The 115343-nt window shown below is 31.1% G+C and carries 100 protein-coding genes and 1 tRNA gene (2 of these 101 running past the window's edge); 51 read left to right on the top strand and 50 right to left on the bottom strand.

Going from position 1 to position 115343, the window contains the following annotated elements:
• Both lepA and BM072_RS05260 read right to left on the bottom strand, forming a co-directional pair.
• Window positions 1-831, bottom strand: partial view of a translation elongation factor 4 gene (lepA, locus tag BM072_RS05265; protein ID WP_092907265.1) — the 5' portion only. 966 nt of this gene lie to the left of the window's left edge; only the first 831 of its 1797 coding nucleotides appear in the window; the start codon lies at window positions 829-831; its stop codon lies off the left edge, out of view.
• Between the two features lie 127 nt (window positions 832-958).
• The gene (locus tag BM072_RS05260) at window positions 959-2812 is read right to left on the bottom strand and encodes a helix-turn-helix transcriptional regulator (protein ID WP_092907263.1); all 1854 of its coding nucleotides are present in this window, start codon (window positions 2810-2812) and stop codon (window positions 959-961) included.
• 233 nt (window positions 2813-3045) lie between these two features.
• On the opposite strand from BM072_RS05260, the gene BM072_RS05255 reads away from it, so the two are divergent.
• The 4 genes from BM072_RS05255 to prfH all read left to right on the top strand — a co-directional run bounded on the left by BM072_RS05255 (window position 3046) and on the right by prfH (window position 6641).
• Window positions 3046-3366 carry a DUF4870 domain-containing protein gene (locus BM072_RS05255; RefSeq protein ID WP_092907261.1) on the top strand — a complete coding sequence of 107 codons (321 nt, stop codon included), beginning with the start codon at window positions 3046-3048 and terminating at the stop codon, window positions 3364-3366.
• 488 nt (window positions 3367-3854) lie between these two features.
• Window positions 3855-4619, top strand: coding sequence for a hypothetical protein (locus BM072_RS05250; RefSeq protein ID WP_092907259.1), 765 nt, complete (start codon window positions 3855-3857; stop codon window positions 4617-4619).
• On the top strand, window positions 4619-6010 hold the full coding sequence (locus BM072_RS05245) for an RtcB family protein (protein ID WP_092907258.1): 1392 nt from the start codon (window positions 4619-4621) through the stop codon (window positions 6008-6010). Before BM072_RS05250 ends, BM072_RS05245 begins: the two co-directional genes overlap by 1 nt.
• Window positions 6011-6017: 7 nt before the next feature.
• Window positions 6018-6641, top strand: a complete 624-nt coding sequence (gene prfH / locus BM072_RS05240; protein ID WP_177190259.1) for a peptide chain release factor H — start codon at window positions 6018-6020, stop codon at window positions 6639-6641.
• A gap of 35 nt (window positions 6642-6676) precedes the next feature.
• Here the strand turns inward: prfH and BM072_RS05235 are convergent, their stop codons facing one another.
• The 7 genes from BM072_RS05235 to BM072_RS05205 all read right to left on the bottom strand — a co-directional run bounded on the left by BM072_RS05235 (window position 6677) and on the right by BM072_RS05205 (window position 18335).
• A complete protein-coding gene (locus BM072_RS05235; RefSeq protein ID WP_092907256.1) occupies window positions 6677-9088 on the bottom strand; it encodes a hypothetical protein in 2412 nt (803 codons plus the stop codon).
• A 79-nt stretch (window positions 9089-9167) separates the two neighbouring features.
• Complete coding sequence (locus BM072_RS05230; protein WP_092907254.1) at window positions 9168-14003, bottom strand: DNA repair ATPase; 4836 nt, start codon at window positions 14001-14003, stop codon at window positions 9168-9170.
• A 17-nt stretch (window positions 14004-14020) separates the two neighbouring features.
• Window positions 14021-16105 carry a flotillin family protein gene (locus BM072_RS05225; protein WP_092907252.1) on the bottom strand — a complete coding sequence of 695 codons (2085 nt, stop codon included), beginning with the start codon at window positions 16103-16105 and terminating at the stop codon, window positions 14021-14023.
• Window positions 16106-16208: 103 nt separating this feature from the next.
• Window positions 16209-16907: an OB-fold-containig protein gene (locus BM072_RS05220; protein ID WP_092907251.1), complete on the bottom strand. Its 699-nt coding sequence runs from the start codon at window positions 16905-16907 to the stop codon at window positions 16209-16211.
• Window positions 16908-16927: 20 nt separating this feature from the next.
• On the bottom strand, window positions 16928-17122 hold the full coding sequence (locus BM072_RS05215) for a DUF4177 domain-containing protein (protein ID WP_125113514.1): 195 nt from the start codon (window positions 17120-17122) through the stop codon (window positions 16928-16930).
• Between the two features lie 106 nt (window positions 17123-17228).
• Window positions 17229-17930: a PspA/IM30 family protein gene (locus BM072_RS05210; protein WP_092907247.1), complete on the bottom strand. Its 702-nt coding sequence runs from the start codon at window positions 17928-17930 to the stop codon at window positions 17229-17231.
• A gap of 12 nt (window positions 17931-17942) precedes the next feature.
• Window positions 17943-18335: a type III secretion system chaperone family protein gene (locus BM072_RS05205; RefSeq protein ID WP_092907314.1), complete on the bottom strand. Its 393-nt coding sequence runs from the start codon at window positions 18333-18335 to the stop codon at window positions 17943-17945.
• A 93-nt stretch (window positions 18336-18428) separates the two neighbouring features.
• On the opposite strand from BM072_RS05205, the gene BM072_RS05200 reads away from it, so the two are divergent.
• Window positions 18429-19088, top strand: coding sequence for a helix-turn-helix domain-containing protein (locus tag BM072_RS05200; RefSeq protein ID WP_092907245.1), 660 nt, complete (start codon window positions 18429-18431; stop codon window positions 19086-19088).
• A 39-nt stretch (window positions 19089-19127) separates the two neighbouring features.
• On the opposite strand, the gene BM072_RS05195 is transcribed toward BM072_RS05200, so the two are convergent.
• The 3 genes from BM072_RS05195 to BM072_RS05185 form a co-directional block, all read right to left on the bottom strand.
• Complete coding sequence (locus BM072_RS05195) at window positions 19128-21893, bottom strand: T9SS type A sorting domain-containing protein (RefSeq protein WP_092907243.1); 2766 nt, start codon at window positions 21891-21893, stop codon at window positions 19128-19130.
• 5 nt (window positions 21894-21898) lie between these two features.
• On the bottom strand, window positions 21899-24700 hold the full coding sequence (locus BM072_RS05190; protein ID WP_092907241.1) for a T9SS type A sorting domain-containing protein: 2802 nt from the start codon (window positions 24698-24700) through the stop codon (window positions 21899-21901).
• Between the two features lie 61 nt (window positions 24701-24761).
• The gene (locus tag BM072_RS05185; RefSeq protein WP_092907239.1) at window positions 24762-25970 is read right to left on the bottom strand and encodes an acyltransferase family protein; all 1209 of its coding nucleotides are present in this window, start codon (window positions 25968-25970) and stop codon (window positions 24762-24764) included.
• Window positions 25971-26111: 141 nt separating this feature from the next.
• On the opposite strand from BM072_RS05185, the gene aspA reads away from it, so the two are divergent.
• Window positions 26112-27509 carry an aspartate ammonia-lyase gene (gene aspA, locus BM072_RS05180; RefSeq protein ID WP_092907237.1) on the top strand — a complete coding sequence of 466 codons (1398 nt, stop codon included), beginning with the start codon at window positions 26112-26114 and terminating at the stop codon, window positions 27507-27509.
• A 58-nt stretch (window positions 27510-27567) separates the two neighbouring features.
• Here the strand turns inward: aspA and BM072_RS05175 are convergent, their stop codons facing one another.
• Complete coding sequence (locus BM072_RS05175; RefSeq protein ID WP_092907235.1) at window positions 27568-28713, bottom strand: DEAD/DEAH box helicase; 1146 nt, start codon at window positions 28711-28713, stop codon at window positions 27568-27570.
• A 295-nt stretch (window positions 28714-29008) separates the two neighbouring features.
• Here BM072_RS05175 and BM072_RS05170 point away from each other — a divergent pair, with 295 nt between their 5' ends.
• A complete protein-coding gene (locus tag BM072_RS05170; RefSeq protein ID WP_092907233.1) occupies window positions 29009-30181 on the top strand; it encodes a trans-sulfuration enzyme family protein in 1173 nt (390 codons plus the stop codon).
• Window positions 30182-30240: 59 nt separating this feature from the next.
• On the opposite strand, the gene BM072_RS05165 is transcribed toward BM072_RS05170, so the two are convergent.
• The 4 genes from BM072_RS05165 to BM072_RS05150 all read right to left on the bottom strand — a co-directional run bounded on the left by BM072_RS05165 (window position 30241) and on the right by BM072_RS05150 (window position 36255).
• Window positions 30241-30774, bottom strand: coding sequence for a hypothetical protein (locus BM072_RS05165; protein ID WP_125113516.1), 534 nt, complete (start codon window positions 30772-30774; stop codon window positions 30241-30243).
• A gap of 12 nt (window positions 30775-30786) precedes the next feature.
• The gene (locus BM072_RS05160; RefSeq protein WP_092907229.1) at window positions 30787-34548 is read right to left on the bottom strand and encodes a DUF11 domain-containing protein; all 3762 of its coding nucleotides are present in this window, start codon (window positions 34546-34548) and stop codon (window positions 30787-30789) included.
• A 49-nt stretch (window positions 34549-34597) separates the two neighbouring features.
• Entirely contained in the window at window positions 34598-35197 is a 600-nt protein-coding gene (locus BM072_RS05155; RefSeq protein WP_092907227.1) for a hypothetical protein, read from the bottom strand.
• 107 nt (window positions 35198-35304) lie between these two features.
• A complete protein-coding gene (locus BM072_RS05150; protein WP_092907312.1) occupies window positions 35305-36255 on the bottom strand; it encodes a threonine aldolase family protein in 951 nt (316 codons plus the stop codon).
• A 160-nt stretch (window positions 36256-36415) separates the two neighbouring features.
• Between BM072_RS05150 and BM072_RS05145 the strand changes: the two genes are divergently transcribed.
• The 4 genes from BM072_RS05145 to BM072_RS05130 all read left to right on the top strand — a co-directional run bounded on the left by BM072_RS05145 (window position 36416) and on the right by BM072_RS05130 (window position 39421).
• Complete coding sequence (locus tag BM072_RS05145) at window positions 36416-37087, top strand: response regulator transcription factor (protein ID WP_092907225.1); 672 nt, start codon at window positions 36416-36418, stop codon at window positions 37085-37087.
• The gene (locus tag BM072_RS05140) at window positions 37088-38362 is read left to right on the top strand and encodes a sensor histidine kinase (protein ID WP_092907223.1); all 1275 of its coding nucleotides are present in this window, start codon (window positions 37088-37090) and stop codon (window positions 38360-38362) included.
• Window positions 38363-38438: 76 nt separating this feature from the next.
• Window positions 38439-38867 (top strand): PepSY-like domain-containing protein, encoded by a 429-nt coding sequence (locus BM072_RS05135; RefSeq protein ID WP_092907221.1) that lies wholly within the window; start codon window positions 38439-38441, stop codon window positions 38865-38867.
• 89 nt (window positions 38868-38956) lie between these two features.
• Window positions 38957-39421 carry a PepSY-like domain-containing protein gene (locus tag BM072_RS05130; protein WP_092907219.1) on the top strand — a complete coding sequence of 155 codons (465 nt, stop codon included), beginning with the start codon at window positions 38957-38959 and terminating at the stop codon, window positions 39419-39421.
• Between the two features lie 8 nt (window positions 39422-39429).
• Here the strand turns inward: BM072_RS05130 and BM072_RS05125 are convergent, their stop codons facing one another.
• Complete coding sequence (locus BM072_RS05125; RefSeq protein ID WP_092907217.1) at window positions 39430-40077, bottom strand: protein-L-isoaspartate(D-aspartate) O-methyltransferase; 648 nt, start codon at window positions 40075-40077, stop codon at window positions 39430-39432.
• A 71-nt stretch (window positions 40078-40148) separates the two neighbouring features.
• Between BM072_RS05125 and BM072_RS05120 the strand changes: the two genes are divergently transcribed.
• Both BM072_RS05120 and BM072_RS05115 read left to right on the top strand, forming a co-directional pair.
• Window positions 40149-41153: a Gfo/Idh/MocA family protein gene (locus BM072_RS05120; RefSeq protein ID WP_092907215.1), complete on the top strand. Its 1005-nt coding sequence runs from the start codon at window positions 40149-40151 to the stop codon at window positions 41151-41153.
• A gap of 30 nt (window positions 41154-41183) precedes the next feature.
• Window positions 41184-42074, top strand: a complete 891-nt coding sequence (locus tag BM072_RS05115) for a 3-hydroxyacyl-CoA dehydrogenase family protein (RefSeq protein WP_092907213.1) — start codon at window positions 41184-41186, stop codon at window positions 42072-42074.
• 90 nt (window positions 42075-42164) lie between these two features.
• Here BM072_RS05115 and tpx read toward each other — a convergent pair whose 3' ends face one another.
• Window positions 42165-42665 carry a thiol peroxidase gene (gene tpx / locus BM072_RS05110; protein ID WP_092907211.1) on the bottom strand — a complete coding sequence of 167 codons (501 nt, stop codon included), beginning with the start codon at window positions 42663-42665 and terminating at the stop codon, window positions 42165-42167.
• Window positions 42666-42776: 111 nt separating this feature from the next.
• On the opposite strand from tpx, the gene BM072_RS05105 reads away from it, so the two are divergent.
• The 4 genes from BM072_RS05105 to BM072_RS05090 all read left to right on the top strand — a co-directional run bounded on the left by BM072_RS05105 (window position 42777) and on the right by BM072_RS05090 (window position 46507).
• Window positions 42777-43958, top strand: a complete 1182-nt coding sequence (locus BM072_RS05105; RefSeq protein ID WP_092907209.1) for a pyridoxal phosphate-dependent aminotransferase — start codon at window positions 42777-42779, stop codon at window positions 43956-43958.
• A 201-nt stretch (window positions 43959-44159) separates the two neighbouring features.
• On the top strand, window positions 44160-44933 hold the full coding sequence (locus BM072_RS05100; protein WP_143080475.1) for a hypothetical protein: 774 nt from the start codon (window positions 44160-44162) through the stop codon (window positions 44931-44933).
• 301 nt (window positions 44934-45234) lie between these two features.
• A tRNA-Met gene (locus BM072_RS05095) sits at window positions 45235-45308 on the top strand.
• Window positions 45309-45454: 146 nt separating this feature from the next.
• The gene (locus BM072_RS05090; protein WP_092907205.1) at window positions 45455-46507 is read left to right on the top strand and encodes an NAD(P)/FAD-dependent oxidoreductase; all 1053 of its coding nucleotides are present in this window, start codon (window positions 45455-45457) and stop codon (window positions 46505-46507) included.
• A 58-nt stretch (window positions 46508-46565) separates the two neighbouring features.
• On the opposite strand, the gene BM072_RS05085 is transcribed toward BM072_RS05090, so the two are convergent.
• Entirely contained in the window at window positions 46566-47987 is a 1422-nt protein-coding gene (locus BM072_RS05085; protein ID WP_092907203.1) for a hypothetical protein, read from the bottom strand.
• A 219-nt stretch (window positions 47988-48206) separates the two neighbouring features.
• Between BM072_RS05085 and BM072_RS05080 the strand changes: the two genes are divergently transcribed.
• The 3 genes from BM072_RS05080 to arfB all read left to right on the top strand — a co-directional run bounded on the left by BM072_RS05080 (window position 48207) and on the right by arfB (window position 51961).
• A complete protein-coding gene (locus BM072_RS05080; protein ID WP_177190258.1) occupies window positions 48207-48539 on the top strand; it encodes a 2Fe-2S iron-sulfur cluster-binding family protein in 333 nt (110 codons plus the stop codon).
• Between the two features lie 80 nt (window positions 48540-48619).
• On the top strand, window positions 48620-51457 hold the full coding sequence (gene polA / locus BM072_RS05075; protein ID WP_092907199.1) for a DNA polymerase I: 2838 nt from the start codon (window positions 48620-48622) through the stop codon (window positions 51455-51457).
• Between the two features lie 105 nt (window positions 51458-51562).
• Window positions 51563-51961 (top strand): alternative ribosome rescue aminoacyl-tRNA hydrolase ArfB, encoded by a 399-nt coding sequence (arfB, locus tag BM072_RS05070; protein WP_092907197.1) that lies wholly within the window; start codon window positions 51563-51565, stop codon window positions 51959-51961.
• Window positions 51962-52024: 63 nt separating this feature from the next.
• On the opposite strand, the gene BM072_RS05065 is transcribed toward arfB, so the two are convergent.
• The 5 genes from BM072_RS05065 to recQ all read right to left on the bottom strand — a co-directional run bounded on the left by BM072_RS05065 (window position 52025) and on the right by recQ (window position 57866).
• Window positions 52025-52774 (bottom strand): class I SAM-dependent methyltransferase, encoded by a 750-nt coding sequence (locus BM072_RS05065; protein WP_092907195.1) that lies wholly within the window; start codon window positions 52772-52774, stop codon window positions 52025-52027.
• A gap of 38 nt (window positions 52775-52812) precedes the next feature.
• On the bottom strand, window positions 52813-53622 hold the full coding sequence (gene map / locus BM072_RS05060; protein ID WP_092907193.1) for a type I methionyl aminopeptidase: 810 nt from the start codon (window positions 53620-53622) through the stop codon (window positions 52813-52815).
• A complete protein-coding gene (locus BM072_RS05055; protein ID WP_092907191.1) occupies window positions 53619-54041 on the bottom strand; it encodes a BT0820 family HAD-type phosphatase in 423 nt (140 codons plus the stop codon). The genes map and BM072_RS05055 overlap by 4 nt, the downstream gene beginning before the upstream one ends.
• Before the next feature lie 16 nt (window positions 54042-54057).
• On the bottom strand, window positions 54058-55596 hold the full coding sequence (gpmI, locus tag BM072_RS05050; RefSeq protein WP_092907189.1) for a 2,3-bisphosphoglycerate-independent phosphoglycerate mutase: 1539 nt from the start codon (window positions 55594-55596) through the stop codon (window positions 54058-54060).
• A gap of 68 nt (window positions 55597-55664) precedes the next feature.
• Complete coding sequence (recQ, locus tag BM072_RS05045; RefSeq protein ID WP_092907187.1) at window positions 55665-57866, bottom strand: DNA helicase RecQ; 2202 nt, start codon at window positions 57864-57866, stop codon at window positions 55665-55667.
• A 164-nt stretch (window positions 57867-58030) separates the two neighbouring features.
• Between recQ and BM072_RS05040 the strand changes: the two genes are divergently transcribed.
• From BM072_RS05040 to BM072_RS05005, 8 genes are all read left to right on the top strand, one after another.
• Window positions 58031-58996, top strand: a complete 966-nt coding sequence (locus BM072_RS05040) for a KpsF/GutQ family sugar-phosphate isomerase (protein WP_092907185.1) — start codon at window positions 58031-58033, stop codon at window positions 58994-58996.
• A gap of 2 nt (window positions 58997-58998) precedes the next feature.
• Entirely contained in the window at window positions 58999-59832 is an 834-nt protein-coding gene (tatC, locus tag BM072_RS05035) for a twin-arginine translocase subunit TatC (RefSeq protein WP_092907183.1), read from the top strand.
• 69 nt (window positions 59833-59901) lie between these two features.
• Window positions 59902-60648: an electron transfer flavoprotein subunit beta/FixA family protein gene (locus tag BM072_RS05030; RefSeq protein WP_092907181.1), complete on the top strand. Its 747-nt coding sequence runs from the start codon at window positions 59902-59904 to the stop codon at window positions 60646-60648.
• Window positions 60649-60674: 26 nt separating this feature from the next.
• Window positions 60675-61631 carry an electron transfer flavoprotein subunit alpha/FixB family protein gene (locus BM072_RS05025; protein WP_092907179.1) on the top strand — a complete coding sequence of 319 codons (957 nt, stop codon included), beginning with the start codon at window positions 60675-60677 and terminating at the stop codon, window positions 61629-61631.
• 108 nt (window positions 61632-61739) lie between these two features.
• The gene (locus BM072_RS05020) at window positions 61740-62366 is read left to right on the top strand and encodes a bifunctional nuclease family protein (protein WP_092907177.1); all 627 of its coding nucleotides are present in this window, start codon (window positions 61740-61742) and stop codon (window positions 62364-62366) included.
• Between the two features lie 18 nt (window positions 62367-62384).
• The gene (locus BM072_RS05015) at window positions 62385-63722 is read left to right on the top strand and encodes an MFS transporter (protein ID WP_092907175.1); all 1338 of its coding nucleotides are present in this window, start codon (window positions 62385-62387) and stop codon (window positions 63720-63722) included.
• A gap of 104 nt (window positions 63723-63826) precedes the next feature.
• Window positions 63827-64135: a CD225/dispanin family protein gene (locus BM072_RS05010; protein WP_092907173.1), complete on the top strand. Its 309-nt coding sequence runs from the start codon at window positions 63827-63829 to the stop codon at window positions 64133-64135.
• Entirely contained in the window at window positions 64125-64547 is a 423-nt protein-coding gene (locus BM072_RS05005) for a DUF2752 domain-containing protein (protein WP_177190256.1), read from the top strand. Before BM072_RS05010 ends, BM072_RS05005 begins: the two co-directional genes overlap by 11 nt.
• Here the strand turns inward: BM072_RS05005 and BM072_RS05000 are convergent.
• The 3 genes from BM072_RS05000 to BM072_RS04990 form a co-directional block, all read right to left on the bottom strand.
• Complete coding sequence (locus tag BM072_RS05000) at window positions 64544-65035, bottom strand: dihydrofolate reductase (RefSeq protein WP_092907169.1); 492 nt, start codon at window positions 65033-65035, stop codon at window positions 64544-64546. The genes BM072_RS05005 and BM072_RS05000 overlap by 4 nt on opposite strands.
• Window positions 65036-65101: 66 nt before the next feature.
• The gene (locus BM072_RS04995) at window positions 65102-67633 is read right to left on the bottom strand and encodes a M1 family metallopeptidase (protein ID WP_092907167.1); all 2532 of its coding nucleotides are present in this window, start codon (window positions 67631-67633) and stop codon (window positions 65102-65104) included.
• A gap of 113 nt (window positions 67634-67746) precedes the next feature.
• The gene (locus tag BM072_RS04990; protein WP_092907165.1) at window positions 67747-68541 is read right to left on the bottom strand and encodes a thymidylate synthase; all 795 of its coding nucleotides are present in this window, start codon (window positions 68539-68541) and stop codon (window positions 67747-67749) included.
• 345 nt (window positions 68542-68886) lie between these two features.
• On the opposite strand from BM072_RS04990, the gene rlmB reads away from it, so the two are divergent.
• Entirely contained in the window at window positions 68887-69636 is a 750-nt protein-coding gene (gene rlmB, locus BM072_RS04985; RefSeq protein WP_092907163.1) for a 23S rRNA (guanosine(2251)-2'-O)-methyltransferase RlmB, read from the top strand.
• A 14-nt stretch (window positions 69637-69650) separates the two neighbouring features.
• Window positions 69651-69965, top strand: coding sequence for a hypothetical protein (locus tag BM072_RS04980; protein ID WP_092907161.1), 315 nt, complete (start codon window positions 69651-69653; stop codon window positions 69963-69965).
• Window positions 69966-70004: 39 nt separating this feature from the next.
• On the opposite strand, the gene BM072_RS04975 is transcribed toward BM072_RS04980, so the two are convergent.
• Window positions 70005-70451, bottom strand: coding sequence for an exosortase F system-associated membrane protein (locus BM072_RS04975; protein ID WP_092907159.1), 447 nt, complete (start codon window positions 70449-70451; stop codon window positions 70005-70007).
• Window positions 70441-70983, bottom strand: a complete 543-nt coding sequence (gene xrtF, locus BM072_RS04970; RefSeq protein ID WP_092907157.1) for an exosortase family protein XrtF — start codon at window positions 70981-70983, stop codon at window positions 70441-70443. Before xrtF ends, BM072_RS04975 begins: the two co-directional genes overlap by 11 nt.
• 96 nt (window positions 70984-71079) lie before the next feature.
• Here xrtF and BM072_RS04965 point away from each other — a divergent pair, with 96 nt between their 5' ends.
• From BM072_RS04965 to gyrB, 3 genes are all read left to right on the top strand, one after another.
• Window positions 71080-71529, top strand: a complete 450-nt coding sequence (locus tag BM072_RS04965) for a GAF domain-containing protein (protein WP_092907155.1) — start codon at window positions 71080-71082, stop codon at window positions 71527-71529.
• Between the two features lie 3 nt (window positions 71530-71532).
• Window positions 71533-72159 carry a 16S rRNA (guanine(527)-N(7))-methyltransferase RsmG gene (gene rsmG, locus BM072_RS04960; protein WP_092907310.1) on the top strand — a complete coding sequence of 209 codons (627 nt, stop codon included), beginning with the start codon at window positions 71533-71535 and terminating at the stop codon, window positions 72157-72159.
• Between the two features lie 208 nt (window positions 72160-72367).
• Window positions 72368-74308, top strand: a complete 1941-nt coding sequence (gene gyrB, locus BM072_RS04955) for a DNA topoisomerase (ATP-hydrolyzing) subunit B (RefSeq protein WP_092907153.1) — start codon at window positions 72368-72370, stop codon at window positions 74306-74308.
• A 92-nt stretch (window positions 74309-74400) separates the two neighbouring features.
• Here gyrB and BM072_RS04950 read toward each other — a convergent pair whose 3' ends face one another.
• From BM072_RS04950 to BM072_RS04935, 4 genes are all read right to left on the bottom strand, one after another.
• The gene (locus BM072_RS04950) at window positions 74401-76677 is read right to left on the bottom strand and encodes a cation:proton antiporter (protein ID WP_177190255.1); all 2277 of its coding nucleotides are present in this window, start codon (window positions 76675-76677) and stop codon (window positions 74401-74403) included.
• A gap of 99 nt (window positions 76678-76776) precedes the next feature.
• Entirely contained in the window at window positions 76777-77499 is a 723-nt protein-coding gene (locus BM072_RS04945) for a LytR/AlgR family response regulator transcription factor (protein ID WP_092907149.1), read from the bottom strand.
• On the bottom strand, window positions 77468-78097 hold the full coding sequence (locus BM072_RS04940) for a sensor histidine kinase (RefSeq protein ID WP_245752059.1): 630 nt from the start codon (window positions 78095-78097) through the stop codon (window positions 77468-77470). The genes BM072_RS04945 and BM072_RS04940 overlap by 32 nt, the downstream gene beginning before the upstream one ends.
• Window positions 78098-78326: 229 nt before the next feature.
• Window positions 78327-79949 carry an ABC-F family ATP-binding cassette domain-containing protein gene (locus BM072_RS04935; RefSeq protein WP_092907307.1) on the bottom strand — a complete coding sequence of 541 codons (1623 nt, stop codon included), beginning with the start codon at window positions 79947-79949 and terminating at the stop codon, window positions 78327-78329.
• Window positions 79950-80015: 66 nt separating this feature from the next.
• Here BM072_RS04935 and smpB point away from each other — a divergent pair, with 66 nt between their 5' ends.
• Together smpB and BM072_RS04925 are read left to right on the top strand one after the other, a co-directional pair.
• Window positions 80016-80468, top strand: a complete 453-nt coding sequence (gene smpB / locus BM072_RS04930) for an SsrA-binding protein SmpB (RefSeq protein ID WP_092907147.1) — start codon at window positions 80016-80018, stop codon at window positions 80466-80468.
• 55 nt (window positions 80469-80523) lie between these two features.
• Window positions 80524-82011, top strand: coding sequence for an OmpA family protein (locus BM072_RS04925; RefSeq protein ID WP_092907145.1), 1488 nt, complete (start codon window positions 80524-80526; stop codon window positions 82009-82011).
• A 72-nt stretch (window positions 82012-82083) separates the two neighbouring features.
• On the opposite strand, the gene BM072_RS04920 is transcribed toward BM072_RS04925, so the two are convergent.
• Entirely contained in the window at window positions 82084-83715 is a 1632-nt protein-coding gene (locus tag BM072_RS04920; RefSeq protein WP_092907143.1) for an ABC1 kinase family protein, read from the bottom strand.
• Window positions 83716-83970: 255 nt separating this feature from the next.
• On the opposite strand from BM072_RS04920, the gene rpsA reads away from it, so the two are divergent.
• The 3 genes from rpsA to BM072_RS04905 all read left to right on the top strand — a co-directional run bounded on the left by rpsA (window position 83971) and on the right by BM072_RS04905 (window position 87501).
• The gene (gene rpsA, locus BM072_RS04915; RefSeq protein ID WP_092907141.1) at window positions 83971-85803 is read left to right on the top strand and encodes a 30S ribosomal protein S1; all 1833 of its coding nucleotides are present in this window, start codon (window positions 83971-83973) and stop codon (window positions 85801-85803) included.
• 200 nt (window positions 85804-86003) lie between these two features.
• Window positions 86004-86471, top strand: coding sequence for an Lrp/AsnC family transcriptional regulator (locus BM072_RS04910; protein WP_221405163.1), 468 nt, complete (start codon window positions 86004-86006; stop codon window positions 86469-86471).
• A gap of 16 nt (window positions 86472-86487) precedes the next feature.
• The gene (locus tag BM072_RS04905; RefSeq protein WP_092907137.1) at window positions 86488-87501 is read left to right on the top strand and encodes an EamA family transporter; all 1014 of its coding nucleotides are present in this window, start codon (window positions 86488-86490) and stop codon (window positions 87499-87501) included.
• 74 nt (window positions 87502-87575) lie between these two features.
• On the opposite strand, the gene BM072_RS04900 is transcribed toward BM072_RS04905, so the two are convergent.
• The 6 genes from BM072_RS04900 to BM072_RS04875 all read right to left on the bottom strand — a co-directional run bounded on the left by BM072_RS04900 (window position 87576) and on the right by BM072_RS04875 (window position 95016).
• The gene (locus BM072_RS04900) at window positions 87576-88490 is read right to left on the bottom strand and encodes a serine hydrolase domain-containing protein (RefSeq protein WP_092907135.1); all 915 of its coding nucleotides are present in this window, start codon (window positions 88488-88490) and stop codon (window positions 87576-87578) included.
• Window positions 88491-88602: 112 nt separating this feature from the next.
• Window positions 88603-89112, bottom strand: coding sequence for a hypothetical protein (locus BM072_RS04895; RefSeq protein ID WP_092907133.1), 510 nt, complete (start codon window positions 89110-89112; stop codon window positions 88603-88605).
• Window positions 89113-89211: 99 nt separating this feature from the next.
• Window positions 89212-90336, bottom strand: a complete 1125-nt coding sequence (gene ribB, locus BM072_RS04890; protein ID WP_092907131.1) for a 3,4-dihydroxy-2-butanone-4-phosphate synthase — start codon at window positions 90334-90336, stop codon at window positions 89212-89214.
• Window positions 90337-90345: 9 nt separating this feature from the next.
• Window positions 90346-91806, bottom strand: coding sequence for an LptF/LptG family permease (locus BM072_RS04885; RefSeq protein WP_092907129.1), 1461 nt, complete (start codon window positions 91804-91806; stop codon window positions 90346-90348).
• 3 nt (window positions 91807-91809) lie between these two features.
• Complete coding sequence (gene lolA1 / locus BM072_RS04880) at window positions 91810-92439, bottom strand: outer membrane lipoprotein periplasmic chaperone LolA1 (RefSeq protein WP_092907127.1); 630 nt, start codon at window positions 92437-92439, stop codon at window positions 91810-91812.
• Between the two features lie 33 nt (window positions 92440-92472).
• Entirely contained in the window at window positions 92473-95016 is a 2544-nt protein-coding gene (locus BM072_RS04875; protein ID WP_092907125.1) for an FtsK/SpoIIIE family DNA translocase, read from the bottom strand.
• Window positions 95017-95145: 129 nt separating this feature from the next.
• Between BM072_RS04875 and dnaX the strand changes: the two genes are divergently transcribed.
• The 3 genes from dnaX to BM072_RS04860 all read left to right on the top strand — a co-directional run bounded on the left by dnaX (window position 95146) and on the right by BM072_RS04860 (window position 97873).
• A complete protein-coding gene (gene dnaX / locus BM072_RS04870) occupies window positions 95146-96234 on the top strand; it encodes a DNA polymerase III subunit gamma/tau (protein ID WP_092907123.1) in 1089 nt (362 codons plus the stop codon).
• Between the two features lie 212 nt (window positions 96235-96446).
• Complete coding sequence (locus BM072_RS04865) at window positions 96447-96878, top strand: hypothetical protein (RefSeq protein WP_092907121.1); 432 nt, start codon at window positions 96447-96449, stop codon at window positions 96876-96878.
• A gap of 41 nt (window positions 96879-96919) precedes the next feature.
• Complete coding sequence (locus BM072_RS04860) at window positions 96920-97873, top strand: FKBP-type peptidyl-prolyl cis-trans isomerase (RefSeq protein WP_092907119.1); 954 nt, start codon at window positions 96920-96922, stop codon at window positions 97871-97873.
• Between the two features lie 77 nt (window positions 97874-97950).
• Here BM072_RS04860 and BM072_RS04855 read toward each other — a convergent pair whose 3' ends face one another.
• From BM072_RS04855 to BM072_RS04840, 4 genes are all read right to left on the bottom strand, one after another.
• The gene (locus BM072_RS04855) at window positions 97951-98439 is read right to left on the bottom strand and encodes a TlpA family protein disulfide reductase (protein ID WP_092907117.1); all 489 of its coding nucleotides are present in this window, start codon (window positions 98437-98439) and stop codon (window positions 97951-97953) included.
• A gap of 116 nt (window positions 98440-98555) precedes the next feature.
• Window positions 98556-100775, bottom strand: coding sequence for a TonB-dependent siderophore receptor (locus tag BM072_RS04850; RefSeq protein WP_092907115.1), 2220 nt, complete (start codon window positions 100773-100775; stop codon window positions 98556-98558).
• Window positions 100776-100907: 132 nt separating this feature from the next.
• Window positions 100908-101450, bottom strand: a complete 543-nt coding sequence (gene rsmD, locus BM072_RS04845) for a 16S rRNA (guanine(966)-N(2))-methyltransferase RsmD (RefSeq protein ID WP_092907113.1) — start codon at window positions 101448-101450, stop codon at window positions 100908-100910.
• Entirely contained in the window at window positions 101426-102220 is a 795-nt protein-coding gene (locus BM072_RS04840; protein ID WP_092907111.1) for a DUF3822 family protein, read from the bottom strand. Before BM072_RS04840 ends, rsmD begins: the two co-directional genes overlap by 25 nt.
• Window positions 102221-102420: 200 nt before the next feature.
• On the opposite strand from BM072_RS04840, the gene kdsB reads away from it, so the two are divergent.
• From kdsB to BM072_RS04795, 9 genes are all read left to right on the top strand, one after another.
• Window positions 102421-103164, top strand: coding sequence for a 3-deoxy-manno-octulosonate cytidylyltransferase (gene kdsB / locus BM072_RS04835; protein WP_092907305.1), 744 nt, complete (start codon window positions 102421-102423; stop codon window positions 103162-103164).
• 149 nt (window positions 103165-103313) lie between these two features.
• Entirely contained in the window at window positions 103314-103865 is a 552-nt protein-coding gene (locus BM072_RS04830; protein ID WP_092907109.1) for an HNH endonuclease, read from the top strand.
• A 76-nt stretch (window positions 103866-103941) separates the two neighbouring features.
• Window positions 103942-104610: a LolA family protein gene (locus BM072_RS04825; protein WP_092907107.1), complete on the top strand. Its 669-nt coding sequence runs from the start codon at window positions 103942-103944 to the stop codon at window positions 104608-104610.
• A 110-nt stretch (window positions 104611-104720) separates the two neighbouring features.
• Window positions 104721-106682: a site-specific recombinase Gcr gene (locus BM072_RS04820; protein ID WP_092907105.1), complete on the top strand. Its 1962-nt coding sequence runs from the start codon at window positions 104721-104723 to the stop codon at window positions 106680-106682.
• The gene (locus tag BM072_RS04815; protein WP_092907103.1) at window positions 106683-107126 is read left to right on the top strand and encodes a deoxycytidylate deaminase; all 444 of its coding nucleotides are present in this window, start codon (window positions 106683-106685) and stop codon (window positions 107124-107126) included.
• A complete protein-coding gene (locus tag BM072_RS04810) occupies window positions 107127-108710 on the top strand; it encodes a S41 family peptidase (protein WP_092907101.1) in 1584 nt (527 codons plus the stop codon).
• Entirely contained in the window at window positions 108711-109598 is an 888-nt protein-coding gene (gene xerD / locus BM072_RS04805; RefSeq protein ID WP_092907099.1) for a site-specific tyrosine recombinase XerD, read from the top strand.
• Window positions 109599-109682: 84 nt separating this feature from the next.
• Window positions 109683-110135 carry an NUDIX hydrolase gene (locus BM072_RS04800; protein ID WP_245752056.1) on the top strand — a complete coding sequence of 151 codons (453 nt, stop codon included), beginning with the start codon at window positions 109683-109685 and terminating at the stop codon, window positions 110133-110135.
• Between the two features lie 101 nt (window positions 110136-110236).
• Window positions 110237-110764 (top strand): DUF4136 domain-containing protein, encoded by a 528-nt coding sequence (locus BM072_RS04795; protein WP_092907095.1) that lies wholly within the window; start codon window positions 110237-110239, stop codon window positions 110762-110764.
• Between the two features lie 53 nt (window positions 110765-110817).
• Here BM072_RS04795 and BM072_RS04790 read toward each other — a convergent pair whose 3' ends face one another.
• From BM072_RS04790 to BM072_RS04780, 3 genes are all read right to left on the bottom strand, one after another.
• Window positions 110818-111291, bottom strand: coding sequence for a GNAT family N-acetyltransferase (locus BM072_RS04790; protein ID WP_092907093.1), 474 nt, complete (start codon window positions 111289-111291; stop codon window positions 110818-110820).
• Between the two features lie 79 nt (window positions 111292-111370).
• Window positions 111371-111910, bottom strand: coding sequence for a hypothetical protein (locus BM072_RS04785; RefSeq protein ID WP_092907091.1), 540 nt, complete (start codon window positions 111908-111910; stop codon window positions 111371-111373).
• A gap of 11 nt (window positions 111911-111921) precedes the next feature.
• Window positions 111922-112686, bottom strand: coding sequence for an exodeoxyribonuclease III (locus tag BM072_RS04780; RefSeq protein ID WP_092907089.1), 765 nt, complete (start codon window positions 112684-112686; stop codon window positions 111922-111924).
• A 112-nt stretch (window positions 112687-112798) separates the two neighbouring features.
• Here BM072_RS04780 and BM072_RS04775 point away from each other — a divergent pair, with 112 nt between their 5' ends.
• Window positions 112799-113557, top strand: a complete 759-nt coding sequence (locus BM072_RS04775; RefSeq protein WP_092907087.1) for a head GIN domain-containing protein — start codon at window positions 112799-112801, stop codon at window positions 113555-113557.
• 75 nt (window positions 113558-113632) lie between these two features.
• On the opposite strand, the gene BM072_RS04770 is transcribed toward BM072_RS04775, so the two are convergent.
• Window positions 113633-115039: an OmpP1/FadL family transporter gene (locus BM072_RS04770; protein ID WP_143080474.1), complete on the bottom strand. Its 1407-nt coding sequence runs from the start codon at window positions 115037-115039 to the stop codon at window positions 113633-113635.
• Between the two features lie 18 nt (window positions 115040-115057).
• A protein-coding gene (locus BM072_RS04765; protein WP_092907083.1) for a hypothetical protein crosses the window boundary here: on the bottom strand, window positions 115058-115343 show its 3' end. It continues 983 nt past the right edge of the window; 286 of the gene's 1269 nt are visible here — the last part of the coding sequence; its start codon lies beyond the right edge, outside the window; its stop codon occupies window positions 115058-115060.

Genomic DNA, 115343 nt, shown 5'->3' with positions numbered 1-115343 from the left:
ATCAACCAAGGTAATTGTATCACCAACTTTTACTTCAGAAGCGTCTTTAATTCCAGAAATAATGTAACCAACATCTCCAGTTTTAATCGTTTTCTTTTCTACTTGGTTCAACTTTAAAGTTCCAATTTCATCGGCACCATATTTTTTATTGGTTGCCATAAATTTTACTTGATCACCTTTATTTATTTGACCATTTACAACTTTATAAAAAGCTTCAATACCTCGGAAAGGATTGTAAACAGAGTCAAAAATTAAGGCTTGTAACGGCGCATCTGGATCACCAACTGGCGCAGGAACTTTCTCTATAATGGTATGTAATAATTCTAAAACACCTTCTCCTGTTTTTCCAGAACAACGTAAAACGTCTTCGGGAGCACAACCCAAAAGATCAACAATATCATCCGTTACTTCTTCTGGATTAGCAGAAGGTAAATCGATTTTGTTTAAAACTGGGATAATCTCTAAATCATTTTCTAACGCTAAATAAAGGTTAGAAATGGTTTGAGCTTGGATACTTTGCGCAGCATCTACAATTAACAAAGCACCTTCGCAGGCAGCAATCGAACGAGAAACCTCGTAAGAAAAATCTACGTGACCAGGAGTGTCAATTAAGTTTAATATATATTTTTCACCATCTTTTTCATATTCCATTTGGATGGCATGCGATTTAATGGTGATACCACGTTCGCGTTCCAAATCCATATTGTCTAAAGTTTGATTTTGTAATTCACGATCAGAAATCGTATTAGTTACTTGCAATAGACGATCGGCCAAGGTACTTTTACCATGGTCAATATGGGCTATAATACAGAAATTACGGATATTTTTCATATTCTATTTGTCGAATAGGCAAAAATAATCTTTTCCACGCAGACTACAAGTGTTTTGAAAAATATTATATGGTTTTATTTAATTCTTTAACGATTAGATAGATCTAAATTTAGTTGTCTTTCATTTTTTAAGAAATTATTTGATGAAAAAAAGTATTTAATTCATCGTCTTTTGTCAACCCAAATTTTTGTTTCAATCTATATTTTGTCATGCGTACACTTTTGGGTTCAACATTCAAAATAGTTGCAATTTGTTTGGTATCCATGCCCAAATAAATATAAGAACAGTATTTAAGATCCAAAGGAGTTAATTTTTGTTTGGTATGATCGGATAAATTCTTGAAAAAATTTGGATGTAATTCCTGAATTCTAAATTGTGTTTTTTCTAAATCATTATCCAACAACGATTCTTCTTTTATTACTCTTTTTATATCGACAGAAGTTTCGTTACCTAATTTATTTTTTAAATTTTTTAGTACATTATTTTTATGTTCTAAATGTAATTGACTTGCCAAAACTTCGTCTTGCAATTTTTGTTGACGCAACGACATCAATTCTTGCTCGGCTTGCATGCGCGCTTGTTCCTCGTTTTGTAATTTTAATTGTATAGCAGCTTCATGTTTTTCTGCATTCAATTGATTTTCTCTTCCGATAGAATATCTTAATTTATAATGATAGGATCTGAACATAAAAAATGCACCAATTATACCTGCAACACCAAGAAAAATATACAAAATGCGTTCTTTTTTAAGACTATTAGCCTTTGCTTTTAACGAATTTAATTCGGCTTCTTTTTGTTTACTTTGAAATTCGGCTTCTAATTTTTTTGTTGCTTCCGCTTGAGTTTGATTGTATAACAAATCGGTATATTCGGTTGCTTTTTTCTGAAATTCAAAAGCTTTTTTATAATCACCATGTCTATTATAAACGGTTGCCAAATCTCCTGCAACACTTAATAAAGTATAATATGACAAAGGTTTTTGTGTTAAAAGAGTCTCATTTGCGTTTAATAAATACTGTTCTGCTAAAGCATAATCATTGTTTTTCATTGCCAAATTACTTAGAATTCCCAATGCGCTTGCAACAGTATTTTGCGTGTGCGGAATTGTTTTACACAGTTCGATTACTTCAAAACAATTTTGTTTAATTTCTTCTTGTATTTTTGCTGATAGATTAGTGAAATTCAAATAATAATTTGACATATTCAACAAAGCAACGGCGTAATTATAGGTCGATACTTGGTTTGGATATTTACCTCGAACTTCAATTGCTTTTTTACTTGTATCAATTAATAGCTTCAAATCTTTTGCATTTTCTGTTTCCGAATAAATTAGCGATTGTGCAACAGCCAAAGTTGTATAAGCCGAAACCAATAAATTTTTATCGCCAGATTCTTCTGCATATTTCAACGATTTTTCTGCATAAATAGTCGCATTTTTTGCATCATTCCAAGTTGCATGCGCGGCATACAGCAAATAATTTGACTTAGATTTTAAAACAAATTCGTTTGGTGTTTCCTCTAATCTTGACAAAAAAGCTTGAACAGTTTTTGTACTACTTTCAAAATCGCCTAATGCAATTTGATGATAAGCAATCAAAAATTTGTGATAGACTTTAGGTAAAAAATCAGGTAAATCTTTTACAATATTTTGAATAGTATCTAATGATTTTTGTGTTTTATCATACGCTTGTTGATTGTCATAAATAATGCCTCGTTGCGTATATGCCTTTACAAGTTCTAATTTATTTTCTTCTTTTTTAGCAAGTTTTATTTGTTGATTGATATAAAAATCGGCTTGTTTGTAATTATCTGTCGTTCTATTAAACTCTGATAATTGATTGTACAACTTAAATTTTTTATTACTCGACAAATTCTCCTTATTTAATTCGTTTTTTAAACTATCTAAATAAGAATTTTGCGCATTTGTAAGAACAGAAATGCTTATAAATAAAAAAGTTAGGTAAGGCAGAAGTTTATTCATTTACCAAAAATCGGAAAAAATTGGTCATAAAAAAATAAAATTATAGCCATTTAATTGTCTGAAAAGCTTTAAATAATTGATTTGTATTTTATTATGTAAATCTGTAGTCGTTTTGTAGTCGTTTTATAAGGATTAGTAGTAAAACTGTAATAGCAAAAGTTTGTTGATTTAAATTATATCAACCAAATTTGTAAAAGATAATAAATCAACCAACTACATTAAAAATTTAAATTATGGACAACAAAACATTATCAATTGTATCGTACATCACATTTATTGGATGGATAATCGCTTATTTCGTAGGAAAAGATAAAGCAGACGATTTTTTAAAATATCACTTAAAACAAAGTTTAGGATTAGTTATTTTTTCATTTATTTGGGTAATTATTCTAAACATTTTAATCAGTGTAACAGGAATTGGAATGCTATCAATTTTAGGATTAGTTAATTTTATATTAATGATTATCGGAATTATAAATGCTGCAAACGGAGTTAAAAAACCTTTGCCAATTATTGGAAAAATGTTCGAAGATAAATTTGCATTTATCAACTAAGAGACTTAATCTAACTAAAACTTAAACCAATCATTTTTCATCATAATTACTAAGATTGGAATTCTATTAACTAGTTATAGAATTCCAATTTTTCTTGAAGTTAATTTTATCATCAAAAAGCAAGAAGTCAAGTCTATATAAATTTATTTTGCTTAATTATTTGGAAATGTGAATTTTATTTTCATAAATTTGCACTGATAAAAATCATAAAGTTTAACCTTTAAATAACGAAGAATAAAATGTTCAATTCAAGTACATATCAAAATTCAACTGTTGCAAACGCTTTTGCAATGGATATTCTTCGTGCATTTCTTTCGTAAATAAATTACTTTTTATATCAGAAGCCCGAAGTTTAGATTTCGGGCTTTTTTGTTTTCTATTCTATCATTTTCAGAATAATTTTTACTAAAATCTTTCGAAATCACTTTCAGTTCATCCGGAACTGATTTGTTTAGTTCAATCAATTTATAAAATTACAAACAAATGTAATGGAAGATGTATTTGTCTTTTTTCCACGACTTAAAAGTGAACGTCGTAAAAAAAGATTAGTTAAAAATGATCTAGAAAAAAAAGTTAGAAAATATTATAAACGCAGCAATGAAATTTTTAGAGCGAAAAAAGAAATTTCTCTAGTTCCGTTGAAAGAACCTTATCAAAAAGGTTTTGTGCGATTTTTTACACTTCGAGATGATATAAAAAGATCCAAGGATTTTGAGTTTTTTGAAAATCTTTTAATGAAAATTAATACAGAAATGTATTCAGATTCGAGAAAGTTTCAAAAGAAAAAGAAACGTTTTGGAAAAAGAGTTTATCATCCAATCATTCAGTGTTTAAGAGAGTTAACTCCTTGCGAATTTTCTGGTCCAAAATCAATATTAACAGATAAAGAACGCCAATATTTTATTCGTGTAGAAAAATATTCTGTACAATATAATTGCAAATATGTGTTTTACGAATTTATAGAACCTTGGCGCTATTGCTTAAAAATTCGGCCAAATATAATTACGCATTATAAGCCGTTGATTGTTGATTTGGAAGTAGAAAATGCAGAAGTAGAATCTTTTCTGGAGCAAGAAAAAAATAAAAAAATTTTATATAAAAAAATTCACGGAGGTGGTTATAGTTATAAATGGCGACCTGTTTTAAAACAACCTTTTACGAAAGGAAAGTTTTTTAATGAAACTATTTTGGCAACAGAAATTGCTGAAAGGCTGATAGAAAAAGAACATCAGTTATCTAAAAGAAATAAATAATGGGAAATAAATTATCAGGGAAAGACTTTATAAAATTAGGTTTTCCACAAAATAATTCGATAAATATTGTTTTAGGACAAATACAACGTTATCGAAAAAAAGAAAAAAAACAAACAATTATAAATGAGGCAAAAGAGGTTTTGCTTGCCCCAGAAAAATATATTGGTGACGGAATTTGGGGTAAAGTAGCCGAAGGTTTGATAAAACCTGTTGAGGTTCGTTTACATGAGTTAAAAAATACACGTTCGCCATTTTCTATTTTTGGAGAAAATGAGATTGATGAGCAAGCTAAATTTCAATTGTATGATTCCTTAAAATTACCAATTTCGGTAAAAGGAGCTTTGATGCCCGATGCACATTCGGGTTACGGTTTGCCTATTGGTGGCGTTTTGGCAACCGATAATGCGGTAATTCCGTATGGTGTTGGCGTTGATATTGGGTGTAGAATGAGTTTGTCTGTGTTTGATTTACCTGCCAATTTTTTGAAAGGAAAATCGCATCAGTTGCTCTCAATTCTTAATGAGCAAACGAAATTTGGAATGTATGAAACGCATAAAATTAAAGCTGATCATCAAATTTTTGAAGATGATTTATTTAATGAAATTCCAATTCTGAAAAGTTTAAAAAACAAAGCGTATCAACAATTGGGAACTTCGGGCGGAGGAAATCATTTTGTTGAATTTGGAATTGTAAAATTAGATGTAGTAAAACCTGAGTGGAACCTTATTCCAGGCGAATATATTGCAGTTTTATCACACAGCGGTTCGCGTGGTTTGGGCGCAAATATTGCGAAACATTACACGTATTTGGCTTCAAAACAATGTCCTTTACCCAAACAAGTGCAACATTTGGCTTGGTTAGATTTGGACACGCACGATGGACAAGAATATTGGGCTGCGATGAATTTGGCGGGCGAATATGCAAAAGCTTGTCACGATGATATTCACCGAAGAATTGCAAAAGCTTTGGGAAAACGAATCGTTTTTAATATTGAAAATCACCATAATTTTGCTTGGAAAGAAATGGTTGATGGAGTCGAACGAATTGTACACCGAAAAGGAGCAACACCAGCAGGAAAAGGAGTTCTAGGAATTATTCCAGGATCTATGACTGCAAATGGATATATTGTTGAAGGTTTAGGAAACGAATTGAGTATAAACTCTGCTTCGCATGGTGCTGGTAGAAAGTTTTCGAGAGCAAAATGTAAAAGTACAATTACTAAAAGTTTGCTGAATTCTCAAATAAAAGATGCAGGAATTGAGTTGATTGGAGGAAGTGTAGATGAGGCGCCGTTTGCATATAAAAACATCAAAACGGTAATGAATTTACAAACTGAATTGGTGAAGGTTTTAGGAACTTTTACGCCAAAAATTGTACGAATGGATAAATAGTAAGAAGATGAAAAAGATAATACAAATCACTTCGGGTCGTGGTCCTGCAGAATGCAATTTTGTGGTAACAAATGTTTTTAAACGTTTTCAGAAATATTGTGAAGATAATCAGATCAAAATTGATGTCATCGAAAGAGAATTAGACAAAGATTTTAATCAACTTGCTTCGGTAATTGTAGAAGTAGAAAATGATGAATTAAACACTTTTATGAAAACTTGGTTGGGAACTATTTTATGGATAGGGAAAAGTCCGTACCGTAAATTTCATCAACGTAAAAACTGGTTTATTGGTTGTTTTGAATTGGAAATTCCAATCGCATCTAAAATTAATCAAAAAGAAATTTCTTACCAAACAATGCGAAGTTCCGGGAATGGCGGTCAAAACGTAAACAAAGTAAATTCTGCTGTTCGTGCAACGCATATTCCCACCGGTTTAGCTGTAGTTTCGATGGATTCTCGTTCGCAATTGCAAAATAAAAAATTAGCAACTGCGCGATTATTTCTAAAATTACAAGAACATGAAAATCAAAAAATCAAGAATCTTGTGCAAGAAAAATGGAACAATCAAGCTACAATTGCAAGAGGAAATCCTGTAAAAACCTTCAAAGGCGAAAAGTTTGAAGAAGTTTAATAAAAAAGGTTGTCAATTTTGACAACCTTTTTTTGTTATTGATTTTTGAAAACTTCTTTTATAGTTTCGCTTAATTCTGAAACTGAAGCTGCTTTTTTCTGCGTTTTTATTTTTTTATCAATGTATAATTCAACCAAATATTCACTTCCATTTTCGGTTATTTTTGTGCCTATTTCTGGCTTTCCATTTTCATCATATCTTAAGCTAGAAATTAATATATAATTATCAGAAAAACTATAGGAAAGATTTTCTAAATCCTCCAAACCTTTTAAACCTTCGGATTTGAAACTTTTAAGAAATTGATCAAAAATTGCTTGAACAGACGAATTTGGCTGAATAGAAATCGCATTGTAAATTAAGCCAAAAAGTGGATTTACGCCATTATCCAATCTATCATACAAAACCTCAAATTCGCTCATGTTTTTTATTTCTTTTTTGAGTTTATTGTTCTCTAAAAAATAAAATGTAATTGAATTTGGGGCTGCTTCTTTTATCTCTTTTTGTTGATTATTTGCAATTAATTCTCCATTTTTGTCATATATCGAAACCAATAATTGCTTCGTATTTTGTTCTATTTTGATAGACGTATTTTTTTCGAAATCTTTTATAGTAAGTGTATTATTGTTTAACGAAAAAGAAATTCGGTTAAAATAATGCATCGCAAAAATATTAATATCTAAAACATTCGGCTTTCCGTCCTTGTAACCCGTAACAATTAAAGAATTTCTATCATTTTGAGAATACTCAATTCCATCGATTATTTTACCGTTTTTGAAAGTTGTTTTGATGTTATATTCATAAAAATCATAATTATCCAATTGATTCATAAAATCAAATGAATATTGGTATTTCAATTCACCTTTTTCGTAATAATCAACCAACTGAATTTCATTCAAAATAGTTACATTAATAAAATAACCTTCAAATGGTTTTTCATTTTTGAAAGTTCCTTTATAACCTTTTTGTGGTTTTTCTTTTATAACAAAATTGAAATATTCTTTAGATTCGATTTGACCTTTTTCATATTTCTCTATAAAAATAAGATTGTCCGAATAATTAGCAAATTGTTCAATTTTTGTTAGAAAACCATCTGCATAAGTCTTTTTTTGACCATCTTCTAAAATAGTTCCAGCAAAAGGTTTCCCATTTTTGTATTGACTTTCGTAAACCAAACTATCATTTTTATATATTTTTCGATAACCATCTAATAAACCATTTTTCATTTCAAATTCTTCTGAAGGATTATAATCCCAATAGTTTTCAAATATTTTCTGAACGCCTTCTTGTTTTTGATTTTTATAGCGTAATAATTGAATTTTATCGTCTGTATTTAAGAAAAAAGAACCATTATCAGGCGTTCCATTTTTATAAATTCCTTTTGCAATAATTTGATTGTTTTCAGCATTTTTAGTGATCGCTTCACCAATTATCTTACCATTTTTCATTTGATAAATCGAGATATTTGCGCCAATTGTATCGTTAAAAAATCCATCAAAAGGTTTATCGTCTTTGTATTTCAAAATATTTTCTTTTCCATCTAGATACAATTTTACTTCGGTCCTGTCTCCGTTTGTTCGTTTTGTTATTTTAGCTGGTTTTTGATCCAAATAATATTCTGTTTCTGTAGACGAATAAGAATTATCTGTAGACACCATTTCTTTTTTTGATCTAAGCGAAACGGCAAATTCGTTTTTAGAATAATATTCAAAATTAACTTTGTTATCGTCTAAGTTTTCCGAAATTATTTTTCCAGTTTTATCCCAAAAAATAGTTTTAAGTGTTGAATAATTTTTAGTTGTTTTTTCTTTTGCTTTTTTTCCGTTATCCCAATATGTTACTTCTGTATAATATTTGTCATCCGCTTTTTTTTGTTCATAAGAACCATTTGGCGAGACAATAGGAGGCGCTGGAGTAGTGTAAGTTGGTGGTGAAATAATTTTTTCATCATATTCTTCGAAAGGATTTTCGTAATATGATTTTGGCTTTTCAGGCGAAAAACTACCGATATAATTGTAGTCTTTAATTTCTCCTTTTATCAATTCTTTCTCTTTAAAATAAACAATTATTTTATTTTTTTCACCGCTTTTATCGTAGGTTATTTTTTTCCAAACAGAACCGTTCAGATTGTAATATGTTAATTCTTTTTGTGAACTTTTATTTAGATTTTGACGAAAGCCATTATCAAATCCATTTTCGTCATACCAAAATACATCGCCAACATATTTATTTTCATCATTTGGATAAATATAACCCTGAAATTGGAGTGTTCCATTTTTGTAATAATCTTTTAACAGAACTAAATCGCCAACTTTTTTTAGTGGAATTGGACGATAAAACGAATGATTATTTTTGGATGAAGGTTTCCAATCTTTGTCAAAATAAATAGTGTCTTGAGCAAATGAAGTTATCGATAAAAGTAATAAAAATTGGGAGATAAAAATTTTCATAGTAGATGAGGTTGATTCTTTAAATATAATAAAAAAACCACTTCTATTGAAGTGGTTTTTGTTTTTTAATATTTGATTATTAATTTTTTAGAATAGCTTTTATAATTCCTTCTAAGTTTTCATTAAACTCTACAAGTTGCGCAAAAACTTTATCGTCTTTATTTAAACCGCCTAATTTATTATTTTTAACATAGGTTTCTTTGATTGATTCCCAACGAATTTTTTCTTCGGAATTCATTAATCCAGCAATTTCTTTTAGTCTTAATAAATTTGACTCAGTATCGGAAGTCAATGTTTGCGATTCGCTTTCGTAATGTGATAAAATAACTTCATCAATTTCTTTATCATTCATCATCGGAACGATTCTCGAAACTAATTTAGACATATTTCTGTATGATCCTTGCATTTTAAAAGCTGGTTCTGTTCTATAATCATCTTGCATTGCAGCACTCGAAATATAATTTTGATTGACTTTTACAACAACATTTCTAATTTTAATAACATGTTTTAAAACAGCCACAAAATCATCAATTTCTTGTTTTAAGTAATTGCCTTCTAAATCTGGTATTTGTTCTGATTTTTCTATCACATAATTGGTTAATTTGTAAAAATCATTCAAACTTTTTGAAGCAATTTTATCTAAATAAGGATTATCTCCTGTGGCATTTTCAATTAAACTTAGATTGAATAAAGCTTCTGTATCGCCAATTACATCTCCTAAATTATAAACATCCGCACGATTGGCTAACATGTCTGGAATCTGAAATTTAGAACCACTTTCTGTATATGGATTTCCAGCCATAACAATACAAAAACGTTTTCCACGCAAATCGTAAGTTTTGCTTTCTCCGTCAAAAATTCCATCTATTTTTCGTTGTCCATCGGCAAGAGAAATAAATTTCTGTAAAAATTCTGCACTTAAATGTTGAATATCGTCTAAGTACAACATTACATTATCAGCCATCTCAAATGACAGATTTATTTTTTTTAATTCTTCTCTTTCGCCAGAAGTTTTCGCTTCAGTCGGATCGATTGAAGTGATAGAATGTCCAATTGTAGGACCATTAATTTTAACAAAATGTAAACCCATTGTTTTGGCTAAATATTCCATCAAAGTTGTTTTTCCGTAACCTGGCGGCGAAATTAACAACAACATTCCCATACGCGCAGTTCGTTTATTATCGCCTGCTGCACCTAATTGTTTGGCTAAATTATTTCCGATTAAAGGAAAATAAACTTCGTTTATTAATTTATTACGAACAAATGATGTTAAAACTTTTGGTTCAAATTCGTTGATTTTTAGATCATTTTCATACTTTTTTACCAAACTTTCTTTCAGTTGTTGAAAATTCTTAAAATTTTGAACATCAACCGCAATAAAATGATTTAGTTTTTGAATGAATTGATGATAATTCAACATATATTTTCCATCAATTATAACGGCATGATTTCCTTTTAAATCATCAATTTCGGTTTCACTTTTTCCAAAAGATAATTTAATTTCATCTTTCGGAAATAAAAGTAACAAGACAACTTCTTCTACAACTGAACGATAATTACTAAAGTTGGTATTTTCATCAATAAAAGAAAGAATCCAATTCTCAATCAAATAAAATTTTTCCGTTAAATCAAAATGTTCATCAGTAATAATTTGGTTATAATCGTTCAAATTTTGTTTCGTTTCCAATTGACGAATAAATTCTTGTTTAAAAGAATCGGCTGTTTCGCTAATAGAAAATGCTTGAAATTTAGTAAAAGTTTTAAACAAATAATCTGCAACATTTTGAGGAGTTGTAGTTGATTTATTCCAATCTGTTTCCCAATTTATATACTGATTTTCTATTTCGGTTGTGATATTCTGAAAACGAGTTGAATTTGGAAAATTCTTTAAAATTGATTGAGCCGAAATTAATAATGCTTTTATTTTTGTTTGAACTTCTTCACTCAAAGAGTGCCAAAATAATTGTGCTGTAACGCGCGTAGAAACATCAAAGTGTAATAACCCAAGTTTATCGTTAAGCTGAACAAGGTTTTGGAAAATGCGTAATGCATCAAAATTATGAACACCTTTTATATAACCTTCCGAATAGTTTTGCTCGATGGTTTGATTGATGAAATTTTCTGCATCAAAATCATGGTTATTTCGAGCTGAAAATGCTTGATAAGCTAAATATTCAGCTCGATAAACAAGTTTATTTTCCGAAATTACTTCTTGCTCCCAAATTGGTTGAAACGTATAAATTTCTTCGTTTTTTACCTTTTGATAAAAACTTGTTCCCGTTAAATGATAAAATAATTCGTTATTTCGGTTCAATAAAGTTAGCGCTAAAGCCTGATTATTAACCGTAAATTTATTTTGTCCTAACGCAATAATATTTTGTCCGTCAACAAACAATTCATTTTTATCACGTAAAACACGAAGTGTATCTTCTTGCGATTTTTTTAATAAATTTTCTAGATTTTCAGCTTTCGAAACGTCTTTAAAATCTTTTAATTCTTGAATCAATTGACGAACTTTATCAATCATCAAATCCGAAGAATAAAAAGCTAAAATATCTTCTTTTGCCGAAAAAGTTTTGGCTTTATTTTCGATGTTTTTTAAGACGCGTAAACCAATTTGTTCTAAAGAATTTGTTCGTTTATTGGTTTGTTCAACTAATTGCTCGCGTTTAGCATTAAACGCTTTGATAATTTCGTCGCGTTTATCTGCGATTTTTAATGCAAAATCATCAAAATCAGAAAATTTACTGTCTAATTCTTCTAATTGAACAATAATTTTGGTGTTGTATTCTTCTGTTTTTTCTGCAGTTGTAGATAATTCTAAAAAATTAACAACACTTTGTTCTAGTAAAGTTATTTGTGCAGAAAATTCTGCAATTGCTTCTTTACTTTTTAGTGCATTTGTTTTTCGCGTTAATTGGGCTCTAACTTCATTTAAAGAAGCAAAAATTAACGATATTTTTTCAATTATTTTAGTTGTTTGCGTTGCATCGTCAATTTTTAAACTGTTTAGAATATCAATCAATAATTCTAATTCAGCTGAAATTTGCAAACACGCTTCTTCTATTTTTTTTGCATCAATTACTTTCTCAATCGCATCAACCAAACTTTTTTGTTCGCTAACTTTTTGCTCGTACGGAATTAAAGCTTCGTCTAACAAAAGAAATTCAATCGTTTTTTCCGAAAGATTTTTATTGATTTGATTTAATTGATCTTCTAAATTTTGAACTTTATCTAAGTTAACATAGCGAATAGAACGTAAATCGATGACTTCTCCTTGCAATTTTCGCGCTTCAGAAAGGTGATTAACCAAAGTATCCAATTGTTGATAAGTTGTACTATTTACCTTAAAAACAATTTCGTCAAGCTTAATTTCTGTCTTTTCTAACGTTTCTTGTGCAAATTTTTTCTGCGTTTGCACTTTTGCAAATTCATCAATCGCTGTATTTGCAACAATTTTTATTTCTTGTAATGGTACAGAAAGTTCAAAAGTATCTTTGGTATTAATCCAAAAATAACCATCAATTAAATTTGTAGATTTTCGGACAATGTCTTCGTATAAACCTTCGTAAGAATCTTCTTTGTTGATTAATTGAATAACTTCTTGCGCTTCTGCCATTGCCTTTACAATATCTTTATTCCCGATTTTGTAAAGTGGATGCGCCGTTTTTTCTTTGTTTTCTATTAATCGTTGCAAATAAGGTGTTTCCCAAATTTGAACTTGATGATGACGCGTTGCTTCTTCTTCTGTTCGAAAATAAATTAAACTTCCGTCCTGAAAAATGGTGAAACCATTGCAAATAATTGGTGTTTCTACACTTTGCTGAATGATATTGTACGACAAAAGAACGTATGTATTGGTATCTTCTTGATTGAAAATATACATGAAGTCTTCGCCGTTTGGTGAATTAATTCGTCTAAAAAATTGAACGTTTTCTACATTGTTTTCAAAAATATGATGCGTTCCGTTTTGAAGATAATATCCATTTGAAAAAATTAAACCTTGATTGTCTGGTAAAAGAATCGCAGAATCTAATAATGCTGGAATGTTAATAACTTCTTTGGTACGAACATTAAAAATAAAGGCTCTAAAATCTTCTTGAAAAGGCTTTATTTTAATTGCAATTAAATTGCCTAAATCGGCATAATAATATTCGGCATCATCTAATTGTTGGTCAATATTGGTTACTTTTTCTGTGTAAATTCCTTTTCCAGAATCGGTATTATCTTCAATTTTAAAGGTAATATCGCCACCAATTGCTTCGATAAAAACTTTATCAAGAATAGAAATGTGTGGATGTTTTCCTAAACGACGATCTTCTAACGATGTTTTATTCCAATCAAAATCATATTGATCTGCTTTTTTTACTTCGTGTATGCTGCGATCATCTTGGTAAATTAATTGTCCGTCCTTTATCAGCCATTTAAATGCTTTTAAATCTTGTGCATTTTTACTGGTTTGAAAAATCATGTACAGATAATTATCTGTTTTTCTGAATTTAGAAAAGATAGAATCGCGGTAATATTTGTACAAATTCTGAAAATCTGACACAAAATTTTGATCATTAATTAAATCTAAATTTTGTGGTAAAAATTGATCTTCTTGAAATTGATAAATACTAAAAACATCACTTAATTGTATATCTGTACGCAAGCCAAAATGCACGTTGTAACCAAAAATACACAGTTGGTCGAAGGCAATAATACCGCGCGCGACACACGTATTTTCGGTTGTGATGCGTTGATTTGCTTTGAGAACAAAATTAGTTGAATTAAAAACTTCTTTACGTTCATTATTCAGTTTGCTTAATTGTTCAGAAAGCGCTTCTTTTTGTGTAAGAAGTCGCTTTCTGATAATTTCATAAGCACCCGCATCAAGCGTGTCAGTAATTTTTATATTTTTTTCTTCTTGCATTGATTAAATTCTACGGATTAACCAATTTTCTTATTCGAAATTCCCAATTGATTTGCAATTCCGAACAACGAATTGATGAAACTTGTGTCGTTTTGATCACCCGAATTAGAAGCCGCTTGTTGTAATTTGATTAAAGCCGCCGTAATAGTTAAATTTTTAATATCGTTTGTAGAAATGCCATATTTATCGGCTAAACTTTTTATTTTGTCCGCTAAATCATTGTTTCCGTTTGGATCAATTAATGCATTTTTAATGTCAGTTGCATGTTTAGAATTGTCAATTAAATGATCAAAACCTTTTGCATTTGAAACTTGTTTAACAATATTCTCGAAGAACATTGTTTCGCCACCAACAATATCAATTTTCGCAGATTTAAGCGCTTGCGATAAAACTTCTGCTTGTGCACCAGCAATATCTTTTTGAATATTGATTTGTGCCAATTCGACATCTTTTTCTTTTTGTAACTGTAATTTAAATTCTTCGTGCTCTTTTCCAACACCATCTAATTGCTTCATTGCAGCTGCTTTTTCTTCGATACCTTTTGCTTCTGCTAATGCTTTTTCACGTACAACATCTGCTTGTGCCATACCTTCTTTTCGCATTGCTTCAGCTTTTTTCTCGATGATATTTGCTTCTGTTGTTCCTTGTATTTCTTGCGCTTCTGCTTTTGCAATCATCACTTCTGCTTCAGATAAACCTAATGCAGCATCTTCTTTTGCTTGTGCTTCTGCAATTATTTTACGTCCTTCTGCTTCTTTTACAGCTGCTTCTTTTTTAGCTTCCGCATCAATTAATAATTCTTGTGCTTTACGTTCTGCAACTTGTTTTTCAGCGTCAGCTTCTATTACTTTACGAGCCGCTTCTTGTTCAGCTGCAATTTTAGCTGCTTCTGCTGCTTTTACAGTTGTAATTAAATTTTCTTCTGCTTCTTGAGATGCAGCAATTACACCTGCTTGTTTTTGACGTTCTACTTCACGAAAAACTTCAACATCTTTCACGCCTTGTTGCTCTTCAACAACTCCTTTTTCTAGTTGTACACGTTCTTTGATAACGTTCTGAATGTTCTTTTTCTCAATCTCTATAGAACGTTCTTTATCAATTTGCGCTAATGTTACAATACGCTCGCGTTCTGTTTGCTCTAAAGCTCTATCTTTTTCAACACGCTCTGTTTCGATAGCATCTGTACGAATTTTATTTTTTTCTGCGATGATAATTTGACGCAGTTTATTTTCTTCCTGAACAGCCAATTGCTCTTCTGTCGAGATACGAACAGTTTCTGATTTTAGACGTTCTTCTTCGCGAACTTTATTGATTTCTGCATCTTCGCGCGATTTTATATTATCAATTTCTCGGCGTTGACGTTCTTCTTTTTCAGCTAATTGTCGGTCTAATTCTAAAATAGCTTCGCGCGCTTCTACGTTTTGTTTTTTGATTACTTTTTCTTCTTCTCTACGAATTAAATTGGCATTCATGTTTTGTTGAGCCGTTAATTCTGTAATTTTTTTGATTCCTTCTGAATCTAAAATATTATCAGGACTTAAAAATTGTAATTCTGTTTGCTCTAAATAATCAATCGCACAATCATCTAAAATGTAGCCATTAAGATCTGTTCCGATGATATTTAAAATTTCATCACGAAATTCGCGACGCGCTTCATATAATTCTATAAAATCGAATTTTTTACCAACGGTTTTTAAAGCTTCTGAGAATTTAGCTTCGAAAATACTTTTTAAAGTTTCTGGATCACTTGCGCGCTCACAACCTAAATTTTGAGCAACATTAATTACATCATTTACAGATTTATTAACGCGAACAAAAAAGGCAACTTTGATATCTGCACGAATATTGTCTTTACAAATTAATCCATCATTTTGTTGACGAGCAATGTCAATTTTTTTGATCGAAATATCCATGATTTCCATTTTATGAAAAACAGGAATTACGTACATTCCTTTGTTAAAGGCAACTTGCGAACCACCAACACCCGTACGAACGATGGCTTTACCTTGCGGAATTTTTTTATAAAATATGCTTAATACTACAATAAAGGCAATAAAGATGAAAATAATTACACCTACTGCTAATAAAATAAAATTTGTCATTGTGTGTTTATTAAATTTTTAGATAATTTTTTATGGAATAATGGTGATTAAAATTTCTTGTATAAGAAATGAAAAAAGTTGAAATAATAATGTCATTTTTAGGTTAAATATTGTTTAAGGTTATTTGTTTGATGACGTAATAATAGTGATGCGAAGTGGCTTCGTCGGTAATAATAACTGTGTCGCCAAAATCTATTTTTTCGCCCGTTTGACTTTTGATATTCAGCGTAATAATATCTTGATTAATTCTAAATTCTCCAGAACCAATTTTATCACCTTCTATTGATGATTTTGTTTTACCAATTCTACCAATAAAATCTGTTTCTTCTTCGCCGTGGTAACCCAATTCTGCATACATTTTTACCAATGGTTTTGTAACCCAATGCATAATAAAATAAACGATGATAAAAATTGGTATTAAAATAAAAACAGAAGCAATTCCCATTTTACCTAACCCAAGAAGGGTTGTAGAAACAATTGTAATTACCCAACCAATAAATTTGAATAAAGTAATAATGACCATTAATGGTACTTTACCAACGTTTATAAATTCTAAGCATTTTGCCCAAAAAGAAGGTTCGTGATGTACATCTGCATCCGCCTCGTGGTGATGATCAGCATCGATATCATCAGGAGTATCTACATCGTTTACATCGCCGATATGAATATCAGAATCAGTTCCTAAATCAATTCCGTCTCCTGCTATTAACTGAAAAACCCAGTAAACCAATGAGAAACCCATCAAAATACTCATGATTCCGTTAGGTAGTGGATTAAAAAGTAGATTTAAAATTTCTGTCATTTAGTGGTTGTTTTATTGATTTAAATTGGTCTTTTAAAAGTGTAATAAATTCGATATGTAACTCCGTTGTTTGATAATGGAGTAGATGATACTAATTCCCAACCTTCAGATCCGTGTTTATTAAATAATTTATCTAACTGTTCTTGATTGATAGAAACTGAGAATAGTCCAGTGTTTGACTTAATTTCAATCGTTTTGTATTCGAATTTTGTCATAGCTAAATTAATTGTATGATTTTGGTTGTAACATAATTTAAAGATATTAAATAAATGTATCAAGAAGTGGTTAACGTGTTGAAAATAAAATATCTTTTATTGATTTTTATTCTTCTTTCGTATTAATCTTTAATTTTAAAGCATCCAATTCATTTTGAATTAAATCACCTTTCAATGTTTCATTTATTTGATCATCAGCCGATTTGTTTTGTGTAGACATCGATCCATAAGCTTGTGCTAATGCTTCATCTTCTTCTACTTTTTCTTTCATACGTTCAAGCATGCTAATTGTACTATTTGCATCAATTTTAGCCATTTGTTTGTTTACTAATTTTGTTGCGTCAGCTACTTTTACACGTGCTTTTAAAGTTGCTAATTCATTTTCCCATTTGTTGATATTAAACTTTAAAATTTCAACATTTTTATGAACTTCGTTCGCTGATTTTTCATGAATAATAACTTGATTTTCTAACTCAGTTATTTCTTCTAATAATTGATTTTTAAGACCAAGCGCTTCCTTTGCTAAATTTTCAGCTTGATCGATAGAAATTTCATTTCGATTTGCTTTTTCTAATAAAATAATTGCTTTTCTTTCGTAATCAGCAGCTTCTAATTTCTTTTTTTCGACATTATTTTGAGAACGAATAGCCATTGCTTTTACTTTTGCATAAGCCTCTAAAGATTGATTCAAGTCGTCTCGCATTTCGCGAATTCCTTGTTCAGTCATTTTAATAGGATCTTCCATTTTTTCGACAACCGAATGTATTTCCGCTTGTCCTATTCTAAATATGCGTTTAAAAATGTTCATTGTTTTGTGTGTTTAATGTTTAGAAAATTTGATTAATTGAGCAGAATATTCGCTCATCAATAAACTCAAAGAATTTAACGTTGCTTCAAATTCGTTTTGATCAAGATTCGAGATTTGTAACGTGTAACGATAAATAACCTTTTGACCGTCTTCTGTAATTGCAAAAGCGCCGTGAATGATGTCGCGATTTTTCATCAATAAAGCTTTTAGCATTTCAGTATTATCATTGTTGATTGTAAATAAATACAATTCGAAAATGATAATCGGCGGTGCAATTCCAACAATCAAGTTTTGCACGCCATCCAATAAATTTTCAATCATAAAAACACCTTCCTTTTCATTTTTGTAAGTGATGGTGTAATTAATGTTTTGAATAAAATTTTCAACCTTCGAAAAATAATTCATTTTGTTGTTATTAGTGTTTTTTGTAATTTGTTTCCATAAAATTAAACAATTTGCTAAATATATTAGCAAATAAAAATGTTAAAATTTTAATTCATGACGAAAATAGGCGAAAATATTAAGAAACTTAGACAAGTAAAAAACTTAACTCAGCAGTCTTTTGCTGATTTATTTGAGGTTACGCGTGGAAATATATCGTCGTATGAAGAAAAACGTGCGGAACCTAAAATAGAAACAATTTTTAAAATTGCTAAATATTTTAGCATTCCGATTCAACATTTAATCGAGAAAAACTTAACAGTTAACGAGATTTTACACTTTGATAACTATTTTGAGGAAGCAGATACGTTGCGAAATGTTAAAAATTTGAGCGCGATTCCTTTTTTGTCAAGAGAAATAATACAGGCAAAAAAAGATTTATTTTCGAATATAGAAGATTATCCATCTATTTATTTTCCGATTTATAATTCGCATCAATTTATAGCGATAGAATATTCGTCGAGTATTTCGTCGCCAATAGATTTTGAACAAGATGAATCGTCAATTTTATTTTTTGAGCATTTAGAAGTAGAAAATTTACATTTAACTAACGAAAAATTTGGGTTGTATTTGACGAATGATGAAGTTTTTATAGGCAAGTTTATTCAATCAAATAACCAATTGATCTTAGAATTAAATCAATGGAAACAGATTGTTTTTGATGTCGAAAATATTCAACATTTTTATCAGTTATATTCGGTCTATAAAAAGGTTTAAAAAAAAAGCATTCTTAGAATGCTTTTTTTGAATCGTTAATTATTTTATAATTAATTTTTTATTTTCTTTATTTAAACCGTTATCTAAATGAATAATGTAGATTCCTTTTGAAAGATCTTTTATATTAATTTGTTCTTCAGCTTTAGCGTTAAAACTTCTTATTTTTTTACCATTAATATCAAATATTGTAATTGATAAATTATGATTATTTTCAGATTTTACTTTGAAAAAGTCTGATGCTGGATTTGGATAAACTGTAAAATTAGATTTTATATTAATTTGTTGTGTATTATCATTGCTCCCTAATAAACCATTTGTTAAATTAACAGTATATAGTTCTTGACCATATAGTTTATTATTTTTTGATAAATATAAAACATCATCAATTACTTTGAAATCTTCGATATGAATGAAATCTTTAATCTCATTATTAAAATTTATACTATATTTTTTTAATCCATTTTTATTAATAATATTAAGATATGCAGTTTCGTATTGTTCTTCTACAGAGGTGTCTATAAAATAAATATTCTCATTATAGATTTTAAATTCCTTTTTATTTAAATATTTTTCATTAAAAATTTCTAATTTATTGTTTTTTAAAGTATAAATAAAACCGTTGCTTTTAGAGTATAAATACATAGTGTTATCTATAGCTGCAATATTAACTAAGTCTATTGTGTTTTCGTTTGTTATATTTATTTTTTTATAGTTTTCATCAAAATAATACATAGAATTATATTCGCTACAATATAATTTATTTTCAAATTCAAAATAAATAGACGGACTGTGTTCGTATTCTAAATTTATTTTTTCTGCAGAAATAGGGTTAAATAAGTAATATTCTGAACTATTAGAATTAAAAGCTTTTTTTAATATAATTAAATAATCTTTAAAACTTCCGAAAATTAGTTTTATATCATTACTAGCGTCTGTGTGTAGTTTTTTAGTTCCGTCTTTAGTTCCGTCTGTTTCATAAATAGAATTAGAATAAGAGGGATTATTATAGGGATTTGTAGTAAAATACAATTTGTTATTTAATAGCCCTTTTTTATTTATATCAAAGATAGAGCTTTCATAACCATCTACAATATCTTTAAGCATAAAAGTACCTTCTTTTGTACCGTCAGTAATCCAAGGTTCTACACCTTTGTATTTTGTTTTTCCTTGAAAAATAATTTTGTTGTTAAAAGGAATTAGATTTGTTGTGTAAAATTCTAAAAAATTTTCATTATTTTCTCTTTTATCGAATACGAAAGTACCAGCTGATGTTCCGTCAGAAACTCCTAATTCAAAATTGTTTGTACTAAAAATTATTTTTTTATTGTTAATGTTACCAATCATATCAAAGGAGAAAGATTTTATTTGATTTTGGTTTTCATCTAAAACCAAATCATATTTATTTTCTTTTGTATCAAATTTGTACAATAAATTTTCATTTGCAAAAAACAACACATTATTGTCTATTTTTTGAAAACCGTGTGGAGAGCTTCCTGCTTTTGTATTGTAGTTAAAAACAATGTCTTTTTTGTTTTTTGTTTTATTGTATTTAAATAATTCTTGTCCATTTAAATCATCAGTACTCACAAAGTATAATTCATCTTTATAAATAAAAGGTGCTTGAAATGGAGTGTAATAACCTATTTGTGTATATGAATCATTTAAAGGTTTTAACTCTTCTGTAGCAAAATCATAATAATTTATTTGATTATTACCTCCGAGAAATAGTTTATTATCATATACAATAGGATTATTTATGGTATTGTTTGTTGTCTTATAATTAACTTCGATTAAATTTTCGTTTTCATCAATTTTATAATTGATAGATTTTGAATCTTCAGTATCAGTTGAAAAATAAAATTCTCCATTATAATCAAACATATTATTAATACGTCTTACAGGATTATTTATAATTTTTTTAATCGTCTTATTTGTAGAGTTATAAACATATATGTATGATGTTACATAAAAGATATCGCGATTATCTGTGTATAAATAAACATTGTCTCCGTGAATATAATAATTTGGCTGACTGATGTAAAAATTTTCATTAAAAGATGTTACTTTTTCTGAAGAATTTGGACCATTTATTACATATAAATCTTGACCTCCAGTAGTATTATAGGTAAAATAGTGAATCTTATTATTAAAAATAAATTTAGGATTACTGATGTATGAAAAGTACTCAGATAATTGATTTGATTTTATGTCAAATGCATAAGTTTTATTTCCAGATGTAAAATATAAAACATCATCAATAGTTGCTAATAGTTCTAAAGATGAATAAGTGTCTGTCTCAAAAATATTTTTTGTTCCATCAATTGTTCCATCAGAAATCCATAAACGCTCAAAAGTTTGACTTTGGCCTTTATAGTGCGTAGATGCAAAGAAAAAATTTGTTTTGTCAAACTGTTTTAATTCAGAGATTCTAGTTGGTGTTTCAAAGAAAACTTCAATATTACCATTTTCAGAGCCATGAATAATTTCTGGTGCACCATTTTCATTTTTATTTAGGTAGTAAATATCTTTATTAATTGTTGCATAATTTGCTCCTTCGTAATTTAAATTATAATTCTCTTTTTGTTGATTATATGTTACAAATTTTTGAGTTTCTAAGTCATATCGACCAAAGTTTAATGACCAAAATTCTTTTCCAGAGAAAAACAATTGATTGTTTGATCGTTTTAAATTTTTTAATTCGCTATCGCCTTTTTTACTAATGTCAAAAAAATTAGAATCAAGAGAATTCTGACTAAAGCTAAAAATTGAGCTTAAAAGGAATAAAGAAGTGTATATGTTTTTCATAAGTTTTAGTTTTTAATTATTTTTTTAGTTTCAATTATTTCATCTGTTTCAATTTGAATAAAATAAATACCTTTTGATAATTGAGAAATATCAATAACATTTCCAGGAAATTGTTGTGTCAATATTTTTAGACCTATTGTATTATAAAGTGTTGTTTTTTGAATTGTTTTATTGTTATCAACTTTTATATTTATGAAATTTTTGCTTGGATTTGGATAAACTTGAATTTTAGTTGATTTTAGAATACCATTGTTTATATCATTTGTATCTAAGCTAAAATTTGTTAAATCACCTAAAAATAATGATTGATCATTTACAAAACTTGCATTATATTTTAGAAGTATTTTGTTGTTAAATGCAGCTATCTCTGTTATTGTGGTAAATGTATAATTATTGTCATTTTTTAAGATATGATTGATTTCAAGATCCAAGTATGATTGGTCTGTTGAAGCAATTAAATAATCTTTTTTTTGTATATAAGTTGTAAGGTCTCGGTTATCTGTATTTGTATAAAACATGATATTGTTGTGGCATACATTTGAGATAACTTTATGATCAACATCTAATTTTTTTAATAATTGTGTTTTATAATTAGTTGATCTAAAAATTTGTCTTCTGTTTTCGTCTTCAAAATAAAAAGAGTTTCCGCATTTGTGTAGATTAAATAATCGTTCAAAATTGGATTGAAAAATCTCTTTTGTCCCTATATCTGTTCCATCAGATTCTGATAAGCGATTATTATATAAGAAATACATTTTTTTGTCATCATTATAAAAACTGCTTATATAGTGGTTTCTGAAGTCTAAAGGTAATTTATAGGTCAGTTGTTTGTCTTTAAATAAGTATAAATTATAACCTACAAGCGACTCGTAAATGTTTACAACAATATAATCTTTATATGTGCCTACTATTTTTACATCAGATTCATTAGAGTTATATTCTTCTATAAAGTCATTTTTAACACCTTTGGTACTATAAATTGTAGTTTTTCCTAATTTATTAGTTCCAGTAAAATATACACGATCTGTATTTTTATTATAAGTTAAATGATTTGGTGAGTAATTGTGTGAATTTGATTCTTCAATAGTAAAAGTTCCATCTAATGTTCCATCTGTCATTTTAAGCACTCTACTGTTTGATGAATTAAGACCAATAAAATATAATTTATCATTTACTTGTAAAAAACTTTTATTAAAATTATACTCATTTCCTTCATAATTTATGTAACCTAAATTGGTAATTGTTTTATTACTTTTATTGAAAGATATTAATTGATTATCTAAACTAATAAATAATAATTTGTCTTTAAACTCTGCGACCTCCTTATAATTTTCTGGATTTTTATAAAATGATGTGATTAATAATGGAGATGATTCTGAAACTTTTTCAAAACCAGTATCATTATATAAATGTAAAGCATTATCCGAAATAAAATAAATACCATCTTTGCTTTGTAACAATTGTCTTACAGCAGTATTTTCTTTATAATTAAATTCTTTGAAAAAATTAACTTCATCATTTAGAGTGTTAAGTGTATAAAGTTCATTTCCGTGAATTGCTTCAGTTGCAGAAAAATAAATCGTATTATTTAGTAAATAGGAATAAGTAACTTCTGAAAAAGCATTTGTTAATTTTACTAAATTTAAATTTGATAAATTAAGTTTAAAAAGTGCTGTTTTGTCTTGATAGTACAAATGGTTATTTACAATAAAAAAATTATCGAGTGGTAAATTAAAATCTCCTTTTATTAGTTTTGTAGTGCCAATTTCCCCTTCGGTTACCCATAAACTTCCTATTTTATCTTCAAGATTTTTATAGGCTGTGAAAAATATTTTATTATCTTTTAAAAAATATTTTGACCTATCATCAACAGAATAATAAGAGTTGTTATAATGTAATTCTGCAAAAATATCGAGTTTATTATTCGCGTCTAATTTGTATAATTTCGTATAATCATTTTGTATATTTCCTGAGAAAAATAAATTATTATTAAACTTAAAACCATTAAAATCTCCTTTTACTTTAACTGGAATTGTGTCAAGTAATGAGTCGTTTTTATTTACAAGTAAATTTAATTTAGAAATTGAATTAGAATTAGTTTGTTGATAAACATAATTATCATCATTTTCTTTTAATGCAAACAGAAGTTTATTATTAAAATACTCTACACTTTTTTTAAAATTTCCACGAACAAATTGTTTAGCAATTTGTTTAGATTTTTTAGTATCAATATTATACGTGTTTAAAATAACTGTATCATTGGTTTTAGCAGAATAAATCAACTCTTGTGTAGAAGCAAAATGCAATTGTAAATCAGTATAATAATATTCGTTAAATGATAATTCATTCATTTTATTACCATCAGTAAAAAATAATTTATTCTTGTAATAAGAATCTTTATTTAAAAAGAAATAACCATTGTCATTCTGTATAAAATTGTGTAAACTTTTTGATGAAAAATTATATTCTAAATAGGTAATTTTATTTCCGTCAAAAGAATTTAAAGAATAAGGATAAGTTTCATTCTGAAAAATAATTTTTTCTTTTAATGGATATAATTTTTTACTTCTAAATAAATTATAGCCATTAACATCGTAGACATAATTTAACTTTTGATCAGTTTCACTAAATTTAAAAATTAATGGAATTGAGTCCTGTAAATTTGCTAAAATATATTTTTGATTGTTTGTCTCTGTTATAGCATGTGGATATCCATTACCTGTTTTGTTGAAATCAATAATCTGAGTTTCAAGTTTTTCTTGAGAAATTAATAAAACAGGAAAGAGTAAGGGTAAAAATTTATTCATACTTCAACTATATTAATTATTTTAGTTAAACAAATTTAATTTTTAATCTTTTATAAAAAAATTAAACCTTTATATAAATTTTCTTTTTATCTAACCAATACGCTAATAACCAAAAAACGGCTAAAAAGATTAATGAATATACAAATGAACCAACTTCTGGAATTCCTGGAATTTTAGCACAAATAGTTTGATAAAACCAACCCAAAGGAGAAATGTAGTTGATTTCGCCTTTGTCGTTTAATCCGCCATCAATTCTGATTAAGCCTAATAGTCTTGGTAATAAACCGCTTAATACAAAAATGAATAAAGGATTTTTTCCGAAAACATCAAAAAACTTCATAAATCCATTTTTTATTCCAAGAATTTCGATGAACCAAATCATTGTTCCAATTGTTAAAATTGCTAATCCTGTTGTGTTTGAAACATACGAACTACTCCATATTTTTTTATTGAACGGAAAATCTAATTGCCAAAAATAACCGATTACTAAAGCGATACAACCAAGTACAAATAAACCCGACAACATTTTGTATTGCGTATTATTTGTTTCGGGTAAAGTGCGATTAAACCATGTTATATTTCCTTGTTTCTGAATATAATCTCCAATCAAATACCCAAATAATACTTGTGGAATTGTAGCAATCGTGCTAAAAATTCCTTCTGGATCAAACGGAATTGATTCGCCTTTGTAAATATGTGCTAAACCAAGAATTTGATTATCTAGCGTTGTTCCAATAAATCCTTCGATTGAATATGGATCTAATCCGCCCATAAATTTTGTTAATAACCAATAGATTATCAGAATAAAACCGCTTATCCACAAAACCGTTTTTTGTTTAAAATAGAAAGAAATAACAGATGCAAAAAAATAGGCAATTGCAATGCGTTGTAAAACACCCATTACACGAATTCCGACTTCGTCAGAATCTTGCCATGCTTTAAAAACTAAAGCATTATTGTCCCATTTAAAAAATGGCCACCAATTGATAAATAATCCAATTCCGAAAATTAAAATTGTTCGTTTTATCACTTTTCTCCAAAATACGTGCTGAGGTTGTTGCTGCAATTTTGGAATAACAAAAGCCATTGCGTTTCCTACGGCAAATAAAAAAAATGGGAAAACTAAATCGGTAGGCGTGCAACCGTGCCATTCGGCATGTTCTAACGGGGCAAACATTGCCGACCAAGTTCCGGGATTGTTTACCAAAATCATCAACGCAACTGTTGCGCCACGAAAAACATCAAGAGAATAATAACGTGCAGGTTTCATTTTATAGTGTAAAGGATAAATATAAAAAAATGATGTAACTATTTTGGATTTATTTTTGATAATTGGCTTTTCTATTTAAAGATTAAGGTTTTTTAAACCATATAATTAATGTAATTTTAATTGAAAATAAACTCATCAATCATGCAAAAAATGAGAACAGAATCTGATTTGTTAGGAGAATTACAAGTTCCAGAATCAGCCTATTATGGTGTGCAAACTCAACGTGCAATTAATAATTTTAAGATTTCAAATCATCAATTAGCAGATTATCCAGAATTTGTAAAAGCATTAGGAATCGTAAAGTTAGGCGCTGCACAAGCAAATAATGAATTAAAAATTTTATCTGATGATTTGTATAAAGCAATCGAATTTGCTTCGAATGAATTGATTCAGAAAAAATATTTGAACGAGTTTCCGATTGATATGATTCAAGGTGGAGCAGGAACTTCGACAAATATGAATGCGAACGAAGTAATTGCAAATATAGCTTTAGAGCATTTAGGAAAACAAAAAGGAGAATATCAATTTTGTTCGCCAAATGATCATGTTAATTTATCGCAATCTACAAACGATGCTTATCCATCGGCGCTAAAAATTGCGTTATTCGAAATGAATAAACCGTTGGTAGATGCTTTAGAAAATTTGTCAACTTCGTTTCAGAGTAAAGCAAAAGAATTTGAAAATGTTATAAAAATGGGACGTACGCAATTGCAAGATGCGGTTCCGATGACTTTAGGGCAAGAGTTTGAAGGTTTCTCGAATACATTAAACAAAGAAGTTGATAATTTGCATCGTGTTGCGCAACAATTATTGGTGATTAATATGGGCGCAACTGCAATTGGAACGGGTTTAAACGCGCTTCCTGGTTATGCGCAATTGTGTACAAAAAAGATTGCAACAATTATGAATGAAGATGTTTTATTGGCAGATAATTTGGTTGAAGCAACTTCGGATACAAGTTCTTTTGTTGATTATTCTTCTGCATTAAAAAGACTTTGTATCAAATTATCAAAAATTTGCAATGATTTGCGTTTGTTAACTTCTGGTCCGCGAACAGGTTTGTTTGAGATTAATTTACCACCAAAACAGCCCGGTTCATCTATCATGCCCGGAAAAGTAAATCCCGTTATTCCAGAAGTGGTTAATCAGGTTTGTTTTAAAGTTATCGGGAATGATACTACAATTTCTATGGCTGCGGAAGCTGGTCAATTGCAGTTAAATGTTATGGAGCCGATTATTGGTTTTTCTATAATGGAATCTATTCAATATTTAACCAATGCGATGAATACACTTCGTGTTGAATGTATTGATGGAGTTACCGCAAATACAGAACATTTGAAGCAAGAAGTTTTGAATAGTATTGGAATTGTTACGGCGCTAAATCCGTATATTGGTTACAAAGCGAGTACAAAAATTGCAAAAGAAGCTTTGGAAACTGGTGGAAGTGTATACAAATTGGTGTTAGAGCACAATTTGTTATCAAAAGAAAAATTAGATGAAATTTTGGATCCTAAAAATATGTTGGGACCACATATATAATCGTTCTGAGTAGAAAGTTATGAGTAATAAAATGATTACTCATAACTTAAAACTTATATTAATATCCGTGTAAGTTTACATCGTCAGTTGATTCAATCTCAACTTTTTTACCCATTTTCTTTTGGATAATTTTAAAATGATGTAAATCTTCTTCTGTTATCAAACTAATTGCTTTTCCTGTTGCATTTGCACGCCCAGTTCTACCAATTCTATGCACATAATCTAAAGGTGAACGTGGTAATTCGTAATTAATAACCGTTGGTAAACCTTCGATATGAATACCACGACCAATTAAATCTGTCGCAACTAAAATCTGAACATCTCCTAATTTAAAATCTTCTAAATTATCCATTCTCGCACCTTGCGATTTTTTACTGTGAATGGCTAATGCATGAATTTTATTTTTCTTTAATTTCTCAACTAAATTATCGGCAGTTCGTGTCGAAGAAACAAAAACCAAAGCTTGTGTAACTTGGTTCGATTTGATTAAATATCTCAAAAAAGGACCTTTTGTTTCGTCGTCTACTTTGTACGCAATTTGTTCTATTGCATCCAAATCTACCTCTTGTTGTTTTACCTCAACAACAACTGGATCAATTTTTAAAGTTGCTTTAATTTCGTCTACTTTTTCATTTAAAGTTGCTGAAAATAAAATAGATTGTTTTTTTGCTGGAATCGCTTTTAAAATTCGATCCATTTCGTCACCAAAACCTAATTGAAACATTTTATCCGCTTCATCAATCACCAAATATTGCAATTGATCTAACGTAAATGCATTGTGATCCATCAAATCTAACAAACGTCCAGGTGTAGCAATTAGAATTTCTGTACCGTACAAATTTTTCATTTGTGGGTTGATAGAAGTTCCTCCGTAAACGGCTTGTGTTTTTACTTCGCGACGCAAAGCTTCTTGTAAAGCAACAAAAGTTTGCTCAATCTGAACCGCTAATTCGCGTGTTGGTACTAAAATTAATGCTTTTACAGCACGAGATTTTTCGTACGATTGATGCTGAATTTTTTGTAACAATGGAGCAACAAAACACAACGTTTTACCCGAACCCGTTTTTGCAATTCCCATTACATCTTTTCCTTGTAAAATAGCCGGAATAGACTCGGTCTGAATTTCAAAAGGTTTGATGAAACCTAAATTTTTAGCAATTGCTTTTGATAAATATGGTGATAATCCTAGATTTTCGAATGACATAAATAATATTAAGTTTACAAAGGTAAACTTTTTGTAGCTGAAGTTAATAAAAGATTTAATTCATCATGATTTAATAACTTTTATGAAGAATGATTTTTTGCAAGATTTTTAAGAGAATCTGCAATTTCTGAAGTTGAGGTTTTGTGTTATTTTAAGGCAAAGTTTATATCATTCTACATCTGAATCATTCAAATTATTACTTTTCGTATTAAAGTGTTTATAATAGAAAAATATTCTAAATAAAACTTTATTAATTCTTTATGACTTAATAAAACAATGTTTAAATTTGATTATTATGAAAAAAGATCAGTCTAAAGTTATTCGAGAACAAGCTACTCGATCAGCTACTAGAGAACATTCGGTTCCTTTGTATTTAACGTCAAGTTTTATTTTTGATAGTGCAGAACAAGGTCGTGCAATTTTTGCAGATGAAGAAGAAGGTATGGTTTATTCGCGCTACGCAAATCCCAATACTTCGGAGTTTATTAACCGTGTTTGTAAGTTAGAAAACGCAGAAGCGGGATTATCTTTTGCATCGGGAATGGCGGCTGTTTTTGCATCTTTTGCATCATTCATAAAAAGTGGCGATCATATTGTGTCTAGTCGTGCAATATTTGGCTCAACGCATCAATTGTTAACGCAATTATTTCCACGTTGGGGCGTAACGTACACCTATGTAGATTCGCCAGCGATAGAGGAGTGGGAAAAAGCAATACAACCAACCACACGAATTGTATTTTTAGAATCGCCATCTAATCCTGGTTTAGAATTATTTGATTTAGCTGAATTAGGAAAATTAAAAGAAAAATATCCACATATTATTTTTGCGATAGACAATTGTTTTGCAACACCATATTTACAACAACCTTTGCAATTTGGGTTTGATTTATCAATACATTCTGCAACAAAATACATGGACGGACAAGGTCGTGTTTTGGGTGGAGTTGTTGTTGGTAAACAAGAATTGATAGACGAAATGTTGTTTTTTATTCGTCATACTGGTCCTGCAATGTCGCCGTTTAACGCATGGACAATTTCTAAAAGTTTAGAAACTTTGGGTCTTCGCATGGATCGTCATTGTTCTAATGCTTTGGCTTTGGCAGAAGCTTTAGAAAAAAATACAGAAATAGAAGATGTAAAATATCCTTTTTTACCTTCGCATCCGCAATATGAATTGGCAAAAAGACAAATGAAAGCTGGTGGTGGAATTGTAACTTTTGAAGTGAAAGGAGGAAAGGAGCGCGCATTTAAATTTATAGATGCTTTGGAAATGATTTTATATACATCTAATTTAGGAGATTCGAGAACAATTGCTACACATCCAGGTTCTACAACACATTCTAAATTAACAGAAGAAGAGCGAATTAATTTGGGTATAAAACCAGGTTCTATTCGACTTTCGGTTGGTTTAGAAGCTCAAGAAGATATTATTGATGATATTTTACAAGCTTTAGAAAAAACGAAGTAAAACAATTTAAGTATAAAAAAAGCCACTCAATTGAGTGGCTTTTTTGTTATTGTATATTATTATGGAGCCCAATATGCCCATGTTGTACCGTTGAACAAGGCAAGAAGATATTTATCATTTGTCGTGTTTCTTACGTAAACCATCATTCCTGGCGAAGGATTGATGATTAAATCTGTATTTGTAACAGTAGGTAAAACCATTGCTTTTGTTGTAGATTCTAGGACTAAAACACCATCTGCAGAAGATGTTTCTGCACCAATTACTGCTTTAGTACCTGTTTTATCTGTGGCAGTTGGTCGAGTTAAAGTTGCATTACCATCTTCAGTACTTAAATCAAACCAAGCACCATTTTTTCTGACTTTTACACGTGCTGCAGTTCCGCTAACAGCATCTAATAAGATTGTGCCATCTTCTACAGTTGTTGGTAAAACAGATACTGTTGGTAATAATAAACCTCTTGCTGCGTCTTTTTCAAAATCTAATAAAACAGCAGTTGTGTTTGTTGATGCTTTAGTTTGATCGCCAAGAATTACTTGGGCAGATGTATTTGTATAAACTAAAGCTATAACGAATAATGTGATATATTTTTTCATTGTAATAATCATTTATAAATTATCAGGACAAGATTGTGTATCAAAACATTTCCAAGAATAAGTAGCTGCACCGATATCTTTACTATAGATTTTTAAACAATCTACATCAGTGTCATAAACCATCATACCTTCTTGTGAATTAATAACGCCTATAGCAGTTATTTGTGTTGTTGTAAGACGAGAAATAACGAAACCTTTTCCTTGAGACTCTAAAGCTAAATAAGCACCTTTTCTGTTTTGTGGCCAACCAGCAGTTGTTCCTATTGTAGAAATACCAACATTTGTATCTAATGCTGTTCCTGTTGTAGTTGCAGGTTTTAGACAGAATGTAGGACATGATGAAATACCATCGTAAGCAAAGTTTGCAGTTTGTCCAATAAAACCGTCTTTATCAGCTGCACCAGAAGGATTAACTAAATTAGGAATACCATTGCCATTAACTCCGCCATATGCAGAATAATTAATGGATCCATTAGGATTAAGTTGTGCTTTTATAACATTGTCACCACCTTCTATTGCATCAAAACATCCATCACCATCAGAATCTAAATCTAAATAGTTAGGATTACCATCATTATCTGTATCACAGTATAATTCGTTAATAATTATATCATCTAAAGCAAAGTCGTTTCCTTGGCCAGAATTTACGTTACTTGTTATCTCAATATAAATATTTTTTGCAGATGTATTTGTTCCAACTGGTAAAATTATTGATTTTTCTGTCCAAACAATTCTTGAAACAAAATCACCTGTATTTAGAGTATTTCCAATTTGAGTATTTGTGTCAGCATTAAATATTTTAATATTTAAATTAGGATAGTTAGAATCTGGATTTATCCTCATCAACCATAAGCTTGTTTCTATTGCTGCTCCTGGTTTTACACTAACAACTGGTGACTTCCATATCACACTCGTATTATTTTGAGGATTGAAAATAGCCATTAAACCAATACCTGATGCATCAACTGTATGATCGAGGATACCATTTTCTATATTATTTATATCAGGTGAATTAATTACTTTACTCCATTGATCATTGTAGCCAGGACTAAAGTCATCAACCAATGTTGTGTTAGTTGTAATACTGTAATATGTATCACCAGTAGGAGTCGTAGTTTTAAATGTTAATCCAGTACTACCCTCAGTAATGCTAAAAGGAAATAATCTAATACCATGTACGCCTTGGCTTCCAAAATCTTGTTTGTATAACTGTTTTTTATAAGTAGGCGTAGAACAACTTACAATTTCCTCATAATCAAGTATACCATCGTTATCGCTGTCTAAATCTATGTAATCAGGAATTCCATCTCCATCAGTATCTAGACATTCACTTATACCACTGTTATAAGCAGTACCTGCAGCTTGACCTACACCAACTAAAGCAGGCACACCGTTAGCAGCTACTGTTCCTGTAATACTACCATTCGGGTTTAAACTTGCGGCAGGTACTCTTTGGCTTCCCTCTCTCGCATCAAAACATCCATCACCGTCAGAATCTAAATCTAAAAAATCAGGAATACCATCGTTATCAAAATCTCTGTATGTTTCTACAGCAATAGATTTCATTCCTAAATCTCTTACGTTTGTATTGTCTGCACCCGCTACAAATTGAAATGATAATAAACCATTTGTTTTTGTTAGGGTTACAGGCATTGTTATTTTTATGGTTGAAAGAGCTGATTTTACTCCTGTAGTAGGTGTTGCAGTAGCTGTTACTGTAGGTAATGTTGCCGTATTAACTGTAGCTCCATTATAAGTAGTTATAGTTGGCGTATTAGTAAGTGTAGAGTTTATAATTGCGTAAACTGTACCGTTGTACGAAATTGTAAATGTAAAATCGGTATCAACAGTTCCATCTGATGTTTTATACCAATATAAATCTTGAAGTGTAATAATACCTCCACTTATGTTACTAATATTTTGGCTTAATGTAGTTGTTGTACCTTTATCTCTGCGAAACTCTATACCATCAGTTTTTAAATGAACTCGACCTACACCTGGTAACCAAGTACCAGCTGTGGCATAAGTACCTCCTACAGTCCAACCTGGTACATTATCGGTATTTGCATTTGCTGTACCAACAAATACACCTGATGTTACTCTGTTTGTTAAAAAATATTCAGTAGCATCTAAAATACCATCATTGTCACTATCTAAGTCTAAGTTGGATCCATAACCATCATTATCATAATCTATATAAATTTGAGGGTTTGATATGTTATTTGCAGGTGTACTATCTGTACTTGCGCCAGAAATAGTTGCGGTACTAGTATGTCCACCATAACTATTTGCTGTTACAGTAATAGTAAGAGTTTTTGATTGATTAACAGCTAATGAACCGATAGTCCAAGTCCCATTTGCATAACTTGTTCCTGCATCTGGAGTAGGTGTTACTATTGTAAAACCAGGAGGTATATTGTCAGTAACTATAACTCCTCCATTATCATTAGTTCCATTGTTTCTCGCAACATAAGTAATTGTGTAGCTATTACCAAGTCTTACAGTGCTATTAGAGTTTGTGTTTATTGTTTTTACAATAGATAAATCTGATGGACAAGCAGGTCTGTTAATTACAATTGTTCTACTTGGCGATACACATCCATTTATAGTATCATAAAAATAAGCATTATATGTACCAGCAGGTAAATTAACAGTTCCATTTTCGTAAGTAGCAGTAAATTCTGCATTTGTAGTTGTATTGACAAATAGCATTACAACATCTCGTATAGCATTTGCATCATAATCAGTAACAGGGAAATTAGTTTGAGGAACTACAATAGATTTTGAGCCTTCAATACACGTTAGATTGTAAGTTGATGTTGATGCTGTTGTTGATATTGGTGCTGGTGTAAACATACCAGTTGTAGGTGCTGTCGCAGGTGCGTTACACTGAAATGATAAAAGATTTGTTGTGGATTGAACACCTGCTGCTGTTCCGTAATTAATAGACATTGCAATAGAGCTGTCTACAGAAGTTGTACTTACGGTTTTTGTACTGTACTCCATAAAATTACCATATGTAGTTCCACTTCCTAAATATTCCTTAATATTTGCAGCACTAGCTCCATAGTATCCAGACCACATAGTTCCAGATTTATAAATAAAAGCTTGGAAACCATTTGTAGTATTTCTTGTACCTACAATTGTTTTTGTTGGGCTATCAATAGCAAAGTGAGGAGAATTGTCAGATCCAGCTAAACTTGCATCCCATCCATGCGCTACTTTTACTTCTTCTGTATTACCAGTTGGTATATCTACAGTATAGCTTATTCGCATAAAAGGTTCCGGAAATTTATAAGTATATAAAAAAGTAAATTTATAAGTTAAGCTGTTCTTCACAATACTATAGGTATTTGTAAAAGTATATGTGTTGGTAGTTGCACTATAATTACAACTAGGAGCAGAAGGTTGTGGTAGAAAACTGTTGGTAGCTGCACTTCCTGAATTTGGATATAAGGTACCTCCTCTGTATATGTTATTACCTATACTAATAACAATACCATGCTCGTATGTAGTACTAGCAGCAGTCGGACTTCCAGAAGCGCTGTAACCTGATTGGGCATTATTGTAAATTTGTTCACTATTTTTATAACGAACTTGTAAATTACCATTCGCATTAAAAAAAACTCTTAGTCCATCTGATCCAGTAGAATTAGTTCCTCCAGAAAGATTAAAATTACCGAATCCATTTCCACTTGATATTGTGAAGTTACAAGTTTGTGCCCATCCTATACCACTCAAAAAGAGTAGAAATATGTAGATTATTTTTTTCATTAATATGTTGTTTTAGATTATTTTTCACTAAAAAAGGTATTAGAGATTTTTAAGTAAACATATAATGAGGAGGAGGACGAATTCCGAAAGTATTTAAATCATCAAAATTTTTAACAATATGATTATAAGAACTAACAATGTTATTTTTCTCTAAATAAAATGATTCAAAAAAAACAATTGATGTTTTTTTAATAAAAACAGCTTGTTTGTTTATTTGATCATGATGATTAACTACTATACAAAATGAATTGATTGTATTAGAAGAATATAGAGATAAAGGTAAATTGCCTTGTTGTAGATGAAATTTAGGTTTAAGAAGTTCTACTTTTGCAACTTTAGTAAATTCCTCTAACTTCTCACTTAACTTATTTTTTTTAAGAATTTTCTTTTCCTTAGCTAATACAACTTGTTTCTTTTTTGGTAGCTCTTTTAGATAAACAACTTTAGCATCTAAAATTGTGTTAGTTTCTATTGTAATTTTAGTTCCATTCTTAACGTAAATAATAGGCTGTACACTTGTTTTAGATTGAGCATTTATAGATAAAGAATCAGTTTTTGAAGTTAAACCAATACCAACTTGTGCACTTGTAAAGGAATACAAGGCGAATAAAATAAAGAAGAAGCTAATGATTTTTAGTTTCTTAAACATAATTATATATAGTAATTGGTTTGGTATAACAAATTTATGATAATTATTTAAATACTTAATAAGTAATTTGTTAAATAAAAAACACCACTCATTTGAGTGGTGTTTTTCTAGATTTTATTAATAAATTCTAGTACTTTTTCTTCAGGCGTAGCCCAAGATGTTACAAGTCTAACGGCAGAATTATTGTCATCTATTTTTTGCCAACTATAAAATTCAAAATCTTGTTGCAGTTCTTCAATTTTATAATTTGGTAAGATGGGAAAAATTTGATTGGATGATGGTTCTGTTAAAAAATCATAGCCTTTGTTGCTAATTTCTTCGGCTAGTTTATTTGCCATTGTATTGGCATGTTTTCCTAATTCGAAAAATAAATTATTTTTAAATAACTCAGAAAACTGTATTCCAATTAATCGTCCTTTGGCTAACATTCCACCTTTTTGCTTAATGTTGTATCTAAAATTCTCGTCCAAAGTAGAATTATTAATCACGATAGCTTCGCCTAATAAAGCACCATTTTTTGTTCCACCAATATAAAAAACGTCTGTTAAGTTGGCTAAATCAGCTAAAGTCAAATCACATTTTGTAGATGTTAAAGCCGAAGCCAATCGTGCGCCATCTACAAATAAAATTAAATTATTGGCTTTACAAAATGTATAAATTTCCGTTAATTCAGCTTTGTTGTAAACACTTCCAACTTCGGTAGAATTCGAGATATAAACCATTTTAGGTTTTACCATGTGCTCGTCGGTATGTGTTTTTAAGACAGTATCTATTTGCGCTGTTGTTATTTTTCCGTTTGTTGTCGGTATTGTATTTATTTTATGTCCGGTAGCTTCAATTGCGCCAGTTTCGTGCACGGCAATATGACCACTTTCTGCTGCAATTACAGATTCGTAAGGACGAAGTATTGACGAAATTACAATTAAATTAGCTTGCGTTCCGCCCGAAACAAAATGAATAGCCGAATCTTTTTGTAATTCTTTTTTGATTAATGCACTTGCTTCTTTGCAATAATCATCTTCGCCATAACCAATTGCTTGTTCTAGATTTGTTTCCATTAATTTTTGTAAAATTAATGGATGTGCGCCTTCGCTATAATCGTTTTTAAAACTATATTTTTTCAAAATGAACTATTTAAATTTAGATGATAAAATTAATGTTTTTCCTAAATTTTTCCTACATTAAGAAGTATCATTGCGAATTAATAAAAATCAATTTATGAAGATTTTGGTTGTTGAAGACGAAATAAAATTACAAGAAACAATTGTAGAGTTTTTAGAAAACGAAAAAATGATTGTAGAATCAGCGGATAATTTTCAGCAAGCTTTAGATAAAATTATTTCTTTTGATTATGATTGTATTTTACTCGATATGATGTTGCCCGACGGCGATGGAATGACAATTCTGAAAGAATTAAAAAAACTTCAGAAAAAAACTTCGGTCATTATACTTTCTGCAAAAGATTCTGTAGACGATAAAGTAGAAGGTTTGTTGGTTGGTGCCGATGATTATTTAGCAAAACCTTTTCATTTTGCAGAATTATTAGCACGTATAAAAGTTGCTTTTCGAAAAAATCAACAACATGGCGAAGATATAATTTCGTATAAAAATATTTCAATTTATCCAGATGATCGCCGCGTTTTGGTTAATCAAAATGAAATAAAATTAAATAGAAAAGAGTATGATTTGTTGTTCTATTTTATGTTAAGACCAGAACGTGTTTTTCAGAAAACAATGCTTGCCGAAAGTGTTTGGGGCGATCATATCGAAATGGCAGATAATTTAGATTTTATTTATTCGCAAATAAAAAATATTCGCAAAAAGTTAAAAGAAGCTGGTTCCGAAGCAGATTTTCAGGCTGTTTACGGAGTTGGTTATAAATTAGTTTAGATGAAAATTTCCATAAAAAATTATACATTTCGATACCTTACTTTTTGGCTACTTATTGTTATTGCAATTTGGGCTTTGTTGTTTAGAGGATTGATTTTAGATGAGGTTTATGATAATGTTGACGATGGTTTAAAAAATCAGAAAATAGAGATTATAAGACATAGTTACATCGATTCATCAATTCTGAAAACAAATGAATTTGGTATTGCTCAATTCAGAATTTTGCCCGTTAAAAAACAGAATTACAACGAAATAAATCGTTTTTCTAACGAGTTTATTTATATGCCTTATGATAATGATGATGAACCTTATCGCGTTTTAAAAACAGCATTTTATGGCGCAGACAATCTTCCTTATTTGTTAGAAATTAGAACGTCAACTGTAGAAGAAGATGATTTGATTTATGATTTGTCAATTTCCTTAATTTTTCTGTACATTTTTATTTTGATTAGTATTTTGATGATTAATCATTTCGGGCTAAAAAAAGCATTTAATCCATTCAAATTGATTTTACAACAATTACAAAATTATAGAATTGGCGAAGTTAAAAAGATCAATAATATAGATACTAATGTAAAAGAATTTGCCATTTTACAAGATAATTTAAACGAAATGATTCGTAGAAATGAACAAGTTTTTAGCGATCAAAAACTGTTTATAGAAAATGCTTCGCACGAGTTACAAACGCCTTTAGCAATTGCAATTAATAAATTAGATTTGTTGTTAGATGACACAAATTTATCCGAAAAACAATTGGTTAATTTATCCGAAACTAAAAATTCGCTTTGGCGAATGGTTAATTTAAATAAATCATTGTTGATGTTAACCCGTATCGAAAATGAACAATATTCGGATAAAGTAGAAATAAATTTCACGCAACTAATTCAGGAAATATTAGCAGATTTTGAACCTTTTTTTGAGGCAGAAGAAATTAAAGTTGAATTAACTATTACAGCTGATTTTATAATAAATTTCAATAAAAATTTAGCTCATATTTTAATTTCTAATTTAATTCGAAATGCAATAAAGCACAATAATGATCAAAAGGTAATTAAAATTTTGAGCGAGAAAAATCAACTTACTTTTTCTAACACAAGTGATTTTTCTGCGCTTAATTCGAAAGTTATTTTCGATCGCTTTTATAAACAAGGACAAAGTGAAGGCAGCAACGGTTTGGGGCTTTCTATAATTAAAACAATTCTTAAGAATCAACAATCAATTACGATAGATTATCAGTACAAAAATTCGCTTCATCAATTTATTTTAAAAAAATAATTGAACTCAATTTTATTCCTAAATTTTTCCTAATTCATCTCGCAATTTTGTCTTATAAAATTAAAAAATAAACAAAATGAAAAAGATTTTAAGTGTAATTATGTTGGGAGTTGCAATGTTTACTTTTGCACAAGATAAAGTGATTAATTATAATCAACTACCACAAAATAGTCAACAATTTGTAAATAAATATTTTGGTGCAAAACAAGTGGGAAGCGTTTTGTTAGATGATGATTTTTTTTCGAAAGAATATAAAGTTTATTTGGCAAACGGAACAAAAGTAGAATTTGATGGAGATGGAAGTTGGAAAGAGGTTGACGGAAATAGAAATACAATACCAACTGGTTTTGTCCCTGCAAAAATTACGAATTATGTAAAAAGAAGTTTTCCAAATACTAAGATTATTAAGGTTGAAAAAGATAATAATTCGATAGAAGCTAAATTGAACAATGGTTTAGAAGTTAAATTTGATAGAAATGGAAATTTCGTAAAAATAGATGACTAACAGAAAATAGAATTTTATAAAAATCCAATCAATACGATTGGATTTTTTTATATACATTAGAGTTAGACTAAGATTTAGATAAAACCGAAATGAAACAAGTTATAATCAGTTTTTTATGTGTATTTATTTTTACATTATCTGCTTGTAAAAGCGATGATGGAATAGATAGCGAAGTAAAAAAAGTTAGCGAAAATGTACTTTCTACAAACGCTACCACTTTTTTGAAAACTCATTTTCAACAGATAAAAATAAAAGAAGTAAACCAATTTGAACCGAAAAAACCAAACGGTGTAACGTACGAAGTGGCTTTAAATAATGATGTTTTAGTAGATTTTGATGAAGTCGGAAATTGGGTTTCGGTAGAAAGTCAAGGAAAAGGCGAAATTCCTAAAAGTATTATTCATGCTTCAATAATTTCGTATACATCAAAAAAATACCCAACAATCGGATTCAATAAAATCGAACGAAATTCTACGGGTTATTTTGTCGAATTAATGGGCGATATCGATTTAAATTTTGATAAAAACGGTGAGTTTTTAGAACGTTTACCTTAATTAATAATTTATTTGCTTCTACTTTCTAACATCGGAACAAATTTAAAATCTCCAAAAATATATTTCTCAAATTGATCTTCATCTAATCGAATAATCACAATCATTTGCTGCGATTGTTCGCCAACCGGAATCACCATAATTCCACCAATTTTTAATTGTTGCAATAAATCTTTCGGAATTTCTGGTGCACCAGCCGTTACAATTATTTTATCGAAAGGCGCAAAAGATGGTAAACCTTTGTAACCATCGCCATAAGTTTGATAACGCGGTTCTAAATTGATTTTTTTTAGAATTATTTTAGAAAAATCAAACAATTCTTTTTGACGTTCTATCGAAAATACTTCGGCACCAATAGCAACCAAAACTGCAGTTTGATAACCAGAACCGGTTCCAATTTCAAGTACTTTTTCGTTTGGATGAATATCCAATAATTGCGTCTGAAAAGCTACGGTATACGGATGCGAAATAGTTTGACCTGCCGCAATAGGAAAAGCCTCATCACGATAAGCGAATTCGGCAAAAGCGCTATCCAAAAACAGATGTCGCGGTACAATATTAATGGCTTCAAGAACTTTTTTATCTTCAATTCCTTTGGTCATTAATAAGTCAACCAACATCTTACGTCGACCTTGGTGTTTAAAATCGTCTACTGGCATGTTCCAAAATTTTTACAAAAATGCATTAAATACAACATATTCTCATTAATTTTAACGGCAAAATCTACCAAATGTTAAAAGTAGGAGTGATCGGTGCTGGGCACCTTGGTAAAATCCATTTAAAGTTATTAAAACAATCGGATAAATACGAATTAATTGGCTTTTTTGATGCATTTGAAGAAAATGGTAAAAAAGTAGAAGCCGAATTTGGCTACAAATTTTTTAATTCGATTGAAGAATTGATTGAGGCTGTTGATGTTGTAGATATCGTAACGCCAACATTGTCGCATTATGAAGTTGCATTAAAAGTAATCGAAAAGAATAAACATTTTTTTATAGAAAAACCTGTTACACATACTTTAGAGGAAGCAGATCATTTGTTAGAATTGATAAATGCAAAAGGTTTGAAGGCGCAAGTTGGACACGTAGAGCGTTTTAACCCTGCTTTTATAACGGCTTCTCCGTTTATTGATGAACCTTTGTTTATCGAAACGCATCGTTTGGCAGAATTTAATCCGCGCGGAACAGATGTACCTGTGGTTTTAGATTTAATGATTCATGATTTAGATATTATTTTATCAATTGTAAAATCAGAAATAAAATCAATTCATTCAAGTGGAGTTTCGGTAATTAGCGATACACCAGATATTGCAAATGCACGAATTGAGTTCGAAAATGGATGTGTTGTAAATGTATCTACAAGTAGAATGTCGATGAAAAATATGCGTAAAATGCGTGTTTTTCAGCGAAATGCGTATATTTCTATTGATTTTTTAACAAAGAAAACAGAAATTATAAAAATGCACAAAGCGCCAGAAGAACCAAATGAATTTGCAATGATTTTGGAAAATGATAAAGGAGATCGCAGAGAAATTTGTTTTGAGCATCCAGAAGTTTTACCAAATAATGCAATTTTAGATGAGTTAGAAAGCTTTGCAGATTCTATAGAAAATGATTCGCCAATTAGAGTTTCATTGCAAGATGGACGAAATGCCCTGAAAGTTGCTTTAGAAATTATTGCTTATTTTGAAAAAGCACAAGGTGTGATAGAAAATCAAACCATAGAAAAAGAATAAAATAAAAAACATAAAACCAAACAAACAAAAATGAAAAATATTACAGTTATTGGAGCAGGAACAATGGGAAATGGAATTGCTCATGTTTTCGCTCAATCAGGATTTAATGTTAATTTAGTAGACGTTTCTCAAGATAGTTTAGAGCGTGGATTGAAAACTATTGCTGGTAATTTGGAGCGTATGATTGCAAAAGCAAAAATTACGGAAGAAGATAAAACAGCAACTTTAAACAATATCACAACTTTTACAGATACTGCAGAAGCGGTTAAAAATGCGGATTTAGTTGTAGAAGCTGCAACAGAAAATTTGGATTTGAAGTTAAAAATTTTCAAACAAATTGATGAAGCTGCGCCTGCAAATGCAATTTTAGCGTCTAACACATCTTCTATTTCAATTACTAAAATTGCGTCGGTAACAAGTCGTCCAAAACAAGTAATCGGAATGCATTTTATGAATCCAGTTCCTGTGATGACTTTAGTAGAAATTATTAGAGGTTACGACACGACGGATGAAGTGACAAATGCAATTATGGAAATGTCGAAGAAATTAGGTAAAACTCCTGTTGAAGTAAATGATTATCCTGGTTTTATCGCCAATCGTATTTTAATGCCAATGATTAACGAAGCAATTTATTCGTTATACGAAGGTGTTGCAGGTGTTAAAGAAATAGATGAAGTAATGAAATTAGGAATGGCTCATCCAATGGGACCATTACAATTAGCGGATTTTATTGGTTTAGATGTTTGTTTATCAATTTTAGAAGTTCTTTATGATGGATTCAAAAATCCTAAATATGCGCCATGTCCATTGTTGGTAAATATGGTAACAGCAGGTAAAAAAGGAATTAAATCTGGAGAAGGTTTCTATGATTATTCTGAATCAAAAAAAGCAGAAAAATTAGCTGCGCAGTTTGCGAAGTAAAATATTTTAGAAATTCTTTTTCAAGAAATATAATTACATAAAAAAAAGAGAACCAATTTTGGTTCTCTTTTTTTTATGTAATCAAACAAATTATTTAATCGCTGCTAAAGCATCTTTATAATCTGGTTCTTGTCCAATCTCTGGAACTTGTTCTGTATAAGCAACTTCTCCGTTTGCATTAATAACTACAACCGCGCGAGATAATAATCCGTTTAACGGACCATCAACCATTTTTACACCATATGCATTTGCAAATTCATCTGTTTTAAAATCAGATAAAGTCACCACATTTTCTAAACCTTCTGCTGCACAAAAACGAGATAATGCAAATGGTAAATCTTTCGAAATACATAAAACAACTGTGTTGTCTGCTGCAGAAACTTCTTTGTTAAATGTACGTACAGATTGCGCACAAACTCCTGTATCTACACTAGGAAAAATATTTAAAACAACATTTTTACCTGCAAAATCAGCTAAAGTTTTTTCGCTTAAATCGCCAGCTGTTAATGCAAAACTTGGCGCTTTTTCTCCTACTGTTGGTAAATTTCCACCGGTGTGAATTGGATTTCCTTTAAATGTAATTTCAGCCATAATATTCTTATTTATTTTTAGATTTTTAATGATTAAAAGTAACAAAATAATACGTAGAAAAAAGTATCTTCGCACTAATAATTTATTACACACAAATAACTCACAAATATTATGCAACTTTCAAAGCGTTTACAAAATTTGAAACCATCTGCAACAATTGCAATGTCTGCAAAAGCAAGAGAATTAAAAGTACAAGGAATTGATGTAATCAGTTTAAGTATCGGAGAACCTGATTTTAATACACCTGATTTTATCAAGGAAGCAGCTAAAAAAGCAATCGACGAAAATTATTCTGGATATCCACCAATTGCTGGTTATGCAGATTTAAAAGAAGCGGTGATTAAGAAATTTAAACGCGATAATAATATTGAGTATACAGCCGACCAAATTGTTGTTTCTACAGGAGCAAAGCAATCTATTTATAACGTTTTACAAGCAATTGTAGACGAAGGTACAGAAGTTATAATTCCAACACCATATTGGGTTTCTTATTCTGATATTGTAGAATTATCGGGCGGAACACCAGTTTTTGTAGAAGGAACTTTGGCTAATGATTTTAAAATTTCGCCAGCTCAATTAGAAGCTGCGATTACAGATAAAACAAGAGCTATTATTTATTCTTCTCCTTGTAATCCTTCAGGATCTGTTTATACAGGCGAAGAGTTAAAAGCTTTGGCGCAAGTTTTAGCAAAATATCCAAATGTTATCATTATTTCGGATGAAATTTATGAGCACATTGTTTATGGAGAAAAAAATGTTTCGATCGCATCTTTTCCAGAAGTTTATAACCAAACAGTAACTATTAATGGTTTAGCAAAAGCATTTGCAATGACAGGTTGGAGAATTGGTTTTATTGGTGCACCAGCATGGTTAGCAAAAGCCTGCGAAACGTTACAAGGACAAGTTACTTCTGGTGCAAATTCTATTGCACAACGCGCTGCGATTACAGCTTTAGAAGCTGATCCAAGTTCGGTACAATATATGGTTGACGCATTTGCAGAACGTCGCGAATTGATGTTAGGTTGGGCAAGAGAAATTTCTGCATTTATTGTAAACGAACCAAAAGGAGCATTTTATTTATTTCCAGATGTTTCGTCTACTTTCGGAAAAACATACAAAGGTGTAACAATTCATAATGCAGACGATTTGGCTTTGTATTTATTAGAATATGCACAAGTAGCCGTTGTTTCTGGTTCTGCATTTGGTTCTGATAACTGTATTCGTATTTCGTATGCAGCATCTGTAGAGGAATTAAGAGAAGCAATGAAACGTATAAGAGAAGCTTTAGCTTAATTAAAATATATACAGAATAGATAAATCCTCAAGTTTTACTTGGGGATTTTTTGTGTAGATATCAATTGTACTTAAAATCATATATCATGTATAATATATGATTATTGATAAATTGTTTAGGCTTGAAAAATTATATATTATTGTATTAAAATTATGAATATGCTAGATTATACAGAAGATTTCAAAAAATTATATACTAAGTTGTTGTATAATTTTATTTCATTAAAAGTAAATGAAGAGGCATTTAATAATAAAATAATAAATTTAGATAGATCTTTATATAGGCAAATTATAACAAATCCTTTTGAATTAGAAGATGATTGGTTATTGAACTTTGTTCCTCAAAATATAGGTGTTGAAATTAATAGAGATAATAAAAAAGAAACATTTGAAACTTTAGTTTCAGAAATATTTTGTTTAAATTCTGTTCATATTTTTGAAAATACGTATGATATGATTTATAAAGTTTTGAATATTATATATAGATATGACGAAAAAAAATTTAAAGAGTATGTAAAAGAATATGTAAAACAACAACAACAACAACAACAACAACAACAACAACAACAACATAAACAATATCAATATATTCTTGATAAATTTGAAAGCGGCAAATTAAATTCGCTTAATACAATAGGTTTGTTAGGTTGTATAATTAACGATGAATTAATTGAAAATTCTAAAGAAGTTAAAGTAAAAGAATATTATAATCTTAATCCTATTTCATTTTTGCAAATAATGAGAGATTATAGGAATTCTATTGTTCATTCCAATGGTATATTTGAAATTACAAAAGATAAAAAGAGGTATTTATATAACTTTAAAGAATTAGATGATAATAGTGTTTTATTGATGTTAGATTTTCATTCAATAAAATTGATTTTAGAAGCATACAAACAAGTTATTTATGTTATTTATAAAGCTCTTAATCTGAAATATAATAAAAAAGATTTTTTAAATATAACCTCTGATTAAAGCTTATTAAGAGTTTAATTCTTTAGAAAAATATTGTGATTTTATAATTAGTACTTTTTAATAATAACATTTTACTCCATTATTTAATCAGATATATAAACTCAATAAAAAGAATAACAGAAAATAGAGATGAATTAATAGAGAAAGCAATAAAATTTCTAAAAGATTAAAATTTTTTTCGAATTTAATTTTAATGAAATTCAATTAATTAGCCTATACGAGCGAGTTTTTATTACATTTTTTTCAAAAAAGATTTGTTTTAATCAAAAATAACCTCTTATATTTGCACCACCAAAAACAAGGCGAGGTAGCTCAGATGGTTAGAGCGCAGGATTCATAACCCTGAGGTCGGCAGTTCGATTCTGCTCTTCGCTACAAAATTAAGGCAAATTCATATTATTGAATTTGCCTTTTTTATTATCAGTAAATATTATCATTCTTCTGATGATAATCAGCAATTAATCTATTCTAAATCTGTAAATTTGCAATCAATTTAGTCACATTCTAAATAAAATTTAAAAATGATTCAAACAGATATAATTATAATTGGAGCAGGACCAACGGGTCTTTTTGCTGTTTTCGAAGCCGGTTTATTAAAATTAAGATGTCATATTATAGACGCTTTACCACAGCCAGGCGGTCAGTTAACAGAGCTTTATCCAAAGAAACCAATTTTTGATATTCCGGGTTATCCTTCTGTTGGCGCAGGCGAATTGATTGATAATTTGATGGAACAAATAAAACAATTTGAACCAGGTTTTACATTAAGCGAACAAGCTACAACAATAGATAAGCAAGAAGACGGTTCTTTTATAGTGACAACAAATCGTGGAACACAAATACAAGGAAAAGCGGTTGCAATTGCAGGTGGATTAGGTTCTTTTGAGCCTCGTAAACCAGTTATTGATAATATCGCGTATTTTGAAGAAAAAGGTGTTGAATATTTTGTTCGTGACCCAGAAATGTTTCGTGATAAAAAAATTGTAATTGCTGGTGGAGGAGATTCTGCTTTAGATTGGTCAATTTTCTTAGCAGAAGTTGCTGCAGATGTAACTTTAATACATAGAAGAAATGAATTTCGTGGAGCTTTAGATTCTGTTGATAAAGTAATTGAATTAAAAAAATCAGGAAAAATAAATCTAATAACGCCTGCAGAAATTGTTGGTATTAAAGGAGAAGATAAAGTAGAAGGTTTGATGATTGAGAAAGAAGGCGAATCATTCGAAATTGAAACCGATTATTTTATTCCTTTATTTGGTCTTTCTCCAAAATTAGGACCTATTGCAAATTGGGGATTAGAGATTGAAAAAAACGCAATTAAAGTAAATAATGGATTAGATTATCAAACAAATATCGAAGGTATTTATGCGATTGGTGATGTAAATACGTATCCAGGTAAATTAAAATTAATTTTATGTGGATTTCATGAAGCAACATTAATGTGTCAATCGGTTTACAATCGTTTAAATCCAGGTAAAAAGTTTGTTTTAAAATACACGACAGTTTCTGGTGTTGATGGTTTTGATGGAACACGAAAAGAAGCCGAAAAAGCAGTTGTGAAAGCAATTGATTAAATAGATTACTTTTTAAAAAATATTAATAAACCTTTTACGTTTTCGTAAAAGGTTTTTTTTATTCGCAATCGCATGGTTCGCGCGATCTTCGTTTTGCTTCATTATCCCAAAAAGGATACAATTTTAGTCCAATATAAAAGTTTCCAGAATTTAATTTATTTTGTTTAAAAACAAATGGCAAAGCATTTTCGCTTCCCAAAATTAAAGGCCCGATACGAATGTATCCACCAAATCCTATTTTCTCGTATTCGTAAAGAGATAAAGAAGTTCCAATTCCAAAACCATCTTTCTGAATAGAATATGAAGTTTGTAAAACATTGGTACGTTTCAAACTATTTTCGAAAACTGGAATACGTTGTATCCAATTAAAATTGATGTAATGATTTGGACGAACTTTTTTACTGAGATTAAAATTAAGACTAGTTGGTAAGCCAATTGTAAATTTATTTCCTTTGTAAGAAGCCAACGAATCTCCATAAACTTCGTTACTCAAAAGTCGTGCATATTGCTGTATACTTTTAAAATCAATCGTGTCAAATCGTGGATTATTTCCAATTTGTACACGCGTATTGTTTTTGTATAAATGATTTTCTCCTTTTAGATTTACATAACCAATATCCAATATATTTAGCGCGATTTTAGAATCGTACAATTCATCATTTATACGACGATTTACCAATGCAATTCCCAAATCTATACCAACACCATTTCCTCTATTTTTGTACACATATTTTTCTCGGTCAAAATCATAATTTGTCGTGTAACTTGCTTCAATATCATAATTAGACGCGTATATATTTGTTTTTGGTTGCAACATGGTTGATGCGCCAATTGTATCTGCTTCTAATTTTATAGGATTTTTACTGTGTACATAAGCCGCATCTAAGGCTAAAGCATATTTTATAGAAGCACCAACAATCAATTCTTGCGTATTGGTTGTATATAAATTTGTAGAAACATTTAAGCCAAATTCATTCCAATTCATAAAATTAGTTTTAAGTGGTTGAAACGAATATTCGGCTGGTTCAATCAATTTTTGATTATTAAAACGCATATAATTATCCACGTCTTTTGCAGAACCTTGAGTGCGCAAACGTGTAAAAAAGCCAAGACGAAAAGTTTGCTCTTTTATTTTTTGTCTAAACGAAAACGATGGTCCAATTACATCACTTTCTAAATTATATTTCACAAAATTGCGTGTATAAAAATCCAGCACATTGGCTTGCGTTTCACCTGTAATTCCTTTTTTTGGATTAGCTGTTTTAATTTCACCTTTCAATAAACCTAAAATACTTTGATCTGAGATATAGGCATAATCATTTTGAAATAAAATGTCTGCAGAACAAATGGAAACATCCCATTTGTTTGGGTTAAAATATGGCGTAGTAGGAGAGAGTGGAGCAGAATTAATTCCGCTGTATTGATCATTACTAAATGATAAAGTGTTTTGTCCAAATCCAAAAAGAGAACAAAAAAACATTAAATGCAATATTTTTCTCAAAATCGTGTTAATTTATCTAAATTTAATCAAAATAAATATTGAATAAGTAATTATTTTAATAAAAAAACTAATAATAATTAGAATGTAAAATGTTGAATATAAAGCTTATTTAAAATTAATATTTAATGCTATTCGGTGATGCTAATTCTTTTTTAGCCCATCAACAATGCTTATTTTTGTAAGACTTGAAAAAGTATTATGGCAGATATTAAAATTACAATTATAGATAGAGAAGGTGTTTCTCACGAAGTGGATGCGCCTACAGATATGAATATGAATATCATGGAGTTAGTTCGTGCATACGAATTAGCACCAGAAGGAACAATTGGTGTTTGTGGCGGAATGGCGATGTGCGCATCTTGCCAATGTTATGTATTAACACCTGAAATTCCTTTACCAGAAATGAATCCTGATGAAGAAGCAATGTTATCAGAAGCGTTTAACGTAAAAGATAATTCGCGATTGGGATGTCAGTTACATCTTGCAGACGAAATGGAAGGTTTGGTAGTCGAATTAGCACCAGAATATTAATCAAAACGTTTTACGTCGTACGTAATATGTTCTAGTAATAAATTTTCTTATTACGTAGATCACAAAACAAATTTTGAAAAATGAATCAATTAGATAAAAGACTTTTTTTGTTAGACGCTTATGCCCTTATTTTTAGAGGATATTATGCGTTTATTAAAAATCCACGAATCAACTCAAAAGGCTTTAATACATCAGCAATTATGGGCTTTACAAACTCATTATTTGATGTAATAAACAGAGAAAAACCAACGCATTTAGCTGTTGTTTTTGATGTTGGTAAAGCAACAGTTCGTACAGATGAATATCCCGAATATAAAGCAAATCGCGACGAAACACCAGAAGCAATTCGCCAAGGAGTTCCATATATTCAAGAAATTTTGCGCGCGCTAAAAATTCCAGTTTTGTATGCCGAAGGTTATGAAGCAGATGATGTGATTGGTACATTGGCCAAAAAAGCAGAAAAAGAAGGTTTTACAACGTATATGGTAACGCCCGATAAAGATTTTGCGCAATTGGTTTCGGATAAAATTAAAATGTATCGTCCACCAGCAAACGGAAAAGGTGTTGAGATTTGGGGAATAGAAGAAGTTAAAGAACGATTTGAAATTGATGATCCAATTCAGGTTATTGATTATCTTGGAATGATGGGTGATGCTGTGGATAATATTCCTGGTTTACCTGGCGTTGGTGCAAAAACTGCGAGCAAGTATATCAAAGAATTTGGATCGATGGAAGGTCTTTTTGCAAACACAGATAAGCTAAAAGGAAAAGCCAAAGAAAAAATTGAAGAAAATAAAGAATTAGGACTTTTATCGAAGAAATTAGCAACAATTTTATTAGACGCTCCAGTAGAATTTGATGAAGAAGATTTAACTGTTTGCGCGCCAGATATACCAAAAGTAACAGAACTTTTTACGGAATTAGAGTTTCGTAGAATGTTAGAAACTGTTTACAGAATTTATGGTTTAGACGCTTCTGGAATTATAAAAGAAGCACAAGAAGAAATTTCTGCGGCAAGTCAAACTTCGTCAAATCAAGTTCAGACAGCGCAACAAAGCTTGTTCGATTTTACTTCGGATCAAGAAATTGTTCCTCAAAATTCTGCGTTTACAGATATTTCGACAACAAGTCATCTTTATCAACTAATTGATTCGAAAAAAGGTCGTGAGATTTTATTAAAAAATATACTCAAACAAAAAGAAGTTACTTTTGATACAGAAACAACTTCTTTGGATGCTTTAGAAGCAGAATTGGTTGGAATTTCATTTTCTTGGGAAAAAGGAAAAGGATATTACGTTCCGTTTTCTGAAAATTTTGAAGAAACGAAAGAAATTATCAACGAATTTTCTCCATTTTTCTTAGACGAAACAATTTCTAAAATTGGTCAAAATTTAAAATACGATATCAAAGTTCTGTATAAATATGGAATTGAGATAAAAGGAAATAATTTTGATACGATGATTGCGCATTATTTGATTAATCCAGATATGCGTCATAATATGGATGTTTTAGCAGAAACATATTTAAGTTATCAACCCGTTTCAATCGAAAGTTTAATCGGTAAAAAAGGAAAGAATCAAAAGAATTTTCGCGATGTTCCTTTAGCCGAACAAACTGAATATGGAGTGGAAGATTCTGATATCACATTTCAATTAAAAAATCTTTTCGAACCCGAATTACATAAAGCAAATACATACAAGTTATTTGCAGATTTGGAAATGCCATTGATGCAAGTTTTGGCTGATATGGAATTGGAAGGTGTTAATTTAGATGTTCCTTTTCTGAAAGAATTATCGGTGAAACACGAAATAACTTTACGCGAATTAGAACGTAAAGTTTACCAAGATGCGGAAGAAGAATTTAATTTGAATTCGCCAAAACAATTAGGTGAAATATTATTTGATAAATTAAAATTAGATCCAAAAGCAAAGAAAACCAAAACGGGTCAATATGCAACGGGAGAAGAAATTTTATCAAAATTAAAAGATAAACATCCAATAATTACAGATATTTTAGAATACCGTCAATTACAAAAATTAAAATCGACTTATATTGATGCTTTACCAGATTTGGTGAATGCGAAAACAGGTCGTGTACATACAACTTACGCGCAAACAGTAGCCGCAACGGGACGTTTATCTTCGGTAAATCCTAATTTACAGAATATTCCAATTCGTTCGGAAGCTGGTCAACAAATCAGAAAAGCATTTACGGCAAGAGATGAAAACCATGTGTTGATTTCTGCCGATTATTCGCAAATCGAACTGCGTTTGATTGCTCAAATGTCGCAAGACCCTTCAATGGTAGAGGCATTTAAAAAAGGAGAAGATATTCACGCAGCAACGGCGGCAAAAGTTTTTAATGTTGCTTTGGATGAGGTAACGCGTGAGCAACGTAGCCAAGCAAAAACGGTAAACTTTGGTATTATTTATGGTGTTTCGGCGTTTGGTTTAGCAGATCAAGCCAATGTTTCGCGTAAAGAAGCTAAGGTTTTGATTGATGCGTATTACGAAACTTATCCGACGTTAAAAGCCTATATCGAAAAGCAAGTAGAAATTGCACGCGAGCAAGGTTTTGTAGAAACATTGATGGGAAGACGTCGTTATTTAAAAGACATTAATTCTCGCAATGGTGTTGTGCGTTCGCATGCAGAGCGAAATGCTGTAAATGCGCCGATACAGGGAACTGCAGCGGATATTGTGAAAGTTGCAATGATTCAGATTCAGAAAGAATTGAAAAAGAATTATAAAACAAAAATGATTTTACAAGTGCATGATGAGTTGATTTTTGATGCGCCAAAAGATGAAGTAGAAAAAGTTTCGGAATTGATAAAAACAACGATGGAAGCTGCAATGCAAATGGATGTTCCGTTGATTGCAGAAGTTGGAGTTGGACAAAATTGGTACGAAGCTCATTAAAAAATAAAATAGTTTTCAAAACAAAAAGCGTTACCTTGTTGTAACGCTTTTTTTGTTTTGACTATTTTTATAGGGAAAATGATAAAGTCAATTTGCGTATAAAACATGAATAAAGAAATTATAAAAACCGAACTAAATTACAAGGCTGTGCGCAGTTCTGGTGCGGGTGGACAAAATGTGAATAAAGTATCGACTAAAATTCAGATTACGTTTGCGCTCGAAACTTCAAATGGTTTGATGGACGAGGAAAAAATAACTTTAACCGAAAAATTATCGAATCGTATTACAAAAGATAATTTTATAATTATTGAATGTGATGAAACGCGTAGTCAATTAAAAAATAAAGAACTTGCTGTAAAACGTTTATTTATTTTGTTAGAAAATGCTTTAAAAAAGGAGAAAAAGCGTCTTGTAACAAAAGTACCAAAACGAGTAATTAGAAAGCGATTGGAAGATAAAAAGAATCAAGCCGAAAAGAAATTAAATAGAAAATTTAAGCTCTAATCATATCAAAAAAAAAAAAAGCCCAATCATTACGATTGAGCTTTTAAATTATATGTGATAAAATTATACAATTGGTTTGCGAACCAAAGGTAAAATTTCACCTTTTTCTAAACAATATTTTTGTACAACTTCAGAAGGAATTTCTTTTGTATAATCAATTTTTTCTACAATAAATCCTACATCTTCTAGACGTTTGTAATAATCTAATCCGTAAACACGAACGTGGTCGTATTGACCAAATTTTTCTTTGCGTTCTTCTTTTGTTGTTACCGTTTCGTCTTCGTATGTAACATCGCGTTGATACGAAATCGGAACTTGTAAAATTCCCCAACCACCAGGTTTCATCACACGAAACAATTCGCTCATGGCTTTATGATCATCAGGAATATGTTCTAAAACATGGTTACAAAAAACGATATCAAAAGTATCATCACCAAAAGGTAAATCGCAAATATCTGCTTTTACATCGGCCAATGGCGACTCTAAATCACTTGTAATATATTCTAAATTTTTCATCGCGCGAAAACGCTTGATAAAAGATTGTTCGGGCGCAATGTGTAAAACTTTTGCTTGATTGGTGAAAAACGGCGTTTCATTTTTTAAATATAACCACATTAATCGATGTCTTTCTAAAGAAAAAGTTCCGGGCGATAATACATTTTCACGTTGTTTTTCGTAGCCATAAGGCAATAAACTGTAATAACCTTGCTCGTCGATAGGATCAACAAAACGGTCACCTTTCATAAACCAAACTAAAATTGGGCGAACAATATAACTACCTTGTATTAATAACGGACGAGGTAGAATATTCATTATTTTTTTTAAAAGCTTTTTCACAAAAGTTTGTTGAATTATGGTTTAAATAAAAAAGGTTTTTCTTCGTCAGATACAATTCCTAAAGCATCGTAAATGTATTGAAAAGTCGATAATAACTTTGGTTGACCATCTACAACACAAACATCGTGTTCGTAGTGTGCCGAATATTTATCATCGAGTGTTGTAACTGTCCAACCATCTGGATGAAAGAAAACTTTTTCTGTTCCCATATTCACCATTGGTTCGATGGCTAAAACCATACCGTCTTCTATTTTTTTACCAGAACCGCGACGTCCGTAATTAGGAACTTGCGGATCTTCGTGCATTTTGCGCCCTAAACCATGTCCAACTAATTCGCGAACAATTCCGTAACCTTCTTTTTCGCAATGTTGTTGTATAGCAAAACCGATATCACCAATACGATTTCCTTTTTTCATTTGTTCGATTCCTTTGTACAAGGATTCTTTGGTAATGCGTAATAATTTTTCTGTTTCTTCGCTTACTTCTCCAACTGCAAAAGTATAAGCGTGATCGCCATAAAAATCATTCATATAAACACCACAATCTACAGAAACAATATCACCATCTTTTAGTGGTTTATCGTTTGGTATTCCGTGTACAACTTCTGTGTTTGGAGAAATACATAAGTTTTTAGGGAAATCGTACATTCCTAAAAATGCAGGATATCCACCATTGTCACGAATATATTCGCCACCTAATTTATCTAAGTGATTGGTTGTAACACCAGGTTTTACTTCTTTTGCTAATACACCTAAGGTTTTTGACACCAATTGTGCGCTTAGGTACATTAATTCTAATTCTTCTTTACTTTTTAAATGTATCATAATCCGAAAAATCCTCTTTTCTTTTTCACTTTTGGAGCTTCTTGACCGTGATCTTGAATATTTAATTCGATACGATTTTTGATAATTTGATATACAGCACTCCATCCCGGGAAGCCTCCTAAATTTCTATCATCTATAAAAATATCGGCATTTATTTTTCGACTTTGTTTTGTTTTATCAAAGTCTTCGCCTTCAAAACTATTGTTGATTGCATAAAATTCGATACCATTTTTTTTACAAAATTCTACCGCTTCATCTAAAGCTCTACCACTGCGGTATGTCCATAATGTTAGGCGGTAACCGTCACTTTGTAATTGACGCAATGTTTCGAAAGCAAATATTTTCGCTTTACCTATTTCTGGGTATTTGTCGTCTACAACTGTTCCGTCAAAATCGACAGCTATAATTTTGTCTATCATCTTGTAAGTATATAAGTTAGTTATTTTTATGTACAATAATATCTCCAGTCATTTCCGCTGGAATTTCAATTTGCATTAATGTTAAAATTGAAGGCGCAATATCGCCTAATTTTCCGTGAGTAACAGTCCATTCAGCATTTTTTTGCGCTAAGATAAATGGAACTGGATTTGTTGTGTGTTGTGTATTTGGCGAGCCATCTTCGTTCATCATAAAGTCAGAATTACCATGATCGGCTAAAATCACAACATTATAACCATGCTCTATGGCTGTATTTACAATTTTTTCTGCACAAGAATCTACTATTTCTGCAGCTTTTATTGCAGCACTCATCACGCCTGTATGCCCAACCATATCTGTATTCGCAAAGTTGAGACAGATAAAATCTGCTGATTCTTTTTCGATTTCAGGAATGATGGCATTCGTAATATCATAAGCAGCCATTTCTGGTTTCAAATCGTAAGTTGCAACATCTCTTGGCGAAGCGCATAAAATACGTGTTTCACCTTCGAAAGGTTCTTCTTGTCCACCATTAAAGAAAAATGTAACGTGTGGATATTTTTCTGTTTCGGCAATGCGAATTTGTTTGCGACCAGCTTTAGAAATTACTTCGCCCAACGTATTCATTATATTACTTTCGTCAAAAATAACAGCAACATTTTTATACGTTGCATCATATTGCGTTAATGTAATATACTTTAGGTTTAGCTTATGCATCGCATATTCTGGGAAATCTTTTTGAGTTAAAACCTCTGTAATTTCGCGTCCACGATCTGTTCTGAAATTAAAACAAATCACAACATCATCATTTTCAATTTTTGCTTTTGGTTGATTGTTTTCATCCGTCACAATAATTGGTTTGATAAATTCGTCTGTTATACCTTCTTGATAAGATTCGCGAATAGCTGCTAACGGATTTGTAGTTGTTTTACCAACTCCATTTACCATTGCATCGTAAGCTAATTTTACGCGTTCCCAGCGTTTATCACGATCCATTGCATAATATCGACCTGTAATTGAGGCAAGTTCTCCAGTAGATTTTGTCATGTGATTCATCAAATCAGTCATAAAGCCTTCTCCAGATTTTGGATCAGTATCGCGACCATCTGTAAAAGCATGTACAAAAACATTTTGGTGCAAGCCCGAATTGTTTGCCGCATCTAATAAACCTTTTAGATGATTGATGTGCGAATGCACGCCACCATTGGAAACTAAGCCAATAAAATGTACTTTTTTGTTATTGTTTAAAGCATAATTAAACGCATCTTTCAGAATTGGTTCGTTTTTAAATGTTCCATTTTCTGTTGCCATATTGATGCGAACTAGGTTTTGAAAAACCACTCGTCCGGCACCTAAATTCATATGTCCAACTTCCGAATTTCCCATTTGACCTTCTGGTAAACCAACGGCTAAACCAAAAGTATCTAAAGTAGAATTTGGGTATTTATTGAAACAGCTATCTATAAAAGGAGTATTGGCTTGCGCGATTGCAGAAACAGCTGGATTTGGTCCTATTCCCCAACCGTCTAAAATCATTAATATTGCTTTGTTGTTCATTTCTGTGTTTGAATAATTCAGCCCAAAGATAATAAATCTTCGGGCTGATAAGTTAATTCTTAATATGATTAGTTGGCAACGTCACTGATAAATTTGATACGCATTAATCGTAATTCTTCTTCATCATAATCGTCGCTAAATTCTTTTAATAAAGTAGACATTGAGTCGGATTCTGCTTCCATCAAGAAATCAGAAATTTCTTCTTGCTGGTCTTCATCTAACACGTCATCTATATAATAATCAATATTTAATTTTGTGCCTTGGTAAACGATACTTTCCATTTCTGAAAGTAAATCGCTCATCGAAAGATTTTTTGCACTTGCAACATCTTCCAAATTTAATTTTCTATCAGTCGATTGAATAATGTAAACTTTATGACTCGATTTATCGGCCAATTGTTTAATTACCATATCTTCTGGTCGAATAATATCGTTGTCGGTTACATATTTTGCAATAAAATCGACAAAATCTTTTCCAAATTTTTGTGCTTTACCTTCTCCAACTCCAAAAACATTTGTTAATTCTTTGATTGTTGTCGGATATTGCATCGTCATATCATCTAAACTTGTGTCCTGAAAAATTGCAAAAGGTGGAATTTGATGTTTTTTGGCAATCTTTTTACGTAATTCTTTTAATTGTTTTAAAAGAACATCATCGTATGCAATTGGCGTAGAAGATGTATCTTCTTTATCAAAAGCACCGTCTGATAATAGTTTTTTGAAATCGATGTCTTCTGCTATTTCAAAAGAAGTAGGATTTGCGAAATATGCTTTTCCATCTTTTGTAAGTTTTAAAACACCATACGATTCGATTTCTTTTTCTAAATAATTACGAACGATTAATTGACGTAAAATAGATTTCCAGTAATAATCTTCCTTGCTTTTTCCAATTCCAAAAAATGGTTCAGTACTAAGGTTATAAGATTTTGTGATTGATGTTTCTTTACCAACAATTACATTTACAATATCGTTTAGCTTTAATTTCTGATTGGTTTTTTGCACAACTTCTAAAGCTGTAACGGCGTCATCTTTTGCTTCGACCATTTTTTTAGGATTGCGCATATTGTCGTCCATCATAGCACCTTCGCCAGTTTTATCGTCAAATTCTTCTCCAAAATAATGCAATAAGAATTTACGTCGCGACATTGATGTTTCTGCATAAGCAACAACTTCAGAAAGTAATTGCATTCCAACTTCGCGTTCTGCTACAGGTTTACTTGCTAAAAATTTCTCTAATTTTTCGATGTCTTTGTAATCATAAAAAGCAATACAAATTCCTTCGCCACCATCTCGTCCAGCTCTACCCGTTTCTTGGTAATAACTTTCTAATGATTTTGGAATGTCATAATGCATTACAAAACGTACATCTGGTTTGTCGATACCCATTCCAAATGCAATTGTAGCCACAACAACACTTGCTTCTTCCATCAAAAATAAATCTTGATGTTTGCTTCGTGTTTTTACGTCTAAACCTGCGTGATATGGAATAGCATTGATACCGTTGACTTGTAAAAGTTGTGTAATCTCTTCAACTTTTTTACGACTCAAGCAATAAATTACACCAGATTTACCGTCATTTTGTTTGATAAATTTGATAATTTGTTTGTCTTGATCAACTTTTGGTCGGATTTCGTAAAATAAATTAGTACGATTAAACGAATCCTTAAATACTCTAGCACTTTGCATTCCTAAAGTTTTCTGAATGTCTTCTTGTACTTTAGGTGTTGCAGTAGCTGTTAAAGCTATAATTGGTGCGTCGCCAATTTTATTGAGAATTGATTTTAGGTTGCGATATTCTGGTCGAAAATCGTGTCCCCATTCAGAAATACAGTGAGCTTCATCAATCGCGAAAAAAGAAATTTTTACCGATTTAAAAAAATCGATATATTCTTCTTTCGTTAACGATTCTGGCGCAACGTATAACAATTTTGTAACACCATCTTTAATATCCGTCATCACCGCTTTGGTTTCAGACTTGTTTAAAGATGAATTTAATACGTGGGCAATTCCGTCATTCTCGGAAATTCCTCGTATAGCGTCTACTTGATTCTTCATTAAGGCGATTAAAGGTGATACAATAATCGCAACTCCATCAGACATTAATGCCGGTAGTTGATAACATAAAGACTTACCTCCGCCAGTAGGCATCAAAACAAATACATCTTCATTGTTCAATAAGGTTGTAATGATTTCGTGCTGCTGTCCTTTAAATTGGTCGAAACCAAAATATTTTTTGAGATAAGATGTTAAGTTTTTCGAAGTGGCTTCCATCTACACAAAAGACTAAAATTAATATTATAAATTAAATAGTTCCTATATTTGATACCTCATAAATATACACTTAATTTTTCTAAGTTTTTTATATAATTGAGTGATAATAAAAAAGGAGAGTAAAAGTACGAAAAATTTTAAAAATAGACAATAGAAATTTTATTGTGAAAAATTCAGATTTAATACAGATTGCTCAAGATGTTTTTCGAGAAGAAATACAAGAGCTCGAAGCAATTGCTTCGCGTATTAACGATTCTTTTGTTGATGCGGTTAATGCGATATTTAATGCAAAAGGGAAGTTGGTTATTGTTGGGGTAGGAAAGAGTGCACATATTGCAAATAAAATTGTAGCAACTTTAAATTCGACCGGAACACCAAGCCAATTTTTACATGCAACAGAAGCCATACATGGTGATTTGGGCTTATTGAGGCCAGAAGATGTTGTTATTTGCATATCAAAAAGTGGAAATACTCCAGAAATTACTTATTTGGCACCAATTCTAAAACAGTACGCTTCTGTTTTAATTGGTTTAACGTCTAACTTAAAATCAGAATTGGCTAAAAATTCGGATATTGTTTTAGATGTTAATGTAACCAAGGAAGCTTGTCCGGTAAATTTAGCACCTACAACTTCTACCACTTCTCAGTTGGTAATGGGCGATGCTTTGGCAGTTGCGCTGATGAAAATGCGTTCATTTTCTCAGAACGATTTTGCAAAATATCATCCAGGTGGTGCGCTAGGAAAACGTTTGTTATGGACGGTGGAGAATATTGTTGATCCAGAAAGAAAACCATTTGTACAACCAGATTCATCAATTTCTGAAGTTATAAATTCTTTAACATCAGGTCGACATGGTATTACAGCCGTTTTGGATGGCAAGAAAATTATTGGTGTAATAACAGATGGCGATTTGCGTAGAATGTTGTTAAATAACAAAACATTTGATCATTTAACAGCAAAAGATATTGCGTCGATGCATCCAAAAACAATTAATAAAGCTGAGAAAGCAAGAGAAGCTTTGGCTATTTTGCGCCAAAATAGTATTGGTCAATTGGTTGTTGTGGATGACGAAAATGAATATTACGGTATTTTGGATATTCACTCAATTTTAAACGAAGGAATAGAATAACGATGGCACAAACTAAAAAAACAAGTATGTCTTTCTTGGCGCATGTTGGCGAATTAAGAGGACATTTAGTTCGTTCTATTCTTGCACTTGTTGTTACATCTATAGCTGTAGCACTTTATTGGGACGAGTTGGTGAATAATGTAATTATGGCACCGCTAAAATCTACATTTCCAACATTTTCAATTTTCAATGATTTTGGAGAGTTTACCGGATTTGGAAAAATCTACACCGAGTCTTTTGATATTTCGAAGGATTTGACCAATCTTAATCCATCAGGGCAAATTACTTCACAATTTTTTGCAGTAATTGTATGCGGTGTAATTTTAGCAATTCCTTATATAATATTTGAGTTATGGAATTTTGTAAAACCAGCACTTAAAGAAGGTGAACGCAAATACGCAGGATTTACAATATTTGCAGTTACATTTTTCTTTGTAACAGGCGTTATGTTTAGTTATTATATGTTGTTGCCTTTGTGTACACAATTTTTATTTACTTACGATCCATTTGGCGTAGGTAATACATGGACTTTGCCAAGTTATATCGATTTATTTGTACAATTATTATTATCGATGGGTGTCATGTTTTTAATGCCCGTATTTGTATATTTCTTAACAAGTATTGGTCTTCTTACACCAGCATTTTTGAGAGAATATCGCAAGCATGCCTTTATCGTTGTTTTGGTTATTGCAGCAGCAATTACACCTAACGATGTTTATAGCATGGTATTGGTAACAATTCCACTTTGGATATTGTACGAATTAAGTGTACTTATTTCTAATTCAGTTTATAAGAAACAATTGAAAGCCAAAAACCAAGACCTAATAAAGAATTAACGTTATTATGCTTGCATAATAAAAATATTTATTTATTTTTACATAACAGAAAAAAGTAAACACAAAATTATGAAGATATTAGTTTGTATTAGTAGTGTACCAGATACTACAGCAAAAATCAACTTCACAGCTGACGGAAAAGAGTTCGATAAGAATGGCGTTCAGTTCGTTATAAACCCACACGATGAATTTAGTTTAAATAAAGCAGTAGAATTACAAGAAAAACAAGGTGCTACTGTTACTATTTTAACTGTTGGTGACGCTTCTGTAGATCCAGTAATGCGTAAAGCCTTAGCAATCGGTGCCAATGACGGTATTCGTGTTGATGGTGATGCGCGCGACGATTTCTTCGTAGCAACACAAATTGCAAAAGCAGCAAAAGATGGTGGATTTGATCTTGTATTAACAGGAAGAGAATCGATTGATTATAATGGTGGATCAGTTCCAGGATTAGTAGCAGCAATGTTAGATTATGGATTTGTAAACGGATGTATTGGTTTAGACGTAGAAGGTTCTGCAGCAAAAGCCGTTCGCGAAATTGATGGTGGAAAAGAAACTGTAGAAGTTGCTTTACCAGCTGTTTTCGCAGGACAAAAAGGTTTAGTTGACGAAGCTGCATTAAGAATTCCAAACATGCGCGGAATTATGCAAGCACGTACAAAACAAATCACTGTTGTAGCACCAGAAGCAACTGAAACGAAAGTAGAAGTTGTTGGTTACGAAAAACCTGTTTCGAGAGGTAATGTAACTTTGGTAGACAAAGACAATGTAGCAGAATTGGTAAGATTATTACACGAAGAAGCTAAAGTAATCTAATTTAATCACCTAAAAGAAAGTAAAAAATGGCAATTTTTGTATACGCAGAGTCACACGACGGAAAATATAAAAAAGCAGGATTAGAGGCAGTTGCTTATGCAAAGGCTACAGCTGATGTTGCAGGAGATACAGTTACAGCAATCGTTTTTGGAAATGCTGCTGCAGACGAATTATATAAATACGGAGCTTCTAAAGTAGTAAAAGTTTCAAATGATGCATTAGCTAAATTTGACGCAAATTCTTACGCAAAAGCTTTAGCAGAAGTAGCACAAGGAGATGTAGTGGTTTTACCATCTACTAACGAAGGCGCTACAATTGCACCAGTTTTAGCATACAAAACAGGCGCATCTTTAGTAACTAATGTAGAAAAAGCACCAAAATCAGTTTCTCCATTTACAGTAGAGCGTAAGGCTTTCTCTGGGAAGGGAATCGAAACTGTTGCAGTTACAGGTAAAATTGTTGTTACAGTTTTACAAAATGCATTTGGAACAAAAGAAAACGCAGTTTCAGGTTCAGAAGAATCAGCTTCTGTTACAGTTTCTGATGCAGATGCAAAAGTAAAAGTAATTTCTACGGAATTAGCTTCTACAGATAAAATCGATTTAAAAGAAGCAGAAATAGTTGTTTCAGCAGGTCGTGGATTAAAAGGTCCAGAAAACTGGGGAATGATAGAAGAATTAGCAAGTGTTTTAGGTGCAGCAACAGCATCATCTAAACCAGTAGCTGATATCGGATGGAGACCTCACGCAGAGCACGTAGGACAAACAGGTAAAGCAATTGCACCAAACTTATATATCGCAGTTGGTATTTCGGGAGCAATTCAGCATTTAGCTGGTGTTAACGGGTCTAAAACAATCGTAGTTATTAACAATGATCCAGAAGCACCTTTCTTTAAAGCAGCTGATTATGGTATTGTTGGTGATGCTTTTGAGGTAGTTCCTAAATTTATTGAAGAATTAAAAAAATATAAAGGTCTAGCCTAATCATTTTTTAGATTATAAATTTAATCCGAGTCATTTAGTTGATTCGGATTTTTTTATCTATTAAAAAAACATTAAATATTCATCAGTTTTTCATAGATTTACGCCCAAATGGACAATTTAATCAGATTAAATATTAAAGGAATTTCCTACAGTCAAACACAGACTGGTGCTTATGCATTAATTCTGGAAGAAAAAGTAGGAGGAAGAAAGTTGCCAATAATTATTGGTAGTTTCGAGGCGCAATCAATTGCTTTGGCTTTAGAAAAAGATATTAATCCACCACGCCCATTAACGCATGACTTGTTTGTTTCGTTAGGAAAAGAATTTCATTTGAATGTAGATTCAATTTATATCTATAAATTAGAAGACGGTGTTTTTTATTCGAACATTGTATTTTTGAATGAAGATGGAAATCGTGCCGAAATAGATTCGAGAACTTCGGATGCAATTGCATTGGCGGTTCGTTTTAATGCACCAATTTATGCCTATGAACATGTTGTAGAAAAAGCAGGAATTCATTTGGATATTGTACAAGAAGAAGAGGACAATATTAGTAGAACAGTTAATCAACTAGAAGACGAACTTGATCTTTTGGCTGGTTTAGAGAATGATCTAAACGAGTACGAAGGTTGGACGAAAGATGAGCTGGATACCGAAATGAAGAAAGCTGTACAAAATGAAGATTACGAATTAGCAGCGCGCTTACGTGATCAAATAGATAACATGGAAAACTAATAACTATTTCATATAATTATGTCTGTAAAGCTTAGACTTACAATCATGAGTTTCCTAGAGTTTGCGGTATGGGGAGCATACCTTACTTCGATGGGAAATTACTTAGGGTCAGTTGGATTAGGTCCAAAAATTGGTCTTTTTTATGCGATGCAAGGAATTGTATCCATTTTTATGCCCGCTATAATGGGTATCGTTGCAGATAGATGGATTCCTGTACAACGTTTGTTGGGATTAAATCATTTATTAGCAGCAATTTTTATGTTTGCAACAGGATATTACGGATATACTGCTGGCGACAATGTCGATTTTACGACAATTTTTACACTTTATTCGATAAGCGTTGCATTTTTTATGCCAACTATCGCACTTTCTAACTCAACAGCCTACACTATTTTAAAACAAAATAATCTTGATACAATCAAGGCTTTCCCACCAATAAGAACATTTGGTACGGTAGGTTTTATTGTAGCAATGCTATTTGTAAATTTTTCTGGATTTAAAGACGGCGCTTTTACATTTAACTTTTCTAGTGATCCAACATTTGTAAGTTTTCAATCCGACTACTTTCAATTTTTTGTATCTGGAGTTTTAGGTGTAATTCTATTTCTTTTTAGTTTTGTATTGCCAAATTGTGCAATCAATAAAAGTTCGGAAAAACAATCAATATCAGATGCCTTTGGTTTAAAAGCTTTTGCTTTATTCAAAGACAGAAAAATGGCTATTTTCTTTGTATTCTCAATGCTTTTAGGTGTTTCGTTACAAATTACAAATGGTTATGCAAATCCTTTTATCACCACTTTTAAAGATGTTCCAGCGTATGCAAATACATGGGGCGCAAGTAATGCCAATGCATTAATCTCGTTATCACAAGTTTCAGAAACATTATGTATTTTATTAATTCCATTCTTCTTAAAAAGATTTGGAATAAAAATAGTGATGTTAATGGCCATGATAGGATGGGTTTTACGCTTCGGATTATTTGGATTAGGAGATCCAGGATCGGGTGTTTGGATGTTTGTTTTATCAATGATTGTTTACGGAATCGCATTTGATTTCTTTAACGTATCAGGTTCTTTATATGTTGATAAAGAAACAAACGAAGAAATTAGATCTTCTGCACAAGGTGTATTTATGATGATGACAAACGGTTTTGGAGCAACAATAGGTATGTTGATTGCGCAATACATCGTTAATCATTATGTATACAGTCATCCAAACGATTTGGAAATGCAATTAGAAGGTTGGCGACATTCTTGGTTTATTTTTGCAGGATACGCATTGGTCGTAACAATTTTATTTGCAATTATATTTAAGTATAAGCACAATCCAAATGAGTTGGATGAGATAAAGCATTAAGATGTTAAAATCATAAAAATATAAAGCAAGAATTTTGGTTCTTGCTTTTTTTGTTTATTTTTATAAGCACTAAACAATATTTGAATTAACTCTAAATCAATCTTATGAACGAACAAACTACTCAATTCAACGAATTTGAGAACGGAACGCCACCAGACAATAACTTAGTTTGGGCTATTTTATGTACAGTTTTATGCTGCTTACCATTAGGAATAGTTTCTATTATAAAATCTACAAGTGTAAATACATTATGGGCACAAGGTCAATATGATGCTGCGAGACAAGCTGCTGCAGATGCAAAGAAATTTGCAATGTGGGGTGCTATAGCTTCTGCTATTGGTATTGTTTTGTATATTATTTTTATGGTAGTTTTAGGTGCAGGAAGCGCTGTATTTGGTGGAAGTGGATACTAAAAATAAAAGAATATTAATAAAATTATGCTCCATCTTATTATTAGGTGGAGCATTTATTTATTACTTTTTTATACATAATCCGTCTGAAAAAGGAACCGTTTTTTTACGTTGTCCTTCTAATTTATTTTTCGGGATAAATTGCCCTGGATGTGGTTCTCAGCGCGCAATTCATCATTTATTGCATTTAGAAATTACCGAAGCTTTACGTTTCAATGCGCTTTTGGTTATCACATTTCCTTTTATTATTTACATCACCTTAATTTGGTTGTACAATTTTATTTTCGAGAAAGAAATTCGAATCAAATTGTTTTACAACAACAAATTTGTTTGGTTTGTATTCGGATTAGTTGTTGTGTATGGAATTGCTCGCAATATTTCGATTTATCCATTTACACTTTTATCTCCGTCTTAATCTTCAATGCGTTTATACGTTACATACGAATAGGCATACGGATGTTTTTCATCTTTCATAAAATTTTCGCGCGCTACTTCTTCCCAAATTTCTTCATCAATTTCAGGAAAATAAGTATCGCCTTCAAATTCATGATGAACTTCTGTTATATAAAGCACATCTGCAAATTCCATGGCTTGTTTATAAATATTTCCACCACCAATAATGTAAATATCTTCATTTATTTTTTTGGCAGATTCGATTGCTTTTTCCAAAGAAAATTCTTTCTCAATATTCTCCGCTTGCCAATCTTTATCACGGGTTACAACAATATTTGTACGATTAGGTAAAGGTCTACCTAAAGATTCAAACGTTTTGCGTCCCATAATAATAGGATGTCCAGACGTTAAATTCTTGAAATGTTTCAAGTCATTTGGAAGGTGCCAAATCAAATCATTTTTTGCACCAATTACGTTGTTACTTGCTTTTGCTACGATTACGTTTATCATAAGTTATAGGGTAAAAAAAGCTATCCTTTTTGGGGATAGCTTAACAAATATAATAATTTTTAGATATTATTTCATTTTATTTATTGCATCTGTCAATTGCTCTATTTGTTTAGAGAAACGTGCAGACTTTATTGTTTTTCCAGCTTCAGTTTTTAATTGAAGTGCTTTTGTTGCCATTTGCTTTATTGCAGTTCCGGCCATTGGGTTTTGTTCTTTTAAATACGTGTAATAACGCGAATACGTTTTTGCTACAGCAGCAGTTGCTTCAGGTGTATCATTTGTCATAATCCAATTAAAAGCTTGTTCAGCAATTTTTCCTTTTTCAGGATCTTGAAATTTAACAAATTCGTACATCGCAGCAGATTCAGAAATTAATTCTGCTTTATCCAATTGATTATTTTTCATCCAAGTAGGTATCAAAGCCATTGCTAAATCTGGCGAACCTTTTACTACATCATCAGAAATAGTTGTTAACTCGTTAATTTTTGCAGGATTATTTTGCAAGATTCCTGTTAACGCAGCGCCTTGAACACTAAATGATGGACTTTTTGATGCTTTCTCAAAAATAGTTGCATCATAAATATTCGCTTCATTTAAAGAAGAAAGTGCGGCTGCTTGTACCAATGTTTTAGGATCATTAGTGGCTAATTGTTTTAATTTATTAACCGCTTTATCCATCATTGGTTTAGATTTCGCATCAATTTTATGAATTGCATCAATTCTAATTCCATCAAAAGAATCATTCAACGCTTCAATTAAAGCTTCCGCCGCTTTTGGATTTGTTGCTTGCGCATTTGCCATAGCTTCTACCGCCAAAAGACGTGTTGTGTAATTGCCTTTTCCAGCTTTGTATTGCGCAATAAATTCATCAACTGATTTTTTATCATCTAAATCACATAATAAAACTTGATCCGCATTTGGAATAACAACATCTGGTTTTTGATTCGTCGTAAATTCGAAAATAGTTTCAGCTTGTTTCGGAACCCAAACTTGTTGACGTGTTGTTTTTCCGTTTTCTACAATATCAATTGCGAAAGGAAATTCGAACAATTTTGAGGCATCTTGACGAACAATAACTTTTACTTTTTTAGTAGTTGCAGAATAATCAGAAATAGTTGTCAATTTTGGATGTCCGCTATTAAAATACCATTGATCGAAAAACCAATTAAGATCTCGTCCCGAAACTTCTTCTAATGCCAAACGCAATTGCGCAGCTTCTGCTTTTCCGTATTCGTTGTCTTTTAAATATTTATTTAAACCTTTAAAAAAGGCATCATCTCCCAAAAAGTTACGCAACATGTGTAAAATAGCTCCTCCTTTGTTGTAAGAAACACCATCAAACATATCCTCGCGTGAGTTATAATGCGGACGAACTAAGTTTTTAGTTGGCCCATCGCCTTGTTTGTAGCCTGCAATTTCTGAGTAACGGTGTTCGTCTGCTTTTTCTTTTCCATATTTATGTTCAAACCATAAATACTCAGAATAGTTAGCAAAAGATTCATTTACAGTTAAATTTGTCCAACTTTCTGCCGTTACTAAATCGCCGAACCAATGGTGAAATAATTCGTGCGCAATAACATATTCAGCAGTATTTTCGTCAATTAATTGACCTGGTTTTTGCTGAACACCATCATGAAAAAGTGTTGCAGTTGTATTTTCCATTGCTCCCGAAACATATTCGCGTGCCGTCATTTGCGCATATTTGTCCCAAGGAAATGGGTAATTTAATTTATCAGAGAAAAACTGAATCATTTCTGGCGTATTCCCAAAAATCTGTTTTGCATACTCTTTATATTCAGGTTCTACATAATAATCAACGTTTATATTTTTCCATTTATCGTTGATTACGGCATAATCTCCAATTCCGAAAAAGAATAAATACGGCGCATGTTTTTTATCAAATTTCCAATAATCAGTTTTTGTACCATCCGTATTTTTCTTTGTCGATTTCATTGTTCCATTTGATAATGAAACATATTTATCTGGATAAGTTAACGTGATTTCTTGTGATGTTTTTTGATTGGTTTTATCAATTGTAGGAAACCAACAAGATGAAGATTCTGTTTCGCCTTGTGTCCAAATTTGTGTAGGATAATTTGGTTTATCTCCTTTAGAATTGATGAAATAAACACCTTTTGCATCATTAATTGCCGCGCTTCCTTCTTGTTTTACTTCGTTAGGGCGAGCCGTATATTTGATGTAAAGTGTATATTCTTGGTCTTTTTGATAGGTTTTATCTAAATCGATGTTTAATTGTAAATCATCGTATTTATAATTCAATTTCTTTTTTGTAGAACCTTGTACCAATGCAACTTCATGAATAATCATTGCTTTTGCATCAAGCGTAAGTTTATTTGCTGCGTAAAAATGTGGTTTTAAAGTGACCCATTCTTCTCCGTGAACTTCTTCTTTTTGATAATCAAATTTTAAATCTAATTTCGTGTGAACAAGATTATTGATTCGTTCTGCTTCGGCACGATAAATATCTAATTTATTGGTTTGATTTTCTGAATAACTTGGCGGCGAAGTCATTACTTGTGCATGCGCAACGCTGGCAAAAATGAAGGCTGTTGAAAGCCATAAAAATCTTTTCTTCATTTTTAGTTTTTTTATTTTATTGGTTGGAGAATTTGACAAAATGTTACAAAAAAAGTCTCCAAACAGAGACTTAAAGGTATTTATTATTCTTGATATAATTTGTTGTTGTTTTGTTAAACCGCCACAATTCCTTTAATATGAGGATGCGATTGATAGTCGACTAATTCAAAATCTTCAAAAGTGAAATCAAAAATATCTTTCACATTTGGATTAATTTTTATGGTTGGTAACGGAAATGGTTCGCGAGATAATTGTAATTCGACTTGTTCAAAATGATTTTTGTAGATATGCGCATCACCAAAAGTGTGTACAAAATCGCCAACTTGCAAATCACAAACTTGAGCAACCATCATTAACAATAAAGCATACGACGCAATATTAAATGGAACGCCCAAAAAGATATCCGCGCTGCGTTGGTACAATTGCAACGATAATTTACCATCATTTACATAAAACTGAAAAAATGCATGGCAAGGCGCCAAAGCCATTTGGTCTAATTCGCCAACATTCCAAGCAGAAACAATAATTCTGCGCGAATCTGGATTATTTTTTATTTGATCAATTGCTACTTTTATTTGGTCAACAACTTCGCCATCTGGTTTCCCCCAAGAACGCCATTGATGCCCGTAAACTGGACCTAAATCTCCGTTTTCGTCAGCCCATTCATTCCAAATTCGTACACCATTATCGGTTAAATATTTGGTATTTGTATCGCCTTTTAAAAACCAAAGTAATTCGTAAACAATAGATTTTAAATGTAATTTTTTTGTGGTAACCAACGGAAAACCTTCGGATAAATCAAAACGCATTTGATATCCAAAAATACTTTTAGTTCCTGTACCAGTACGGTCTTCTTTGAAAGAGCCTTCTGATAATACTTTTTTACATAAATCGTGATATTGCTGCATTTTGACTATATTTAACCCTTCAAATTTAAGGAAATTTTTTAGAATAATTTTAGGATGAAGTGGAGTTTAATCTTGTCGATTTTAGTAGTGTTTATGTTTTTCGCTTCGTATAGCAAATCTGATTTTGGGCGAAAAATAGCGCAACATTTTTACTTTCAAACAACTTTTATCGTTGTATTAATCGTTGTTTTTGTGTCTAAAATAATTCATTTACGATTAAATTTAATCTCAATGATTTCTTTAATCATACTTGGATGCATCATCTACATGAGCTTACCAAATTATATTCAACAATTAAGAAAAAGGATAGGCAAATAATCTAATAGAATATTTATCTTTGCATTTATGAAAAACGAAGCAGGAATTTTTGGTTTAAGACCCGTAATAGAAGCGATTGAAGCAGGAAAAACAATCGATAAGATTTTTATTCAAAAAGGTTTACAAGGAGAAATCTTCTCAGAATTGAGAAAATTGATTACAGAATATGAAATTCCTGTAAGTTATGTACCTGTTGAAAAATTAAATCGTTTTACAGGAAAAAACCATCAAGGTGTTTATGCTTTTGTTTCTCCGATAGAGTTTGACTCAATCGAAAATGTATTGCCACAGATTTGGGAAAATGGAAAAACACCATTTATTTTGATTTTAGATCGTGTAAGTGATGTTCGTAATTTTGGTGCAATTGCACGTACTGCAGAGTGTGTTGGCGTGGATGCAATTATTATTCCTTTAAAAGGTTCTGCCTCTGTAAATGCAGATGCAATCAAAACTTCTACAGGAGCTTTGTACAATATACCAGTTTGTAAAGAAGGTAATTTAGTAAATGTAATTCGTTATTTACAATCTGCCGGAATTTCTGTTTACAGTGCTTCTGAGAAATCTGCTGATTTTATTTATGACGCTGACTTTTCTGTGCCAACTGCAATTGTAATGGGAAGTGAGGAGGATGGAGTTTCAGATTCTATTTTGAAAGTTTCGGATAAAATGATTAAATTGCCTATGACAGGACAAACAGCTTCTCTTAATGTTTCGGTTGCTGCCGGAGCTATTTTATACGAAGCGGTGCGTCAACGTATCAACCAAAATTTATTTTAATAAAACATAAAACTATGACCTATTCTACATTTATTGGAGTGCTATTAATCGCGATTAGCGTTGCGATGTATTATTTTACAAACCTTGATTATACTCGATTTTTTTCGGACAAAGAATTTTTGGTTGGAATAACTGGAGGAGCAGGAATTGGATTTATTTTGGGTGGATTTTTAGGTTGGCTTTATAAATACAAATCTGTAAATAAAGCAAATGCAGAAATTGCAGCAGAAGAAAAACGTAAAGTTGCAGAACAAAAAGCGCAAAATGAATTAGCTGTAAATCAAGCAAAAATTGATGCACAACAATATAAAGATGAATCTGGTTTATAGATTTTAAAATATATAAGGATAAAAAAAAACGCTCGAAAATTAATTTTCGAGCGTTTTTTTATGTTGTATTTCTTGGTAATAAAAACAAGGAACTAAGATTAATAAAAACATTGGTTGTATTAGAAATCGTCTGATATAAAAGAAAACCATTTCTCCTGATGAAAATTTTGTAGAAATTAAATAATCATAAATTGGTAAAAGGATAAGCAAACCAATACATAAAATAAAGATTGAAAATTTGACATAACTTTTTTTCCAGAATAACAATAAAACAATCAAAACGGTTAAGATTGAATTGATAAAGTATCTAAAAATAATACTGAGATTAAGATTTAAATAATCAATTTCGGGAAAACGAGGATGTCCAACTCTATGAAAATAATCTAAAAATGGATCATAAAATAACGTGTCTTCAAATTTACGAACTAAGATTAATCCGAAAATTAAAACAATAACACCTGCGTAGCGTAAAAATTTATTTGGCATTTTGCTTGTTGTATTTTGTTACGAAAAACTTGATCCAAACAATCCAAAGAATAACTATAGAACCATAAATTAGTGCAGGAAATAAATAATCGTGCGCTATTTTTCCATATTCATCATGGTACCTAAAAATATAATTTAGCAACATAATTCGTGAAATATTCATCACAAATAAAGCGGCTAAACCAGTAATTATAAACAAAAAAGTTTGTTTGAAATTGGTGTAAAAAGCAACAATAAACGATACAAATATAATTAAAATAGAAATTGCGTTACAGCCTTCATTTACAATAGAAGCAACTTGTCCATCTACCACTAATCTCATCCAAGGTTGATTAATTGCAACATTAGAAAAAGAGAAAAATCCACACTTATTTAATCCTATTGCAGAAACATCTGACGTAAAAACTGTAAACGGATCAGGTATATTGTGTGGTAAATATTGATCAAGATATAACTTGTATAAAAAACTAAGTATAAGGTATGTTCCTAAGAATCTTGCTAGGAATAACAACAATGGTTTAAATTCTTTCATTAGGTATAAAATCTCAAACAAATATAAACGAAAATGACTATCGTTTTGATAAACTAATGATTAATCAATAAATTTGTTCTTTATATAACGTACAAGATGCAAGAATTACATAAACGAATAGATGTTATTGTGGATAGCACAATTTCTACAGAAGAAAAACTTCAAAAAGTTTGTCAATTATTAAGCGACGAAATCGATTATTACAATTGGGTTGGCTTTTATTTTAAGAATGGAGATAAAAATGAGTTAAAGCTTGGACCTTATGTTGGTGCTGCAACAGACCATACAATTATACCTTACGGAAAAGGAATTTGCGGGCAAGTAGCCGAATCTAACGAGACTTTTGTGGTTCCAGATGTTTATGCACAAGACAATTATTTGGCGTGTTCTATCGAAACAAAAGCAGAGATTGTGGTTCCTATTTTTAAAGATGGACAAAATATTGGACAAATTGACATCGATTCGCACACAATCAATCCATTTACAGCCGATGATACAAAGTTGTTAGATTATATTTGCAAACGCGTTGGCGAAATAATAGATTAAATGATAAACTTAATTTTAAAATATTTTCCTGATTTAACAGAAAAACAAATCGAGCAATTTACAAAAGTTGGCGATCTGTATAAAGAATGGAATAATCAAATCAATGTTGTTTCTCGAAAAGACATTGACGAAATCTATACCAATCATATTTTGCATTCTTTGGCAATTGCAAAAGTGATGGAATTTGCTGATGGTACTAGCGTTTTAGATGTTGGTACAGGAGGTGGTTTACCAGGAATTCCGTTGGCAATTTTATTTCCGAATGTGCAATTTCATTTAGTAGATTCTATCGGTAAAAAAATCAAAGTTGTGCAAGGTGTTGCTGATGGTTTAGGTTTGACAAATGTAAAGGCAGAACAAAAACGCGCCGAAGAAATCAAAGATAAATATGATTTTGTGGTTTCGCGTGCAGTTACAGCCATGCCTCGTTTTGCAGAATGGATTAGAGGAAAGTTTAAAAAAGATTCAATCAATCCTTTTCCAAATGGACTTTTGTATTTAAAAGGAGGAGATTTGACCGAAGAATTAGCCGATTTTCCAAATGCTATTTTGTTTGATATTTCTAACTTTTTTGATGAAGATTTTTACGAAACAAAAAAAGTAGTTTATCTGGATAAAAAAGATATTTAAACTCATAAAAACTTAACCGAAATCAAAACAAATGATTTCGGTTTTTTATTTTAACACCTTAGTGTGATAGATTATTACATCCGAAAAATTATCTATCCCAAAAATAAGTTAAAACGGTACTTTATCTCATAATTCGACTAGTTTTTAAGTAGGATAAGTCCTCAAAATTTACTATATTTGTTTGTTTTAAAAAGTTAGAGACATAATTATGAGTAATAACACATATACGGCGGATAATATCCAAGCGTTAGAAGGAATGGAGCACGTTCGTCTTCGTCCATCGATGTATATTGGAGACGTCGGAGTTAGAGGATTACACCACCTAGTTTATGAGGTTGTTGATAACTCTATTGATGAAGCTTTAGCAGGATACTGTGATACTATTTCGGTATCGATTCTGGAAGGAAATTCTATTCGTGTAATTGATAATGGACGTGGTATTCCAGTTGATTTACATAAAAAAGAAGGAAAGTCTGCTTTAGAGGTTGTAATGACTAAAATTGGTGCTGGAGGTAAATTTGATAAAGACACTTACAAAGTATCTGGAGGTTTACACGGAGTTGGTGTTTCGTGTGTTAATGCCTTATCAAACCATTTAGCAGCAGAAATTAATAAAAACGGAAAATCATATATTCAAGAATACTCAAAAGGTAAAGCTTTATATGATGTGAAAGAAGTTGGAGTTTCTGATCATAATGGAACAACAGTTACATTTACGCCAGATGATACAATCTTTCAAGAAACAGTATTTAATTTCTCAACATTAGCAAGTCGTTTACGCGAATTATCTTTCTTAAATAAAGGAATTACGATTACTTTAACAGACGAAAGAGAAAAAGATGCTGATGGAAACTTTGTAACAGAAACTTTTCATTCAGAAGGTGGATTAAGAGAATTTGTTGAGTTTATTGACGGAAGTCGCGAAGCGATTATGGACAAAGTTATTTTCATGGAAGGTGAACGTGACGGTATTCCAGTTGAGGTTGCAATGCGCTATAATACGTCTTATACAGAGAATTTACACTCATACGTTAACAATATCAACACGCACGAAGGTGGAACACACTTAACAGGTTTCCGTAGAGCCTTAACGCGTACGTTGAAAAAATATGCTGAAGAGAATTTCAATTTAGCAAAAGAAAAAGTAGAGATTGTAGGTGACGATTTCCGTGAAGGATTAACAGCTGTTATTTCTGTAAAGGTAATGGAACCTCAATTTGAAGGTCAAACAAAAACAAAATTAGGAAACTCGGAAGTTTCTCCAGCTGTTGATAAAATAGTTGCAGAAATGTTAACGAATTTCTTAGAAGAAAATCCAGTTGAAGCGAAACAAATTGTTGACAAAGTAGTTTTAGCAGCAAAAGCTCGTCAAGCAGCTAAGAAAGCTCGTGAAATGGTACAACGTAAAAACCCAATGGGTGGAAGCGGTTTACCAGGAAAATTAGCAGATTGTTCTTCTCGTAATCCAGAAGAATCTGAATTATTCTTAGTGGAGGGTGATTCTGCCGGAGGTACGGCAAAACAAGGTCGTGATCGTCATTTTCAAGCAATTTTACCATTACGTGGTAAGATTTTGAATGTAGAAAAAGCGATGGCGCATAAAGTTTTAGATAACGAAGAGATTAAAAATATTTATACAGCTTTAGGTGTAACTATCGGAACTGAAGAAGATTCGAAAGCATTAAATATTGCAAAATTACGTTACCATAAAGTTGTGATTATGACCGATGCCGATGTCGATGGTTCTCACATCTCGACATTAATTTTAACATTCTTTTTCCGTTATATGAAAGAGTTGGTAGAGCAAGGACATATTTACATTGCAACGCCACCTTTATATTTAATTAAAAAAGGAGCGAAGGGTGAATATGCTTGGAATGAAAAAGATCGTGAACGTTTAACTGCAGAATTTTCTTCGGATGGTACTGGTAAAGGTGTTACTATACAGCGATACAAAGGTCTTGGAGAAATGAACGCGGAGCAATTATGGGATACAACGTTGAATCCAGAATTCAGAACATTACGTCGTATCACTATTGATAGCGCTACAGAAGCGGATCGTGTATTTTCTATGTTAATGGGAGATGATGTTCCACCACGTAGAGAATTTATTGAGAAAAATGCACATTATGCTAAAATTGATGTTTAATCAATTATTAAGATAAAATAAATAAATCCAGCTCCAAAAGAGCTGGATTTATTGTTTAAAACCGAATTTAAATATATCCTTAATAAAAATTCCTATTCCGAAATAATCAATGTTGTAGGGACGTTTGCAATCCAAATACTTTTACTATCAACAAGATTTTTCCAACTTTCCATACTAATTAACATCAAATCCATTTGATTCAAAAAATCTTCATCTAAGGATTGTTTGTACGATAAACTGATATGATTTGGCGCAATATTTTCTATACTGCGTATAATTTCTTTCACTTCCGAATGACTTTTTGTGTAACCATTAACATCTACAATTATAATTTGAGCTTCGCTATTTGAGATTAATCGTTGCGCATATTTCAATAAATCAGCATCTTTATTTCCGAATAATGGAAGGAAAACTTTTTCTGCTTTCGTAAAATTTTTATCCAAAACAACACCAACCGGAATATTAGATTTGTTTAATAATTGTTTCGTTCTTTCGTTAAAAACCGAATGATCAAACATGTTTTCTCTTCCGGTAACTTGTTCAATTAAAATATCTGGATCAATAATTTTAGTTGTAAAACCTAAAATATTACCAAGTAAAGAGCCCGAATAAATAGAATTTCGAACGCCCATTAACATCAAATCATAATCGCCTTTTTGCGCGACATCTACAGTATCATGAACGATATCAGTAGAAATTTTGAACATTGTGGTAACATCTTGGTTTAATTCTTCGGAAACTTCAATAATTGGTTCAAAAATTTCTTTCTCTTTTTCCTCTAAATTAAAATGTTGCACTTCTATACTTTTCATCACATGAATTGCGGTAACCAACGAATTATCATCTTGATTTTTAACAAAACTATTTGCTATTCGTAATAATTCTGCGCCTTTTTCGGGAGTCTGAAAATCAATTAAAATTTTGTATTTCTGACTATTACTAATTTCGACTAATTCGTCTTCTGTTTTTTGTTTTCTAAAAATCCAATTGATAATATCCAACGCAGGTCCTGTCATAAAAGTTGTGACAAGCGCCATAATAACCATCATTGCAAAAACTTCTGGCGTTAAAACGCCTAAATCATATCCAATATTAAGCACAACTAATTCCATTAAACCTCTAGTATTCATCAAGGCGCCAATGGTCAAACTATCTTTCCATTTTTGACCAACAAATCGGGCGGCAATTGCGCTACCAACAAATTTTCCGACTACGGCAACTAGAATAATTAATCCTGCTGTTTTCCATAAATGTGGCGAATCTAATAAACCAATTTGTGTACGTAAACCTGTAAAAACAAAAAAGAGTGGAAGTAATAAAACAAGTGAAACATCTTCGATTTTCTCGATGAATAGATTTCTGAATTTTAGATTTTCAGGCATAATTGTTCCAGCTAAAAAAGCTCCAAATAAAGCATGAATTCCAATAATTTCGCTTAAATATGATGAAATAATCAAAACCAAAAAGAAAATTCCGATAATAGGTTTTGTTAATGTTGCTTTTGTAGAATGTACGTCTGCAATTCTTTTCAGAAATGGGCGAACAAAACGAATCATTGCAATTACATAAACCAATGCTAGTAAAATAACGTAAATAGAACTGATAAAAGAGCCTGCTTTTACAATTGCAATTACGGCAGCTAATAAACACCAAGCGGTGATGTCGTCTGCGGCGGCACAAGTAATAACAATAGAGCCTAAACGAGTTTTACTAATTCCGCGTTCTTGTACAATTCGTGCTAAAACCGGAAATGCTGTAATACTCATAGAAATCCCTATAAATAAGGCAAATGATAAGAAATTGATGCCTTCTGGCGCAAATTCCATATAGATTAATCCAGCTAAAGCTAAGCCTAATGTAAAAGGAATAATGATACTGGCATGGCTAATTACAATAGCGTCTTGCGCATTTTTTTTCAGTACTTTTAAATCTAATTCCATCCCAATTACATACATAAAAAGGATTAGTCCAATTTGACTGATAAACTCTAAATTGCCTAAAGATTCTTTTGGAAATAAATCGTTAAAAAATTCAGGAAAATACATTCCAATAAAAGAAGGTCCAAGAAAAATACCCGCAATAATTTCTCCGATAACAGTTGGTTGTCCAATTTTGTTAAAAATCCATCCAAAAACACGCGCAGTAAAAATAATCGTTACAATTTGCGCTAATAATATTGCAAGCGGATGACTAATATTATGTACAATACTATTAAGAAAATCTTTAAAATAATTGTTTTCTCCCGCAACATGCATCACATGTTTTGCAGTTTCCAATTCTTCTGCTTTCATCACGATGAAATACATCATTACCGAACAAAGTAATATGGTTACAATGTAGAAGATAGCGTTTCTTGTCGATTTGTTCATGGCGTAAATTTTTGTCAAAAATCTGAAATTAATTTACGAAAAATAGACTTGCTTTTTTAAAGAATCGTATAAATGTAATGAAACGGGATAATTTTGTAACTAAACGGAAATTTGCGCAATAAAATTAGCTTTATAAACCTCGCTTAGAACTAAATTAATCTCTTTATTTTCTTTTGATAAAATATCTAAAGTAATTTCTTCTGAATGAAAATATTTGATATGATGAATATTGATGATTTCTCGTTTGTTAATTCGTGCAAAATCTTCTGTTGGAAGAAGCTCGATTAAATGATCTAACGTGATATTTTTTAAGGTCAAATCTGATAAATCTTGGTAATAAACTAACTTATCTCGACTTTCTGAAGCAGAAGTTGTGATATAAAGAATTTGATTAAATTGTAGTAAAATTTTCCCTTTATCAGAGTTTAATTGTACATAAGAATTTTGTGCTGTAATAGTTGGTTGTAAACGTTTTTTTATTTTATCAATAGCTTGTGTTAAACGCTCTTTTTTGATTGGTTTTTGAATATAATCTGTCGCATCCAAATCAAAAGCATCAATTGCATATTCTTTGTATGCAGTTGCAAAAATAAAAGGTTTGTTGTTTAATAAATTAGCAACTTGTAAACCATTTATTTTAGGCATTTCTATATCTAGAATACAGAAATCAAATTCTAAATCATTAATCTCATTTATAAATAATTCTGGGTCAACAAAAGACTTTACAACTTCTATATTTTCGATTTGTTCGCAAAGCATTTTCAGGTATTTTAAACCCAATAACTCGTCATCAACTAGAATGCATTTTAGTGTAGAATTCATGTAAATTAATTTTTAGCTGTGCAACAAAAACATCTTGTTCGGCGATTTTAGAAAGTGAAAAATGACTTCCGTAAACCATTTTTAAACGATGTTCTAAAGACTGACTTCCGTGTCCGCTCGATTCCTTTTTTAAACTATTTCGTTGCGAAATTTTATTGATAACTTGTATTTGAAATGATTTATCGTTCAGCTCTATAACAATTTTTATAAATGAATTGGCTTGTTGAAAATCGGTATGTTTAAAGGCGTTTTCAATAAAATCAATACTGATTAAAGGTGCAATAATTTTTTCTTGATAAAAACTAGATTGTTCATCGATTTTTGTTTTGACTTGAAAGTCAAACAGTGGACTAACTTTTACTTTATTAATCTCGATAAAATTTTTTGTAAAGTCAATTTCATCTTTTACGGTTACAAAATTAGCTTTGCTTTCGTATAAAATATAATCCAACACATTTGCCAATTTATCAATTGTATAAAAGGTTTGATATGCATTTGATTGAATTGAATTAAGTATGTTTTTGAATAAATGCGGATTTAATTTTGCTTCGTAATTTTCTAATTTCAATTCATCAACTTTAGTCGATAAATTATCCATTCGTTGTGTTTGTAAATTATTTAATTTTTTTTCTGTTTTTAGTGAATTGATTAAATAGGTTGACATGATGATTAAAAAAATAATCAAAGCTATAATTAGATAAAGTAAAATTGATGGAATTGAAATCATAATGGCTAAAATTCGAATCAAAGTTAATCTTTTTTGGGTATAAAAAAATCCAGATTGTTTGCACAATCTGGATTTTGGTATTTTCTATGTTAAAAAGAAATTAAGCGTAATATTTAGCTTTTAATTCTTTTACTTTATCGTCAGATAAAAATTCATCGTACGTCATGTAACGATCAATAATTCCGTTTGGTGTTAACTCGATAATACGGTTACAAGTCGTTTCAATTAACTCATGATCATGAGATCCCATTAAAACTGTTCCTTTAAAGTTAACCAAAGAGTTATTTAAAGCTGTAATCGATTCTAAGTCTAAGTGACCTGTTGGCTCGTCTAATAATAATACGTTTGCACGTAATAACATCATGCGAGAGAACATACAACGCATTTTTTCTCCTCCTGATAAAACAGAAGATTTTTTTAATGCTTCGTCACCCGAAAATAACATTTTTCCTAAGAAACCACGCATAAATTCTTCGTGACGTTCGTCGTCAGATTCTGTATATTGACGTAACCAATCTACTAAATTGATGTCTTCTTTAAAAAAATCTGTGTTATCTAATGGTAAATAAGCTTGTGTTGTTGTAATACCCCAATTTACTTCGCCAGTATCTGGTTTCGCTTGACCTGAAAGAATTTCGAAAAATTGAGAAATTGCTTTCGAGTTTTTAGAGAATACACCAACTTTATCTCCTTTTCTTAAGTTTAAGTGAACATCTTTAAATAAAGTTTCACCATCAACAGATGCAGATAAGTTTTCTACTTCTAAGATTTGATCACCAGCTTCGCGAGATTGATCCCAAATAATTGCGGGATATCGACGAGATGATGGTTTAATATCTTCGATGTTTAACTTCTCAATCATCTTTTTACGAGATGTTGTTTGTTTTGCTTTCGCAACGTTAGAAGAGAAACGAGCAATAAAGTCTTGTAACTCTTTCTTCTTTTCTTCTGCTTTCTTGTTTTGTTGCGCTCTTTGCTTTGCAGCTAATTGCGAAGACTCGTACCAGAAAGTATAATTACCAGAATATAAGTTTAATTTAGAGAAATCTAAATCACAGATATGTGTACAAACTGCGTCTAAAAAGTGACGGTCGTGAGATACAACAATTACTGTGTTTTCAAAATTACCTAAGAAATCCTCTAACCAAGAAATTGTATTTACATCCAACTCATTGGTAGGCTCATCTAAGATTAATACATCAGGATTTCCAAATAAAGCTTGCGCAATCAAAATACGTACTTTTGCTTTATTATCTAAATCTCCCATTAATGTATAGTGCAAATCTGTCTCGATCCCTACGTTAGATAATAATGTAGATGCATCAGATTCTGCATTCCAACCATTCATTTCTTCAAATTCAACGCCAAGCTCTCCAGCTTTTATACCGTCTTCTTCAGAAAAATCTGGTTTTGCATACAAAGCGTCCATACGTTCTTTAATATCGTATAAAACTTTGTTTCCACGTAAAACAGTGTCTAAAACTGTATATTCGTCGTATTTAAAGTGATTCTGTTCTAAGACAGACATACGTTTTCCTTTTTCTAAACTTACTTGTCCAGAAGTAGGATCGATTTCACCTGATAGTATTTTTAAAAATGTAGATTTACCTGCTCCATTAGCACCTATTATTCCATAACAGTTGCCATTTGCAAATTTTATATTAACTTCGTCGAAAAGTATTCGCTTTCCGAATTGAAGTGATAAATTAGAAACATTTAACATAATTTTTGGTATGATGTTTGTTTGACCTTCCGGCAAAGTTACAAATTTTAATTGGAATAAAATAAAGTGCAAAAAGAAGTTACAATTAAGAATAAGCGCGCCAGGTTTGAATATGAATTAATGGATTCATACGATGCCGGCATCCAGTTGTTTGGAACTGAAATTAAATCAATCCGTATGGGAAAGGCTTCTATTACAGAAAGTTTTTGCCAAATGAAGAACGGAGAACTCTATATCATTAATATGTTTATAGACGAATATGATTGGGGTACATACTTTAATCATAAAACAAGAAGAGACCGAAAACTTTTATTGCAAAAATCTGAATTACGTAAATTAGAGCGTAAAACAAAAGAAACAGGATTGACAATTGTAGCTACAACGCTTTATATAAACAACAATGGGTTGGCTAAATTGAAAATCTATTTGGCAAAAGGAAAGAAACTTTTTGACAAAAGAAACACAATAAAAGGAAAAGATTTGAAAAGAGATTTGGATAGAATGGTAAAGAATTCTTAAATTTGTCTTATTATTGTATAAAATTAAATATATTTAAAACGCTAAATATTTGATAATGAAAAAGTTTAATCTATTATTGTCTGCAGTAGTGTTATTCCTAGCGGGTAACTCTTTTGTTGATGCTCAAAATTCTAAGAATCCTTGGGCAATTACAGTTGGTGCTCACGCAGTTGATCACAACTCGGCGACTGGTCCATTTAACCAGTATTTTAAAACAGATAATTGGGATATCGTTCCACCGTTATCTAAATTATCTATCATCCGTAACTTAAACAGATCTTTTGATGTTGATTTAACTGCTTCTGTTGGTGAAGTTGATAACAACAGATTAGCTATTAAAGATGAATTATTCATCAACGCTGGTTTAGGATTACGTTATAAATTAGCTAATGGTTACATTTTAGGTGAGGATTCTTGGTTTGATCCATACGTACGTGTTGGTGCTAACTACCACAGATATGATTACACAGGATTAGCTTTCCCATTAACAGCTTACTACGGTAACGAAAATGGAGGAACTTACCAATTAACAGAAGTTGAAGATTTAGAAAAAAATCATTTTACAATTTCTGCAGGAGCAGGGGTTAACTTTTGGTTTACTAAAAACTTCGGTTTAAACGTTGCTTCTGATTATAACTGGTTACCAGCTTATGGAGGAAACAATTATTTTGACTTCTTTCAACACACAGTTGGTGTAACTTTCCGTTTCGGAAAACAAGATAGAGATAACGATGGTATTGCAGATGACGAAGATGCATGTCCAGATACTCCAGGTATTGCTACAGGAGATCCAGCTACAAATGGATGTCCAGATACAGATGGTGATGGAATCTTTGATAAAGATGATGCTTGTCCAACAGAATTTGGTTTAGCTGAATTCCAAGGTTGTCCAGATACAGATGGTGATGGTGTTCCAGATAAAGATGATGCTTGTCCTACAGTTGCAGGTCCAGTAGAAAATAATGGATGTCCTTGGCCAGATACAGATGGTGATGGAATCTTAGATAAAGATGATGAATGTCCAACAGAATTTGGTTTAGCTGAGTTTAATGGATGTCCAGATACAGACGGAGACGGTATTCCAGATAAAGATGATGCTTGTCCAACAGTTAAAGGACCAAAAGAAAACAACGGATGTCCATGGACAGAAGTTCACGTAGCAAAACGTTTATCTAACATTTTATTCGAATATAACTCTGATAAAATTGTTCCTTCTTCTTATGAAGATGTACGTGTAGCTGCTCAAATTTTAAATTCTGATGATTTAAAAGCGAAAAACTTCTACATTGACGGACATGCTGATCAAAGAGGTAAAGATGCTTACAACAAAACATTATCTTTAAAACGTGCTCAAGCATTAGTTAATATTTTAGCTGAAAGAGGTGGAGTTGATAAAGCTCGTTTAACTGCTCGTGGTTTAGGAAAAACACAATTGTTATGTACTGAAAACACAGAAGAGTGTTACCAAAGAAACAGACGTGTTGAAGTATTACCTAGAACAGCGGTAGTTACAGAAACTAAAGTTATCAAAAAGAAAAAATAATTCTTTAAAACGATAATATACAAAAATAGCCACCTCATTGAGGTGGCTTTTTTATTTTGGTATAATTTATAATTATTTCTTTCTAAAAACTAATATTATAATACAACCAGCAGTAAAAACAGAAAGTAAATAGCCCACCCACGAAAGTAGTGGCATATCTAAAATCATTGGGCGAACATTTGTATTTGCCAACATACTTGCTCCAATTCCGAAAGCTAAAGTAAGAATGGCTAAAACCAGTTTATTAATACTGTCTTTCATTAACTTTTCGATATGATCAATTTCATTGATTTTAAAATTCATGGCTAATTTATCATGATTTATTTTCTCAATTAACTTCAACGTATCTTCTGGCAAATCATTAATTAAATCTTGAACATCTTTCAGATTATCAATTGCTTTTTTACTCAAATATTTTGGATGAAATTTTTGGCGCGCCAATTTTATCGCATACGGACGCATAGATCGTTGTACATTAAGATCAGCGTGTAATTGTTGTCCAATACCTTCTATCAGCGCAATTCCGCGCATCAAAATGTACACATATTCGGGCAACAAAACATGGTTGTTATGTAGTATATGATTAAATTTTTTGATGATAACTTGTACTTCAATTGTGTCAACTGTATTATATTCTAAGTAATCAAAAATATCTGCAATATCACGTTCCAACTGTTTTTCGTTGTCGATAAAATGTTTTATCGCCATTTTTTTGAGCGAGCGAACAATTCGTTTTGGATTTTTGAGTCCAAAATCAATCACAACATTTTCTAAAGCTTCTTTTTCATTAATTGCTAAAATTCCCATCGATCCAAAATCAATAAAAACAGTGCGTCCATCTTTTAGAATAAAAATATTTCCGGGATGAGGATCTGCATGAAAAAATCCATCTTCTAACAATTGTTTCAAATAAATATCAAAACCTTTTTGCACAATTTTTTTAGGATCTAAACCTAATTCTTGCAATTTTTCGACGTCATTTACTTTGTATCCATCAATAAATTCCATGCAAAGAAAATTATTGTTCGAGTAATCTGGATAAGTTTTTGGGACATAAACATCTTTACTATTTTCAAAATTTTTTCTGAAACGTTCTATGTTTTGTAATTCGTTTGTTAGTGAAAGTTCTTTTATGATTGAGTTTTCAAATGATTTCTCGATTTCGGAAACAAATAATTTTTGAAGTTTTTCGTATTTTTTTTCTAGAAAATGAATAATGTCGCGAATCAGCGCTAAATCAGATTCGATGATTTTCTGAATATTAGAACGTTTTACTTTAAAAATAACTTCTTCGCCATTTAATAAAGTTGCGCGGTAAACTTGCGAAATACTTGCTGCGGCAAAAGGAAGTTCGTCTATTGTTAAAAAATGTTCGTCAGGATTTATGTCAAATTCATCTTTTATTTTTTGTCTAATGTCTATTTCTTCGGGCGGTACATTGTCTTGTAATTTTTTTAATTCTTCGATCAAAGCTTCGGGAACCAAATCTTTTCGGTTGCTTAATAATTGCCCAAATTTGATGTAAGTTGGTCCTAATTCTTCTAAAACTAATCTAAATCGTTGATTAAAATTGGCGTTAAAAATTTCGTTTGTTGGTTCGTTGTGTAAAAAATCGCTTCCGCGAGATAAAATTTCTTCGAAACCATATTTGGATAAGACACTTACTATTTTAGAAAATCGTTTTAGTTTTTTTAAACTATCCATAAAATATAAATTGGAGTTGATGACAAGTTACAAATAAACGAAAGAGATTTTTTGAATAAATCTGTTATAATATATTTGATTTCTTGATGTTAAAGCTAAAAAGATGCCAAATAATTAAATATTATTTATATATTTGCACTCGCTAAAATGGTTTAGGAATCAAGCGATTAATTATTAAGTTAAACAACTCTCCATCATATATTTGCATTTTGATGATTCCAGAATAAATTTGATAGAGATACAAATTTTTAGAAAATGTCTAAAGAAACAAAACAAGAGGAAGTACAAGAAGTAATTCTTAATGCTCCTGTAGTAGATGCGTCTGCTAACGAAAACGTAGCACCAGAATCTTTTGATTGGGAATCTTTCGAATCAGGATTAAATGAAGCTGATCGTAAAGAGAAAGCTGAATTAGAGCAAATGTATGACACAACTTTAGAAGAACTACATGAAAATGAAGTTTTCAAAGGACAAGTTGTACGTATTACTGATAAAGAAGCTATCGTTGATATCAACTTCAAATCAGAAGGTGTAATTTCATTAAACGAATTCCGTTATAACCAAGATTTAAAAGTTGGTGATATAGTTGAGGTAATGGTTGACCAACGTGAAGACAAAAACGGTCAATTAATCTTATCTCACAAAAAAGCGCGTACATTAAACGCTTGGGATGCTGTTAATAAAGCACATGATTCTCAAGAAATTGTTAACGGTTACATCAAAGCTCGTACGAAAGGAGGTATGATTGTTGACGTATTTGGAATCGAAGCTTTCTTACCAGGTTCTCAAATCGATGTTAAACCAATCCGTGATTACGAACAATTCGTAGGAAAAACTATGGAATTCAAAGTTGTTAAAATCAACCCAGAATTTAAAAACGTAGTAGTTTCTCACAAAGCGTTAATCGAGGCAGATATTGAAGTTCAAAAGAAAGAAATCGTTGCTCAATTAGAGAAAGGACAAGTATTAGAAGGTGAAGTTAAAAACATCACATCTTACGGTGTATTCGTAGACTTAGGAGGTGTTGACGGTTTAATCCACATTACTGACTTATCTTGGTCTCGTATCAACCACCCTTCTGAGATTTTAGAAGATGGACAAAAAATTAACGTTGTAATCTTAGATTTCGACGAAGATAAATCTCGTATCCAATTAGGTATTAAACAATTAGAAGCTCATCCATGGGATGCTTTAAATGCTGACTTAAAAGTTGGTGATAAAGTAAAAGGTAAAGTAGTTGTTTTAGCTGATTACGGTGCATTCGTAGAGGTTGCTCCAGGTGTTGAAGGCTTAATCCACGTTTCTGAAATGTCATGGTCAACTCACTTACGTTCTGCTCAAGATTTCGTAAAAGTTGGTGATGAAGTAGAAGCAGTAGTTTTAACTTTAGACAGAGAAGAAAGAAAAATGTCTTTAGGTATCAAACAATTAACTCCAGATCCTTGGACTGATATTACAACTAAATACCCTGTAGGTTCTACTCACAAAGGTAAAGTTCGTAATTTCACAAACTTCGGTGTATTCGTAGAATTAGAAGAAGGTGTTGACGGATTAATCTACATTTCTGACTTATCTTGGACTAAGAAAATCAAACACCCATCAGAATTCTGTGCGGTTGATGATATCTTAGACGTAGTAGTTTTAGAATTAGACGTAGAAGCTCGTCGTTTGTCTTTAGGTCACAAACAATTAACTGATAATCCTTGGGATCAATACGAAGGTAAATACGCTGTAGGAACAACTCATACAGGTACTGCTGTTGACGTATTTGACAAAGGAGCTACAATCCAATTTGAAGATGCTGATGTTGAAGCTTTCGCTCCAGCTCGTACTTTAGAGAAAGAAGATGGTTCTCGTGTTAAGAAAGGAGAAGAAACTTCTTTCAAAGTGATCGAATTCAACAAAGAATTCCGTCGTGTAGTAGTTTCTCATACATCAACTTTCCGTGAGGAAGATGTTAAGATTGAGAAATCAAACAACAATAATAACAACAACAATAACTCTAATAACACAATCGAAACTTCTACTTTAGGAGATATCGATTCATTAGCAGAATTGAAAAAGAAAATGGAAGAAGGAGGAAACTAATTCTCTAACCGAAATTTTTTAAAATAATAAGCTGTCCATTTTTGGGCAGCTTTTTTTATTTTGTAGATACTGATCATATCAAATCATATTTTTTGAATATTATTAGTAAATAAAAAACATATCACGAATAATGTACATTTTTGAATAATTATTTTGAATATTATTCAAAAACACCTAATTTTGCACTCGAAATGGAAAAGATAGAATACAATTTAGATGCTACCGATTTGAAAATCATGCGATTAATGCAAGATAATGCACGTATTAATAATGCAGATATCGCAAGAGAATTGGGAATGGCACCTTCAGGAATTTTAGAACGCGTAAAAAAGCTTGAAAACAAAAATGTGATTATTGCTTATCATGCCAAAATAAATCCTGTTGCAGTTGGACAAAAATTACTTTCGTTCATTTTTATAAAAACGATAGATATTATTGGCGACGAAACCGTAGGAAGACAATTAGCAGAAATTCCAGAAGTTTTAGAAGTTCATGATATTGCTGGTGAAGACGGTTATTTGATAAAAGTTAGAACAAGCGATTCTGAAGGTTTGGTAGAGCTAATGAGACAACATCTAAGTAAAATTGGCGGAATTACATCTACACGAACAACAATTGTACTACAAACCATAAAAGAAGAACAGAATATCGTTATACCAACGGTTTAATAAAATTTAGATTGCAATGAAAGGAAGTCAACCAAGTAAAATGCTAATTATACTAGCTTATTTCGTGGTTTATGTAGTTTGGGGATCAACTTATTTTTTTATAGACAAAGCTTTACATGGATTTAGCCCGTTTATTTTAGGTTCGTTTCGTTTTATCGCGGCGAGTACTTTATTAATGGGATATTGTAAAATGAGAGGTTACAAGTTGTGGAATAAACAGATTGTAAAACAATGTATGTTTACAGGTTTTATGCTTTTGTTTATTGATATGGCTGGTATTATTTGGTCCGAACAATTTTTACCAAGCGGAATTGTCGCTATTATGGCAGCTTCGGCAGCTATATGGTTTATCGTTTTAGATAAACCGAAATGGAAACAAAATTTCTCTAGTTTGCCTACTATTTTAGGTGTTATTTTAGGATTTTTAGGTGTTTTGATGTTGTTTTACGAACAAACAACTTCTACGCATGTAAATCCAGAACAACAATTTTTGAATACAATAGGAATGATTGTTTTGATTATTTGTGCCATTGCTTGGACATTGGGCTCTTTATATTCTAAACATATCTCAGACAAGCAAAAAAAGGATGTTGTAAAACCAAAACAAGATTTACACATTATGGTTAAAACAGCTTGGCAAATGATAACTGCTGGCGTTTTGTTTAATACCGTTGCAATGTTAAATGGCGAATATGCTCGATTTGAATTGAGTAACGTAACAACCGAAGATTGGTTATCTATGGCTTATCTTACAACGTTTGGCTCTATTTTAGCCTTCGGTTCGTATGTTTGGTTATTGCAAGTTCGTCCCGCTGTAGAAGTTTCTACTTATGCCTACGTTAACCCAATTGTGGCCGTTGCATTAAGTTATTTCTTTTCGGATGATGTGGTAACACATTTACAGATTTATGGATTAGGCGTAATTTTATTTAGTGTTCTATTAATGAATTGGAACCTTTATAAAAATACCAAAATCGTCCAAAAAATCTTACACTTTGTTAGTGAAAAGCGTTTTACTAGCGCTCATTAAATATTATGATTGATTTAAAAGAAAAAGCAGCTCAAGTAATTGAACTGCTTTTTTTTGTTTAATAGTTATATTTTTTAATCATTTAGAATCATAGCGATTGCCTCTGAAATCTCAATAATTTTTCCATTATAATTATTGTCTAAAAGAATTATTGTAAACTTTTTTTCAATATTCGAATAGATTATTGCTTCATAATTTCCTGCTCTACCATCATGTATATGTTGAATTAATTTCGTTTTACTAAATTTAGCTTGCCCTAAAGCAGATTGAGTTTCTGGTAAAGCAAAGTGTTGTCCAAGTTCATAAATTGATTTTTTGTTAATTACCTTTTTATTGTATAGACAGCTTGACCATTTTAATAAATCCGAAGTTGTGATGTAAGTACCTCCAGTTATTGGTAAATCAGGTTTGTCTTGTACTAAAGTTGCATTGTATCCTTTCGCAATATTTTCTTCAGTTTGGAATGGTGTTAATAATGCAGAAGATAGATTACATGTGTTAAATATATATTTTTCTACATAATCTTTATAAGGCATTTTAGTTATTCTATCGATTATGAATTGTCTTAAAAATATATTATTGTTGTTATAATCATAGTTTGTTCCAGGTTCAAAATCAAGGGTGTCAATTTGCATTAATCCATCATACAAATCTTTGTCGTTTTTAATACTTTTCCAATTAACATTTGGTATTCCGCTTGAGTATTGCAATAAATCTTTAATAGTAACTTTATTTGCCCATTTTGGTAATTCTGGTAAAAATTTTGATACAGTATCATTCAATTTTAACTTACCTTTTTCTTTTAACTGCATTAGAGCAACTGCACTAAATTCTTTTGTTATAGAACCAATATTAAATCTGTAATTTGTTGTTAAATTGTTTATTTTTTTCTCATCAGTATAGCCAAATGATTTGTCGTAGATAATTTTATTATTTTTAGAAACAAGAACATTACCATTAAAAACACCTGTTTTACTTGAGTATTTCATTATCGAATCAATTTGATTTATTTCCTTAGTTTGTGCTTTTCCTTCGTTTATAAAAATTGAGAGAAAAATACTAATTGATAATATTAGTTTGATGTAGAACATTTTTATTTTTTTATAGAATAATACCTCCTTTACCTAAGTAGGTTAGTTTTGAATTTTTGTAAAACTCTGATAAATTATCATGATTTAAAAGTGTACTTTTTATTTCGATATAGTATAACCTAGGATTGTTTAGACATACAGTATCTATATCTTTTATGCATGAAGAATTTAACCAAAAACTAAATCTTTTTATATTTTCTGGAAGATTAGAGTTGATTTCTATTAAATTTCTAAAAAAATAAGTACGAGAAATTTTATCTGAGTTGTTATATAATGGAAATAATAAATTATTAGAAATTAACATATTCATTACTGCATTATCTTCTGTTGAAATTGTATCTTCTTTATATGTGTAAAAATTTTCGCTTAAATATTTTATCTTATTTTTAGATTTTTTATATTCTTGTTCTACATATTTATTTTCAAAATGCTCTTCAGCCCATTTTTTATCTTGTGATTGAGCAAACGTTAATATAAAACCAAATTGTATAAATAAAAGCGTAAAAAGATATTTTATCATATTATCAATTTGAATAAAAATACGATATAATTGATTTAAAAATAAAAAAATCCGTTCAAAATTTTTTGAACGGATTTTATATATAAAGATCTTATTTTTTTATAATTGAGAACATTTCACAATCTCCAAACCATATTGCGTAGTATGTGGTTCTTCTGGTTTACGTGTAATTAAATTCATTTTCTGAATACCTAAATCTTTGATAATTTGAGAACCAATTCCGTGGTCTTTTTCATCAGCAGGTAAAACACCCGATTTAGATTTTCCTTCAGAAAAGCTTTTAAAAATCTCTAATTTTTGTTCTACTAATTCAGAATTCTGAATATTATTGATAAAAATAATAACACCTTTTCCTTCTTCATTAATAATATTCATTGCTTTTTCTAACAAAGGAGTTTCGCCATTTTGCAACGCGCTAAATAAATCGTAATAACTATTTGTAGATTTTACACGAACCGGAACAACATCTTCTTTTGTCCATTTTCCTTTTGTTAACGCAAAATGTACTTGACTGTTATTGGTTTGTTGATAAGCTACTAATTCGTACTCACCATATTTAGTTTTTGCAGGAAATTGCTCAATTCTTTTTACTAAAGATTCGTTTTCTAATCGATAAGCGATTAAATCCTCAATAGAAACAATTTTAAGATCAAATTTCTTGGCAATATCTAATAATTCAGGAAGACGAGCCATTTCGCCATCTTCTTTCAGAATTTCTACAATACAACCCGCAGGATAATGACCAGCCATGCGCGCCAAATCTACAGCCGCTTCTGTATGTCCCATGCGCACCAAAACACCACCATCTTTCGAAATAAGTGGAAAAATGTGTCCTGGTTTACCTAAATCATCTGGGTTTGTATCTTCATTGATTAAAGCTTGTATTGTTTTTGATCTATCCGAAGCAGAAATACCAGTTGTACATCCGTGTCCTTGTAAATCGACAGAAACGGTAAAGTTAGTTTCGTAAATCGCTGTATTGTGTCCAACCATTAAGTCAAGACCTAATGCTTTACATCTTTGTTGTGTAAGTGGTGTACAAACTAAACCGCGTCCGTGTGTAACCATAAAATTGATTACTTCTGGCGTTGCAAATTCGGCTATACATAGGAAATCTCCTTCATTTTCACGATCTTCATCGTCAACAACAATGATAACTTTTCCTTGTTTTAGGTCTTCTAAAGCTTCTGAAATTGTGTTTAATTGAGATGATATTTTTTCCATTTTATTTGTTTATTGATAACGAGAATGCTCCCCGCTTTTGTTTGTCTTTTTTAATTTACTAAAGAATTTTACAATAGGATCGATGTAAACACTAATATTAAAGATTTCCGAATCTTGATTTGCTTTATAACAGAAAAGTAAAGAGAATGGTAAGGCAATAATATTAGCCGCCCAAGCAGCTATTGTAGGATCTAGATTACCGTTTTTCGCCATATTTTCCGCAGAAAAATTGATGATAAAATAAATAACGAAAATAATAATCGAAATAATAACGGGCATTCCAATTCCACCTTTCTTAACAATTGCACCCAACGGAGCGCCAATCAAAAAGAAAATAATACATGTAACAGCGTACGAAAAGTTACGTTGATAATGAATGTTAACTTTAGAATATAATTTTTCGCGGTTAACAATTTCTTGTAGCGAAAAATTTAAATTTTCTTGGTCACGATTAACCATTTGTACTGCTTGATTTAAAATTCTGTCCTTATCAGCGGGACTATATTCTTTTAAATCAAAAATCATTTTGGTTTTTACAGAGTCAACTTCTTTTGTTTTATTGGCAAAATAATAGTTCTGTGTAAATGTATTTTTTTGTAATTCTTTGTAGTATTTTTTATAATCGGTGTTTAACGAATCAATCAAATGACGAAGACCTTTACCGTCCAAATATTTGTACGAACCTCCTGGATCTTCATCTTTTCCTGAATTTAAAATGTCAGAGATGTCAATATAATAATTTAAAGTATCAAATTTTGTGTATTGATTTTCTTGACGAAGACGTTCTTGCTGATTTTTATTTTTGATGTTATCCGAATATGCAATACCATCGTAAAGTTCCATTTTTAAGTAACGATTATCTTTTTTATCTGGCGCAAGATTTCCTTTTTTAGATAAAATAGTCATAGTGTTTTCGCCAAAAGGAGAATTTTGATGCACAAAAACATCTTCTAATTTTTCTGAATTTTCTCCCGAAACTTTATTGATTTTCATCTGAAAGCCAGGAATAGACTCAATAAAAACACCTTCTTTAATATTCATTGCAGGTTTTGTCTGTAGAATATTATAAAAAATTGTTCGTGCTTTTTGTTGCGAAAAAGGCATCATTTTGTCTCCGAAAAAATACAGTCCGACAGCCATTAACATGATTAAACCAAATAGTGGTGCAAGAATTCGTGTTAACGAAATTCCAGATGCTTTCATGGCAGCTAATTCGTAGCGTTCGCCCAATCCACCCATCGTCATAATAGATCCTAAAAGGATTGTTAACGGTAAAACTAACTGAACAACGTTGATACCTAAATAGAAAAGTAATTCTGCAATCGTATACCACTCTAATCCTTTACCAACAAATTTTTCCATTTGTTGCCAAGCGAATTGAACGATAAAGATAAAAAATAGAACACTAAAAATGAAAATAAACGGACCCAAAAAGGTCTTAATTACATACCAGTCAAGCTTCTTTAACATTGATTATAATTGAGTAATAATATAGCCTTGCGACTTATATTTCTTTTGGTCAAAGTTAAAGTAACTTTTGTGAATAAGTAAATTTTCAAGATAATCTTTTACTATGATAGATGTAGTTTCTCCATTTTTACCAACTTCTTTGTAATCGTAAATTTGATTATTTGCAGTATTAACACCCAAAATACAATGTTTCATACTAGATGAACCTGTTGGAGTTAATTTGATGTGTTGAATTGTTTGGTTTCCTACTTTTATTTTATCCGCCAAAGCATAGTTGTATCCCGAACGATATGTGTTTAAAACTTTTGTTGGTGTTAAGAAATCATCTGTGTTTGATGCATCAGAAATTGTCACTTCTTTATCATCTTTAGAAACAGTGATTAATTCTTTTCCTGTAAAAATTTGATTGATATCGCCAACATTCAAATTAAATTTTTGTTTCATCGAATAAACTTCTCCCGAACGAGCTGTCAATTTTCCGTTTATTGTATGATTAAAATCAAACTTGATGTAATATGAATTTGCGTTTGTATATTTTGTATAAACTTTGTCTAAAATTTGTTTTGCCGATTGTGCATTTAAAGTTCCAACCCCTACTAATAAGAGTATGAAAGTATAAATAATTTTTTTCATACAATTGATTTTTCTATTCTGTTTTTAATAAATTTAATTCAAATTATTCAACAACTGTTCCAAACTAATTTCGTCTTGTATTAATACTTGACGCGCTTTGCTTCCTTCAAAATGTCCAACAATACCAGCAGCTTCTAATTGATCAATTAATCGACCAGCGCGGTTATATCCTAATTTTAATTTTCGTTGTAATAATGATGCTGAACCTTGTTGTGCAATAACTATTAATCGTGCTGCATCTTCAAACAATACATCGCGATCAGATAAATCAATATCTAAATTAGAATTACTTTCTTCGCCAACATATTCTGGTAAATGCATCGCATCTGGATAACCACGTTGCTCACCAATAAACTCGGTAATTTTATCCACTTCGGGTGTATCAACAAAAGCACATTGCAAACGAACCAAATCATTTCCGGTTGTAAATAACATATCTCCTTTACCAATAAGTTGATCAGCACCTGGAGAATCTAAAATTGTTCTCGAATCGATTTTAGACGTTACACGAAAAGCAACACGAGCCGGGAAATTGGCTTTGATAGTTCCTGTAATTACATTAACCGATGGACGCTGAGTTGCAACAATTAAATGGATACCAACGGCACGCGCTAATTGCGCCAAACGCGCTATTGGCAATTCAACTTCTTTTCCTGCAGTCATGATTAAATCTGCAAATTCATCAACAATCAATACAATATAAGGTAAAAATCTGTGGCCTTGCTCTGGGTTTAATTTTCGTTCCTTAAACTTCGCGTTGTATTCTTTTATATTACGAACAAATGCATTTTTTAATAAATCGTAACGATCATCCATTTCAATACAAAGCGAATTTAACGTGTTAATAACTTTCGCATTGTCTGTAATAATCGCTTCTTCGGCATCTGGTAATTTCGCTAAATAATGACGTTCTATTTTCGAATAAAGTGTTAATTCTACTTTCTTCGGATCGACCATTACAAATTTTAATTCGGATGGATGTTTTTTATAAAGTAACGATGTAATAATTGCATTTAATCCAACAGATTTTCCTTGTCCAGTTGCACCAGCCATCAACAAGTGAGGCATTTTTGCTAAATCAGCAATAAAAGTTTCATTCGTAATTGTTTTACCAAAAGCAATTGGCAATTCCATATCCGAATTTTGAAATTTTTGAGAAGCAATAACTGAATGCATAGAAACCATCGAAGGATTACTATTCGGAACCTCGATACCAATTGTTCCTTTACCAGGAATTGGCGCAATAATACGAATACCAAGCGCAGATAAACTAAGTGCTATATCGTCTTCTAAGTTTTTAATTTTAGAAATACGCACTCCTGCTTGTGGTACAATTTCGTATAAAGTAACTGTGGGCCCTATGGTTGCTGTAATAGACGCAATCTCGATTCCATAATTTCTTAAGGTTTCGATAATTCTATTTTTATTAACTTCTAATTCTTTTTGATCGATTAACGTATTTCCAGTGTCATATTTCTTTAACATCGAAATAGGAGGAAACTGAAAATTTGGTAAATCTAAACGTTGATTGTATTCGCCTTGCTCTTGTACCAATCTTGCAGAAGTTTGCTCTAAAGTTTCTTCTTCGTCAATTTGAGTAATTTTAAGCTCAACACCGTTTGCAGAATCTGTATTTTCTTGTTCATCAACTAATTCTTCTTCGTAAGTTGGTGTAAAATCTACTTCATCATTATCATCAATTTCATCAACAACTAAAGTCGTTATGTTTAGTGGCATTTCATCAACTTGTTCTTCCTCTTTTGGTTGATTAACTGTGAAATTTTGGCTAAAAGCTTCATCAGGATTAATGCGATGAGATTGAATTGCTTTGTCTTCAGTTTCTTTAATCAAGTTTAATTCTTCTAACGCATCTTTCTCTTGTTGCGTTTCTGCATCTTGATTAAATTTATTTATTTTTTCTTGTTCTTCTTGCTCTTTACGCTGTCTTAGCTCAATTTGTTCTTTCTTAAGACGCTCTTGCTCTTTTTCTATTCGTTCAATTTCTTTTTGCTTTGCGCGTTCTTCCATTTTTTCTTGTAACGTTTCATAAGTTACTCTAAAATGAATCACACAATAAATAATCAAACTAACAATAAGTAACAAGATAACACCAAGTTTACCAATAAAACTATTTAAAAAATCATTGATTTCGAAACCCATTACACCACAAAGCATGTGTTGATCTGGAAAAATGCAACCAAATAAAACTGGCAACCAAATCATAAAAAATATACTTTGATAAAGCGTTGTAAAAGGTTTAATTTTTTTCCAATTTGTAGCAATTTTAATTCCTAAAAGAATAAAGAAAACCGGAATAAAAAAGGCGACAACACCAATTCCTTGTAAAATAAAAATTTCGCCAAGTAAGGCTCCAAATTTTCCGAATACATTTTCGGCAGGATCATTTTTATCTAATAAATCTGTAATTTGACTTTGGTCAATTAATCCATTAAAAAAATAAGAAATAAATGAAATAAATAATAAAAGTCCGAGTACTAAAAAAATAATACCGACAATTGTTTTTATGATTTGTTTTTTGGGAGTTTTAGGAACTTCCTGTGTGTTTTTTATAGCCATTTGTAAGGTTGAGTATATTATCGCAAAAATAATAAATCTTTAAGGACGAATCTAACGAAAAGTATTTAATTTTACTTTATCCTTTCTTTTTTTTATAGAAAAATTAAAACCATTATATTTGCCATTAGTATGGAAAATTTTGTTGTTTCAGCCAGAAAATACCGCCCACTGGATTTTGAAGATGTCGTAGGACAATCTTCGATTACAAATACATTAGAACAGGCAATTAAAACAAATCAATTGCCGCAAGCACTTTTGTTCTGTGGACCAAGAGGTGTTGGTAAAACGACATGTGCGCGAATTTTGGCAAGAAAAATTAACGAAGAAAATGGATTAGATGGCGATCAAGATTTTGCTTTCAACATTTTTGAGTTAGATGCTGCGTCAAATAATTCGGTTGATGATATTCGTAATTTGATTGATCAAGTTCGTATTGTTCCTCAAATTGGTAAATACCGCGTGTATATTATTGATGAGGTGCATATGTTGTCTACAGCGGCTTTTAATGCTTTTTTAAAGACATTAGAAGAACCGCCAGCGCATGCAATTTTTATATTGGCAACTACAGAAAAACATAAAATTATTCCTACAATTCTTTCAAGATGTCAAATTTATGATTTCAAACGCATTAGTGTCGAAGATATAAAAGGTCACTTGAAAAATGTTGCCGAAAAAGAACATGTTACTTTTGAAGATGATGCGTTGCATTTAATCGCACAAAAAGCTGATGGTGCGTTACGTGATTCGTTGTCTATCTTAGACAGAATGGTAACTTTTACCAATAAAAATTTAACATATACTGCTGTTGCCGAAAATCTAAATGTTTTAGATTACGATTATTATTTTAAAATGACAGACGCTTGTTTAGAGAATGATATTCCGCAAGCGATGTTACAATTGAATGATATTTTGAACAAAGGTTTTGATGCACATTTATTTATTTCTGGTTTAGGCGCGCATTTCCGTGATTTGTTAATGGCAAAAACGGCGAATACCGTTAGTTTACTAGAAGTTGGAGAACGTATAAAAGCAAAATATTTAGAACATGCACAAAAATGTGCGGCGACGTTTTTATTTGGAGCAATTGAAATTTGTAACGAAGCAGATTTAAATTATAAAGCTAGTAAAAATCCACGTTTAACAGTAGAAATTGCGTTGATGCAATTAGCTTCTTTAACGGCGAATGAAAATGGTCTTAAAAAAAAAAGTATAGAATAGTACCACCAACATTCTATTTAACAGCAGATCAACAAAATGTTTCGAATGTAGTAGTTCCAAACATTGTTCAAAATCAGGCTGTTCAAACAAATAATCAACAAAATACAAATCAAACTGTTGCCAGAAATGCGGTTATAGAGGAAGAAGTAAAGCAATATACGCGCGCTTCTAAACCAATAAAAAGTAACGGTTCGGGCTCTTTTAGTCTTAAAATGGCATTGCCAGGAAATAAGGTAGAAGAGTTTCAAGAAGAAATTTTGCGAAATGATTTACCTCGCGAAGTTTTTAATCTTGATCAAGTAAAAGAAAGTTGGCAAAAGTTTTTGGATCGATTAAAAATCGAACACAATATACCGTCTTATAATGCTTTGATGACGACAAATCTTGAAGTTATCGAAAATGAAATTATTTTTGAGTTTAGTTCACATTCTTCTGAGCAAGAGTTTGAGGTTTACCGTGATCGTATTAGAAATAGTTTGCGAACACAGCTTAAAAATCATTATTTTACGATTCAAATTAAGTTATCAGAGAAGGAAGCAGAAAATCATATTCTATCTAAAAAGGATAAATTTCAGAAGTTATCCGATAAAAACCCACTTTTATTAAAATTAAAAGAAGAATTTGGGTTAGATTTGTATGAATAATGAAAGTTTCTTATTAAACTTGCACTAAATTTTTATAAATAATGAAAAAAGTTCTTTTAGGGATTTTTGTTGTTGCGTCGTTAGCGTCTTGTAACAAAGGAAAATCTGTAGACAAATTAGAAAGTGACGATCAAAAGGCGTCATACGCATTTGGTACTGGTCTTGGTGAGCAAATCAAAGGTCTTGGAGGGCGTTTAGTTGAAACTGACAGTATCAATTATGATCAATTAGAAAAAGGGATCAGAGATTACTTAAAATCTGGAAAAGATGGAAGAGAATCTTATGCGATTGGTCAACAAGTTGGTCAACAAATAGAAACTGTAATCAATCAACAACAATTAGATCAAATGGACAAAGACATCATTGTTCAAGGGATTATGGATGTTGTTAGACACAAAAAATTATTGATTACACAAGAAGCTGGTATGGGTATTTTAGATACATATGCTAAAAATAATCAACAAAAATTAGTAAAGAAAAATTCTGACGAATCAACGAAATTAATCGATGAGAAAAAGAAAGTTTCTGGTGCTAAAACTACAGCTTCTGGTTTAGTTTATGTTGTAGAAAAAGAAGGAACTGGTGTTAAACCAAACATTAACAGCATTGTTAAAGTAAAATATACAGGTAAATTATTAGCTACAGGTAAAGTTTTTGATAGTACAGACAAAAACCCTGAAGCAAAAGGTGGAGTTGAATTTCCATTAAACCAAGTTATTCCAGGTTGGTCAGAAGGTTTACAATTAATGACAAAAGGTGCAAAATACAAATTCTATATTCCTGCTAACTTAGGTTACGGTGAAATGGGAGCTCCTGGAGGACAAATTGGACCAAACCAAGCATTAGAATTTGAAGTAGAGTTAATCGATATCAAAGAAGGTCAACCAGCTCCAGCAGGTCAGCCAGGTGCAGGTGGACAAGGAATGTCTGAAGAGCAAATTAAAGCATTACAAGAGCAAATACAAGCTCAAGCAGCTCAACAACAAGGTAAATAATATTACTTAGTTAATCATAAAATAAAAAGCGATTCAGAAATTTCTGAATCGCTTTTTTTATATTGTTATATTTCTTTTTATTTTAAATATGTAAAGATTTGATTTGCTTCTACCGAACCTTTTTTGATAGTTAACAAGCTTTTGTCTTTGTCAAACAAATAAAATGTAGGGATAGATGTTGGCTGAAATATTGGTGCAAATTCGTAATTAGAATCGTACAATAATTCGACATTTTTATTGTCTACAAATTTTGGTGCATGTTCTTTTAAGAAAGGTAAAACTTCGTCGGCCTTATATTCTGAAACCAAAATAACTTGCGTGTCTTTTAAATAATCAAAATTATTACTTAAATGATTTAATGCTAATTGGCAATGTATGCAGGTTGGTGAAAATAAAACAATCAATGTTTTTTTTCCTTTTTTGATATCATTCGAACTAAAAATTCCGTCTGATTGCATTTTTACAAACGAAAATTCTGGAATTGTTTTTAAAGTGTTTTCTGTTTGTTGTGCAAAACTAAAAATAGAGCAAAGTAATATTAATAATGTTGTAAGTTTTGTTTTCATGTTAAATAATAAATTTGAGGAAAGTTAAGCTAATTCTCTAAAAAATAAAAGCGACAATTTTACTAAATTGTCGCTTTGTATTAAAAATGTATAAAATATATTTACTCTAAGAAAAATTAGAATTTGAAAACAATTTGTCCAGCCATGTTAAATGGATCAATTTGATTGATGTACCCACCACGGTAATATGAGTTGTATCCGATTTCGTCTGTAATATTATTGAAGAATAAACGGAAGTCAAATCGTTTTAGAGAATATCCAACTTGTGCGTTAAGCGTTGTATATTCTGGCATATCAAATGGTTTTACTCCTGGCGTTGTGTTATGAATAATTGTCTTTTTAGTGTATTCGTTAACTGGTCTTTTACCAACATAGTAAGCACCTACAGATAAAGATAAACCGTCTACAAAAGAATTTGTGTTCTGAAATTTATATTGTACCCATGCATTTGCTGTATGTTTTGGCGCATTCATAGGAGCAGAACCTTCCATATAAGCTGGTGAATCTTCGTAGCGCGCATCTAAATATGCATATCCTAATAATACTTGTACATTAGATAATGGACGTCCAGATATGTCTAATTCTACACCTTGACGTTTTAAATTACCTGCTAAACCATATAAATTTTCTCCTGTTGTAGGATCTGTTGTATTTGATCCGTCTGCATTATAAACTGTATATGAAAGATTTTTGTTATTCATATTAAAGTACGTTGCATTTGCTCTTAAACGGTCATTAAACCAAGATGTTTTTACACCTGTTTCAAATTGATTTGTTTTAGAAGAACCTACACGACCTCCATTTTCTAACAAATTCATTGCAGATCTTAAACTTGTACTTGTCGTAAATGAACCAAAGAAATTAATATTTTTGATAGGAGAAATCATTAAACCAATCATTGGATCTACAGCATTATCATGATTACTGATAGAGTAAGAGTAACGTAAAGATCCAATTACTTTAATAAAATCTTTATAAGATAAATGTTGTTGCGTCATAAAACCATAATAATAGTTATATGTTGGTGCACCTGTATAATCTCTTAACTCTAAATTTTTAAGCAATTCTGGTGATAAGTTGATATTGTTTTGAATATCTCCAAAAACATTTGCTTGTGGAATATAATATTTTGTTACGCCTGCTTCTTTATAACTTCCAATTCCTGCTGCGCTTCTAGAAGTACTTCTGTCGTATGAATAATCATAACCAACTTGCCAAGACCATTTAAAATCATTGAAATTAAAATCTTTACCCATTAAATCGGCTTGTATAGCTGTACTACGGTCATCATTAAATGATCTACCAAGTGTTCTATCTATTAAGTTTAGATTTTTTTTGTCACTTTTTACTAAAGCTGTAGCTGTGTTGTCATTTGTAAAGAATGAACCAAAATATGCAACACGGAAATTAATTTTATCTGTAATTTGACGATTAATCCAAGCAGAATATGTTAAATTATCCATGATAGTTTTATCATATTGAGTTCCTAAAAACTTATGACCCATATCAAATAAAGCTTCAGTATCATCTGCCGCTAAATTTACAGTACCTCTATCTGGAACACCATTTACTCTTAAATAATCCATTTGTACAACAACTTCCGTTTTATCATCTGGACGCCATGCAAATGAAGGATTAATGTAATGCTTTTTTGTTTCGATTACATCTCTGTAGCTTTCACCATATTGATAAGCTCCATTAAGACGAAACGCAAACTTTTTATCATTATCTAAAACTTGTTGTAAATCAAAAGTTGCTCTTACATTATTCCAGCTACCGTAGCGTAAACCAACTTCTTTTTCGTTGTTAAAACGAGGTGTTTTTGTAACAATATTTATAACTCCACCAGCAGAACCTAAACCAGTTGCAACACCTTGTGTAATAGATGCAGCACCTTTTATAACTTGTATAGATTCTACTCCTTGCATATCTGTAATAGCTCCAGCAGTTCTAAAATCAGAGTCCATTCTAACTCCATTTTTTAAAACTGGTGTTCCACGATATCCACGGATAGACATAGATTCTTTATATCCTCCATAATTTCCAAATAAAGTAACTCCAGGAACATTACGAGCTGCATCAGTAATAGTTAATGCACCTTGTTCCTCGATTAATTTTTCAGAAATTGTTGAAATTGATTGAACTTGATCTTGAGGATTTCCAGGGAAACGTGTAATCATTTCTAATCCTCTTTGTTTTTTGTTACGATCTCCAAAAATTTCAACTTGTTGTAAATCGTTAACTGTATCTTTTTTCTCTTTTTCGTGTTCTTGTGCAAAAGCAGAAGAAAAACTAAGTAGAGCTATAGTTGTAAGTAGAATTGAATTCTTTTTCATATCATTATGTGTATTTATTCTAAATAAAATTAACACTGCAAATTTAATTAGACTTAGTTTAAATAAAAAATAAATCGGCTGATAGATATCATCTATAGCCGATTTGTTAATAATAATATAAAATTGTGTTTTTTACTCGAAGAAAGAAAAGTGTACGTTTCCGTACTTTTTGTGTTGTACAAAATGTGGTAAATCTTCAAAAGTAATAGTAGAAGGATGTTCTAAAACAAAGTTTCCACCTTCTTCTAACCACTCATTCTTGAAAATTAATTCTACAATTGTTTTATAAGCTTCTATTTCTAAATCATAAGGAGGATCAGCAAAAATAATATCAAACTTTTTTGTTGCTGGTTTTTCCAAATATTTTAGAACGTCACTTTTTATAGTTGTAATTTTCTCGTCTAATTTTAACTGTTTACTTGTTTCATCTAAAAACTTAATACAACCGTAAAAATTATCAACTGAAGTTACTTTTTTTGCTCCTCTCGAGGCAAATTCTAACGAAATACTTCCAATTCCAGAAAATAAATCTAAAACCGTAATCTCGTCAAAATACCACTCGTTGTTCAAAATGTTAAATAATGCCTCTTTGGCAAAATCTGTAGTTGGGCGCACCGGTAAATTGGTTGGTGCGGTAATTCTTTTTCCTTTTAATGTTCCTGAAATAATTCGCATTCGAATAATTTATATAATGTAAAATATTGCCCTAATTGTTTATCATCATTGTTAAAACTAACATTTCTGATGTATTTTTTAAGCGTTTCATAATATTCTGGCGAGTTTAAAAGATCACCAAAAGCAAATAATGAAACGTTATTTGGACTGATATTTAATTGATTTAATGTGTACAAAATGTAAAACAAAAAGTCCTCTTTGGTTTTTGTTTCAAATAAATTATAAAAAATAAAATCTCCTTTATGTAAAATGCAAACTTCTAATTTTTGATGCATCAAATTGATGTAAATTTCGTCTTCTTTGGAATTAATTTTACCATAATCAATCAAAAATTTACCCGAATGATACAAACGCGCGTTTTGTAAATTTGGTAACGAAAGTAAAATGTCTTTTAACGGATAATGAATGTTGTAAACAATAGATGCATCTTCACTTTCTAAAGGACAATCAATCGCTAATTGTATAGGATTGTAGTTAGAAATAGCCAATAAATCGGCTAATGGACGATGTAAAAACTGATTTGGAACAACGTTAATTGTTGTCGATAAAAAGCAAATGTGCACAAAATCATATTCTTGTAACAATGTTAAGTTAGAACGTAATTCGTGTTCAATCTCAATTTCCGTTTTGTTAAGATTTGTAAAATCAACCGAATAGTCATAGACATCCGAGTAAGAAACTGTTTCTCCATCAGTTGTTTTTGTAATATAACTAAGCATATCGTGTGATAATATAATCGCTAACGAACGTTGAGTTGCTGTTTTTGACATAAACTTTTCTTTATCCTTGGATTTTTAACTCGTTGATTAAGATATAAATCAACCCTAATGAAATCAAAAATAACAAAATTTTGAAAGCAATCTTCATACAGAAAATTTATTTTGACAAAGATACTATAATTATTTTGTTGAATATAGATGGATTTCATCTCATAGTATTTTAAATTTACTGAAATTTGAAAATAAAAAAAGTGAAAAAAATAGCCGTAATTCCAGCTCGTTACGCTGCGTCGCGTTTTCCAGGAAAATTGATGCAACAATTAGGCGATAAAACTGTAATTAGAATGACGTACGAAAACGTAATTGCAACACAGCTTTTTGATGATGTTTTTGTGGTAACAGATTCTGAACTTATTTATAATGAAATTTCTTCGCATGGCGGAAAAGCAATTATGAGTTTAAAAGATCATGAGACAGGAAGTGACAGAATTGCAGAAGCTGTAGAAAATATAGCGTGCGATATTGTACTGAATGTGCAAGGAGATGAACCTTTTGTTAATAAAAAAGCATTGGCAGATATTCTTTCTTCTTTTGATGGAGAAGATGGTAAAACTGTTGATGTGGCAACTTTAAAAGAACCTATTAATAAGGAAGAGGAAATTAATAATCCCAATTTTGTAAAAGTTGTGTCAGATTATAAAGATTTTGCTTTGTATTTTTCTAGAAGTCCAATTCCTTTTGCACGCGAAACTAATTTTGCACCAAACTATTTTCGTCACATTGGTATTTATGCGTTTAGAAAAGAGGCTTTGTTAAAGTTCTCTAAATTTGAAATGCGTCAAAATGAAAAAGCCGAAAAATTAGAACAATTGCGTTATTTAGAATATGGAATGAAAATCAAAGTAATTGAAACTGATTTTATTGGTGTCGGAATTGACACGCCTGAAGATTTGGAACGAGCAAAAAAATATCTAACCGATATTGTTAAAAAATAATCAATAAACTATATATAAACTATCTTTGCATCGAAATCGATACTAAAAAATAAAAAATATTGACCTCATTTATTTAAAAATTAAGATTAAAAAAATGATTTCGGTATGAATGTTGTTGTAAAATGTAAACGTAAGTTAAAATAGTGATTATGAGTGATTCATGGAAAGAATACGGAGCCGAAGGTTTAATTGAAAAAAGATCTTTTTTGGTTTCAAAAGACGGCTTAGTTAAAAAACTTTATACAGGTCAAGACAAGTATAAAATTTTAGAAGGAGCAATCAACAATGGTTACCGCGCAATATGGGTAACGAAAGCTGATGGTAAAAGAACAGCAAAATATGTACACAAAATGATAGCCGAAACTTTCTTGCCAAATCAAGAAAATAAGGAATATGTTGTACATCTTGACCACAATAAATTAAACAACACGTTAGACAATTTAAAGTGGGCTACTTTGGACGAATGGAAAGAGCATAACAAAGATTTATTTAGAATGATGAAAGGACGTTCTCGTTTAGACAGTATTCCAAATAGTAAATTAACAGAAGCTCAGGTAATTCGTCTTAAAAAGAAATTAATGGATCCTAACAGAAAGGCCAGAATTTCTACTTTGGCAAAACAATTTAATATTTCACAAGGACAAGTTTACCGCATTTTAAGAGGAGAAAACTGGTCGCATATTGAGGTTAAATTAGATTAAACTCTTGTTTGGATAAGTAGAACTTTAAATTTGTTTTGTATATTGTTCAACCAATTATAAACGAAAAAAAGTTCTTATGTTGAAAATGAAGTTGAGTACAATTGTGTTATCCTTATTTTCTGTAGCTGTTTTTGGACAAGATGCAGATAAAATAATCGAAACACATATACAAAAAACAGGAGGTGAAGCAGCTTGGAATAATTTGAACAGTATTATTCTCAAAGGAGAAGCTATTATAAATATCGGAGACACATATCCTATGATTATTTATCACCAAAGACCATACAATAAAAAAGTGGTTTTTGTTATGAATGGTAAAGAGATTTTGAACGAAGGTTATGATGGTGAAAATGGCTGGACATATAGCGAAGTTGCAAACAAAAATGTAGTTGTACCAGAGTATAAACCAGACGCTTTTGATTCGGATGTATTGAAATACAAACAAAAAGGATTTAAAGTAAAATACGTTGGAACAGAAAAATACGATCAAAAAAATAGTTGTTATAAAGTCGAATTAACAAAAAATGCGAACTCAACAGTTTATTGTTTTGATAAAAATTCTTATGAAATTGTGATGGAAAAAAATAAAGAAGAGACGCTTTATTACTCAAATTTCAAAATGTTTAATGGACTTTCTTTTGCTACCAAAATACTAGGAAAACCTACCGAAGGCGGCGAATATATCATTCGTTTTTCGGATATAAAGATTAATCCTGCAATAGATAAAAAGAACTTTAAATTTTAATATATACAAAAGGTGATTCAAAAAAAGAGTCACCTTTTTATTTCTATAAATTTATACTGCTTAGTGGTATAAGTTTTTTATTTTTGTACACAGAATGAAGAAATTAAAGTATGGCGTTAGATTCTATATTTGAACAAAATAAAAAATACGAAAAGAGCTTTATCATAAGATTATTAGAAAAAGCACGAAAAGATTATCCCGATTCAATTTCTTTCATTGACGATCTAATCTCAAAATTACAAACCAATTCTACTTATAGATTAATTTTAAGAGAAGAATTAGAAAATACTTTTGGCAAAATAAATTTCGTTAGTTATTTGGTTGATAGTGGTATTCACGTAGAAGACAGTTTGTTTTCATTGTTTAGAAAAAAAATAATGGATTCGGTTTTACCAGATATCGAAGATAATAATGAGTTAACTTCAGTTGTAAATGAAATATTTTATAACTCGAAGAATTTAACCTCATTGCGTATAATTCCCAGAGATCGATGGAAAAAATTCTTCGAAGTTCTTTACCAAGATATTCCCGAAGAGCAATTCAAGAAAAATACATCCAACATACAAAATCAATTATTACAAGCAATTTCTATCCTAACAGTGCGTATTACGGGCGGTTTTTCGGACAAAGAAATGATGCGTTATAGTTCTGAAGTTAATTATTTAGATAATTCATTTTCTAAACTATCCATGCAGATTAGTAATATTATTGAAAGTCCGCAAGCGGGTTTTGATATGCTCCAAATTAAAGAGAGTATTTCAAAATGTAAGCATACCTTAAATGATATTTTAACTCAAAAAGATTACAAAGGAATTTCGTTAAAAGTTGCAGCAAAACTTAATCGTTTGCAACAACAATTGGTTCGTTTACAAACGATATTAAATAGTTATAACGAACTTAGAATGCACGGAATTATCTCATTTTATAGTTTAGCAACTAAAAAATGGACAGAATTTTATGCGCCCAAAAACTTTATGAGTAACCAATTAAGCTCAACAGTTTATTTGATTACATTTTTGGTAACCTATCATAATGGTAAAACGGGAGAAAAATATATAACACAAACGGCGAAAGAATACAACAAGATGTTTTGGACAGCTTGTGGTGGTGGTTTAATCGTTTCTTTTTTATGTTTTATAAAAACAGGAATTGGAAATGTACATGATACATCGCCTTTATTCAAAGCATTTTTCTTTAGTATAAATTATGCAGTAGGTTTTTGTACGATATATTTAACGCACATGACGCTAGCTACCAAACAACCCTCTATGACAGCGGCACGTTTAGCACAATCATTAGTTCCAAAATCAGGATCAGATCTTAATATAAAAGATTTTACAACCTTATTTGCGCAATTGGTACGAAGCCAAATGATTGCTTTTTTAGGAAACGTAGTTGCAGGTTTTGCAGTTTCGTTTGGTATATTTTATTTACTGAATACAATACTTGGTTTTGAGGTTTTAAAATACTCAAAAGCTTATCATTATTGGGAAGAAGTTGTAACAATGGATTGGCATATTTTCTATTTTGGAGGAATTGCAGGGACATTTTTATTTCTTTCAGGATTAATTTCTGGAATGACAATTAACAGTCAGCGTTTCAATAATATACCCGAACGTATTTACAATCATCCAATTCTTAAAAAAACATTTTCAATCCGTAAAAGAAGAAGAATTTCGAATTGGGTTGAAAAAAATATGGGTGGTATTGTTGGTAATGTTGCCTTCGGTTTTATGATGGGATGTGCATTTTTAGTAGGAGATTTTACAGGTCAACCTTTTGATATTCGACACATTACTTTTGCTGCTGGTAATTTTGCTATGGGTATTGGAGGAATGGGTTATCATTTTGATGTAGGTCCAATAATTATTGGTTTTATAGCCATTTTTATGATAGGTTGGTGTAACTTTTTAGTAAGTTTTACTTTATCATTACTTATGGCAATGCGCTCTAATAATATACCTTTTTATAAAATTTTCACGATGATTTCGCATACAATCAAAGCATTTTTCCGAAATCCTTTACCGTTTTTTATTCCACCATTATGGACTAAAAGAAAAGAAGAAGCTTAAATGGAAAAGAATTTAGCAAAACAATTACGATACGATGTTGCTTATTTGAAAATGGCTTTCGAATGGGCAAATCTTTCTTATTGCCAACGTAAAAAAGTTGGTGCAATTATTGTTAAAAATCGAATGATTATTTCGGATGGATACAACGGAACTCCAAGTGGTTTTGAAAATGATTGCGAAGATGAAAAAATAAACACAAAATGGTATGTTTTACATGCCGAAGCAAATGCCATTCTAAAATGTGCCACATCAACTCAATCCGCAGAGGGCGCGACTTTGTATATCACTTTGTCGCCTTGTAAAGATTGTAGTAAACTAATTCTGCAGGCAGGTATCAAACGTATTGTTTACATACAACAATACAAAGATATTTCTGGATTAGAGTTTTTAGAGCAAGCAGGCGTTACAATTCAGCAAATCACAGAAGAAGAATTATACAATTAGATGAAAGGTTTTTTCAAAGTTATTAACATTTTTTTACTGGTTATCATCATATTTCTGGTAGGATTTTTAGTCGGTAAAAAATACGATTTTGCACTTGATGATAACAAAGATATCATTGGTTTGCAATATTCGGATAACGAACAAAAAATTCGTCGATTAGTATCTTTGATAGACAACGAATATGTAAATGAAATTAATTCGGATAGTTTGGTTGATGATGCAATCAACTATATGGTTGGTAAATTAGATCCGCACAGCACATATATCAACAAGGCATCAGTGCAACAAGCAGAAGAGCAAATAAAAGGTGAATTTGTAGGTATTGGCGTACAATTTAGAGTTTTGAGTGATACAATAATTGTAGAACGCACGATTCCAGGAACTGCGAATACAGGTAAATTACAATTCGGAGATCAACTTATTTCGGTAGACAATCAATCGTTAATTGCGAAAGATAATAAAACGATTGAAACTTTATTGAAAGGTAAAAAAGACTCAGAAATTAATTTATCAGTTATTCGAGATAAGAAACCAATTACCGTAAAACTAAAACGCACTATTGTGCCAATTGCAACGGTTACGGGCGAACACATGCTAACAAAAGACATGGGTTATATAAAATTAACTCGTTTTTCCGAAAATTCTGCAAAAGAAGTTCATCAAGCCTTAGATAATTTAGTTGGGCAAGGAATGAAAACCTTGGTTTTCGATTTACGTGGAAATGGTGGTGGAATTATGCGTATTGCCGAAGAAATTGCCGATGAGTTTTTAACAAAAGACGAATTAATCGTTTATACACAAGATAAATCTAAAAAGAAAAAATACATCTACGCAACCAATTATGGTCTTTTCGAGAAAGGAAAAGTATATGTTTTGATTGATGAAAGTTCAGCTTCATCTAGCGAAATTGTAGCGGGTGCATTACAAGATTATGGACGAGGAACTATTGTTGGTCGACGTTCTTTTGGAAAAGGTTTGGTGCAGCGCGAAATTAATTTAGGCGACAATACACGTGTTCGTTTAACGGTTGCTAATTATTTTACACCATCAGGACGATCTATTCAAAAACCATACGATAAAGGAACGGCAAAATACAGCGACGATTTGTATGAACGTCTAAAATCGGGAGAATTATACAATAAAGACTCTATAAAAATCAATAAAAAATTAGAATATACGGCACCATCAGGTAAAAAAGTTTACGGTGGTGGTGGAATTATACCAGACGAATTTGTTGCTTTAGATACAAATTCTGTCGCAAATTGGTTGTATTATAACCAAGATGCAAATTACTTTAACGATTTCTTGTTCAAGAAAATATATTCAATTCATGATTTTTTCATGTTTCATAACGAGAAAACATATTTGCGTTACTTTAGCGCAGGCATGTACAGAAAAGAGTTTTTGGGTGTTTTAGGAATTCCAGTAAACGAATTCAATCCAATTTATTCAACAACCGTAGATAATTATATGAAAGCTGTTATAGCTGAGGATTTATACGGTTCGCGCGCTTTTTATGAAGTTTGGAGCCCAGAAGATGAAATGATAAAACGAATTTTTGAACTAGAAAATAAATCAAAATAAATGCAGTGGAAAGATGCTTTGTATGACTATCAAATGTATCTGAAATTAGAGAAAAGAGTTTCTGCCAATACAATTGAAGGTTATCTACGTGATATACAAAAACTAATCAATCATTCGGAAAAACAACCGTTAGATTATACACAAGACGATTTAACAACTTTTATACACGATTTTGCGTCTAGCGATTATAGTGTACGCTCGCAAGCGCGCGTAATTTCGGGGTTAAAAAGCTTTTTTGGCTATTTACAATTAGAAGATTTTAGAGAAGATAATCCAACTTCGCTTTTAGAAACGCCAAAAATAGGAATGAAATTACCTGACGTTTTATCAGAAAAAGAAATTGATAAAATGACAGAAGTAATTGATTTATCTAAACCAGAAGGCGAACGAAATAGAGCAATTATAGAAACACTTTATGGTTGCGGTTTGCGCGTTTCGGAATTGATAAATCTTAAGATTTCTGATCTCTTTTTTGATGACGGATTTATTCGCGTCATCGGAAAAGGAAACAAACAAAGGTTGGTGCCAATAAGCGATTATACAATAAAATACATTAACTTGTATAAGGAAACAATTCGTAATCACATTAGTATACAAACGGGTTTCGAAGATTTTGTATTCTTAAATAGACGAGGAAAAAATTTAACTCGAGTAATGATTTTTACAATTGTAAAAGAATTATCGATAATTGCGGGTGTTAAAAAAACAATTAGTCCGCATACTTTTCGACATTCATTTGCGACACATTTGTTGAAAAATGGAGCCGATTTACGTGCAATACAATTGATGTTAGGACACGAAAGTATAACGACAACCGAAATTTATACACACGTAGATCAAGAATATATTAGAGATGCGATTATCAAATTTCATCCAAGAAATAAATAATTAAAACTTAACTTTTATATGATTAAGTCTTTCAAATTTTGCCCGAATTGTGGTCATTCAATTTCCGAATTTAATTTCCGAAGAATGGCTTGTCCCAATTGCGATTTAGTTTATTACCAAAACGTAGCTGCGGCTGTTGCGGTAATTTTACGAAAAGATGATAAATTGTTGTTTACCGTTCGTAATAAGGAACCGCAAAAAGGAAAGTTAGATTTGGCTGGCGGTTTTACCGATCCAGATGAGTCGGCAGAAAGAACATGTCAGCGAGAAATAGAAGAGGAGTTAGGAATTACAATTCCTATAGAAAATTTTACTTATTTTTTATCTAAACCTAATAATTACGAATACAAAGGAATTCCATACAAAACGTGCGATTTAGCTTTTATTGCCGATTTTCCTGATGAAGAAATTGTGTTAGAAAAAGAAGAAATTGCCGCTGTAAAATGGATTGCTTTAAAAGATATAAAATTAGAAGAAATTGGTTTTGATTCGTTACGAAGTGTAGTAGATAATTATTTAAAATTGAATTTAAAATAGTTGTCATCTGTCATTTGGATTGATGAGGTTCTTCATTACATTCAGAACGAAAATTGTGGCGTATTGTTAAAGATTAATCATAAAAAATCATTGAAAATAAAATGAAAAAGATATTTTTATTAGGAGCTATTTTTGCAACAATAGTTTCGTGTAGTACAAGAAATGTTGCGGTAGATTATGATCGAGATTTTAATTTTGAACAAAATAAAACTTACTCATTTGTACAAGCAGATAATTTAGGATTAAACGATTTGGATAGTGCGAGATTGTTTAGTTCGATAGAAAAAGGAATGTTGTATCGTGGTTTTAAGCAATCAAATGAAGCTAATTTAACCGTACAAGTGAAGCCTGAAGAATATGTTTCGAAGCAACAAAACTCGAATGTAGGTATCGGAATGGGAACTGGCGGATATGGTTTTGGTGGAGGAGTTTCGGTTGGTATTCCGATTATGTCTCAAAAATTAAATCAAAATTATACAGTTTCTATGTTTAGTGATGGACGTTTGGTTTGGGAAGGAATTCTTAAAATACAAATGCCACTAAAAGCTTCGCCAGAAGTAAGGGCAGTAAATATACAAAAAGGAGTTTTGAAAATGTTGAAAGATTTTCCTCCTCAACCTAAGAAATAGGAAAGATATAAAGCATAAAAAAACGAGAATATTTGTTCTCGTTTTTTTATGTCTTATAATTTAAAAACCAATGCGTTTTCTTCGCTCGGTTTTAGTTTTGATTTTTGTAAAAGTTTTACTGTTTCTGGTTGATTCGCATTTGCTTTCGCGGCAAGTTTATCTAATTTCAACTCAACTTGTGCGTAATCTACAATTGCGTTTATCACTTCTGTTCCGTAACCTTTGTTCTGAAATTTACGTTTAAGACGAATGTTAACAACCGGACCAAATTTGGTTGCTCTTAAACCTCCCCAACCAACAAAACGACCACTTTTTTTCTCGTGAACACCCCATAAACCAAAACCAAATTCTTGGTAATGTTTTTCCATACTCTGAATAAAAAACTGGGCTTCTTCTTCAGTTTGATATGGTTTTTCGTTTACGATTTTCATTAATTCTTTATCCGAATTCATTTGAAATAATTCGTATGCATCAATTTCAAAAAATTCACGTAAAACTAAACTCTTTGTTTCACAAATAACTTTCATTAATATTTTTTACTTGCTACAAAGTTAGCTTGAATTGGAGAATAAAAAAAGTCTTATCAAAACAGATAAGACTTTTTAGTTATTTTTTTGTTCCAGTTGTTTTGGCTGGCGTTTTTACAGGTGTCGTAGGAGCTGGTGTACTTGTAGCAGCAGACACTTTTTGGTTAATTTCCATTGTTAAGATTTGTTTCTTAAGATTGAAAATTTCGTTGTCTTTTGCATCCAATTTTGCTTCAAAATCTTTTACTTTTTGCGTTAAATCAGCTACTTGTTTCTCTTTATCATTCATTTGAGTATAGAATAATTTAGATTTTTCACCAGAACTATTCAAAGCCGAATATAATTCTTGCATAGAAGAATCGTATTCTTTTTGAGAAGCTCTAATGATACGTTGCGCATTAACTAAAGCAGTATCTTTTATGTACAATTCTTTTTTTGTGCGTTCTAAATCTTTTTCAAGATTTTCGATTTTTAGATTTGCTAATGTTAAATCTTTCGACGTGTTTGATTGGTCGTCTAATGCTTTGTAATAGTTATTCTCTAACTCTTGAAATTGTTTTTGAGGAACACAACTTGTTAGTGCGAAAACTGTTAAACAACTAAGGATAATTTTCTTCATTTTTATAAAACTTAAACGTCTAATTCTACTAAAACAGGACAATGGTCCGAATGTTTTGCTTCTGGCAAAATAGCAACTCTTTTCATGTTATCACGCAAAGTATCGCTCACCATATTATAATCTATTCGCCAACCTTTGTTATTGTTGCGCGAATTTGCACGGTATGACCACCACGAATAGTTGTGTGGTTCTTTTACAAAGTAACGAAAAGAATCAATCATTCCGCATTCTTCCATAAAAGCTGTCATCCATTCTCTTTCTATTGGTAAAAAACCAGAAACTTTTGCGTTTCTTACCGGATCATGAATATCAATTGCTTCGTGACAAATATTATAATCGCCGCAGATAACTAAATTTGGATGCGAGATTTTAAGCTCTTTAATATAACTTTTAAAATCTTCGCAAAATTGTAATTTAAAATCTAAACGATCAATATTTGTTCCGCTTGGTAAATATAAACTGATAACAGAAACGTTGTCAAAATCTAATCGAAGAACGCGACCTTCAAAATCAATATAATCGATTCCTGTTCCGATTTGAACATGATTTGGCTTTATTTTAGAAAAAATGGCAACTCCACTGTAACCTTTTTTTTCTGCAGCATGCCAATAAATGTGGTAACCTAAATCTTCAAAAGGTTTTGTATCCACTTGCTCTTGCATCGCTTTAGTTTCCTGAATACAAAATACATCTGGTTGTGCGGCTTGCAACCAATCAACCAAACCTTTGGTCATCGCAGCGCGAATTCCGTTTACATTGTAACTGATGATTTTCATAGAAAGCGAAAATACTAAATATTTATGATGGATTGATTTAGAATTTTGAATAAAGTTAAATTTTTTATGTAACTTTTTTAAAACTTATACGTCTTATAATAAAATACACTAGATGAAATACATTTTAATTCCAATTTTTATATTCAGCTCGTTAGGATTTGCGAGTTGTTCGGTAGATTTAAATTCTAAATCTCCAGGTTCTAATTATTTAGATCGTGTAACGGCAAGCGAGAATACAATTACACAGAAAAGAACACTTTCGTCTTTTGAAGGAATTGATGTAAGCAGCGCAATTGCAGTTACTGTAAACGATGGCGATTATGATGGTGCAATTACGATAGAAGCGCCTGATAATATAATGGATAAAATTGTGACAGAAGTGAATAATGGTGTTTTAAAAATCTCGATAAAAGGAACTGTTAATCTAAATAATTCTCAAATTAAAGTTAATTTTCCTCACAAAAAATTGAGATCATTTTCTATTTCTGGTGCATCAAATGTAAAGGTAATTCCAACTTTAAAAGTTGATCAATTAGCAATTGATTTGTCTGGAGCAAGTAATTTGAAATTGGATGTAGTGTCTAATCAAATTGCGGTAGATAATTCTGGCGCATCAAGTATGAAGATTTCTGGGAATGTACAAGATTTAGCAATTTCGGTTTCTGGCGCATCATCTTTAATTGCAAAAGATTTGAAAGCTGCAAATGTTGTTGTTGATTGTTCTGGTGCAAGTTCTACAACTGTTTGGGCAATTGATAAATTAACAGCTGATAGTTCTGGTGCAAGTTCTGTAAAATATGTTGATGAAAGTGGTTTAGTTGTTAAAGTAGAAACATCTGGAATGTCATCTGTAAAGAAAATAAGTAAATAATAGATTAATTTTTAGTGCATAAAAAAAATCGGATGAAATTATTCATCCGATTTTTTTGTACTTATTTTTTACATTTTAGAATTGCCAACCTACAGTTAACAAGAATAAATTGTTATTTAATTTTACTTCTGGTGCATAAGTATTATTTAATGTCACAAAATAATTGTCTGAATCTACATAATCAGAACCACCAATTAATTGTTTGTATTTTTGTGTTTGATATTGGTAAGCAGCATCTACATAAAATCCTCCAAAATCATATCCTAAACCAAAACTTGCACGGTTTATATCGCCCATAAAAGTCTTTGTTAAACTTGTATTAGAGACAACGTTATTTTCGTTAGCAACATCTAAATTGATGTTTTCGTAAGGAGAAGCAACATAATTGTAACCAGCTCTTACTTTGAAACGATCAATACGATATTCTGCTCCAACTCTTGCTTCGCTTGAGTTTTTAACAAAATCATTGATGAAATTATTACTTGCTGCAAAATTAGTTGACGGTTTTAGTTTAGTTTCATTGTTCATGTGGTACGTATAATCTGCTCCAAGAGAAAGATTTTTACCAACTACAAAACCTAAACTACCTACAACACGTCCACCACGCGTCATGTCATAATCAGAAGAATACATGTAATAATTGTTTACTGTACCATTGTCATTAAAACTATTATTAGCTGAATAATAATCTTCGGCAACATTGTACCAAACTGGTGAATGATAAGCTGCACCTAAACGTACATTATGATTTACTTTGTAAATAGCTCCTAAAGAGAAAGAGAAACCTTGCCCAATTTCGCTGTAAGGAGAACCATCTAAATTGTAAGCATACATTTGATTGGTTTTGTCATTTCTTTCGCCATATTGCTCGTAAGCAGTATAGTTCGTTTCATGAAAATTTAATCCAGCACCAACATATAATTTATCATCATAAGTAGAACCAAAGTTTAATGAGAATTTAGATTTATAACCTTCGATGTCTTTTATATATCCACCAAAAGTCCATGTATCACCATTATCATTTCCAAATTTGATTCCTTCGTTTGTTCCAATAGACGAAAAATTATCTAATCGTTGATTGATGTATGCAACACCAACAGAAAAACGATTCCATTTAGAACCTTCATTGTTAAAAACAAATGTTCCTCCAAATTGTTGAAAGTCGAAATTACTGTCGTTTTCTTTTAAACTAGTTCCAAAAGTAGTTTTGTTACTAAATGTAGAAACACCAGCTGTAATTTGTACTTCAGAATTTATAGCGACACCTAAACCTGCAGGATTTTGCTCTACCGAATTTATATCACTACCTAATGCACCAACAGCACCACCAACACCAATATATTTTGCGTTACCGCTATTAATGTCTTGTGAATACAAGTTAATTGCATTTGTAGAGTATTGATTATAATCGTATCCTGTTCCTTGTTGTGCAAAAGCCATTGTGCCAACTAAGGCACAAAGGCTTACAATTATTTTTTTCATTTTTTAATCTAAATCAATTTATCTTCTTCCACCTCGAGATCCTCCGCCAGTGCTACCACCACGACTTCCTCCAACACTACCACTTCCCATACTGCTACCTCTACTTGGAGATGGAGTAGAATAAGTTGGTCTTGATGTTGAATTATTTCGTGTTTCGTTATTGTATCGTGTTGGTTGTTGCGTTTGCATTTCTCTCATTGGTCGAGTATTGTACTGTGACTGTGGTTGTCTTACTTCGCGATTAGGACGAGTGTTATTCATTTGTCCTTGCTCAACAGACGGTCTTACCGGACGAGTATTATTC

Origin of the sequence: Algoriella xinjiangensis (assembly GCF_900115015.1) — a bacterium.
GTDB classification, from domain to species: domain Bacteria; phylum Bacteroidota; class Bacteroidia; order Flavobacteriales; family Weeksellaceae; genus Empedobacter; species Empedobacter xinjiangensis.
The sequence above is the reverse complement of the archived record's forward strand: the minus strand, read 5'-3'. Positions and strand labels throughout refer to the sequence as shown.

Excerpts from the sequence above, each read along its gene's own strand:
- BM072_RS05260 (WP_092907263.1), bottom strand. The coding sequence starts at position 2,812 with ATGAATAAACTTCTGCCTTACCTAACTTTTTTATTTATAAGCATTTCT.
- BM072_RS05255 (WP_092907261.1), top strand. The coding sequence starts at position 3,046 with ATGGACAACAAAACATTATCAATTGTATCGTACATCACATTTATTGGA.
- BM072_RS05250 (WP_092907259.1), top strand. The coding sequence starts at position 3,855 with ATGGAAGATGTATTTGTCTTTTTTCCACGACTTAAAAGTGAACGTCGT.
- BM072_RS05245 (WP_092907258.1), top strand. The coding sequence starts at position 4,619 with ATGGGAAATAAATTATCAGGGAAAGACTTTATAAAATTAGGTTTTCCA.
- prfH (WP_177190259.1), top strand. The coding sequence starts at position 6,018 with ATGAAAAAGATAATACAAATCACTTCGGGTCGTGGTCCTGCAGAATGC.
- BM072_RS05235 (WP_092907256.1), bottom strand. The coding sequence starts at position 9,088 with ATGAAAATTTTTATCTCCCAATTTTTATTACTTTTATCGATAACTTCA.
- BM072_RS05230 (WP_092907254.1), bottom strand. The coding sequence starts at position 14,003 with ATGCAAGAAGAAAAAAATATAAAAATTACTGACACGCTTGATGCGGGT.
- BM072_RS05225 (WP_092907252.1), bottom strand. The coding sequence starts at position 16,105 with ATGACAAATTTTATTTTATTAGCAGTAGGTGTAATTATTTTCATCTTT.
- BM072_RS05220 (WP_092907251.1), bottom strand. The coding sequence starts at position 16,907 with ATGACAGAAATTTTAAATCTACTTTTTAATCCACTACCTAACGGAATC.
- BM072_RS05215 (WP_125113514.1), bottom strand. The coding sequence starts at position 17,122 with ATGACAAAATTCGAATACAAAACGATTGAAATTAAGTCAAACACTGGA.
- BM072_RS05210 (WP_092907247.1), bottom strand. The coding sequence starts at position 17,930 with ATGAACATTTTTAAACGCATATTTAGAATAGGACAAGCGGAAATACAT.
- BM072_RS05205 (WP_092907314.1), bottom strand. The coding sequence starts at position 18,335 with ATGAATTATTTTTCGAAGGTTGAAAATTTTATTCAAAACATTAATTAC.
- BM072_RS05200 (WP_092907245.1), top strand. The coding sequence starts at position 18,429 with ATGACGAAAATAGGCGAAAATATTAAGAAACTTAGACAAGTAAAAAAC.
- BM072_RS05195 (WP_092907243.1), bottom strand. The coding sequence starts at position 21,893 with ATGAAAAACATATACACTTCTTTATTCCTTTTAAGCTCAATTTTTAGC.
- BM072_RS05190 (WP_092907241.1), bottom strand. The coding sequence starts at position 24,700 with ATGAATAAATTTTTACCCTTACTCTTTCCTGTTTTATTAATTTCTCAA.
- BM072_RS05185 (WP_092907239.1), bottom strand. The coding sequence starts at position 25,970 with ATGAAACCTGCACGTTATTATTCTCTTGATGTTTTTCGTGGCGCAACA.
- aspA (WP_092907237.1), top strand. The coding sequence starts at position 26,112 with ATGCAAAAAATGAGAACAGAATCTGATTTGTTAGGAGAATTACAAGTT.
- BM072_RS05175 (WP_092907235.1), bottom strand. The coding sequence starts at position 28,713 with ATGTCATTCGAAAATCTAGGATTATCACCATATTTATCAAAAGCAATT.
- BM072_RS05170 (WP_092907233.1), top strand. The coding sequence starts at position 29,009 with ATGAAAAAAGATCAGTCTAAAGTTATTCGAGAACAAGCTACTCGATCA.
- BM072_RS05165 (WP_125113516.1), bottom strand. The coding sequence starts at position 30,774 with ATGAAAAAATATATCACATTATTCGTTATAGCTTTAGTTTATACAAAT.
- BM072_RS05160 (WP_092907229.1), bottom strand. The coding sequence starts at position 34,548 with ATGAAAAAAATAATCTACATATTTCTACTCTTTTTGAGTGGTATAGGA.
- BM072_RS05155 (WP_092907227.1), bottom strand. The coding sequence starts at position 35,197 with ATGTTTAAGAAACTAAAAATCATTAGCTTCTTCTTTATTTTATTCGCC.
- BM072_RS05150 (WP_092907312.1), bottom strand. The coding sequence starts at position 36,255 with ATGGAAACAAATCTAGAACAAGCAATTGGTTATGGCGAAGATGATTAT.
- BM072_RS05145 (WP_092907225.1), top strand. The coding sequence starts at position 36,416 with ATGAAGATTTTGGTTGTTGAAGACGAAATAAAATTACAAGAAACAATT.
- BM072_RS05140 (WP_092907223.1), top strand. The coding sequence starts at position 37,088 with ATGAAAATTTCCATAAAAAATTATACATTTCGATACCTTACTTTTTGG.
- BM072_RS05135 (WP_092907221.1), top strand. The coding sequence starts at position 38,439 with ATGAAAAAGATTTTAAGTGTAATTATGTTGGGAGTTGCAATGTTTACT.
- BM072_RS05130 (WP_092907219.1), top strand. The coding sequence starts at position 38,957 with ATGAAACAAGTTATAATCAGTTTTTTATGTGTATTTATTTTTACATTA.
- BM072_RS05125 (WP_092907217.1), bottom strand. The coding sequence starts at position 40,077 with ATGCCAGTAGACGATTTTAAACACCAAGGTCGACGTAAGATGTTGGTT.
- BM072_RS05120 (WP_092907215.1), top strand. The coding sequence starts at position 40,149 with ATGTTAAAAGTAGGAGTGATCGGTGCTGGGCACCTTGGTAAAATCCAT.
- BM072_RS05115 (WP_092907213.1), top strand. The coding sequence starts at position 41,184 with ATGAAAAATATTACAGTTATTGGAGCAGGAACAATGGGAAATGGAATT.
- tpx (WP_092907211.1), bottom strand. The coding sequence starts at position 42,665 with ATGGCTGAAATTACATTTAAAGGAAATCCAATTCACACCGGTGGAAAT.
- BM072_RS05105 (WP_092907209.1), top strand. The coding sequence starts at position 42,777 with ATGCAACTTTCAAAGCGTTTACAAAATTTGAAACCATCTGCAACAATT.
- BM072_RS05090 (WP_092907205.1), top strand. The coding sequence starts at position 45,455 with ATGATTCAAACAGATATAATTATAATTGGAGCAGGACCAACGGGTCTT.
- BM072_RS05085 (WP_092907203.1), bottom strand. The coding sequence starts at position 47,987 with ATGTTTTTTTGTTCTCTTTTTGGATTTGGACAAAACACTTTATCATTT.
- BM072_RS05080 (WP_177190258.1), top strand. The coding sequence starts at position 48,207 with ATGGCAGATATTAAAATTACAATTATAGATAGAGAAGGTGTTTCTCAC.
- polA (WP_092907199.1), top strand. The coding sequence starts at position 48,620 with ATGAATCAATTAGATAAAAGACTTTTTTTGTTAGACGCTTATGCCCTT.
- arfB (WP_092907197.1), top strand. The coding sequence starts at position 51,563 with ATGAATAAAGAAATTATAAAAACCGAACTAAATTACAAGGCTGTGCGC.
- BM072_RS05065 (WP_092907195.1), bottom strand. The coding sequence starts at position 52,774 with ATGAATATTCTACCTCGTCCGTTATTAATACAAGGTAGTTATATTGTT.
- map (WP_092907193.1), bottom strand. The coding sequence starts at position 53,622 with ATGATACATTTAAAAAGTAAAGAAGAATTAGAATTAATGTACCTAAGC.
- BM072_RS05055 (WP_092907191.1), bottom strand. The coding sequence starts at position 54,041 with ATGATAGACAAAATTATAGCTGTCGATTTTGACGGAACAGTTGTAGAC.
- gpmI (WP_092907189.1), bottom strand. The coding sequence starts at position 55,596 with ATGAACAACAAAGCAATATTAATGATTTTAGACGGTTGGGGAATAGGA.
- recQ (WP_092907187.1), bottom strand. The coding sequence starts at position 57,866 with ATGGAAGCCACTTCGAAAAACTTAACATCTTATCTCAAAAAATATTTT.
- tatC (WP_092907183.1), top strand. The coding sequence starts at position 58,999 with ATGGCACAAACTAAAAAAACAAGTATGTCTTTCTTGGCGCATGTTGGC.
- BM072_RS05030 (WP_092907181.1), top strand. The coding sequence starts at position 59,902 with ATGAAGATATTAGTTTGTATTAGTAGTGTACCAGATACTACAGCAAAA.
- BM072_RS05025 (WP_092907179.1), top strand. The coding sequence starts at position 60,675 with ATGGCAATTTTTGTATACGCAGAGTCACACGACGGAAAATATAAAAAA.
- BM072_RS05020 (WP_092907177.1), top strand. The coding sequence starts at position 61,740 with ATGGACAATTTAATCAGATTAAATATTAAAGGAATTTCCTACAGTCAA.
- BM072_RS05015 (WP_092907175.1), top strand. The coding sequence starts at position 62,385 with ATGTCTGTAAAGCTTAGACTTACAATCATGAGTTTCCTAGAGTTTGCG.
- BM072_RS05010 (WP_092907173.1), top strand. The coding sequence starts at position 63,827 with ATGAACGAACAAACTACTCAATTCAACGAATTTGAGAACGGAACGCCA.
- BM072_RS05000 (WP_092907169.1), bottom strand. The coding sequence starts at position 65,035 with ATGATAAACGTAATCGTAGCAAAAGCAAGTAACAACGTAATTGGTGCA.
- BM072_RS04995 (WP_092907167.1), bottom strand. The coding sequence starts at position 67,633 with ATGAAGAAAAGATTTTTATGGCTTTCAACAGCCTTCATTTTTGCCAGC.
- BM072_RS04990 (WP_092907165.1), bottom strand. The coding sequence starts at position 68,541 with ATGCAGCAATATCACGATTTATGTAAAAAAGTATTATCAGAAGGCTCT.
- rlmB (WP_092907163.1), top strand. The coding sequence starts at position 68,887 with ATGAAAAACGAAGCAGGAATTTTTGGTTTAAGACCCGTAATAGAAGCG.
- BM072_RS04980 (WP_092907161.1), top strand. The coding sequence starts at position 69,651 with ATGACCTATTCTACATTTATTGGAGTGCTATTAATCGCGATTAGCGTT.
- BM072_RS04975 (WP_092907159.1), bottom strand. The coding sequence starts at position 70,451 with ATGCCAAATAAATTTTTACGCTACGCAGGTGTTATTGTTTTAATTTTC.
- xrtF (WP_092907157.1), bottom strand. The coding sequence starts at position 70,983 with ATGAAAGAATTTAAACCATTGTTGTTATTCCTAGCAAGATTCTTAGGA.
- BM072_RS04965 (WP_092907155.1), top strand. The coding sequence starts at position 71,080 with ATGCAAGAATTACATAAACGAATAGATGTTATTGTGGATAGCACAATT.
- gyrB (WP_092907153.1), top strand. The coding sequence starts at position 72,368 with ATGAGTAATAACACATATACGGCGGATAATATCCAAGCGTTAGAAGGA.
- BM072_RS04950 (WP_177190255.1), bottom strand. The coding sequence starts at position 76,677 with ATGAACAAATCGACAAGAAACGCTATCTTCTACATTGTAACCATATTA.
- BM072_RS04945 (WP_092907149.1), bottom strand. The coding sequence starts at position 77,499 with ATGAATTCTACACTAAAATGCATTCTAGTTGATGACGAGTTATTGGGT.
- BM072_RS04940 (WP_245752059.1), bottom strand. The coding sequence starts at position 78,097 with ATGGATAATTTATCGACTAAAGTTGATGAATTGAAATTAGAAAATTAC.
- BM072_RS04935 (WP_092907307.1), bottom strand. The coding sequence starts at position 79,949 with ATGTTAAATGTTTCTAATTTATCACTTCAATTCGGAAAGCGAATACTT.
- BM072_RS04925 (WP_092907145.1), top strand. The coding sequence starts at position 80,524 with ATGAAAAAGTTTAATCTATTATTGTCTGCAGTAGTGTTATTCCTAGCG.
- BM072_RS04920 (WP_092907143.1), bottom strand. The coding sequence starts at position 83,715 with ATGGATAGTTTAAAAAAACTAAAACGATTTTCTAAAATAGTAAGTGTC.
- rpsA (WP_092907141.1), top strand. The coding sequence starts at position 83,971 with ATGTCTAAAGAAACAAAACAAGAGGAAGTACAAGAAGTAATTCTTAAT.
- BM072_RS04905 (WP_092907137.1), top strand. The coding sequence starts at position 86,488 with ATGAAAGGAAGTCAACCAAGTAAAATGCTAATTATACTAGCTTATTTC.
- BM072_RS04900 (WP_092907135.1), bottom strand. The coding sequence starts at position 88,490 with ATGAAATACTCAAGTAAAACAGGTGTTTTTAATGGTAATGTTCTTGTT.
- BM072_RS04895 (WP_092907133.1), bottom strand. The coding sequence starts at position 89,112 with ATGATAAAATATCTTTTTACGCTTTTATTTATACAATTTGGTTTTATA.
- ribB (WP_092907131.1), bottom strand. The coding sequence starts at position 90,336 with ATGGAAAAAATATCATCTCAATTAAACACAATTTCAGAAGCTTTAGAA.
- BM072_RS04885 (WP_092907129.1), bottom strand. The coding sequence starts at position 91,806 with ATGTTAAAGAAGCTTGACTGGTATGTAATTAAGACCTTTTTGGGTCCG.
- lolA1 (WP_092907127.1), bottom strand. The coding sequence starts at position 92,439 with ATGAAAAAAATTATTTATACTTTCATACTCTTATTAGTAGGGGTTGGA.
- BM072_RS04875 (WP_092907125.1), bottom strand. The coding sequence starts at position 95,016 with ATGGCTATAAAAAACACACAGGAAGTTCCTAAAACTCCCAAAAAACAA.
- dnaX (WP_092907123.1), top strand. The coding sequence starts at position 95,146 with ATGGAAAATTTTGTTGTTTCAGCCAGAAAATACCGCCCACTGGATTTT.
- BM072_RS04865 (WP_092907121.1), top strand. The coding sequence starts at position 96,447 with ATGGCATTGCCAGGAAATAAGGTAGAAGAGTTTCAAGAAGAAATTTTG.
- BM072_RS04860 (WP_092907119.1), top strand. The coding sequence starts at position 96,920 with ATGAAAAAAGTTCTTTTAGGGATTTTTGTTGTTGCGTCGTTAGCGTCT.
- BM072_RS04855 (WP_092907117.1), bottom strand. The coding sequence starts at position 98,439 with ATGAAAACAAAACTTACAACATTATTAATATTACTTTGCTCTATTTTT.
- BM072_RS04850 (WP_092907115.1), bottom strand. The coding sequence starts at position 100,775 with ATGAAAAAGAATTCAATTCTACTTACAACTATAGCTCTACTTAGTTTT.
- rsmD (WP_092907113.1), bottom strand. The coding sequence starts at position 101,450 with ATGCGAATTATTTCAGGAACATTAAAAGGAAAAAGAATTACCGCACCA.
- BM072_RS04840 (WP_092907111.1), bottom strand. The coding sequence starts at position 102,220 with ATGTCAAAAACAGCAACTCAACGTTCGTTAGCGATTATATTATCACAC.
- BM072_RS04830 (WP_092907109.1), top strand. The coding sequence starts at position 103,314 with ATGAGTGATTCATGGAAAGAATACGGAGCCGAAGGTTTAATTGAAAAA.
- BM072_RS04825 (WP_092907107.1), top strand. The coding sequence starts at position 103,942 with ATGTTGAAAATGAAGTTGAGTACAATTGTGTTATCCTTATTTTCTGTA.
- BM072_RS04820 (WP_092907105.1), top strand. The coding sequence starts at position 104,721 with ATGGCGTTAGATTCTATATTTGAACAAAATAAAAAATACGAAAAGAGC.
- BM072_RS04815 (WP_092907103.1), top strand. The coding sequence starts at position 106,683 with ATGGAAAAGAATTTAGCAAAACAATTACGATACGATGTTGCTTATTTG.
- BM072_RS04810 (WP_092907101.1), top strand. The coding sequence starts at position 107,127 with ATGAAAGGTTTTTTCAAAGTTATTAACATTTTTTTACTGGTTATCATC.
- xerD (WP_092907099.1), top strand. The coding sequence starts at position 108,711 with ATGCAGTGGAAAGATGCTTTGTATGACTATCAAATGTATCTGAAATTA.
- BM072_RS04800 (WP_245752056.1), top strand. The coding sequence starts at position 109,683 with ATGGCTTGTCCCAATTGCGATTTAGTTTATTACCAAAACGTAGCTGCG.
- BM072_RS04795 (WP_092907095.1), top strand. The coding sequence starts at position 110,237 with ATGAAAAAGATATTTTTATTAGGAGCTATTTTTGCAACAATAGTTTCG.
- BM072_RS04790 (WP_092907093.1), bottom strand. The coding sequence starts at position 111,291 with ATGAAAGTTATTTGTGAAACAAAGAGTTTAGTTTTACGTGAATTTTTT.
- BM072_RS04785 (WP_092907091.1), bottom strand. The coding sequence starts at position 111,910 with ATGAAGAAAATTATCCTTAGTTGTTTAACAGTTTTCGCACTAACAAGT.
- BM072_RS04780 (WP_092907089.1), bottom strand. The coding sequence starts at position 112,686 with ATGAAAATCATCAGTTACAATGTAAACGGAATTCGCGCTGCGATGACC.
- BM072_RS04775 (WP_092907087.1), top strand. The coding sequence starts at position 112,799 with ATGAAATACATTTTAATTCCAATTTTTATATTCAGCTCGTTAGGATTT.
- BM072_RS04770 (WP_143080474.1), bottom strand. The coding sequence starts at position 115,039 with ATGAAAAAAATAATTGTAAGCCTTTGTGCCTTAGTTGGCACAATGGCT.